Origin of the sequence: Acinetobacter sp. ANC 4178 (assembly GCF_004331175.1) — a bacterium.
Lineage (GTDB): Bacteria > Pseudomonadota > Gammaproteobacteria > Pseudomonadales > Moraxellaceae > Acinetobacter.
The window spans coordinates 1-86,310 of record NZ_SJOD01000009.1 but is presented as its reverse complement, the minus strand read 5'-3'; the positions used below and the strand labels follow the sequence as shown (position 1 = coordinate 86,310).

General features: G+C 42.3%; 79 protein-coding genes, 4 tRNA genes, 1 rRNA gene and 1 riboswitch. Of the genes, 55 read left to right on the top strand and 29 right to left on the bottom strand.

Features of this window, described 5'->3' with window-relative positions; translation table 11 throughout:
• Nucleotides 1-8: 8 nt before the first annotated feature.
• Together rrf and E0H87_RS15805 are read left to right on the top strand one after the other, a co-directional pair.
• Nucleotides 9-123 (top strand): 5S ribosomal RNA (gene rrf / locus E0H87_RS15810).
• A gap of 930 nt (nt 124-1,053) precedes the next feature.
• The gene (locus E0H87_RS15805) at nt 1,054-1,581 is read left to right on the top strand and encodes a hypothetical protein (RefSeq protein WP_131324472.1); all 528 of its coding nucleotides are present in this window, start codon (nt 1,054-1,056) and stop codon (nt 1,579-1,581) included.
• A gap of 140 nt (nt 1,582-1,721) precedes the next feature.
• Here the strand turns inward: E0H87_RS15805 and E0H87_RS15800 are convergent, their stop codons facing one another.
• The gene (locus E0H87_RS15800) at nt 1,722-2,258 is read right to left on the bottom strand and encodes an NADPH-dependent FMN reductase (protein ID WP_131324471.1); all 537 of its coding nucleotides are present in this window, start codon (nt 2,256-2,258) and stop codon (nt 1,722-1,724) included.
• 246 nt (nt 2,259-2,504) lie between these two features.
• Between E0H87_RS15800 and E0H87_RS15795 the strand changes: the two genes are divergently transcribed.
• From E0H87_RS15795 to E0H87_RS15785, 3 genes are all read left to right on the top strand, one after another.
• Nucleotides 2,505-3,878: an MFS transporter gene (locus E0H87_RS15795; RefSeq protein ID WP_131324470.1), complete on the top strand. Its 1,374-nt coding sequence runs from the start codon at nt 2,505-2,507 to the stop codon at nt 3,876-3,878.
• Between the two features lie 273 nt (nt 3,879-4,151).
• Nucleotides 4,152-6,560 (top strand): YgiQ family radical SAM protein, encoded by a 2,409-nt coding sequence (locus E0H87_RS15790; protein WP_131324469.1) that lies wholly within the window; start codon nt 4,152-4,154, stop codon nt 6,558-6,560.
• 324 nt (nt 6,561-6,884) lie between these two features.
• Nucleotides 6,885-7,430 carry a DUF2726 domain-containing protein gene (locus E0H87_RS15785; protein WP_131324468.1) on the top strand — a complete coding sequence of 182 codons (546 nt, stop codon included), beginning with the start codon at nt 6,885-6,887 and terminating at the stop codon, nt 7,428-7,430.
• Between the two features lie 40 nt (nt 7,431-7,470).
• Here E0H87_RS15785 and E0H87_RS15780 read toward each other — a convergent pair whose 3' ends face one another.
• From E0H87_RS15780 to mdtD, 4 genes are all read right to left on the bottom strand, one after another.
• Nucleotides 7,471-7,827 carry a RidA family protein gene (locus E0H87_RS15780; protein WP_131265384.1) on the bottom strand — a complete coding sequence of 119 codons (357 nt, stop codon included), beginning with the start codon at nt 7,825-7,827 and terminating at the stop codon, nt 7,471-7,473.
• Nucleotides 7,828-8,236: 409 nt separating this feature from the next.
• On the bottom strand, nt 8,237-9,292 hold the full coding sequence (gene dinB, locus E0H87_RS15775) for a DNA polymerase IV (protein ID WP_131324467.1): 1,056 nt from the start codon (nt 9,290-9,292) through the stop codon (nt 8,237-8,239).
• 133 nt (nt 9,293-9,425) lie between these two features.
• Entirely contained in the window at nt 9,426-10,196 is a 771-nt protein-coding gene (locus tag E0H87_RS15770; RefSeq protein WP_131324466.1) for a GH25 family lysozyme, read from the bottom strand.
• Between the two features lie 76 nt (nt 10,197-10,272).
• A complete protein-coding gene (gene mdtD, locus E0H87_RS15765; RefSeq protein ID WP_131324465.1) occupies nt 10,273-11,664 on the bottom strand; it encodes a multidrug transporter subunit MdtD in 1,392 nt (463 codons plus the stop codon).
• Nucleotides 11,665-11,993: 329 nt separating this feature from the next.
• Here mdtD and E0H87_RS15760 point away from each other — a divergent pair, with 329 nt between their 5' ends.
• Nucleotides 11,994-12,959 (top strand): hypothetical protein, encoded by a 966-nt coding sequence (locus E0H87_RS15760; protein ID WP_131324464.1) that lies wholly within the window; start codon nt 11,994-11,996, stop codon nt 12,957-12,959.
• A gap of 76 nt (nt 12,960-13,035) precedes the next feature.
• Here E0H87_RS15760 and E0H87_RS15755 read toward each other — a convergent pair whose 3' ends face one another.
• Nucleotides 13,036-13,656, bottom strand: a complete 621-nt coding sequence (locus E0H87_RS15755; RefSeq protein WP_131324477.1) for a TIGR00730 family Rossman fold protein — start codon at nt 13,654-13,656, stop codon at nt 13,036-13,038.
• 330 nt (nt 13,657-13,986) lie between these two features.
• Here E0H87_RS15755 and E0H87_RS15750 point away from each other — a divergent pair, with 330 nt between their 5' ends.
• From E0H87_RS15750 to E0H87_RS15725, 6 genes are all read left to right on the top strand, one after another.
• Complete coding sequence (locus E0H87_RS15750; RefSeq protein ID WP_131324463.1) at nt 13,987-15,570, top strand: TerC family protein; 1,584 nt, start codon at nt 13,987-13,989, stop codon at nt 15,568-15,570.
• Between the two features lie 73 nt (nt 15,571-15,643).
• Nucleotides 15,644-16,111 carry a YchJ family protein gene (locus E0H87_RS15745; RefSeq protein ID WP_131324462.1) on the top strand — a complete coding sequence of 156 codons (468 nt, stop codon included), beginning with the start codon at nt 15,644-15,646 and terminating at the stop codon, nt 16,109-16,111.
• 63 nt (nt 16,112-16,174) lie between these two features.
• The gene (locus tag E0H87_RS15740) at nt 16,175-16,819 is read left to right on the top strand and encodes a trimeric intracellular cation channel family protein (protein ID WP_044738759.1); all 645 of its coding nucleotides are present in this window, start codon (nt 16,175-16,177) and stop codon (nt 16,817-16,819) included.
• Between the two features lie 214 nt (nt 16,820-17,033).
• A complete protein-coding gene (locus E0H87_RS15735; RefSeq protein ID WP_131324461.1) occupies nt 17,034-18,353 on the top strand; it encodes an MFS transporter in 1,320 nt (439 codons plus the stop codon).
• Nucleotides 18,354-18,615: 262 nt separating this feature from the next.
• Nucleotides 18,616-20,835 carry a DNA topoisomerase IV subunit A gene (gene parC, locus E0H87_RS15730; protein ID WP_131324460.1) on the top strand — a complete coding sequence of 740 codons (2,220 nt, stop codon included), beginning with the start codon at nt 18,616-18,618 and terminating at the stop codon, nt 20,833-20,835.
• 151 nt (nt 20,836-20,986) lie between these two features.
• Entirely contained in the window at nt 20,987-22,663 is a 1,677-nt protein-coding gene (locus E0H87_RS15725) for an AMP-binding protein (RefSeq protein WP_131324459.1), read from the top strand.
• Between the two features lie 48 nt (nt 22,664-22,711).
• On the opposite strand, the gene E0H87_RS15720 is transcribed toward E0H87_RS15725, so the two are convergent.
• Nucleotides 22,712-23,098: a hypothetical protein gene (locus E0H87_RS15720; protein WP_131324458.1), complete on the bottom strand. Its 387-nt coding sequence runs from the start codon at nt 23,096-23,098 to the stop codon at nt 22,712-22,714.
• A 108-nt stretch (nt 23,099-23,206) separates the two neighbouring features.
• Between E0H87_RS15720 and E0H87_RS15715 the strand changes: the two genes are divergently transcribed.
• Together E0H87_RS15715 and ppa are read left to right on the top strand one after the other, a co-directional pair.
• Entirely contained in the window at nt 23,207-23,605 is a 399-nt protein-coding gene (locus E0H87_RS15715) for an MAPEG family protein (RefSeq protein ID WP_131324457.1), read from the top strand.
• A 111-nt stretch (nt 23,606-23,716) separates the two neighbouring features.
• Nucleotides 23,717-24,241, top strand: a complete 525-nt coding sequence (ppa, locus tag E0H87_RS15710; protein ID WP_116762394.1) for an inorganic diphosphatase — start codon at nt 23,717-23,719, stop codon at nt 24,239-24,241.
• 103 nt (nt 24,242-24,344) lie between these two features.
• On the opposite strand, the gene E0H87_RS15705 is transcribed toward ppa, so the two are convergent.
• Entirely contained in the window at nt 24,345-25,670 is a 1,326-nt protein-coding gene (locus tag E0H87_RS15705; RefSeq protein WP_131324456.1) for an OprD family outer membrane porin, read from the bottom strand.
• Between the two features lie 1,251 nt (nt 25,671-26,921).
• On the opposite strand from E0H87_RS15705, the gene E0H87_RS15700 reads away from it, so the two are divergent.
• Complete coding sequence (locus E0H87_RS15700) at nt 26,922-27,692, top strand: TorF family putative porin (protein WP_131324455.1); 771 nt, start codon at nt 26,922-26,924, stop codon at nt 27,690-27,692.
• 72 nt (nt 27,693-27,764) lie between these two features.
• Here E0H87_RS15700 and E0H87_RS15695 read toward each other — a convergent pair whose 3' ends face one another.
• Both E0H87_RS15695 and E0H87_RS15690 read right to left on the bottom strand, forming a co-directional pair.
• Nucleotides 27,765-29,252 (bottom strand): YifB family Mg chelatase-like AAA ATPase, encoded by a 1,488-nt coding sequence (locus tag E0H87_RS15695; RefSeq protein WP_131324454.1) that lies wholly within the window; start codon nt 29,250-29,252, stop codon nt 27,765-27,767.
• Nucleotides 29,253-29,318: 66 nt separating this feature from the next.
• Nucleotides 29,319-29,546 carry an accessory factor UbiK family protein gene (locus E0H87_RS15690; protein ID WP_131324453.1) on the bottom strand — a complete coding sequence of 76 codons (228 nt, stop codon included), beginning with the start codon at nt 29,544-29,546 and terminating at the stop codon, nt 29,319-29,321.
• A 276-nt stretch (nt 29,547-29,822) separates the two neighbouring features.
• Here E0H87_RS15690 and glnK point away from each other — a divergent pair, with 276 nt between their 5' ends.
• From glnK to E0H87_RS15655, 7 genes are all read left to right on the top strand, one after another.
• Entirely contained in the window at nt 29,823-30,161 is a 339-nt protein-coding gene (gene glnK, locus E0H87_RS15685; protein WP_016168502.1) for a P-II family nitrogen regulator, read from the top strand.
• A gap of 58 nt (nt 30,162-30,219) precedes the next feature.
• The gene (locus E0H87_RS15680; RefSeq protein ID WP_131324452.1) at nt 30,220-31,623 is read left to right on the top strand and encodes an ammonium transporter; all 1,404 of its coding nucleotides are present in this window, start codon (nt 30,220-30,222) and stop codon (nt 31,621-31,623) included.
• A gap of 140 nt (nt 31,624-31,763) precedes the next feature.
• Nucleotides 31,764-32,225, top strand: coding sequence for a transcriptional regulator NrdR (nrdR, locus tag E0H87_RS15675; protein ID WP_131324476.1), 462 nt, complete (start codon nt 31,764-31,766; stop codon nt 32,223-32,225).
• An 8-nt stretch (nt 32,226-32,233) separates the two neighbouring features.
• The gene (gene ribD / locus E0H87_RS15670; protein WP_131324451.1) at nt 32,234-33,319 is read left to right on the top strand and encodes a bifunctional diaminohydroxyphosphoribosylaminopyrimidine deaminase/5-amino-6-(5-phosphoribosylamino)uracil reductase RibD; all 1,086 of its coding nucleotides are present in this window, start codon (nt 32,234-32,236) and stop codon (nt 33,317-33,319) included.
• Nucleotides 33,316-34,605: a DNA adenine methylase gene (locus E0H87_RS15665; protein WP_131324450.1), complete on the top strand. Its 1,290-nt coding sequence runs from the start codon at nt 33,316-33,318 to the stop codon at nt 34,603-34,605. Before ribD ends, E0H87_RS15665 begins: the two co-directional genes overlap by 4 nt.
• Nucleotides 34,606-34,631: 26 nt before the next feature.
• Entirely contained in the window at nt 34,632-35,291 is a 660-nt protein-coding gene (locus E0H87_RS15660) for a riboflavin synthase (protein ID WP_131324449.1), read from the top strand.
• Between the two features lie 108 nt (nt 35,292-35,399).
• Entirely contained in the window at nt 35,400-35,948 is a 549-nt protein-coding gene (locus E0H87_RS15655) for a VTT domain-containing protein (protein ID WP_131324448.1), read from the top strand.
• A gap of 46 nt (nt 35,949-35,994) precedes the next feature.
• Here E0H87_RS15655 and E0H87_RS15650 read toward each other — a convergent pair whose 3' ends face one another.
• The 4 genes from E0H87_RS15650 to E0H87_RS15635 form a co-directional block, all read right to left on the bottom strand.
• Nucleotides 35,995-36,213 carry a hypothetical protein gene (locus tag E0H87_RS15650; protein ID WP_131265361.1) on the bottom strand — a complete coding sequence of 73 codons (219 nt, stop codon included), beginning with the start codon at nt 36,211-36,213 and terminating at the stop codon, nt 35,995-35,997.
• A 130-nt stretch (nt 36,214-36,343) separates the two neighbouring features.
• On the bottom strand, nt 36,344-36,979 hold the full coding sequence (locus E0H87_RS15645; RefSeq protein ID WP_227547378.1) for a hypothetical protein: 636 nt from the start codon (nt 36,977-36,979) through the stop codon (nt 36,344-36,346).
• A 22-nt stretch (nt 36,980-37,001) separates the two neighbouring features.
• Nucleotides 37,002-37,409 carry a DNA polymerase III subunit chi gene (locus E0H87_RS15640; RefSeq protein WP_016168493.1) on the bottom strand — a complete coding sequence of 136 codons (408 nt, stop codon included), beginning with the start codon at nt 37,407-37,409 and terminating at the stop codon, nt 37,002-37,004.
• The gene (locus E0H87_RS15635; protein ID WP_131324447.1) at nt 37,402-38,850 is read right to left on the bottom strand and encodes a leucyl aminopeptidase; all 1,449 of its coding nucleotides are present in this window, start codon (nt 38,848-38,850) and stop codon (nt 37,402-37,404) included. Before E0H87_RS15635 ends, E0H87_RS15640 begins: the two co-directional genes overlap by 8 nt.
• Before the next feature lie 159 nt (nt 38,851-39,009).
• On the opposite strand from E0H87_RS15635, the gene lptF reads away from it, so the two are divergent.
• The 4 genes from lptF to E0H87_RS15615 all read left to right on the top strand — a co-directional run bounded on the left by lptF (nt 39,010) and on the right by E0H87_RS15615 (nt 44,041).
• The gene (gene lptF, locus E0H87_RS15630) at nt 39,010-40,110 is read left to right on the top strand and encodes an LPS export ABC transporter permease LptF (protein ID WP_131324446.1); all 1,101 of its coding nucleotides are present in this window, start codon (nt 39,010-39,012) and stop codon (nt 40,108-40,110) included.
• A gap of 1 nt (nt 40,111) precedes the next feature.
• Nucleotides 40,112-41,182 (top strand): LPS export ABC transporter permease LptG, encoded by a 1,071-nt coding sequence (lptG, locus tag E0H87_RS15625; protein WP_131324445.1) that lies wholly within the window; start codon nt 40,112-40,114, stop codon nt 41,180-41,182.
• Between the two features lie 121 nt (nt 41,183-41,303).
• Complete coding sequence (gene gpmI, locus E0H87_RS15620; RefSeq protein ID WP_131324444.1) at nt 41,304-42,851, top strand: 2,3-bisphosphoglycerate-independent phosphoglycerate mutase; 1,548 nt, start codon at nt 41,304-41,306, stop codon at nt 42,849-42,851.
• Between the two features lie 23 nt (nt 42,852-42,874).
• Nucleotides 42,875-44,041, top strand: coding sequence for a S41 family peptidase (locus tag E0H87_RS15615; RefSeq protein WP_131324443.1), 1,167 nt, complete (start codon nt 42,875-42,877; stop codon nt 44,039-44,041).
• Here the strand turns inward: E0H87_RS15615 and E0H87_RS15610 are convergent, their stop codons facing one another.
• Genes E0H87_RS15610 through E0H87_RS15600 form a run of 3 tightly spaced genes read right to left on the bottom strand, consistent with a single transcriptional unit; the run spans nt 44,042 to nt 47,711 of the window.
• Nucleotides 44,042-45,451, bottom strand: coding sequence for a sigma-54-dependent transcriptional regulator (locus E0H87_RS15610; RefSeq protein WP_165493984.1), 1,410 nt, complete (start codon nt 45,449-45,451; stop codon nt 44,042-44,044).
• A gap of 24 nt (nt 45,452-45,475) precedes the next feature.
• The gene (locus E0H87_RS15605) at nt 45,476-47,035 is read right to left on the bottom strand and encodes a sensor histidine kinase (RefSeq protein ID WP_131324441.1); all 1,560 of its coding nucleotides are present in this window, start codon (nt 47,033-47,035) and stop codon (nt 45,476-45,478) included.
• A gap of 40 nt (nt 47,036-47,075) precedes the next feature.
• Entirely contained in the window at nt 47,076-47,711 is a 636-nt protein-coding gene (locus E0H87_RS15600) for a response regulator (protein WP_131265351.1), read from the bottom strand.
• A 218-nt stretch (nt 47,712-47,929) separates the two neighbouring features.
• Between E0H87_RS15600 and pbpG the strand changes: the two genes are divergently transcribed.
• From pbpG to E0H87_RS15585, 3 genes are all read left to right on the top strand, one after another.
• On the top strand, nt 47,930-48,988 hold the full coding sequence (gene pbpG / locus E0H87_RS15595; protein ID WP_131324440.1) for a D-alanyl-D-alanine endopeptidase PBP7/8: 1,059 nt from the start codon (nt 47,930-47,932) through the stop codon (nt 48,986-48,988).
• Between the two features lie 150 nt (nt 48,989-49,138).
• Nucleotides 49,139-49,759 carry a DUF6915 family protein gene (locus E0H87_RS15590; RefSeq protein WP_131324439.1) on the top strand — a complete coding sequence of 207 codons (621 nt, stop codon included), beginning with the start codon at nt 49,139-49,141 and terminating at the stop codon, nt 49,757-49,759.
• Between the two features lie 27 nt (nt 49,760-49,786).
• Complete coding sequence (locus tag E0H87_RS15585; RefSeq protein ID WP_131324438.1) at nt 49,787-50,569, top strand: hypothetical protein; 783 nt, start codon at nt 49,787-49,789, stop codon at nt 50,567-50,569.
• A gap of 59 nt (nt 50,570-50,628) precedes the next feature.
• On the opposite strand, the gene thrC is transcribed toward E0H87_RS15585, so the two are convergent.
• The 4 genes from thrC to xerD form a co-directional block, all read right to left on the bottom strand.
• Entirely contained in the window at nt 50,629-51,768 is a 1,140-nt protein-coding gene (gene thrC / locus E0H87_RS15580) for a threonine synthase (protein WP_131324437.1), read from the bottom strand.
• Between the two features lie 65 nt (nt 51,769-51,833).
• Nucleotides 51,834-53,138 (bottom strand): homoserine dehydrogenase, encoded by a 1,305-nt coding sequence (locus tag E0H87_RS15575; protein WP_131324436.1) that lies wholly within the window; start codon nt 53,136-53,138, stop codon nt 51,834-51,836.
• A gap of 125 nt (nt 53,139-53,263) precedes the next feature.
• Nucleotides 53,264-54,079 (bottom strand): DsbC family protein, encoded by an 816-nt coding sequence (locus E0H87_RS15570; protein WP_131324435.1) that lies wholly within the window; start codon nt 54,077-54,079, stop codon nt 53,264-53,266.
• Between the two features lie 113 nt (nt 54,080-54,192).
• On the bottom strand, nt 54,193-55,110 hold the full coding sequence (gene xerD / locus E0H87_RS15565) for a site-specific tyrosine recombinase XerD (protein WP_131324434.1): 918 nt from the start codon (nt 55,108-55,110) through the stop codon (nt 54,193-54,195).
• 171 nt (nt 55,111-55,281) lie between these two features.
• Between xerD and E0H87_RS15560 the strand changes: the two genes are divergently transcribed.
• The 5 genes from E0H87_RS15560 (at nt 55,282) to ftsW (ending at nt 60,399) form a co-directional block, all read left to right on the top strand.
• Nucleotides 55,282-55,545, top strand: a complete 264-nt coding sequence (locus E0H87_RS15560) for a FeoA family protein (RefSeq protein WP_131324433.1) — start codon at nt 55,282-55,284, stop codon at nt 55,543-55,545.
• On the top strand, nt 55,542-57,398 hold the full coding sequence (gene feoB, locus E0H87_RS15555; RefSeq protein WP_131324432.1) for a ferrous iron transporter B: 1,857 nt from the start codon (nt 55,542-55,544) through the stop codon (nt 57,396-57,398). The genes E0H87_RS15560 and feoB overlap by 4 nt, the downstream gene beginning before the upstream one ends.
• 20 nt (nt 57,399-57,418) lie before the next feature.
• The gene (locus E0H87_RS15550; RefSeq protein WP_131324431.1) at nt 57,419-57,673 is read left to right on the top strand and encodes a DUF6587 family protein; all 255 of its coding nucleotides are present in this window, start codon (nt 57,419-57,421) and stop codon (nt 57,671-57,673) included.
• Nucleotides 57,674-57,832: 159 nt separating this feature from the next.
• On the top strand, nt 57,833-59,179 hold the full coding sequence (murD, locus tag E0H87_RS15545) for a UDP-N-acetylmuramoyl-L-alanine--D-glutamate ligase (RefSeq protein WP_131324430.1): 1,347 nt from the start codon (nt 57,833-57,835) through the stop codon (nt 59,177-59,179).
• A gap of 23 nt (nt 59,180-59,202) precedes the next feature.
• Nucleotides 59,203-60,399 (top strand): putative lipid II flippase FtsW, encoded by a 1,197-nt coding sequence (ftsW, locus tag E0H87_RS15540; RefSeq protein ID WP_131324429.1) that lies wholly within the window; start codon nt 59,203-59,205, stop codon nt 60,397-60,399.
• A gap of 92 nt (nt 60,400-60,491) precedes the next feature.
• Here ftsW and gluQRS read toward each other — a convergent pair whose 3' ends face one another.
• The 6 genes from gluQRS to E0H87_RS15510 form a co-directional block, all read right to left on the bottom strand.
• A complete protein-coding gene (gluQRS, locus tag E0H87_RS15535; protein WP_165493983.1) occupies nt 60,492-61,412 on the bottom strand; it encodes a tRNA glutamyl-Q(34) synthetase GluQRS in 921 nt (306 codons plus the stop codon).
• A 2-nt stretch (nt 61,413-61,414) separates the two neighbouring features.
• Nucleotides 61,415-61,942: an RNA polymerase-binding protein DksA gene (dksA, locus tag E0H87_RS15530; protein ID WP_131324427.1), complete on the bottom strand. Its 528-nt coding sequence runs from the start codon at nt 61,940-61,942 to the stop codon at nt 61,415-61,417.
• 211 nt (nt 61,943-62,153) lie between these two features.
• A complete protein-coding gene (cpdA, locus tag E0H87_RS15525) occupies nt 62,154-62,963 on the bottom strand; it encodes a 3',5'-cyclic-AMP phosphodiesterase (protein WP_131324426.1) in 810 nt (269 codons plus the stop codon).
• A 10-nt stretch (nt 62,964-62,973) separates the two neighbouring features.
• Nucleotides 62,974-63,594 (bottom strand): NUDIX domain-containing protein, encoded by a 621-nt coding sequence (locus E0H87_RS15520; protein ID WP_131324425.1) that lies wholly within the window; start codon nt 63,592-63,594, stop codon nt 62,974-62,976.
• Nucleotides 63,595-63,669: 75 nt separating this feature from the next.
• On the bottom strand, nt 63,670-65,565 hold the full coding sequence (gene thiC, locus E0H87_RS15515; RefSeq protein WP_131324424.1) for a phosphomethylpyrimidine synthase ThiC: 1,896 nt from the start codon (nt 65,563-65,565) through the stop codon (nt 63,670-63,672).
• Between the two features lie 109 nt (nt 65,566-65,674).
• Nucleotides 65,675-65,793, bottom strand: a riboswitch (TPP riboswitch).
• A 117-nt stretch (nt 65,794-65,910) separates the two neighbouring features.
• A complete protein-coding gene (locus E0H87_RS15510; protein WP_165493982.1) occupies nt 65,911-66,969 on the bottom strand; it encodes a hypothetical protein in 1,059 nt (352 codons plus the stop codon).
• A gap of 249 nt (nt 66,970-67,218) precedes the next feature.
• Between E0H87_RS15510 and E0H87_RS15505 the strand changes: the two genes are divergently transcribed.
• Nucleotides 67,219-68,541: a TolC family outer membrane protein gene (locus E0H87_RS15505; protein WP_131324423.1), complete on the top strand. Its 1,323-nt coding sequence runs from the start codon at nt 67,219-67,221 to the stop codon at nt 68,539-68,541.
• Nucleotides 68,542-68,648: 107 nt separating this feature from the next.
• Complete coding sequence (gene phoU / locus E0H87_RS15500) at nt 68,649-69,371, top strand: phosphate signaling complex protein PhoU (RefSeq protein WP_131265332.1); 723 nt, start codon at nt 68,649-68,651, stop codon at nt 69,369-69,371.
• 450 nt (nt 69,372-69,821) lie between these two features.
• Here the strand turns inward: phoU and E0H87_RS15495 are convergent, their stop codons facing one another.
• Both E0H87_RS15495 and argH read right to left on the bottom strand, forming a co-directional pair.
• Complete coding sequence (locus tag E0H87_RS15495; protein ID WP_131324422.1) at nt 69,822-70,094, bottom strand: oxidative damage protection protein; 273 nt, start codon at nt 70,092-70,094, stop codon at nt 69,822-69,824.
• An 11-nt stretch (nt 70,095-70,105) separates the two neighbouring features.
• Nucleotides 70,106-71,536 (bottom strand): argininosuccinate lyase, encoded by a 1,431-nt coding sequence (gene argH / locus E0H87_RS15490; protein WP_171458388.1) that lies wholly within the window; start codon nt 71,534-71,536, stop codon nt 70,106-70,108.
• Here argH and E0H87_RS15485 point away from each other — a divergent pair.
• From E0H87_RS15485 to E0H87_RS15395, 19 genes are all read left to right on the top strand, one after another.
• The gene (locus E0H87_RS15485) at nt 71,527-72,648 is read left to right on the top strand and encodes a sensor histidine kinase (RefSeq protein ID WP_131324421.1); all 1,122 of its coding nucleotides are present in this window, start codon (nt 71,527-71,529) and stop codon (nt 72,646-72,648) included. The genes argH and E0H87_RS15485 overlap by 10 nt on opposite strands.
• 56 nt (nt 72,649-72,704) lie before the next feature.
• Nucleotides 72,705-73,442 carry a LytR/AlgR family response regulator transcription factor gene (locus E0H87_RS15480; protein ID WP_131324420.1) on the top strand — a complete coding sequence of 246 codons (738 nt, stop codon included), beginning with the start codon at nt 72,705-72,707 and terminating at the stop codon, nt 73,440-73,442.
• A gap of 104 nt (nt 73,443-73,546) precedes the next feature.
• Nucleotides 73,547-74,464 carry a hydroxymethylbilane synthase gene (gene hemC / locus E0H87_RS15475; RefSeq protein ID WP_131324419.1) on the top strand — a complete coding sequence of 306 codons (918 nt, stop codon included), beginning with the start codon at nt 73,547-73,549 and terminating at the stop codon, nt 74,462-74,464.
• A gap of 3 nt (nt 74,465-74,467) precedes the next feature.
• The gene (locus E0H87_RS15470; protein ID WP_131324418.1) at nt 74,468-75,247 is read left to right on the top strand and encodes a uroporphyrinogen-III synthase; all 780 of its coding nucleotides are present in this window, start codon (nt 74,468-74,470) and stop codon (nt 75,245-75,247) included.
• On the top strand, nt 75,244-76,098 hold the full coding sequence (locus E0H87_RS15465) for a hypothetical protein (protein ID WP_131324417.1): 855 nt from the start codon (nt 75,244-75,246) through the stop codon (nt 76,096-76,098). The genes E0H87_RS15470 and E0H87_RS15465 overlap by 4 nt, the downstream gene beginning before the upstream one ends.
• 2 nt (nt 76,099-76,100) lie before the next feature.
• On the top strand, nt 76,101-77,294 hold the full coding sequence (locus tag E0H87_RS15460) for a heme biosynthesis protein HemY (protein WP_131324416.1): 1,194 nt from the start codon (nt 76,101-76,103) through the stop codon (nt 77,292-77,294).
• A gap of 8 nt (nt 77,295-77,302) precedes the next feature.
• A complete protein-coding gene (locus tag E0H87_RS15455) occupies nt 77,303-77,731 on the top strand; it encodes an acyl-CoA thioesterase (protein ID WP_131324415.1) in 429 nt (142 codons plus the stop codon).
• 153 nt (nt 77,732-77,884) lie between these two features.
• Nucleotides 77,885-78,211, top strand: coding sequence for an H-NS family nucleoid-associated regulatory protein (locus E0H87_RS15450; RefSeq protein ID WP_116763490.1), 327 nt, complete (start codon nt 77,885-77,887; stop codon nt 78,209-78,211).
• A gap of 166 nt (nt 78,212-78,377) precedes the next feature.
• Nucleotides 78,378-79,121 (top strand): type II secretion system protein N, encoded by a 744-nt coding sequence (gene gspN / locus E0H87_RS15445; RefSeq protein WP_131324414.1) that lies wholly within the window; start codon nt 78,378-78,380, stop codon nt 79,119-79,121.
• Nucleotides 79,121-79,948 carry a type II secretion system protein N gene (locus tag E0H87_RS15440; protein WP_131324413.1) on the top strand — a complete coding sequence of 276 codons (828 nt, stop codon included), beginning with the start codon at nt 79,121-79,123 and terminating at the stop codon, nt 79,946-79,948. Before gspN ends, E0H87_RS15440 begins: the two co-directional genes overlap by 1 nt.
• 43 nt (nt 79,949-79,991) lie before the next feature.
• Nucleotides 79,992-82,247, top strand: coding sequence for a type II secretion system secretin GspD (gene gspD / locus E0H87_RS15435; protein WP_131324412.1), 2,256 nt, complete (start codon nt 79,992-79,994; stop codon nt 82,245-82,247).
• A 71-nt stretch (nt 82,248-82,318) separates the two neighbouring features.
• The gene (locus tag E0H87_RS15430; RefSeq protein ID WP_131324411.1) at nt 82,319-83,002 is read left to right on the top strand and encodes an FHA domain-containing protein; all 684 of its coding nucleotides are present in this window, start codon (nt 82,319-82,321) and stop codon (nt 83,000-83,002) included.
• A 70-nt stretch (nt 83,003-83,072) separates the two neighbouring features.
• Nucleotides 83,073-83,744 (top strand): phosphoglycolate phosphatase, encoded by a 672-nt coding sequence (locus E0H87_RS15425; protein WP_131324410.1) that lies wholly within the window; start codon nt 83,073-83,075, stop codon nt 83,742-83,744.
• Nucleotides 83,745-83,858: 114 nt separating this feature from the next.
• A complete protein-coding gene (gene trpE / locus E0H87_RS15420) occupies nt 83,859-85,352 on the top strand; it encodes an anthranilate synthase component I (RefSeq protein ID WP_131324409.1) in 1,494 nt (497 codons plus the stop codon).
• Nucleotides 85,353-85,451: 99 nt separating this feature from the next.
• Nucleotides 85,452-85,527: transfer RNA gene (locus E0H87_RS15415), tRNA-Thr, on the top strand.
• 54 nt (nt 85,528-85,581) lie between these two features.
• Nucleotides 85,582-85,665, top strand: a tRNA-Tyr gene (locus tag E0H87_RS15410).
• A gap of 36 nt (nt 85,666-85,701) precedes the next feature.
• Nucleotides 85,702-85,777, top strand: a tRNA-Gly gene (locus E0H87_RS15405).
• A 12-nt stretch (nt 85,778-85,789) separates the two neighbouring features.
• A tRNA-Thr gene (locus tag E0H87_RS15400) sits at nt 85,790-85,864 on the top strand.
• A gap of 147 nt (nt 85,865-86,011) precedes the next feature.
• On the top strand, nt 86,012-86,310 hold a 299-nt coding region (locus tag E0H87_RS15395), incomplete at its 3' end, for a GTP-binding protein (protein ID WP_081407079.1).

Here is an 86,310-nt window from a genome sequence, read left to right as displayed (position 1 = left end):
ACAGTTGTGCTGGCGACAATAGCAAGAGTGAACCACCTGATCCCTTCCCGAACTCAGAAGTGAAACCTCTTAGCGCTGATGGTAGTGTGGGGTTACCCATGTGAGAGTAAGTCATCGCCAGCTCATTATTCAAACACCCCCTGGTCATCAGATCAGGGGGTGTTTCTCTATCTGGAAAATAATACTTTATTTCCACACGCACAGACCCTGATAAACCATCGTAATGGGCAGGAAGATGAATTAGTAAAAATGATTTGCTGGTAGCTGAAGCTTAAGCTGAGAGTTTATTGTTGTACTGAGTCTGAATCCGCCTCTCTAGAGGTTAAGCCTATTTTGAGATGCTTCTAACGATGCAGTCTGGGATATTTTTAAAATGCGATTTGGTTTTATAAACCTAATGTTTTAAAAAATATTGTTTGAAATGTAAACAAATTTAAAATAATACCGTCAATTATTGGGTTATATGGCATGTTTCATCTGTATTAATATAAGTTGATCACAGATATTTCTAAAACCCAGTCATGATCTAACTTTGACTCAGGTATGCCTGCGTTCTATAGTAATTTTGTCTTGATTGAAAGGTAAACAATTTAAAAAGACTGAGATGAAATGCTTGGATTGGATGTATGGAAAAACCCTCAATCTTTCAGTACACAATAAAGTTACTCAACAGGAAAATTTTTCAATATAAGGAACGTATGAATTTGCAAAGATCTATCGTGTTCAGTAATTTTACTTAGATTCGGGATAAGTCATTATTTGTTTAATTTGCGGAGGAATACATCACTTGGGAAGGTCATCACATTAAAAATCTAAGATTCGATGATAATGCGCAAGAAAACGAGGAGGTCTAGAACGATTTAAACGAAAGCGTTATATCTTTCAGAATTAAAAAAATTAACAAAGGAGTCCCTTATTATTGCACCGCATTATTCTCAAAGAGGTTATGACAACATGACCTCTTAAACATCAACTTAAGGAGTTGGTTATGAGACGATATGAACTTTCTTTAAAGATTTTTATTTTTGAAGTCAGTAAGATGAGGCTATTCTCATGGCAACGACATTAACACTGAATTCAAGATTACTCGCCATTATCGCACAGCGAAATCCGACCATTTATGACATCGTTATACCGCGTTTTACTTGCCCGTCTGCTGAAACTTGGATCATTGGTAAACATTCGCCAGTTGTAGTGAGTTCACAACAATTACCGCCTTCAGAATGGGGTGCACTGGTTGCCTCTGAATTTATACAGATGGCTTGGTTTGCAAACCGTTTTGGATTGAATTCCAATTCTATTCTAGATGATCTGGATGATTGGTGTCCGACTTATTCAAGGTGGCCCAAAAAAATACCTTGGTTAACCTCTCAGATTGATCTTCGAAGACTACCATTGCCTAAACCCCCTCCAAATTGGCTGTTAGATTTTCATCTAGGATTTGCTGCAAGGTTGGCTACAGCCCAATTAGAAGAGAGTTTGATCGGTGAGATTGTAACGAAAGCATTTGAGCGATCTGCTGCGGTGATTGAATCTGAAAAAAATTATGTAAGCGTTTCGGCAATGCCGTGCCCATCTTGATTGAGTTTTTATCATCATTTGAACGTTTTAGACGTACGTGAATTTAGTGAGTGTCGTGTCCAAGAAATTCTGTTGGATGCAGGATTTCTTGGAAGTGGAAAATATCATCGAACACAGATGATCATACATAATTGGCTTTATCATTGATATTTGATCAGTTTATTTAATATTTGCTTTAATCCATCGATTTCAAACTCATTTGCTGTAAAGGTTTCTTCTTTATTGCGTTTAAAAATATCCCGAATTTCCAACACTGCATTGGGATCAACCATGCCTAAACTTAATGTCACTTGACGGATTTGGCTGATGGAGCGAGAGCCATTGGTCGTACCATAACCAATAAATGCAGCAGGTTTGCCTTGCCACTCTTTGCCTAGATAATCTAAGGCATTTTTAAGGGCAGGGCTATAACCATGATTATATTCAGGGCTAATAAAAATAAAGGCATCGGCTAAGGCCATTTTATCTGCCCATTGTTGTTGTTTGGGTTGATCATAAATGCCCGTGGCAGGCGGATGCGAACCTGAAAACAAAGCTAAATCCCAATGTTTTAAATCAATCAGTTCGATATGGATGTCATGCAGGGCAAAATCAGAAATACAATCCATGCTCCACTGCGCAACTTTAATGGCTGTGCGGCCTTCTCGGATGCTACCAATAATAAGATATATAAGCATGAGGGTTCCATTTTTTATTCTTGTATTTAAATTAACCATTTATGGCATGTTTTCCCAGTCAAACTTTGTTAAGACCTTGTGTCGGGTTCGCATACTTATATCTTAAAGATCATAAAAGCATGAATAATGAAGTAATTGTATACCTTTGTGGCATATCTATATATGCAATCGGTTTTGGACAATAAAGCAGCTTTACCGCATTGTGTAAGTCTATTTTGGGATGATTTCACAAGTTGGAGGTGAAGCGTGAGCACACAAACTTTAAATATAAATACGCTGGTTGATGAAGCCAAATTTACTCCTTTTCATTGGAGTGTTTTGATTTGGTGTTTATTGATTATTATTTTTGATGGTTATGATTTAGTCATTTATGGCGTTGCCTTGCCTTTATTGATGCAAGAGTGGGGGCTGAGTGCGGTACAAGCAGGTTTACTCGCCAGTACGGCATTGTTTGGCATGATGTTTGGTGCTATGAGTTTTGGGACGCTGTCAGATAAATTAGGGCGTAAAAAAACCATTATGATTTGTGTAGCAATCTTTAGTGGATTTACTTTTTTAGGTGCCTTTGCTTCCTCACCTGTTGAATTTGGTATTTTAAGATTTCTGGCAGGACTGGGCATTGGAGGAGTGATGCCGAATGTGGTTGCCTTGATGACCGAATATGCACCGAAACGTATTCGTAGCACTTTGGTTGCCGTTATGTTTAGTGGATACGCCATTGGTGGTATGACTTCCGCTTTATTGGGGGCATGGCTGGTAACAGATTACGGCTGGAAAATCATGTTCTTTATTGCAGGGATTCCGTTTGTGGCTTTACCCATCATTTGGAAGTTTTTACCCGAATCTTTAATGTTCTTAACCAAAAAAGGCGAAACAGCGCAAGTGGCTGAGATTGTGCAAAAAATCAGCCCTGAACAACACATAAATGCGGAAACACGATTTGTGTTGAATGACGGCATCGCAGGTGATGAAGCACCTTTACGTGCCTTATTCCAGCAAGGACGACTGTTCAGTACTCTGATGTTCTGGGTTGCCTTTTTCATGTGCTTACTGATGGTTTATGCACTGGGTAGTTGGTTGCCAAAATTGATGATTCAAGCAGGCTATTCACTGGGTGCCAGTATGTTGTTCTTGTTTGCCTTGAATATTGGTGGCATGGTCGGTGCGATTGGTGGCGGTGCTTTGGCAGATCGTTTCCACCTAAAACCCGTACTGAGTATTATGTTTACTGTCGGTGCTTTAGCTTTGATTTTACTCGGTTTTAATAGCCCACAGGCGGTGTTGTATACGCTGATTGCAGTGGCAGGTGCGGCAACTATTGGCTCACAAATTTTACTCTACACCTTCGTGGCACAGTTTTACCCAACCGCAGTTCGTTCGACAGGCATGGGCTGGGCATCAGGCATTGGGCGGATTGGCGCGATTGTAGGTCCTATTTTGACTGGTGCATTATTGACCTTACAGTTGCCACATCAAATGAATTTTTTGGTGATTGCGATTCCCGGCATTATTGCTGCCTTAGCGGTATTTATGGTGAATTTAAAAGTTTCTGTGGATGGTAGTACGCAACAAGAGCAGCCAAACTTAGAGACAGCAAAGCGTTCAATCGCAAGCTCATGATCTAAACTGCGTGAAAGAAAAGTTGATTTTAAACACCACCTGATTGAAGCCAAGGCGATAGAAAGGGTGGTGGTTAAATGATCTCAGACAGCCGCATCAACATGCAGAGGTTTAATCTGCATGATTTTGATTTCACAATAAACATAAATTTTTAGATGCTTGTTTTTGTATATATTTTAATCAAGCAAGATGAATCTAATTCATGGTAAAATGATCGGCTTTCATCTTTGATCTATTTTGGATCTTCCATCTGCCAGCCGAGAATTGCTAGCCATGTCTACTGCTTATACCATGCAGACTGCGCCAATAGCGTTGTTTGATTACGACAAATATTGGGCGTCATGCTTTGAACCTGCGCCATTTTTGCCGATGTCGCGCGAGGAAATGGATCAACTCGGTTGGGATAGTTGCGACTTTATTTTGGTGTGTGGAGATGCTTATATCGATCATCCATCATTTTGTTCGGGCATTATTGGTCGTACTTTAGAGGCGCAAGGTTTCCGTGTTGGTATTATCGCACAGCCCGATTGGACCAATGTTGAAGCCTTCCGCGTTTTGGGTAAGCCCAATATCGCTTGGGGTGTGACCGCAGGGAACATGGATTCGATGATTAACCGTTATACGGCAGATCGTAAGATTCGTTCAGATGATGCCTATTCACCAGATAATTTACCCAATAAACGTCCAGACCGTGCAGCAACCGTCTATTGCCAACGTGTGCGTGAAGCATTTCCAGATGTACCTGTATTGTTAGGTGGAATTGAAGCGTCTTTACGTCGTATTGCACATTATGACTATTGGTCAGATAAAGTTCGTCGTTCAGTGTTGATGGACTCAAAAGCGGACCTTTTGATGTACGGTAACGGTGAGCGTTCAATTACTGAAGTCATGCATCGTTTAGCACGCGGCGAAAAAATTCACGAAATTACCGATGTTCGCGGTACGGCATTTATCGTGAATAAGTTAAACCGTCCATCTAAAGCTAAATTTGTAGAAATTGCATCGAATGATGTGGATACCGTAGGTCGTGTTGATCCGATCATTAATCCTTATGTGATGACTGAAGATTTAGATGGTTGTGAAATTGAAAAAGATAAGGGTAATTCTTTAACCCAATACCAAAATTTCCAAAAAGAAATTGTTGCCAATCCAATTATCCGTGAAGGGGATCAACTCGATCCTGATACACAAATTGTGCAATTACAGCCGTCTTCAAAGGCGATTAAACATAAATTACCGCCACGTGAACTGGCTGTAATCCGTTTGCCAGCATTTGAAGCGGTGGCAGATGATCCAGTCTTATATGCCCATGCCAACCGTATTTTACACCTTGAAACCAATCCGGGAAATGCACGTGCTTTGGTACAAAAGCATGGCGAGCGTGATGTTTGGTTAAATGCCCCACCGATTCCGTTAACGACGGAAGAAATGGACTATGTGTTTGATTTGCCTTATGCACGTCTGCCACATCCTGCTTATGGTGATGCACGTTTCCCTGCATTTGATATGATCAAATTCTCTGTCAATATCATGCGTGGTTGTTTTGGCGGTTGTACCTTCTGTTCGATTACAGAACATGAAGGGCGTATTATTCAAAACCGTTCTGAAGAATCAATTTTACGTGAAGTTGAAAAGATTCGTGATACTGCGCCAGGTTTTACCGGCATTATTTCTGACTTAGGCGGCCCAACTGCAAATATGTACCGTTTGCATTGTAAAGATCCTGAAATTGAAAAGAACTGTCGTAAACCATCCTGTGTGTATCCGGGTGTTTGTCAAAACTTACATACCGATCATGCACCTTTAACGCAGTTATACCGTAAAGCACGTGCCCTTAAAGGTATCAAAAAGATTCTGATTGGTTCAGGTTTACGCTATGACTTGGCGGTGTTAAATCCTGAGTATGTTAAAGAATTGGTACAACATCATGTCGGTGGTTATTTAAAAATTGCCCCTGAACATACCGAAAAAGGTCCATTGTCGAAGATGATGAAACCGGGCATCGGGACCTATGATCGTTTCAAACAAATGTTTGATCGTTTCAGTAAAGAAGCAGGTAAAGAACAGTATCTCATTCCGTACTTTATTGCAGCGCATCCGGGTACAACCGAATATGACATGATGAATTTGGCGATTTGGTTGAAAAAGAATGGTTTCCGTGCCGATCAGGTGCAGACCTTCTATCCATCACCAATGGCGACAGCGACCACCATGTACCACACGGGTAAAAACCCATTAGCCAAAGTGGCGCGATATACCGAAGATGTTGATATTGTGAAAGGTGAGAAGCGACGTCGTTTGCACAAAGCATTCTTGCGTTATCATGATCCAAACAACTGGCCATTATTACGTGAAGCTTTAAAAGAAATGGGTCGCCAAGATTTGATTGGTAATTCAAAACAGCATTTGATTCCAACCTATCAACCGCAAGGGACAGAAGGTCAGTATCAGTCTGCTCGTAAGAAAAACTCAACCGTGGATGGTGATTCACAAAAACGTAATGGCGAGAGTCGTAATCAACAAGCGAAAAATCAATCTCGCCCATCGAATACGAAAAAACGTCCTGAACGTGGTCAGATTTTAACGCAGCATACAGGTTTGCCGCCGCGTGAAACAGGTGAGAAACGTCCTTTTGATGCAACTGCATCAAAGAAAAGAAAAAACCCGAAAGCACGTGCTTGAGATAGATAAAAAAGACGCTTCGGCGTCTTTTTTTGGCTTCAGTTCGTCGGAATTGTCTTGTTCAAGACTTAAGATGAATTGCATCTTGCTTGAGGATTAGGCTAAAGTAATTTTATTCAATTTATGTGTGTATAAAAAACACACGAGTTAATTGACTCGCGTCAAGTGATGTGTGGTCGGTTTTTATAATAATTTCGTCAAGATAAATATCGTTTTTTAACTTGAACGCTTGAATAAAAATAGAGGCGCTATAATCGATTTTTCGGCATAAAAAATCGGTATAAAGCCGCAGGATTATAAGAAATAGATTAAAGGAATAAATTTATGAGTATGTATTTACTGATAGGACTCCTATTGTTGTTCAGTTGCATGATTTTTAAAAGTTTTAATAATCAATCAAAACAACAGGATAGTGTGCTTAAGCGGCGTGCAGTTTTTAGTTTAAATCAGCAGTTGACCTTTGCTCGCTTAAAAGAAATTCTTCCAAGCTATACTATCTTGGCACAGGTTTCTTATGATGCCTTGATGACGACAAAATATAGTCGTACCCGAAATAAGTATCGTAATTTATTGGCAGATTTTGTGGTACTCGATGCATCGCATCAGATTGTGGCGATTATTGGTTTAGATGATCCGAATACGTTAAAGCGTTTTCAGCAAACACAGTATAAAGATGCGCTATTGGCGATGGCGGGTTATCGTGTGATTCGTTATGACGAAGTGCCTAGTTATCAGCAAATTCGACGGGATTTCTTAGGTGAACTGCGTAAAGAGTGGCAAGAACCTGATACGCAAGAGCTAGATACGTCATTGAAAAAGTATAATTTTTATCACAATCATGAAAAACGTAAGTTAAAACTATGGGGTTAAAATCAGCCTGAATGCTTGTTCAAGCTGATTTGAGCTCAGTTTATTCTGGGCGGACGGCGGTCACGGTCATTTCAACCAATACATCAGGTGTGTACATTTTTGCTTCAACGCAGGTGCGAGGCAGTGCTTGCATATCTGCGCACCATGCATCCCAAACTTCATTCATGCCTGCATAATCATTTTCAATATCTTTCAAAAAAATCATGACCGACAGAATATGGCGTTTATCTGTGCCAGCATCCGCAAGAAAACGATCAATAATGTCTAAAGTCTGTTGGGTTTGTCCTTTAATATCGAGACTGGTATCTGCTGCCAGTTGACCTGCGAGATGAACCAAGTTACCTGAAATAGCAATTTCAGAAAAACGCTTTTCGACATGTAAACGTTGAACCGTCATGTGATTTCCATGATGTAAAGAGAGCGATCAGTTTACGTGATCGGGCGTGATCTGCAAATGGTGTTTTGTATGACCCATACAGCAAGAGAAAGGGTAATTGCTTTGAGAAATAATTGGAAAATAGGGTTCAGAAATTTGAAGAACAAGAGAAAGTATCATATTGATACAGTTTGAATTTTTTATTGTTTGAATCAGAACCCATGTAATATGTTCAGAATTGCCCTGTAATACTCGGATTGGATCGTCGCGTTCACCACAGGACAACATGCTAAAAGTAAAGGTGATTTTTAGCATTTTAGCGTTTACATGGATAATGTATCGCGTGAAATAGGTTAACCTAAAAATAAAAAAAGTGTAGGGTTAATTGTTGTATTTTTATTCTTTCGTTTAAAAAAAATACAAGAATAGCTTACCAGAGACTGAGTTGAGGTAGATCATCGGTAGGATTTAATTGGTAAACACCCACACCGATCAGACGGAACTGATATTCGGCAGGAATATGCATTTCACTAAGTAACAGTTCTAAAACTTGCGTTAATTCGGCAAGATTATTGAGAGGAATTTTAAAACTTTTACTGTGCTGAAGTACTTGAAAGTTTTTTAATTTCAGTTTGACGGTCACTCCGCGCGCCATAAGTTGCTTTTTATTTAAACTTTCCCAGACCTGTGCCGTGAGTTTTGCCCAATAGGGCTGACATTGTTGTAAGGTAAAATCATCATCAAACGTGGTTTCTTTGGAAATTTGCTGCCGTTCCCGCTCAACCTGTACAGGACGTTCATCAATGCCTTGTGCATATAAAAACAATTGGTGACCATACTTCCCAAAGTGATGAATCAGGGTGCTTTCCTCAATTTTCTGTAAATCACCTAAGGTTTCCAATTGCAGTAGTCTCAATTTTTCCTGAGTAACTTTACCGACGCCTGGAATTTTTTTGAGGGCCAAATGCTGAATAAAATTTTGTACTTGGCTGGGTTTAATCACACAGAGCCCATCAGGTTTATTCCAATCCGAGGCAATTTTTGCCAGAAATTTATTCGGTGCCACCCCAGCAGAAGCCGTTAAACCCGTCCTTTGGAAAATTTCGGCACGGATACGTTGTGCCACTTCGGTTGCGCTGGCTAAAGCATACAAATTTTCGGTGACATCCAGATAGGCTTCATCTAAAGATAGCGGTTCAATCAGTGGCGTGTAATGTTGGAAAATTTGGTGAATCTGTGCGGAAACTTCACGATATTTATAAAAGTTGGGTTCAATCACCACGACTTGAGGGCAAAGTTTTTTCGCTTGAGTCATCGACATGGCGGAACGCAGCCCAAATTTCCGTGCGGGATAAGAGGCTGCTGCAATGACCGCACGTGGATGATGCGATGAAATCACCACAGGCAAATGTTGTAGATCTGGACGATCACGTAATTCTACCGATGCAAAAAACGCATCCATATCAATATGTATGATTTTTCTCATATCGCCCAAAATTCACTAACCTCTACTTGTGAGTATGGCATGCTCCAACAAAGCTGTGTAGCTCGACCTGCATCAGCGCGACAGAAAATGACGGCTAAGGTGGCTAATCCATGAATGGAGTCATAAAAAGTCTTTAAGGTGTGGTAGGGGTAAGCGGTTGAATGCCGTTCTTTTGTAAGAAGATACTCCAGTCATACACTGAACCATGAAAGACGTTCATATCGACGGGTTTGCTGATGCCTTGAATTGTGCCTTGATTGGTATGTTGCCAAAAGGTCCATTGGGGATTGCCTTTAAGTTCAGGTTGCCCTTGATATTCACGCACCCAAAGCGGTGTATTTTTGAATTCACCTGCTAAAACGATGTTATAGAAAGTTTTTGAAATATAAAAAATCGGTTGTTTGCCATAATGCTGTTGTAGCTGATCGTGCATAATTTGAATTTCAGCCAATAACTGCTCTTTGGTATAGGCATTGATACAGTTACTGTCATATTCCAAATCAATGACTGGCGGCAAAGCATCGGGTTTGTTGGGTACGGTTTCAATAAAATTCTGCGCCTGAATTTTACCGTCGCGGCAGAGACGATAAAAATGATAGGCTCCAACCAAAAAGCCATGTTCACGGGCTTGGAGCCAATTGTCCTGAAATTTACGGTCTTTAAAATCCCCCCCTTCGGTGGCTTTTAAATAGATAAACTGGAATTTTTTATGTGGTATCTGTGCCCAGTTAATCTCACCTTGATGATGGGAGACATCGAAGCCCTGTACTGGAAATTCTTGTGCGGAAGCGGAATTTTGATGAAAAATAAAAATGTAGAGCAGCACAGCAAGAAAAAATGTTCCTACGCCAATGCAGGAGGCAATAAAGGAGCTGGATTTTGTGATGCGTGTTGATTTGGTCATGCGTGCTTTAATCTCATCAAGTGGCGCTATGATAACGCGATCATAAAATTGACTCCATGTGCGTTTTGCAAAAGGACTATATGCTGCTGTTTTTGGGAATTTTCCAGAAAATTGCAGCAGTGATGATATTGATGGTACCCAGACAGATAAAGGTCATTTGAAAAGCCGTTGTGACTTGTGCTACCCCATAATGTGCAGTAAAGAGATTAATCAAGGTACCAGCAAGTGCGACCCCAATACTCATAGAGAGCATCATGATCATGGACAGGAAACTGTTCCCGCTACTGGCATTTTGCTGAGACAGATCTTTCAAGGTAAAGGTATTCATGGCGACAAATTGGGTTGAGTTCAACATGCCACAAATAAAAAAGTGCAGTGTTCTTAGCCAGAGCGGCGTATCCGCCGTGGTCAAAGCGAAACTGGCGAGGGCACTCCCCACCAGTATGGTATTAACGATGAGTACCGTTCGATAGCCAAATTTTTGAATCACAGGCCGCACAATCGGCTTGGAGACCAATGAACCCAAGACCAAAGGAATCATCATCAATCCAGTGATGAAGGGCTCAAAATGGAAAGCCACTTGCAACATTAAGGGCAGTAAAAATGGGAAGGCGTTGCCGCCCAGTCGCGCAAAGAAATTGCCTAAAATACCAATGGCATAGATTTTATTTTTAAATAATCGGCTTCGAAACAGAGCATTTTGATGGGTGTGGGCATGATAGGCATAGATGGCTGAACTGAATAGTCCCAGTCCAATCAAAGCCAGCCCTTGCCAATGACTATGAGCTGTACTGGCAAAGCTTTCAATGCCTAAAGACAGCCCGACCATGGCAACGACTAACCATAGGAAACCACTAAAATCGAAGGCTTGTACGCTAGGTTCAGTGGCATTTGGTAAGGCTTTTAAGGTCACTAAAATGCCTAAAATACCCATCGGTAAATTAATCAAAAAAATCCAATGCCAAGTGGCAACTTCAACCAGCCATCCACCCAGAGTTGGTCCAATTAAGGGTCCAATCAACCCCGCCAGACTCATTAAACTCATGGCAGATAAAAATTGATCTCGTGGAATCAATTTCAGCATGGCTAAGCGACCGACAGGCAACAGCAATGCTCCCCCGATGCCTTGAATAATACGAAATAGCAGCAGTTGATTGAGGCTCTGCGATAGGCCACAACCCAGTGAAGCCAGCGTAAAAATGACAATGGCTGCCAAATAGGTATTGCGTACGCCAAAACGATCAGCCAACCAACCACTTAAAGGAATGCACGCAGCGACAGCCAAAACATACGCCACCACCACACTGTGCATGTTCAGCGGATCTTCATTTAAATGTATGGCCATGGCAGGAATGGCGGTGTTGACAATCGTGGTATCTAAAGCCTGCATAAAAAAGCCAATCGACACCAAGAAAACCAAGAGTCGGTATTCGGGTTGTAAGGCGCGATGTGAAATGGCTTGGCTCATAGATTGGAAATGGAATTGATCAAGATGCTATTGAAATTCATCATAGCAAAGCATAGAGAATCAGTGCTCAAAAAATCACATAAATTAGCAATCAAACCTGAGGTCTCTAGATGGAAAAATGATGTCTTGAAGCATCTGAATATTGGTCAGCGTATGTTTTATTGCTTGAGGATGGGAAACTTTAATATGATGAAATTAAACAAGAAACACATAGCTGATTGAGGGGAGTGTGCTGTCTGTCACGCTATTGTCATTAAAATGAAATAAAAATGTCATAATTTAAGCACCACCCCACAAGGGTAGATTTTTTTGATAAAGGCTTAGGTGTTATGACAATTGAAATTTTGATGATTGTAGGTTTCTGTTTAGCAGCATACTCAATTGTCGGAAATGATGTGCCACAAACTTTAGGGACCTTTATTTCCTCCAATGCACACCGACCTTGGTGGGTACTTTGGCTGTATACCAGCAGTATTCTGGTTGTGGTGTTGTTATATGGTTGGTTTGCTTCAGGGACTGGAGATGCCTCTTATGGGCGTTTAGAAACCATTCCTTTTCCCGAAACAGGTATTACTTGGCTGTATATTGTTCCACCGATTTTATTGATTATTCTGACCAAATATGGAATTCCTGTCAGTACCACCTTTTTGGTGCTCACGATTTTTTCTCCGAGTAGCTTAAGCGCTATGTTGACCAAATCGATGATGGGTTATGCCGTTGCATTTGTGGTTGCGATTTTGGTTTATCGCTTTGTGATGAAAGGGATTAGCATTTATTTAAGTAAAACCCGTCACAAAGAACCTTCACATATCTGGATTGGCTTGCAATGGGTGTCGACCGCATTTTTGTGGAGCCAGTGGCTGATTCAGGATTTAGCCAATATTTTTGTCTATGTACCACGTCAAGTGCCATTTGAATTCTTAATTTTTGGCATTTTGGTGTTTGTGGTATTGCTCGGTTGGATTTTTTACCGTCGCGGTGGAGCCATTCAAAACATTATCGATACCAAAACTGGGGTTGCAGATATTCGCTCAGCCACGATTATCGATTTTATGTATGCCATCATTTTGCTGGTGTTTAAAGAGTGGAGCAATATTCCAATGAGTACCACATGGGTATTCTTGGGTTTACTGGCTGGTCGTGAGTTTGCGTTGTCCATGCATTTGGCTGAAGTGAATAAATATCGGACTTCGCGTAATGTCAGTAAAGATGCCATGAAATTAATGTTTGGTTTGGCCATCAGTGTACTGTTGGCAACAGGATTACCTTGGTTATATCAACACATTTCAGGTTGAAATTTCGGGTCAGCATTCGATTAAGTCAGAAAAAAGCGAGCATGAATGGCTCGCTTTTTTTTGTGCATAAACTCGATTAAATAACGAAACGCGCAGGTGCTTGCAAGTTCTTTAAAGCATTTAAAATTTGATCGGCATGATTACACACAATCAGTTTGGCGCGATGCTGCGGAGGTAGAAAGCCTTCTTGCACGGCATGATCCAGCTGGGCAATCAAGGCATCATAAAAGCCGTTGACGTTATACAGCATCATGGGTTTCTGATGTTGATTGAGCTGCCCCCACGTGGCAATTTCTAAAATTTCTTCAAATGTACCTAAACCACCAGGCAATGCAACAAATGCACTGGCACGCTCTGCCATCATCGCTTTACGTTCATGCATGGTTTTGACCACATGTAATTCCGTCAGTCGGTTATGTGCAATTTCATAATCCAACATAAATTCAGGAATCACGCCTACGGTATCACCGCCATGTCCCATCACGGTATCGGCGACTTGACCCATTAACCCAATACTGGCACCACCGTACACCAGACCAAAGCCTTGTTCTGCAATTGCGGTTGCCAGTGCAATTGCCTTTTCTTTATAAATGGGATGATTACCAGAACGTGAACCACAGTAGAGTGCAATGAGGGCTTGAGAAGTTTTCGTTGTTACTTTGTCATGTTCTACAGTCATTTTTAATACGCTATTCATCATTCTCTGTTTTACCTTATCACTTTCTTGTTGGCTGCTCTAGCTTATGCAAGAAATATGACAAAGCGATGTTGTGTCGTGTTGGCCTGACTGCCTTTATGTTGTTGCATCGTGAAGCAAAGGATGAACTGTCTGAAAAAAAGATGAATTTAGTGTGGATCTTGCCTATACTGAGCTTCTGTTTTACAACAAATGAATCAACATGAGTCGTGGTTGTTGCCGCATTAGACGAACACACATTTTTGCCATAATAAGAGAGAAGATGCAGAGCCAATCTGCACTTAAACCTCACCTTATTCATCCTGAAATCATGATGAAGGAGAGCATTCAATGATTTTTGAGTGGATGTCTGATCCTTCTGCGTGGGTGGGCTTAGCCACCTTAGTGGTGCTTGAAATTGTATTGGGGATTGATAACCTCGTTTTTATTGCAATTTTGGCAGAAAAATTACCACCAGAACAACGCAATACCGCGCGTATTCTCGGGCTGATCTTAGCTTTAGGCATGCGTTTGATTCTATTGGCGTCCATTGCATGGGTGGTGACTTTAACCAATCCGTTATTCCATATTTTTGAACATCCATTTTCTGGACGAGACTTAATCTTGTTACTGGGTGGGATTTTCTTGCTGTTTAAAGGCACCATGGAATTACGTGAGCGGATTGAAGGGAAGCCTGCTTTAAAGGAAGAAAATCCTGTACATGCGACTTTCTGGATGGTGATTGTCCAAATTGTGATTTTAGATGCAGTGTTCTCCCTAGACAGCGTAATTACTGCTGTGGGCATGGTGAAACATCTGTCTGTGATGATGATTGCGGTCATTATTGCCGTGGGCATTATGTTGTGGGCATCCAAGCCACTCATGGATTTTGTAAACAGACATCCGACCGTGGTGATTCTGTGTCTGTGTTTCTTGATGATGATCGGTTTCTCTTTGGTGGTCGAAGGTTTTGGCTATCATATTCCGAAGGGTTACTTATATGCCGCGATTGGTTTCTCGGTCATGATCGAGTTCTTGAACCAAACGGTGAAGAAAAATCAGGAAAAAATGGTCACCACCAATGATTTACGTTATCGCACAGCTTCAGCGGTGCTGCGTATGTTGGGGGGGAAAAATGCCAGTGATGCGCCTGAACATCAAAATGAAGATGTCTTGGCCACCCGTGCTTTTGCTGATGAAGTCTTTGCTCAGGAAAATGGGGTGTATCACAGTGTCATGGTGCAAGGTGTATTAGGGCTTTCCGAACGTCCAGTCAAATCAGTCATGACCCCACGTCCTGAGTTGGAATGGCTAGATTTGGATGAAGATGAAGCTGCGATCAAACAGCAATTGCTGAGCATGACCCATTCTCGTTTGATTGTGGCACATGGCGAACTGGACAATATTGCAGGTGTAGTGCTGACGCATAAAGTCATGAATGAATACATCGAAACTGGGGTATTGAATTTCGAGAAGCATTTACGCGACCCAGTGATCGTCCATGAAAATGCACAAGTGTTGATGGTGATGGAACAACTCCGTCAAGCGCCCTTACAGTTGGCGATTGTGTTGAATGAATATGGTTCGATCGAAGGGATTGCCACGCCAATTGATGTTCTTGAAGCCATTGCAGGTGAATTCCCAGATGAAGATGAATTGGAAACTGCCACAGAAAGCCTAGAAGATGGTAGCTTGATGTTGGAAGGCTCGACCGATATTCGTCATGTTTCCCTGTTATTGGGCAAAAATTTGGTGGATGACTCGGAACAGTATTCCACTTTATCGGGTTATTTACTGTTCCATTTAGGCCGCTTGCCTGAAAATGGTTCCAGTATTGAAGCTGATGGCTTTATTTTTGAAGTGGTGACGATGGATGGTCATAAAATTGAGAAAGTCCACGTGATTCCAAAACACATCGTGGAAAAAGATGATTAACGCTGTAGAAATCCGCGTTTAAACTTCAGTTAAAATAGCCCGCAATGTTCGGGCTATTTTATTGGGAAAATGTATGTCAGAAGAACAATGCCCTTGCGGCTTAGGATTATATGCCGAGTGTTGTCAGCCTTTGCATTTAGGGCAACAGACTGCGCTCAGTGCGGAACAGTTGATGCGTTCGCGTTATAGTGCATTTGCCAAACAGCAGATCGATTATATTGTGCAGACCACGGCATTGGGGCAACAGCAGGCTTTGGATGTCCCCGCCATTAAAGCGTGGAGTGAATCTAACCAATGGTTAGGTTTAGAAGTGGTCCAAGCGCAGGAAAAACTGGACAAAACCCATGCCCAAGTGGAATTTAAAGCCCATTATCATGATGGGCAACAAGCCCAAACGCATCATGAAGTTTCACATTTTGTGAAACAGGCACAGCACTGGTATTTCCTTGATCCGACCACGGAACAAGTGCTGACCATGAAGCAACCGTGTATTTGTGGTTCGGGTAAAAAATTTAAGCAATGTTGTGCACAATTTTTATAACGTTCAGTTTAGATTTGGCTTAGAATAGCCCGCATCTTAACCCTTCAACGGAAGAGCAGGGCGATGTTACTGACCATAATTTATATTATTGCGATTACGGCTGAGGCCATGACTGGAGCACTGTCTGCGGGTCGACGTAGTATGGATTGGTTTGGGGTGATTCTGATTGCCTGTGTCACAGCACTTGGCGGCGGCTCTGTCCGCGATGTATTACTCGGACATTATCCTTTAACGTGGGTCAAGCATCCTGAATATTTGGTACTGACCTGCTGTGCCGCGTTGTTTACCATTTTGATTGCTAAATGGATGCGCCATTTACACAATATTTTCTTGGTGTTAGATGCGTTAGGTTTGATTGGCTTTACCATTATTGGTTGTCAAATTGCCTTGTCGATGGGGCATGGTTTTGTGGTTTCCGCTGTTGCAGGTATTATGACGGGTGTATCAGGCGGGATTTTACGTGACATCCTGTGTAACGATGTGCCGTTAGTGTTCCGTCGTGAGCTCTATGCCAGTATTTCTTTTGTTGCGGTGATTTGTTATTGGGTCTGTTTGGAAATTGGACTATCTTTAGAATTGACGGTGATTTCAACCTTAATTTTTGGATTTTCTTTACGTCTAATTGCGATTTATTTTGGTCTGGAAATGCCGAAATTTATTTATAAAGATGATGATGCCGATTCTGCCTCTTCAACCGACACGCATTAATCAACGATTGCAATTTCGCCAAAATTTAAAATGACGGTGCCCAAAGCCAAATTTGGGTACTGACTTAAACTATAAAATCAATTTCATTTCCCCATCTCGCAACAGAATTTATTAAAATAGAGTGCGCAGTATTTTTTCTTCTGCAACAACATGAAAATTGCAAAGCAGTACTTTCAGAGTTGTTGTTTTCCTCATCTTTGCTTGAGTCATCGCTATGGATTTAGTTTCACGTGTACAACGTTTACCTGTTGGAAAGTTCCACTATACCTTGCTGTGGGTGATTGGCTTGGGCTGGATGTTCGATGCGATGGATACGGGACTGATTTCCTTTATTCTGACCAAAATGGCAACTGAATGGAGTTTGAGTCCCGCAGAAAAAGGTTGGGTGGTGTCGATTGGTTTTGTGGGTATGGCGATAGGTGCGGTCTGTTCAGGAGCATTGGCTGACCGTTGGGGGCGACGCAATGTTTTTGCAGTGACTTTAGTAACTTATAGTATTGCCACCGCTTTATGTGCCTTTGCCCCAAATTTGACCTGGTTGTTGGTATTTCGCTTTATTGTGGGTTTGGGACTCGGAGGACAGTTGCCCGTTGCCGTGACCTTGGTCAGTGAATACATTCCTGCGCAGGTGCGTGGGCGATTTATTGTATTGCTGGAAAGTTTTTGGGGACTGGGCTGGTTAGTGGCCGCTTTGGTGTCCTATTTTGTGATTCCAAGTTATGGCTGGCATATGGCCTTTTTGATTGGTGGTTTGCCTGCACTGTATGTGTTTATGATTTTAAAGAAAGTGCCTGAATCGGTACCGTATTTAATTAACCGTGGACGGATTGAAGAAGCCCATGCTTTGGTGCAAAAACTGGAACGTGCATGTGGCGTTGAGGTAATTCAGCAGATTGAAGTGAAACCTGTCGCCGCCAAACAAAGCGTATCTTTTTCACAACTGTGGTCAAATCCTTTTGCAAAGCGCACCCTGATGCTGTGGTTAATTTGGTTTGGCATTGTTTATTCGTATTACGGCATTTTTACGTGGTTACCCAGCCTGTTGGTCAAACAAGGCTATAGCATTGTGCAATCCTTTGAATATGTACTGGTGATGATCTTGGCACAACTGCCAGGCTATATCGCCGCAGCATGGTTAGTCGAAAAACTGGGACGTAAATGGACATTGGCGGGTTTTATTGGTTTTTGTGCTGTTTCAGCTTATTTCTTTGGACAGGCGAATACCGTCACTCTCATTATGTTTTGGGGCTGTCTGATGTCCTTCTTTAATTTAGGGGCATGGGGCGTACTTTATACTTATACCCCAGAACAGTATCCGACCAATATTCGTGCCTTTGGGTCGGGTTGGGCTTCTGCGGTTGGGCGTATGGGCGGCATCGTGGCGCCGTTGGTGGTGACGCAAATGATGGTGCAGAGCAACGGTTTTAATCATGTGTTTATGATGTTTACCGCAGTCTTGCTTGCCGTGGCATTGGTGATTTTGGTTTTAGGCGAAGAAACCAAAGGCAAAACCTTAGAATCAATTGGCATGTAGAATTTGTAGATAGTTTGGGCGGCAAAATTGTCGCCCTTCTATATTTTGGCTTATTGGCTGAACTTGTGTTAAACCTATTGCTGTGAAAATAAAAAATTATAAGTTGATCATTTATTTAAAAGTGGATAATTTTACGACATCAGAGATCCATTAAGACACAAATTGTCGTGGTAGTAGATAGCACACCCTTGTGCAGTCACAGTCTGAGACTTAGCATAAGAACCTAGATAAAAAAACGATTTGATTAGGATGAAAGGTTGTTATGACGAACCTTGCGCATCACGCAACAGAAAACCGCTCCGTCGCAGAATTTACTGAACGCGCTTACCTCAATTATGCCATGTACGTGATTATGGATCGTGCTTTGCCTCACATTAGTGATGGTTTGAAGCCTGTTCAACGCCGTATTGTGTATGCCATGAGTGAATTGGGGTTAAAACACAGTGGTAAACCGAAAAAATCTGCGCGTACAGTGGGTGATGTGCTCGGCAAATACCATCCCCATGGTGATTCGGCATGTTATGAAGCCATGGTGTTGATGGCACAACCGTTTAGCTACCGTTATCCATTCATCGAAGGTCAGGGTAACTGGGGTTCACCAGATGATCCTAAGTCCTTTGCTGCCATGCGTTATACCGAAGCCAAGTTGTCGCAGTACAGTGATGTTTTGTTGGCAGAATTGGGGCAGGGCACTTGTGACTGGCAAGATAACTTTGATGGTTCAATGAAAGAACCTGTGAACCTACCTGCGCGTGTACCCAACATTCTTCTGAATGGCACCACGGGTATTGCGGTGGGTATGGCGACTGACATTCCGCCACATAACTTGCGTGAAGTGATTAAAGGCACCATTGCCCTAATTCGCAATCCAAATTTAACCGATGAGAAAGTCGCAGAATATATTCCTGCACCAGACTTGCCAACCAAAGCTGAAATTATTACCCCACCAAATGAATTACTTAAAATTCAGACGACAGGTCGTGGTAGTTACCGTATGCGTGCGGTGTACAGCATCGAAAAAAATGAAATTGTGATTACCGACTTGCCCTACCAAGTGTCAGGGTCAAAAGTGATCACGCAAATTGCCGACCAGATGCAAGCGAAAAAATTACCGTTGGTCAGTGATGTCCGTGATGAATCGGATCATCAAAATCCAACCCGATTGGTGATTGTACTGCGTTCAAATCGCATTGATGCAGAAGCGGTGATGAGCCATTTATTTGCCACCACTGATTTAGAGTCCAGCTATCGCGTCAATATGAATATGATTGGCGCAGATGGTCGTCCGCAAGTGAAATCAATCCGTCACATTTTGCTGGAATGGATTGAAATTCGTAAAGAAACGGTTACGCGTCGCCTGCAATACCATTTAAATAAAATTGAAAAACGCCTACATATTTTGGCGGGTTTACTGATTGCTTATCTGGATCTTGATACGGTGATTCGGATTATTCGCGAAGAGGATCATCCCAAAGCGGAATTAATCTCGCATTTTGGCATTGATGAAATTCAAGCCGAAGCCATTTTAGAATTAAAATTACGCCACTTGGCGAAATTAGAAGAAATGGAAATTCGCCGTGAACAAGAAGAATTGGAAGCCAAAGCCGCCATTATTCGCGAACAATTGGCCAATCCAGAATCTTTAAAATCACTGATTATTAATGAACTTAAAGAAGATGCGAAACGTTTCGGTGATGATCGACGTTCGCCAATCGTACAACGTGCTGAAGCAACCGCCATTAGCGAGCAAGATTTGATGCCTGCCGATCCTGTCACTGTGGTGCTTTCAGAAGCTGGGTGGATTCGCAGTGCTAAGGGTCACGATGTTGATGCCGAGAACCTGAATTTCCGCGCAGGTGATCAGTACCGTAGCCATGCACAAGGTAAATCGAATCAAAAAGTTTATATTCTGGATCAGACGGGACGCAGTTATGCACTGGCAATTAATAGTTTGCCTTCTGCTCGTGGTTTAGGTGAACCTTTAAGCTCTAAGTTGGCGCCTGTGAGTGGGGTTGGGTTCCTTCAAGTGCTCATTGAAGAGGATGAGTCTGAGATTTTGGCTCTGAGTAGTAAAGGCTATGGCTTTAAAACTCAAGCCAAACAGCTCGATACCAATGCCAAAGCAGGCAAAGCCTTCCTGACTGTGCCTGAAGATGCGAAAGCCTTACCGTTATATCCTTTACAGCAAGCGAGCCATTTGGCTTTATTAAGTTCTGCTGGGCGTTTACTGATTATCGATTTGTCAGAATTGCCAATTCTGAATAAAGGCAAAGGTAATAAATTGATACAACTTGAAGATAAAGATCAAATTATATCTATGACAACCTTAAATTTAGATGAAATAATTCAAGTGGTTGCAGGACAACAACAACTTAAAATAAAAGGTGATGATTTACAAAAATATATGGGCAAGCGTGCGACAAAAGGGCAACTGTTACCACGTGGATATCAAAAAGCAAATAGACTGTTGGTTCAGAGATAAAACTAGCATGTATTTGTTGAAATAAGTTATATATGTGGCTGTGTTCGTGAAAATGGATACGGGAATGTGCATTAACAAGCTAAATAAACACACACAAACCCGAAAAAAAAGCTGCATATTTTAAGGACTATAGATTGGAGATATTGGGATTATGGAAAAGATTTGGTTCGCTGAATACCGCAAGACAGGAATTCCTGAAACTGTAGAATTACCCCCAGAGAACACTTCTTTGGTTGACGTATTTGAGCGTAATTTCCAAAAATTTGGTTCACGTGATGCTTTTATCTTTATGGATAAAGCACTAACTTTTAGTGAACTTGACGAAGCGAGTCGTAAATTTGCTGTTTATCTACAAAGTTTAGGTTTGGCAAAGGGTTCTCGTGTCGCAGTCATGATGCCAAACGTTCTCCAATATCCAGTGGTTGCCCTTGGTGTATTGCGTGCGGGTCTGGTCCTCGTGAACGTCAACCCGCTATACACTGCGCGTGAGCTTGAACATCAATTAAACGATTCAGGTTCTGAAGTTTTAGTCATTATTGAAAACTTTGCTTCGGTTTATCAAACCATTATTGGTAAAACACCAGTGAAGCATGTGGTTGTTGCTTCAGTTGGCGACATGCTAGGGACGTTAAAAGGGACTTTGGTTAACTTTGTACTGCGTTCAGTGCGTAAGCAAATTCCTGCGTGGAATATTCCTGGTCATATCCGTTTTAATGCGGCAATGTCAAAAGTAAGCCCAAGCAACTACAAACGCCCAAATTTAACCCTCAGCGATACGGCTGTTCTCCAGTACACAGGTGGTACTACGGGTGTTTCTAAAGGTGCGGAGTTAACCCATCGTAACCTTGTGGCCAACTTATTACAGTGTGATGGTATTTTCCAAAGTAAATTTGGCGCTCAAGATGGTCAGCCAGATGACCGTATTTTCTGTGCTTTGCCGCTGTATCATATTTTCGCGTTTATGGTTTGTGCCATGTACGGGATGTATAAAGGTCAAGCCAATGTTTTAATTCCGAACCCGCGTGATTTACCTGCGGTAATGAAAGAATTACGTAAGTATCAACCTACGTTCTTCCCAGCAGTGAACACCTTATTCAATGCTTTGGTCAATAATGAAGAATTTAAACAGCTCGATCACAGCAAACTTAAAATGGCTATGGGCGGTGGTATGGCTGTACTTCCTTCGACCGCAGCAGCGTGGAAGAAAGTCACAGGCACAAACATTATTGAAGGTTATGGTTTATCTGAAACTTCACCTGTTGCAACGGCAAATCCGCCTGCTTCGGATGAATTCAGTGGCACGATTGGTATTCCATTACCATTAACTGACATTGCAATTTTAGATGATGATGGCAATCCAGTTGCATTGGGTGAGCAAGGTGAAATCTGTATTCGTGGTCCTCAGGTGATGAAAGGTTACTGGAACCGTCCAGACGAAACAGACAAAGTGATGGTGAATGGTTTCTTCCGTACTGGTGATATTGGTGTGATGGATGACCGCGGCTACACTAAAATTGTAGACCGTAAGAAAGACATGATTTTGGTGTCTGGTTTCAATGTGTATCCTTCTGAAATTGAAGAAGTGATTGCCAAGCATCCCAAAGTGCTTGAAGTTGCTGCAATTGGTGTACCTGATGAGAAATCAGGCGAAGTACCAAAATTATTTGTTGTGAAAAAAGATGCCTCTTTAACCACTGAAGAAGTTCTTGAATTTGCAAAAGAGAACTTAACAGGCTATAAACGCCCACGTTATGTAGAGTTTATGGAAGAATTACCAAAATCGAATGTCGGTAAGATTTTACGTAAAGATTTACGTAAGACTGCATAGAATTTTGTATAAAAAAGCGCCTCAGGGCGCTTTTTTTTTTGCTATGGCTTATTTTTTCTTCATCAGCCAGCGGTCAAAATAAGGACGACCTACGCCTGCAATCCCAATAAAAATGAAGATGGTGCCGAACTGACGGCTAAAGCCAGAACGATTAAAAGTGCCGTAGCTCAAGAAATTATCCACCAAGCAGTAAATCAGGGTAATCAGCACCCAATGCCAGAGGGGCAGGCGACGAATGCCTACAGCCCAGAATGCAACCCAGAGCAAAATAAAAGTACAGACAGTTGACCAGATATTCATGTTGGCACAAATGACGGTCAGTAAAAAAGCAACAATGGGGAACACAATAGCGAGTACACGATCCATGTGCCGTTGATGTTGGCGCTGTTTTTCCAGTTCATCGAACAGTTTGTGCTGCTCCGCATTAAATGACATAGCTATTCCCGAATGGCGTGGTAATCAAAACACTATATTTAACAAAAAATATTCTAGAATTGCCATGCTATGATAAGGCTAATTCATACTCTCACGAGAACTCAATTGATGCACAGTATTAGCGGTATTGTCTATCTCATCTTAATTGCATGTTTATTACCTTATGTTTTTAGTCTTATTGCTAGACTTGCGAGTGGTTTTCAGGTCAAAGACAATCAATATCCGCGTGAGTTTTTGAACAATTCAACAGGCATTGCTGCACGTGCCAATGCGGCACAACAAAATAGTTTTGAAGGATTACCTTTATTTATTGCTGCTGTTTTAATGGCGGAATATATGGTTGTGTCACAATCTGTGATTATGACTTTTGGTATTGCTTATTTGGTCTTACGTGTCATCTATGGGGCGTGTTATTTGGCCAATTGGGCGACATTGCGTTCAATTGTCTGGTGTCTATCTTTATTGTGCCCAATTTCACTGCTGATTTTGGTGATCAAACTCAGCTAATGAACGTGCATATTCCCTATTTTTGCGGGGCAGATGTATAATCGCTCCGTGATTAAACCGAAGACTTTAATTTCGGTTTCAATATAATTTAAATCGTTAAAGAGTGATGCTATGAGTTACAGCAATATCCCTGCGGGTAAAGATGCACCAAATGACATTTATGTCATCATTGAAATTCCTGCAAACGCAGCGCCAATCAAATATGAAATTGATAAAGATTCTGACGCTTTATTTGTAGACCGCTTCATGGGTACAGCAATGTTCTACCCAGCGAACTACGGTTATGTACCAAATACATTGTCTGAAGATGGTGACCCGCTTGACGTACTTGTCGTGACTCCACACCCAGTTGAGCCAGGTTCGGTTATTCGTTGCCGTCCAGTGGGTAAATTGAACATGGAAGATGATGGCGGTATTGATGCGAAATTGATCGCTGTGCCACACGAAAAGTTAACCCCAATCTATAAAGACATTCAGGAATATACTGATCTTCCTCCACTTTTGATCCAACAAGTGGAACATTTCTTTGCTCATTACAAAGATTTAGAGCCAGGCAAATGGGTCAAGTTAACAGGTTGGGAAGGTTCTGAAGTTGCTAAGCAAGAAGTGCTTAAAGCAATTGAAGCTGCAAAATAATTTCTCAATAAAATATGGGTTGAGATGAATCTGTTATTCTGAACCTATTAAAAAAACCTGCACAATGTGCAGGTTTTTTTAATCTCTGAAAAATGACTTCAAATTAGAAGAATTTAACAGGGATATCTAACCAAATACGCCATTCATTGGTGTCACCAATGTAGTTGCTTTGGTAGTTGTCGCTTGCGCGGTAGTATGAGTGACGTAAGCGTAAGCTTGAATCTTTCGCAAAACCAGACTGAACTGTATATTTCACTTGGTTAAAGAATTCACGCTCTTGTTCATTATCACTGATCATAGTGCCTTTAGTGTCAGTTGCTTTGATGTCCCAACCATAAACAAATGCAGTAGTCCACGTTAAACCAGGTACACCATAATTTGCAAAATCTAGGCTATATTGAAGTTGAAGTGATTTTTCATCATTACCAATGAAGTCAGAAAGGTAAGAGTTCGGCAAGTAAACTGTTTGATGACCATCACCAACACCTTTACCTAAGCCATAGTCATAACCAGTATTACCGCTGTTTTGTTGGTAAGCGACCATTACATTGTGCGGACCAGTGTTGTAGGTCGTAGACAATGCAAAAATGGTGTTGTCAAAAGAATCGTTCGCTGAACCAATTTGAGAATACAAATATTTATTCGCGTCCTTATCCCATTTAGTGTGGTAACCGCTGAAGTCATAAGTTAATGAGCTATTGTTTGCCAACGCTTGCTTGTAATTGGTATTAATATAATGACGTTCTAAACGGTCTTTGATGTCAGTACCATAGTAAGATGCATTTAATTGATCATTAAACTTATATTTTGCACCCCAAACCACTGCGCTATCTAATTCATTGCCGTCAGTAGTTACTTGATCTGAATATTGGTTTTTAGTGAATTTACCAGCGGTTAATTCAAGGCCTTTAATTTCACGGCTTGTTGCCAATACACCATCAAAGTATTCTGGAACCAAACGTGCAGTGTTACTTGCAAGTACAGGCAAGTCGAGTACTTGAGTACCATAACGGACTTCAGTATTAGAGATGCGTGCTTTTACGATAGCACCACCACGAGCCCAGTGGTCATAAGCATCAACATGACCATTGGCATCTTTTGCACCATCGTTGTGTAATGGAATCATACCATTCCCAGCGTGGTTATTTTCGCCAAGCTTGAATGATGCATCACCAATCACGCCTACACCAAAACCAACAAGGCCTTGGGTATAACCAGATTCAATTTTAACCATGGCAGTTTGAGCAGCTGAGCTTGTATCTGCTTTGCCATGTTTTTTGTCACGAGATAAATAACCAGTGCGGAACAACACTGATCCTTCAGCATCTTCGACAAATCCTTTTGCTTCACTTTGTTCGCTTGCATAAGCTGTAGTAATAAGGGCAGCCTGAATTAATACTGCTAATGTAAGTTTTTGCGCCTTTGGCATAAGAAACAACCTCAAAAAAGATAGATTCAGAATTTCGTTTTTTGGCATAACTTCGAAATTTTAATAAATTGTATAATTAATCTATAAAAAAGATAGATTTTTATTAATTTTATTTCATTCTTGTTACTGACTACTTGACGAAATTGTTTTCTTGCTATCTGTTTAGTGATAACCAATATTTATACTTAAGCCTTTAATTCATAATAAAAATATATTTTACTTAATGGGAAATTTTTCTGTTTTCTGCTCTGATCATACCTTGAAAAACCACTGTTTCTTTTGTTTATTTTTTCTTCAAAATTGGCTTGATTGATTATTTTGTATTCGAATTATGTCTTGCTTTTATGAATCAATACAATCTCTAAATGAAAATGAGAAATGTTTCATTTAAGTGCAGGTCAATTTCATCATTAGGCTGAGCTTGCAATGTTGGAATAAATTGTAATTCGCATCCTAGCCTCAATTTGGGTGTGGTCAGTTATGGTGCATGTATTTTGTACAATTTATCGTGTGAAACTCAATTTTTGAACATAAATAAAGCATTTTAGGCGCATTGTCAGAATAGATTGATTCAAATATTGCCAATCCAGTGTGCTCTGAGCGGTAAAAGCCAAACTGAAATGTGTGTTATGGATCAATCAAGTCTAGTTCTCGAGCAGAAAAATAAGAATTAAAGCGAATCTGGGGCTGTTGAACAGCATACGAATGTCATAGAAGTATGGGTTTTATACGATTGTAATGATTGGTCATCTCAAAATAAAACCTGTTTTTATTCAGCAATTAACCGTTTTTTAAATGAACCCTATAAAAATGAGCCATGCGCGGTGTGATGTGCTTATCTCCTGTACTGAAATCTTTCAGATGAGTGACGATCCAAACGATCTGAGTGATTGCAAGGTTGCATATTTTGATGCGTCATAGCGCATCTTTTATGGAGATTAAAGGATTGGTTAATTATTAAATATTTGTTATTTATCACTTTATTTTAAATTTACGATCTTTTTACGTTACAGTGAGATTGAGTTCTTTTATTTTATGCCACATCAAGTTTGGAACTTTTAGGCACAGCGTAGGTTTTTATAAAACCAATAACCATTGAGATTTATAGCCCGGCATCAAGTTGCTCGATATTCCACTGAGAACATGCATGCCGTAAACATTTTTCTGAAAGTTGGCATAGCGCTTGCTAATACATTCCTGAGTTTATTAATTACAGCAAAACGTCGTAATTCGATGTGGGGGAACCTCAGAATGAAATTCACATTAAAAGTATTATCTATGGCGGTTGTTGCAGCGGCTTCAACATTTACATTTGCAAATGATCAAGCAGCATCACCATTTGGTCTCTCTTTTAGCGGTAATGCAGCAGTAACAACAGACTATCGTTTCCGTGGATTGTCGCAAACTCAAAATGATCCAGCGGTACAAGCAGGGTTCACGCTTGCACATGATTCAGGTGTGTATTTTGGGCTTTGGGGTTCAAATGTAAACTTTGGTTCGGGGACGCCAAGTTTAGAATTAGATCCATCACTGGGCTTCGCAACTACATTAGACAGTTTTAGCAGTAAACCTTTATTGGATGTGGGTGTGGTGTATTACAACTATCCAAGTGCTTCTGACTCAAGTTGGGTCGAATTTTATGGCAAATTAACTTTCGCAAGTGTACTTGCTGAAGGGGACAGCATTCTGACCAATGTGAACTTTACCAATGATTATGCAGGCCTAGATACAAATAGCTGGAATGTGAATGCGGGCTACTCAATTCCATTTGGTTCAACAGGTTTTGGCGGTGTTGCAAGTGTGGGCTATACCGTTGTGGATGATGAAGACAAATATTCATTCGGTGGCGACGATAACTATGTAGATTGGAAAGTTGGCGTTAACTATGCATTTAAATCAATTTCTGGTGCAACGGCTGAATTAGCAGCAGTGGGTACAAACATTGATACGGATGCTATGGATGATGCAACAGCACGTGGCGTAGAAACAGGTGCAGTCTTTACTTTAACCAAAACATTCTAAGCTTAAGTTTGTTAAAAAACCTCTCGTCCTTAGGATGAGAGGTTTTTTGTTTGGCATGTGAATTAGAACCTATTAAAGGTTTTGCTGTCGATACGATAAAGCTTCACTTAAATGTGTCGTTTGAATTTCTGATGAATTTGCCAAGTCAGCAATGGTTCTAGCCACTCTTAATACCCGATGATAAGCCCGTGCAGATAAATTTAAGCGCTGTTGGGCCAATTCAAGCATTTGTTTGGTTTGCCCATTCAATTCTGCAAATTGTTCCAGTTGCTGCGGATTCAAAGCATGGTTTAGACAATTTTGTCGTTGAATTTGCTGTTCATAAGCTTGAATCACACGTTGGCGCACTTGATCAGAATTTTCAGCGGGGGCATGTGCTTGCAATTCATGCACTGTAAGTGGTGGCACATCAATATGCAAATCTATGCGATCAAGCAGGGGACCTGAAATTCGATTTTGATAACGTTTGATGGCTTCAGTCGAACATTGACAACGCTGATCTTGATTAAAGGCATAACCACATGGGCACGGATTCATGGCCGCAATTAACTGAAAATTGGCAGGATAAGTCATTTGACGAGATGCTCGAGAAATCACAATTTCTTTCGATTCTAAAGGCTGTCGAAGCACTTCTAGGACTTTACGATCAAATTCAGGCAGTTCATCTAAAAACAGGACGCCTAAATGGGCTAAAGTAATTTCGCCTGGTTTAGGTTGCGAACCTCCACCGACCAAGGCAATGGCCGAAGCGGTATGATGTGGCGCGCGAAAAGGACGGTGGCCAAAATGATGCTGCGTATTGGCAACAGAATAAATACTGGCAACTTCTAAATTTTCGCTGGAATTGAGCGGTGGAAGAATACTCGGCAAACGCGATGCCAATAAGGTTTTACCTGTGCCGGGTGGACCGCGAAACAGTAAGGAATGACCTCCTGCCGCTGCAATTTCTAAAGCGCGCCGTGGACGAAGCTGCCCTTTCACATCAGCCAGATCGAATTTATAGCGATGTAATGGTGAGTCGACAGGCTTTTGCACAGGAGATAATGGTTTGTGTTGGCTTAAGTGTTCACAAACTTCTTTGAGATGTTTTGCCGCATACACATCAAAATGGGGCAGTTGTGCCGCTTCAAATGCATTTTGTTCGGGCAAAATTAATTGGTGTTGGGCTTGCTGACATGCGATCGCAATACTCAAGGTGCCTGTGGTTGGGCGTAATTGACCGTCTAATGCCAATTCCCCAATGAATTCAAGATGATCGATGTTTTGTTCGGGGAGTTGTCCAGAAGCAATTAAAATGCCCAAGGCAATCGGTAAATCTAGGCGTGAACCATCTTTGGGCAAATCTGCAGGCGCAAGATTAATCGTGAGACGTTTACTGGGAAACTGAAAACCACTATTAATAATGGCTGAACGGACTCGATCTTTACTTTCCCGAACAGCAGCTTCTGCTAATCCTACAATAGTAAGTGATGGTAATCCTTGACTTAAATGAACTTCGACTTCAATTAGTGGGGCGTGCAGACCCAATAGCCCTCGCGTATTTATTTTGGCAAAAGACATGTTGTTGTTCCATTTTGGTGCGTTATTTTTGATCGTTATTGGTCTTCTATTGCACTAATAGTGTGCTTATTTTTTGTTCTGAATTTTTTGTTCGAGTGCTTCGACTTGCAGTAGTAATTCGGTTAAACGCTGATTGGCATTGTTAAGCGCGGTTTTCTGACGTTCAATTTCGTCACGAGAAACCAAATCCATTTTAGTAACCGCCTCATTTAATAAGGCTCTTAAATTATGTTCCAAATCAGTTTTAGGTTGTTCTACTTGTTCTAGAATGGCTTGTAATAAAGTTTCAATCATTGTTTTATCCATATTGCTGGAGAAGAGCGGGAGCAGTGTAGCACTGCTTCGAAAGAGACTATAGTGCTATCGCAATAATCCTTGACGCGATCTGGCGAAAATAGCCGACTTTCGGCTAAATCTCGAATATTAAAGACCTAAGCTTCGATTAAAAGACAAAAATAAGGTATAAATAGAGTTGTGTATCAGATTTTTATTTCCCTCAACCTTAGAAATCTTGGCACGAAAATTGAACATAAAACCTTACTGGTGAAAAAAGCCGAAGGAAAAACAAACATGAAGCTAGTAACTGCAATTGTAAAACCCTTTAAATTAGATGATGTGCGTGAAGCATTGTCAGAAATTGGTGTGCAAGGGATCACTGTAACAGAAGTCAAAGGTTTTGGTCGTCAAAAAGGCCATACTGAGCTGTATCGTGGTGCTGAGTATGTCGTTGATTTTCTTCCAAAAGTTAAAATTGAAATCGCGATTAGTGATGAAATGGTTGATGCAGTGATTGAATCAGTCACTCGTGTTGCGAGCACTGGCAAAATTGGTGACGGGAAAATCTTTGTGACTAACTTAGAGCAAGTGATCCGTATTCGTACAGGTGAAACAGGTCCAGATGCTGTTTAATTTGGCATAAAGTTTGCAGAGTATCGAGTAACTCGCAAAATTAGGTTGGGGGACACGAATGAAAAAAATGCTACTCGCGCTGAGTCTATCAGGCGCACTTTTAGGTGGTTCTGTTGCTTGGGCTGAAGAAGTAACAGCATCTGCTCCATCAGAAGAAGTCACAACAACAGTGGAAACGGCTGCAGCAGCATCGCCAGATGTACAAGCAGTTGCGACACCTGCTCCAGCTGAAGAAGTTGCAGCTCCTGCGGCTAAAGAGCCAACCCTCGATACGGGTGACACAGCTTGGATTTTAGTTTCTACCGCATTGGTCTTGTTAATGACCATTCCGGGTTTGGCGCTTTTCTACGGCGGTATGGTTCGTAAGAAAAACGTATTAAGCACTATGGCACATAGTTTTGTTGCCGCAGCAGTAGTGAGCCTTGCTTGGGTAATTGTGGGTTATACACTTGCATTTACTGAAGGAAATGCCTTTATCGGTGGTTTTGATAAGGTCATGCTGTCAGGGATTACCACAACAGCATTAACAGGCACAATTCCTGAAATTCTCTTTGTTATTTTCCAAATGACTTTCGCCATTATTACCGTTGCCATTATCAGTGGTTCAATTGCAGAACGTATGAAATTTGGGGCGTTTGTGGCATTTATCGCGATCTGGGTGGTTGTGGTGTATGCACCAATTACCCACTGGGTCTGGGGTGGTGGTTGGTTATTTAACGATGGCGCACTTGATTTTGCGGGTGGTACAGTCGTACATATTAACTCAGGTGTTGCGGGTCTAGTGGCTGCATATATGTTAGGTAAACGTATGGGGCTAGGTCGTGAATCTATGGCACCGCATAACCTGACATTAACCGTGATTGGTGCAAGCCTTGTTTGGGTGGGTTGGTTTGGTTTTAACGGCGGTTCAGCACTAGGTGCAAATGGTTCCGCAGGTTATGCACTGGTTACCACACAAGTTGCAGCAGCAGCAGCGGCAATTGCATGGTTAATTACTGAAAAAGTGGTACGCGGTAAAGCATCTGTACTGGGTGGTGCATCTGGTGCGGTAGCAGGTCTGGTTGTGATTACTCCTGCGGCTGGTTTCGTGACTGTAGGTGGTGCCTTGGCGATGGGTCTGATTGGGGGTGTGGTTTGCTTCTGGGGGATTACTGGTCTGAAACGTGCTCTTAAAGCAGATGATTCATTAGATGCTTTCGGTTTACACGGTGTTGGCGGTATTGTGGGTGCGATTCTCACAGCAGTCTTTGCCAGTGAATTCATCATGGGGGATAAAGCTCCTGCAAATATGATGAGCCAATTATGGGTTCAAGTTGAAGGTGTACTTGCGACCATCGCTTACTCTGCAGTATTAACTTTTGTGATCTTGAAAGTCATAGATGTGGTGATTGGTATCCGTGTTGAAGCTGATGATGAGCGCATGGGTCTCGACTTAAGTCAACATGGCGAACGCATTGAATAATTTTCTTACGATATAATCAATATATTGTGTAAAACAGCCCGAAAGGGCTGTTTTTTTTCCATATCTAGCGTAATGCTCTACAAAAACCATAATTTTTGCTACACTCAGAATTCAAAAATGTTTTGTTTAATTTAACCGCCATGCATTGTCCTTTTTGCAACGCCGCAGACAGTAAAGTCATCGACTCGCGCTTAGCCGCTGAAGGCTGTCAAATTAGACGTCGCCGTGAATGTATTAGTTGCGGTGAGCGTTTTACCACATTTGAAAGTTATGAAGTGGTGATGCCACGCGTGATTAAATCGGACGGTAAAAATGAGCCTTTTGACGAAGCCAAGCTCCGCCGTTCATTAATGCATGCATTACAAAAGCGTCCCGTCACACAAGAACAAATAGAATCTGTACTGAGCGATATTCAACTGCATATTCGCCGTTTAGGAGAACGTGATGTGAAATCACGCACCATCGGGGAAATTGTTATGCAAGCTTTATTTGCCTTGGATCATGTGGCTTATGTACGTTTTGCTTCGGTTTATCAGGACTTTCAGGATGTGGAAGCTTTTCGTCGGCAAATTGAACAAATGCAACATCGTGAACATGAATGAGTATGCCCATGTCTGAGTTAAACCAAGACCAAGTCTGGATGCAGCGCGCTATTCGCTTAGCACAGCAGGGGCAATACTCCACCAAACCGAATCCAAATGTGGGTTGCGTGATTGTCAAAGATGGACAATTGGTCGGTGAAGGCTTTCATCCACGTGCGGGACAACCCCATGCAGAAGTGTTTGCAATTCGCCAAGCGGGGGATTCAACACATGGCGCAACGGCTTATGTCACTTTGGAACCTTGTGCGCATTATGGTCGAACTCCGCCTTGTGCTAAAGGCTTGGTCGAAGCAGGAATTAGACACGTTGTCGTTGCTTGTTCCGATCCTAATCCCTTAGTGGCAGGGAAAGGTATTCATATTCTTCAGGAAGCAGGCATTCAAGTCCGGACTGGGGTGTGTGAGGCTGAAGCTGCAGTGTTGAATCGTGGTTTTCTTAAGGCGATGGCAACAGGTTTGCCTTATGTGCGCTTGAAAGTGGCTTCCAGTTTAGATGGTCGAACCGCAATGGCATCCGGGGAGTCGAAATGGATTACTGGACCTGAGGCTCGATTGGATGTTCAGCACTGGCGTGCCATTTCAGGAGCAGTGATTACAGGCATTGATACAGTGCTAGCAGATGATTGTTTATTAAATGTACGTCACTTGCCAGACGTAGAAGATATCAATACCGTGGTTCAACCCAAACGCGTTATTTTAGATCGACAAGGTCGCTTACCTTTAGATGCCCAGATTTTACAACAGCCCGATACAGTCATGGTGATGGGACCTTTCCGTCCTGAACTGGCGCAGTTGGGTGTGATCCAGTTAGAAATTCAATCTTTAGAAAGTTTGTTAAGAACGCTAAAAGATTTTCAAATTTACGATGTGTTGGTCGAAGCGGGTGCAACCTTATCCAGTGCTTTTCTCAAGCAGGGTTTGGTGGATGAACTGATCAGTTATGTTGCACCCACCTTATTAGGTCAATCCGCACGTGCAATGTTTAATGCAGAGTTTGAGCATTTGGCTGAGCAACTTCGATTTAAGCTCATCAATGTTTCCCAAGTGGGCAATGATGTGCGCTTAAGGCTAACACCCATTCAAGAGTCTATATGAATCAAGAGTCTACGGTTTATCATAAACGACGTCACGCGGCACGGACCACAGACGAATACTTATTTCATCAATTGGTTCCTTACTTAGGAAACAAGCGTCGTTTATTACATCTGATTTTAGAGGCACTTGAGCAGACGGGAACCTTGAATGTCAAAGGTCGTTCGCCTATTTTTGCTGACTTTTTTGCGGGTAGTGGTGTGGTCTCCCGTTTGGCACGCCAGAATGGTTATCGTGTGATTGCCAATGACTGGGAACCCTATAGCCATGCCTTAAACCATGCCATTCTGGCCTGTACGGATGCACCTGCATTTAAGGAATTGGGCGGCTATCAAAAGGCAATTGACTATTTAAACCGTCTGCCAGAAGTTAAAGGCTGGGTGACACATAACCTTTGCCCACGCAACGATGAAATTTACGATCCTGCCCGTGACCGATTGTTCTTTAAACGTCGTAATGGCATGCGGATAGATGCGATTCGTCAGCAAATTGCCACTTGGCAAGCGCAAGGCGCGATTGATGATGTGGAAATGAGTGCTTTGTTGGCGCCATTGTTGTATTCCGCCAGTTTTGTTAGTAATACCAGTGGGGTCTTCAAAAGTTTTCATCATGGTTGGGGCGGTAAAACCCAAACTGCCTTGGAGCGTATTGAATCCTTGCTCTGGCTGACTCCAAGCCGTTTTTGTGAAATCGGTGATCCAAAACGCCCTGCCGCAGAAATGTGGTGTGTCGATGCGCAGCATTTAGCCAATCAGATGAGTGGTTTTGAAGTCGATGTGGCGTATTTAGATCCACCTTATAATCAGCATGCTTATAGCAGTAATTATCATGTGTTAAATGCCTTGACCTTATGGGATCAGGTAGATTTACCCACTCCAGATACCAAAGGCTTTAAGAGTGGTATTGACCGTGCGTGGCGCAAAGAGCGTCCAAGTCCGTACAATTCATCTAAGTATGCCAAAGAAGCCTATGAAAAATTACTGTCCACCATCAATGCACGTTATATTCTGACCAGTTATTCAACCGATGGTAATATTGAAGCTGCCGATTTGCTCAAAGCCAATCTTGAGCGTGGACGCGTCACGCTAGTAACCCAAGATGTGCCGCGTTATCGCGTGAGTAAGCAACGTCAGTCTGAGCGCGCACGGGTGTTAGAATTTATTGTGATTACCGATACCCACGCTAAATCGGGCCCACCACTACGTCAATTGCTCGGTCAACTGTATCATTTTGCGGAATTGGGTGGGGTTGATACCTCGGGTGTGAGTACTCAATTGGCATTGTGGTAAGTCCAAATTCAAAAAAGAGAAAGATTATGTTTACAGGAATTATTGAAAGCCTTGGTCGAGTCGAAAGCTTGCAAAGTGTCGGTGGTGATGTACGTTTACGTATTCAAACGAATTTGGACATGTCCGATGTACACTTAGGTGATTCGATTGCCACCAATGGAATCTGCTTAACGGTGATTGAATGGGGTGACAATTGGTATGCCGCAGATGTGTCACGTGAAAGTTTGAATCGAACAACTTTGGGTCACTGGAAAGTTGGTCAACCAGTCAATGTAGAAAAAGCCATGTTGCCGACCACACGTTTTGGTGGGCACATTGTCAGTGGCCATGTGGATGCCGTGGGTGAGATTACCTTAGTGCGTGAAGATGCGCGTTCACTCTATTTTGAAGTGACGGCACCTGTAGAAATTGCCAAATATTTGGCCGAGAAAGGGTCGGTGACAGTAGATGGCATCAGTTTAACGATTAACCATTTGCGCGGTAATATTATTAGCCTGAACTTAATTCCACATACGGCAGAACGCACCAATATTGGCACGTGGAAAACGGGTTCTAAAGTGAATTTGGAAGTCGATGTCTTGGCGCGTTATATCGAACGTTTATTGCTGGGTGATAAAGCGGCAGAGACCCAAGCACAGTCAAAAATCAGTATGGATTTCTTGGCGGCAAATGGCTTTTTAAAATAAAAAGTATATATCGGATGCGAAAACAGCCTAAACTACAGGGCTGTTTTCATTTCTATTCGAGTGAAATAAAGCACGTGATACTTAAATTGATTAGCGTAGATTTATGTAATGCTTGATTTTTTTCTAAATCTAGAACAAATGCTGCCGCTTTTATTGTCGCAGTATGGCATATGGATTTATGCCATTTTGTTTCTCATTATTTTTGCGGAAACAGGCTTTGTCTTTATGTTTTTTCTGCCAGGCGATAGTTTATTAATTGCCGTAGGTGCTTTGTGTTCATCCTCTGCCATTATTCAGCTGCATAGTATGGGAATATTACTCATGACCGCTGCCATATTGGGCTATGCTGTGAATTATTACACTGGAAAAAAGCTGGGTTTTAAGTATTTACATCGTCATTCCCGTTGGATAAAGCCAGAGTATTTGAGTAAAACCAATCATTACTTTGTTAAACATGGTGGCAAGACCATTATTCTGGCGCGGTTTATTCCCTTTGTGCGTTCGTTTGCTCCTTTTGCTGCGGGTGCAGGCGAGATGAAACTTTCCCGTTTCATGTGGTACAACACCATTGGAAGTTTAATCTGGATTGGTATTCTACTGAGTATTGGTTATGGTGCGGGTAATATCTTTTTTGCAACCCTTGAGTTCATCGAGTGACCCGTTCAAACAAGTCACTCAATTCTACGGGGCGAATATTTAAAGGTTAATGCTTAATAATGGTCACGACAGGTTCATCATGCCAAGTTGCACTGAATCCTTGTGGGGAGAGGCTAAAAAGTCCTTTTTCCGACTCGCGCGAGAGAAACACCGAAAGTGATTGAAAATCGGCGCGGCTAAGCAGTAGTTTTTGAGCAGAAACAATCCATTGTTCGCCTGAATCGAGAGCAGCAATGCGGTGAGAAACGTGGTTCAGCAGGTCCATTTTTTCTTCCTAATTTATTGATATGTCAATTTTTGGCGTCAACACTTCAAAGTTTTGTTTTAAAGTGATGACCATGTTGTGACATTTATGTGTCATTTTCATGACACTCCTCAAATTGGGAGTAGAAAAATTAAACAGTTGGTTTTACATCAGAAAAATTAGAATTATGTAATATGTATTCAATTTCTTCTTGTGCTGCGGTACGTAATTTATTACGGAATTTACTTACAGCTTGTTCAATGTGGGCTTCAGCTTCAAGTTCTAAGCGTAAGCGTACAGTTTCTAATTCAGACAAAATTTGTTGATCTGAAACATGCACCATGCCTGGGGCAAAGTTCAGATTTTGGTGACTATCATTGACGTGATAACGCTCGGCATAGTGCAGCGTTTCTTGTTCAATATGCTGGCGCAAGTGGTCTAAGGTCTGTGTTTGCTCCGCAAATTGGCGTTGTTCATCCGCAAAGAGTTGTTGTGCATATTGTTCAGCCGCCGCACGTTTATTGGCCAAGGATTGCTCTAAAGCCAATTGACGACGAACTCGTGCTTCTTCAATCAGCCGTGCTTTTAGATCGGCATAGGCTTGTTCAACAGTTTGCTGCGCTTGTGCTTGTGCTTTCTGATCAGCTGCGAGCCAGAGCTGTGTTTGTGTCTCGGGCTGTAATAAATCACAAATATGATTCAGATCATCCATAAATGTCTGACGTACAGCTTCAGGCGCTTCTAGCCAGCGCTGTTTAAAATCTGGACCGACATTTAATGCCACCATATTTCTCCCTAAGGTTGAACAATTAAAGCTTGAAAGTTTGAGGTTCAATGCCTAAGCGTCGATATTGTTTAAATTTTTCACGACCGAGCTGTTTGGCTGAATCATTATTCTCAATAATTTCTATAATTTGGCTAAATTCATGAAATTGATCAAGTGCCTGATTGTTAAAATTAAACACAATCCAATCATTTTCTGTGGGTAAGCGTGCCGAGATGCAGACATTTGCATGTTCTTGGTCAATACCATGTCCAATAAAGCTGGCTGCATCGAAACTCCATAAGCGTTCATCCAATTGCTGCTGTAATGCAGCATCGGGGCAATAGAGCCAAATCCGTTTTGGTTGACGCAGAATTTTACGACACAAACGGCAAGTACTTTCGACTTGCCGTTCTGGACTTTTTTCAAACAGATAAAAGCTAACTTTAGCCATTCGTATTAACACGGTTGGCTAAGAATTGCATTAACAACGGTACTGGACGGCCTGTTGCACCTTTGCTGCTGCCCGAAAGCCATGCAGTGCCTGCAATATCCAAATGTGCCCAACGGTATTCACGGGTAAAGCGTTGCAAGAAGCAAGCAGCAGTCACTGCGCCTGCTTTTGGACCACCAATGTTACCAATATCAGCAAAAGGTGAATCAAGCTGCTCTTGATAATCATCAATCACAGGCATACGCCATACACGGTCAAAGCTGGTCTGACCTGCGGCATTTAATTCAGCAGCGAGTTCATCATCTGGGGTAAACATGCCTGTTAAAACAGAACCTAAAGCCACCACACATGCACCTGTTAAGGTCGCAATATCTATCACCAATTCAGGGTTAAAACGTTTGATGTAGGTTAGGGTATCACAGAGTACTAAACGACCTTCGGCATCGGTATTTAAGATTTCAATCGTTTGCCCGCTCATGCTGGTGACAATATCCCCAGGGCGAGTTGCATGACCTGAAGGCATATTTTCTGCAGCAGCAATTGCACCTACCACATGAATCGGCAATTTCGCTTCACATAAAGCACGTAAAGTACCGAGTACAGAGGCTGCACCACACATGTCGAATTTCATTTCGTCCATACCTAGACCAGGTTTGAGTGAAATGCCGCCCGTATCGAAAGTGACGCCTTTACCCACCAAAACGATTGGTGCTTGATCTGGCTGACCTTTGTATTCAAGGGTAATAATTCGACCCGGACGGTCTGAACCACGGCTGACTGCTAAAAAGGCAAACATACCCAGATCTGCCATTTCCTGTTCATTGATCACGGTAACTTTGAGTTGCTCTGGGTATTGCTGTGCCAAAGCCAAAGCTTGATCGGCTAAATATTCAGGAAAACAGATATTGCCCGGACGGTTGCCCAAGTCGCGTGCATAATTCTGACCTGATTGGATGGCTTGAATTAGGCTTAATTGTGAATTATTTAAAGGACTTTGCGTAGCAATCAGTCCAATTTCATTGAGTAAAAATTCATTCTTTTTTGATTTAAACTCATCATAGCCATAAGCGGCTTGAGTCAGGCTTAAGGCAAATAAATAGTGGAATGCTTCAGGTAAAGCATTCAGATCAACTTGAATCTGCTGATATTTTTTTTGTGAAGATTTGATAATGCTTTGTGCAATTTTTGCTAATTTTGCAGGCTGTAAATCTTCAACTTTGTCGAGTCCAATTAGAACAGCATGTGCAAAACCAGGAATCTTTGCCAAGAGTGGTAAAGTTTCGTTCAATCCAGCTTTAAATTGCGTGGCTTGCGCAATCTGCTCTAAGTCATTGATTTGATATGTTGCTGCGATCTGAGCAAGCTGAGTATTGTCGGCTAAAATGAATAAAGCCTGATCAGTAGTGGGAGTAGGTAGAGCGGTATTCAAGCTGAGTTTCATAGGGGGTCTTCACGCCTTTGAGAGTTTTAAGTCATTCAGCCATTGAAACATTTTTATGGTTCGAGTTTCAATGCAGAAGCAGGGGAATAGGTTTTATATTTTGAACATTCGGGTAAACTAACAGTAGTTTTTACTCTTTTTGAAATTGGAAGAATCAATTTGATTATTCGGCGTTATTTAGTCAAGCAAGTGGTGTCTACCTCATTGGTTGTAATTGCCTTATTGACCTTAATCATGATGGGTGGCCGATTAATCAAATACTTCGGCATTGCTGCTCAAGGTCGTTTAGATGCAGGTATTTTATTTAGCATCATTGGTTATCGTTTGCCTGAATTTTTAACGCTGATTCTTCCCTTGGGTTTTTTCATGGGCTTAATGCTGGTTTTTGGTCGTTTATATGTCGATCATGAAATGGCGGTCTTGAATGGTAGTGGTATTAGTCGTCACCGATTAGCACGTTTGTTAATTCCGATGACAGTGGTTTTCATGTTGTTGCAAGCCGGTCTAATGCTGTGGATGTCACCATGGGGTTTGCGACAGTTCTACCAGTTAACCAATACTCAAGCGGTGCGAACAGGTTTTGATTTAGTGCGCCCGAAAGAGTTTATTTCATCAGGACCCTATACCATTTATGCGGGGGATTTATCTGAAGATCGGCGTAACCTAAAAGATATTTTCTTCTACCAGCGTGCCGAAAAAGAAGGTAAGCCTGATGTGATGATTCTGGCCAAAGAAGCGACACGGGTAGAAGTGGCAAATGATACTGCCAATGTAGTTGATTTGGTACAAGGTCGTCGGTATGAAATTTATCCAGGTCAACCCAAATATACCCAAGCCGAATTTCAAAGTTATCGTTTGCGTTTAGAAAATAATGCAGAAGCCAAATTTGAAAGTAGTGAAGTTGAAGCCTTAACCACGGGGAAATTGTGGCAGAATCGCAATGATCCAGTTGTTGCGAGTGAGTTGGGTTGGCGTATTTTTGTCCCATTGGTGATGATTGTGGCATTGGCATTGGCAGTGGCTTTGTCTGAAGTGAGTCCACGTCAGGGCCGTTATTTAAAACTGTTTCCTGCATTATTAATTTTTGCCAGCTTAATTGTCGCGATGATGGCGATTAAAACCCGTGTCAGCAAACAGGAAATGGGAATCTGGGCCTATCCGCTAGCGCTCTTTGTCTATGCTATGGCCGCCGCGATTTTCTCACGTAAGCAAAAATTAGCTCCAAAAATTAAGAAACAGATTCAGCGAGTGAGGTCTTAAAATGTTTGCACGTCGTATTGTCGCAAAACATGTGACTAAGACCACAGCCTTTGCCATGTTGGGGGCGACAGCGGTCTTGTCGGTATTACAGATTCTATTTACCTATTTGGGTGAATTGAGTGAGCTGAATGATACGTATACCGCTTGGCAGGCCCTCATTTTTGTATTGTGGGGTGCACCACGCTATCTGTATGAGATTTTACCGATTGCTGCTTTAATTGGGGCTGTATTGGGTTTGGGCACCATGGCATCCAACAGTGAATTGATTGTGATGCGTTCCATTGGGATTAGCCTATGGCGTATCGTGGGTTGGGTGATTCGCTCGGCTTTAATTCTGGTGGTTTTATCCTTTGTCTTAAGTGAGTGGGTGATTCCCTATACCAATGAACAGGCCAAGAGCGTAAAAAGTCACCGGAGTGCTGCGGCATTAGGTGAAGTAAAAGGCTATTGGACTCGCGAAGGGCAGCGCTTTATTTATATTGATTATGCCAATTCACAAGGCCAGTTGCGGAATATTCAAGTGGTCGATTTTGACCAAGAATATCGTTTGAATAGTGTATTGGATGCCCAACAAGGACAATTTGTTCAAGATGGGCGTTGGAATTTAAAAGACACTGAACAGGTCGAAATTCAGGATGCCGGCAATGCGGTCAAACGCGATGCAGCTCAACAACCTTTGGCTTTGGCATTGCAACCTAAATATGTCCATATGGTCACTATTGATCCTGAAGATTTATCCCCAAGCCAACTGGTGAGTTTTATGCGATACATGCAGGAATATAGCCAAGTGCCGAAAGCTTATCAGTTGGCATTCTGGCAAAAAGTGGGTTCGCCCTTTGCTTTAATTGCCTTGGTTCTGATTGCCTGTTCTTTTATTTTTGGACCATTACGCCAACAATCGATGGGCTTTCGTTTGGTGATTGCCTTATTTATTGGGCTAGGTTTCTTTTATCTACAGGACTTTCTGGGTTATGCCAGCTTGGTCTATAGTCCATCACCTGCTTGGTTCGTCTTTGTCCCGATTGTCATTATGTTTGTGGTCGGTGGTTATTTATTGCGCCGTGCTCGCTAGGAATTTGTACAGATTAGAGAAAACGATCTGTACAAGTGAGTTTAACCCTGTCGCATACGTGGAGTCTTGCACGAAAATTCGGTAAGATAGTGCGACCAATTTATAGACAAGAGTGTAAATCATGACGGATGCAATTGCTGGCAAAGTCCCCCACGTATTGGTAATTATGGATGGTATTGGACACCGTGAAGCGGTTAAAGATAATGCCTTCCTTGCAGCACAACGACCAAACTTGACTGCTATGCAACAAAAGCATCCGCATGGATTGATCTCGGGTTCTGGTGAAGATGTTGGCTTGCCTGATGGACAAATGGGCAACTCAGAAGTTGGTCATATGAATTTGGGTGCTGGTCGTGTGTTGTATCAGGACTTTACGCGCATTACCAAAGATATCCGTACTGGTGCTTTCTTTGAACAGCAAGTATTGATTGATGCGGTTGAAAAAGCCAAAGCCGCTCAAGGTGCAGTCCACATTATGGGCTTGCTCTCACAAGGCGGCGTACATTCACACGAAGACCATATTGTGGCCATGGCAGAGCTCGCACTCAAGCGTGGCGCTCAGGTGTATTTGCATGCGTTCTTGGATGGTCGTGACACACCACCGAAAAGTGCGCAGCCTTCATTAGAAAAACTTGATGCTTTATTTGCACAATATCCAAATCAAGGGCGTATTGCCACACTGATTGGTCGTTACTATGCCATGGATCGTGACAACCGTTGGGATCGTGTTGAACAAGCCTATCGTTTATTGACAGAAGGTGAGGCGGTGCGTACGGCTGCAACGGCAGTTGAAGGATTGGAGCAAGCATACGCAGCCGATGAATCTGATGAATTTGTCAAAGCTACACGTATTGGCGATGTGGCTAAAGTTCAAGATGGTGACAGCATTGTATTTATGAATTTCCGTGCGGACCGTGCACGTGAAATTACCAAAGCTTTTGTCGAAAAAGATTTTGCGGGCTTTGAGCGTAAAGTGGTTCCGAATTTATCAATGTTTGTCATGTTAACGCGTTATCAAGCGACCATCGAAGCCCCTGTAGCCTATATGCCTGAAGCGTTGCATAATTCATTGGGTGAATACCTGTCTAATTTAGGTAAAACTCAGTTGCGTATTGCGGAAACAGAAAAATATGCGCATGTGACGTTCTTCTTTAGTGGCGGTCGTGAAGACGAATATCCGGGTGAAAAACGTATTTTAATCCCATCACCAAATGTTGCGACTTATGATTTAAAACCAGAAATGAGTGCTTATGAAGTGACCGATGAATTGGTTGCGGCAATTAATTCTGGTGAATATGACCTCTTGGTGGTGAACTATGCCAATGGTGACATGGTGGGGCATACGGGTGTATTCCAAGCAGCAGTAAAAGCTGTAGAAGCGGTGGATACCTGTTTGGGGCGTGTTTACGATGCTGTGATGGCAAATAAAGGTCATATGCTGATCACTGCCGATCATGGTAATGTGGAGCAAATGCAAGATTATGTGAGCGGGCAAGTTCATACTCAACATACAACAGAATTGGTCCCATTTATTTATGTGGGTCCAACGCAAGCCACGATTGCAGAAGGTGGTGTGTTAGCGGATGTTGCCCCAACTTTATTAAATTTGATGCAATTGCCTGTTCCCGCAGAAATGCAAGGTCGCAATCTCATTACCCTACAAGCCTAAGTCGGTTTTTCACAGGTGAATCAATGACACAACACTTGAAATTTGTTATTCCCTTAACAGCGTTATTCATGTGTTGTGGTCATGCGATAGGCGCGGTGAATGAGACTGACACCGCTCCAGATTTTGACGAAGTCGAACAAAATTATCCTGAAGTACCTGTGGAGTCGATTCAGCAGTTTGTCCAGATCTATGGGATTGTCAAAGACAATTATGTCGATAATAAAAATGATGAACAACTGTTTCAGCAAGCCATTCAGGGCTTGGTGAGTGGTTTAGACCGCTATTCTCGTTATTTATCGCCCGAAGATTATAAACAGTTGGTGCAATATACCGATGGCGACTTGGCTTCGGTCGATTTTAATTTAAGTTATGACAATCAGCGTCAATGGAGCATTCAAGGACTCAAGCCAGAAGCCGACGCCTATAAGCAAGGCTTACGCAATGGTGTTTCCGTTTTCAAAATGGATGATCAAGAATTAAGAAAGCTGAACCGCGAACAGGTCAATGCGTTATTGTATGGTTCAATTGGCTCGACTTTAAGTGTGCAATTGGGACAGACCACCAAGCCCATCAGTTTGGTTCGGACCAAGAAAATTGAAACAGACATTGAGGCACAACTGCTACATAACCAAGTGCTGCTGCTTAAAGTTCGCGTGTTTCAACAAGATACAGCCAATGAAATTAAGCGTTTAATTGAAGAAAATAATCCATCTCGTCTTAAGGCCGTGCTGATTGATTTGCGAAATAACCCCGGTGGTTTATTGTCTGCAGCAGTGGAAACGGCAGACCTGTTTTTAAATCAGGGCATTATTGTCACTACCAAAAGCCGTTCTGAAGGTAATCAGCAATTTCAAGCTCTACCTAGCTCAGAGTTTCAGAATCTTAAAGTCGGTGTATTAATTAATGCTCGATCTGCATCTGCAGCAGAAGTTTTTACGGCTGCGATGAAAGAGCATCGTCGTGCGTGGGTGATTGGGGAAAAAAGTTATGGCAAAGGAGTGGTACAGAAACTGTTCCCTTTGTCGAATGGTGCTGCGCTACAAATGACGGTATCCCATTATTACACCCCATCAGGGAAGATGATTGAAGGGATTGGCATTCAACCCGATCAGCAATATCCCTTGCAACATGACATGAAAGAAGAGACCTATCTAGAGCATGTTGCAGAGGTTATTGCGAATCGCCGTTAATTATTCATCGGTATCCAGTCCAAATTTTTTCAGGCGATAACGCAAAGAGCGGAAGGACATCCCCAGTTTTTTGGCGGCCAAAGTACGATTCCAATGCGTAATATTCAACGCATTCAGCAGAATCTCTTTTTCAATATTTTCTAAATACAGTTCCAGACCTTCATCCGGCAATTTTCGAGGTGCGAGCGTTAATTCTGAAGGCGTTGTCAGCATTTGCTCGATCGACGATACTGGTGCATGGATGCTGCGGCGCAAGGGTGCACTTTGTAAATGCTGAACATCAATATAATCCTCATCACTTAAAGTAATGGCGCGCTCGATGATGTTACGCAGTTCACGGACATTACCTGGATAGTATTGTGCCAATAAAAAATCTTTTGCACGAGTCGTTAATATTTTGACTTCAATTTCCCATTCACGGCAGACTTTGTGAATAAAATGTTGGGCAAGAATTAAAATATCCTGACCACGTTCGCGGAGTGGTGGCAGAACCAAATCCATCACATGAATGCGGAAAAATAGGTCTTGTCGGAATTTACCTTGTTGAACCAGTGATTCTAAGTCTTGGTGGCTAGCACTAATCACACGGAAATCGACATCAATTTCAGTATCTGAGCCAATGGGGCGGATGGCCTTTTCTTGTACTGCACGGAGCAATTTGACTTGCATATTCAGAGGCAGTTCAGCAATTTCATCTAAAAATAAACTACCGCCATGTGCCGATTGAATTAAACCTTGCTTATCTTGTGTTGCGCCAGTAAAGCTGCCTTTTTTGTGCCCAAATAACTCACTTTCGAGTAGGTCGGAAGGAATCGCGCCACAGTTAATCGCAATAAAAGGGCCTTCATTGCGATTACTGAGGCGATGGACCAAGTTCGCAACCACTTCTTTGCCTGTGCCAGATTCACCCGTAATAAAGACGGGCGCTTGTGAACGAGCGATCTTTTTTAATGTCACGCGAAGTTGTTGGATCGGTAAGGATTGACCAATTAGCATGCGTTGTTCAAGAGCATCTTCGCAAGAAGCCTGTTGTTGCACAGGATTGTTCAGAGCCTTTTGCAACAGTTGTTCAAGGTGGGTTTGTTTGATCGGTTTACTGACAAAGTCAAACGCACCCGCTTTGAGTGCGGCAATCGCAATGTCCATATTGCCATAGGCGGTCAGCACTGCGACAGGTAACTGTGGATAGCGTTGAGAAATCTCCTCAACCAATTCCAAACCACTCCCGTCTGGGAGATTTAAATCCGTAAAACAAACATCATAGTGATGTTCAGACAACATTTTTTTGGCCTGTGCTAAACGATAAGCCACATGCGTTTCGATCCCCATACGGCTGAGCATCATTTGCATCAGCGTACATAGGTCTTCTTCGTCATCTACAAATAAAACGAGTGGTTGTTGCGCCACTATAACACCCCAGTAAAAATTGAATTATTAAGTCAGCTGTCGGCATTGAATGCGAAAGCAAGCTCCCTGTTGTTGTTCTACATAGCTTAAGAGTGCTTGATTGGCCTCGCAAAAGCTATGTGATAGATATAATCCTAAACCTGTTCCTGTAATCGCGGTACTGAAGAACGGTTGAAACAGGTGGGCTTGATCTTGAATCGCCACGCCTTCCCCAAAATCACACACATCAATGTGAATGTTTTTATCCTGCGTATAGCAGTGCAGTTCTATTGTACTGCGTTCTGGTGAATTATGTCGGATGGCATTGCGAATTAAGTTAATTAATACCTGTCTAAATTGTGCCTCATCAAAATCTAAGCTCAAATGCGGTGCAATATGACATAAAATTTTGGTTTTAAGATCGGGCAGGTCTTCTTGAATAAAAATGGGGATAAAACGATCTAATTGTATGCTAATCGGTTGAGTCCCTTGATTACGGACCATACTTAAAGTGTCTTGCACGATTTTGTCAATTCGCTTGGTTTGCTTGCTAATCATTTGACTGAGCGTCTGCTGCTGCTCAACCGTACTGTGTGATAGTAATTCATTGGCTTGAACAATGGCTGCCAAAGGGTTGCGAATTTCATGCGCAATACTGGCGGAGAGTTGCCCCAGTGCAGCCAATTTTAATTGTTGTACTTGTTGATTCATCTTTTGCCCATCTTGGATCACCAAAAGCGTGAGAACCTGCTGAGGGACAATCAGTTTCTGCACCTCAATATGCAAATGGTAGCGGCTAAGCTGAGATTCGAACTGAAATTTTTCCCCATTTTGTACCTGATCAAAATCCAGTAATTCAAACAAATCAGGTTGTAATTTATATAGTGGATATTTATCAAAGGCATAAAATGGCGCAATGCCCAATAACGCACAGGCGGCAGGGTTACTTAAAACGATATGGCAGTTTTCATCTAAGACTAGATAGCCTGTTTCAATTTGTTCCAAGATATAGCGATTAATATTTTGTAGGCGTTTCAGTTCTTGTGATTGAGAAAAATTGACATGATCGAGTAACTGAAAACGACGAACTGCAATTTGCCCACAGGCATAAAAGACAAAAAATAAAACCGCCAAGATCACACTATTCCCCAGATTCTGGAATGAGTGTTGGGTTAGAAAGCTGATAAAGAATTGTTGATAGATAACCGCAATTACCGCAATGAGGGTAATAATTAAAGCTTTTTGCGAGCTAAGCAGTAAAGAGGCGGCAAAGATGGTGGTTAAGAACAGGATGCTGATACTTAAACTTGGACCATTGGTGGCGATGGTAAGTAGGCTTAATGCAATAACATCGACAATGAAAATGAATGCAAACTGCTGAGGAATATGCTGTTTAAAATGTTTGAGATTAAAAAATTGTACGCAGTTAATGAAAAAATAACCCCACAGCACATAAAAATACAGTTGGGGAAACTCGTAGTTGGTTGAGAGTTCATCTCGGGTCAGAATAAAAATCAGCACCAAACAACTGGTGATTAATAAGCGATAAGCGGCATACCACAGCCCAAAAAAGTATTGATTTAATTCGAAATATTGGGAATGTTGCATGCTGCAAACCGATTATGAGATTGAAAGTTATAGTTTTATTTTAAGGTTTGATCAGACCGTAACGAATCGCAAGATGTGTGAGTTTGACATCACTATCAAGGTTTAATTTTTCAAAAATACGGTAACGATAGGTATTGACAGTTTTTACACTCACGAAAAGTTTATCTGCAATTTCTTGCGCGCTGATACAGTTCACCACCATCATGGCCACTTGCATTTCACGCTCAGACAGAGCATCAAATGGCGATTGTTGCGTGTCGGATAAATAAGAGCTGGCGAGTTGTTCTGCAATATCGGCACTAAAGTATTTGCCACCTTGCATGACTTTATTAATGGCACGAACCATTTCACTGACTGGAGCACCTTTGGTGATATAACCTTTGGCACCAGCTTTCAGTAATAACGATGGATACGGTTCTTCCGCTAGACCACTCACAGCGAGAACTTTGGTTTCAGGGGCAGTTTGTAAGAGGCGACGTGTTGTTTCTACGCCACCAATACCCGGCATGTTCACATCCAGCAAAACAACATTGGGGTGATGTTGGCGAACCAGGTTAATCGCTTCTTCACCAGATTCCGCCTGACCAATGACTTGTACATCTGCGTGATCTTCTAGCATACGGCAAATACCAGTACGGACTAATTCATGGTCATCCACCACTAAAACTGTAATCACCGATTTCTCCCTCTGGCTAAAAAAAATTACATCATTTTTGTTACATAAAGCAAAATAAGCTTGCAATGAAACGACAAAATTAGCAATCCTATTCTTATTCCGAAATTAAAAGTTTTGCACAATAGCGTGAACGAAAAATTCCCGTTGCTGTGTAAATGTAAGGCATATTTGAGGTAATACGCAAATGTATCTTACCTCCCTGAGTTGAGTAAACGATTGTGAAAAATTCTAAGAAGTCATTCATGCATGTGTTGAGTATGTCTATTCTACTCAGCCTGAGTTCAACCAGCTTTGCTGAACTCGTCATTAATCCTTCCTCGGGGAGTGTTGGTCAGGCTTCAATGAACTGGTCTTCAGAGGAAGCGAGTCAATTATTAAATAGTGATGTTTCTTCACTCGTTGAGGAAGTATCTCCGCAAGGATCAACCAAAGTCACCACGACGGTGCGCAGTTCAAATGGGGTACCTTCCTCTTCTGCCCCGAAAACGGTTCATATTATTGATACCTCTGCGGGTTATAGTAGTCAGCCTTCTGTAAGTGCTCGTGCCGCGCTGGTCATGGATGCACAAACAGGTGAGGTGCTTTATAGTAAAAATACCAATACAGCATTACCAATTGCTTCTATTACCAAATTAATGACAGCGGTAGTGATTGCCGATGCTCGTTTAGACATGTCTGAGGAAATTACCTTACAGTCGGTCGATTTTGCAGGAGCAGGCGGTAAAAACTCGAGTTCAACGCTACGTGCAGGGGATAGCATGAACCGTGCAGAGGCGTTGCTTTTTGCTTTAATGAAATCGGAAAATCCAGCGGCAGCAGCGTTAGCGCGAACGTATCCAGGAGGACGTAGTGCTTTCATTTCTGCAATGAATGCGAAGGCACGTGCATTGGGCATGAGCTCGACACATTATGTTGAATCTACAGGCTTAGATCCACACAACGTTGCGTCAGCACGTGACTTGGGTATTTTAGTCAGTACCGCATCGCAATACGGTTTAATTCGTCAGTTTTCAACCACAGCCAGTTATGATTTTAATCTCGGCTATCGGATGTTAAAGTCGAATAATACCAATGCTTTAGTTCGTAATGGTGGTTGGAATATTAATCTGTCTAAAACAGGTTATATCAATGAGGCAGGGCGTTGTGTAGTGATGCATACTACCCTGAATTCACGTCCAGCAGTTGTGGTTATTTTAGGCGCGAGTTCATCTCAAAGTCGAACTGAAGATGCCACCCGTTTAATGACGTGGGCGAGCCAGTTACCAAAACGAATTTAAATTTTTCTTTTAAAAAAACTCTTCTTAAGGAAGAGTTTTTTTATGTCTATCGGCTGCGACACAGTTTGTCTCAAAGCGGATTTTTTGACTATTTTTTGTGTGCAGAATGCGTATGATAGCAACATAACAAGAGAACGACTGGGTCTGACAATGAATGCGATGCAGCATGCTCGAATTTCAGCGAAACGTTGGGGTGGGGAGCCAGAAGATTATTATGAATTACATGCATTTATTGATAGTACCAAAAGTTTATGTAGTGATGCTCGGCATCGAATTTTACATACCCTTTGGGGAATAAATTCAGTCGTGGTCCCAATATTTGGACATAGTCTTCAAAACAGCGCCGGCAAATCGATTGATATAAAAGACCTATGTGAACGAGACCATTTGTTGGTAGATTATCAGCAGCGATTTATTCCTACGTTAAGTGATTTTGTTCATGCAATCGATGTCAGTCGATTACCTCAAAATTTAGAACGACATTTAGAACAATTACATCAAGTCTACGCCCAAAACCCAATTGCCTCCCAATTAATGCTTTCACCTTTGGCACAAACAGGGAAGTTACATTCTTTACTTTTTACGCATAATAGTTGGTTTATTTATGAAATTTTACCGCGAATAGGTGTATTACCGAATTTACAGAATATTGTCTATAGTCCAGATGACATCTTCCACGCGATGCGATTTGAACTGTGGATGGATAATGGCATGGCAATTCCGCAAAGTGCGCAAGCATTACATCAAAGAAAACAACAAAGCGCTGTATAAGCAGAGCTATAAAAACAGGAGATGAATATGACCACCTATGTTATTCGTGCAAAATACTTTGGCTATAACGATGAAGTTTTTTATGTCACAGGCAATCGTATTAGCAATGTTTTTCAAGATCAGGCTGAAGCCGAAGCGGTCTATCAAAAGCTTGAAGCTGAAGGTGCACGAGATTTTGCACTATACGAGGTAGAATCTTTATTTGATGCAGATGAAGCCACGTTGAAACAATTGGATGAATTTATTTTTTCGCGTTGTGGTGAGCACATTTACCAAGATGGGGAGGTTTCTCGGGATGTGCTACCGAGTAGCTTAAGTGATGCGGATACTTTTAGCTTTGTTCAAATGGCTGAAATGCAAAAATTTCAATTGGTTAGCTTTGAGCATGAAGTTAAATTTTATGGTTTGTGGTCGACCAAGAAACAGCAATGGCTTGAAGAGCATGACGAGTTTTTTGCAGGGCTGATTTATGCTGAAAGCCCAGAATTACTCAAGGACAAAATTGAATCGATCTTTGCAGATTACGATTATTCGGATATTGAATTAGCAGGTTCATTAGAGTCTTTATCAGATCAGCCGATTTTATTAAAAGCGCTTATTCAGGTGGAGTATGCTTTGAGCTATGATGAAGATAAACAAATTTTGAACATCGGTCTTTGGCAAAATGAGGCTTTATACGCGGTGAATGCTTTGCTCAAACAACCTTTATTTGAGATTAAGCAAATTGAGTTAGCAGAAATTCAGCGTTTGGAGCAAGAGCTCGCAAAAATGCATAGTTATGATGAAGATTATGAATATGATGAGGAATAATCTTTGAGGTTAAAAAAACCAGTTGCAAGCAACTGGTTTTTTTTAGAGCAAATCAGGACTTACATATTTGAAAGAATAGAGTCTTTCACTTGCGACATGGTTGCATCAATAGACAACATCACCGCATCAGCACATTGTTTGATAGCGGTGTCTGGATCTTTTAGACCATTACCTGTCACAGTACATACAATCACAGAACCTTCAGCGATTTTACCTGCTTTAATGTCACGGATTGCACCGCCGATAGAGGCAGCAGAAGCAGGCTCTACAAAGACACCTTCATACATAGAAAGCAAACGTTGTGCTTCTAAGATTTCAGCATCTTGTAGTTCATCGAACCAACCTTGAGAGTCACGTACTACGGCTTTGGCATGGTTCCAGCTTTGTGGGTTGCCAATACGAATGGCAGTTGCAACCGTCTCAGGATGTTCTACTGGTGCACCACGCAAGAATGGCGCAGCACCTGCAGCTTGATAACCGACCATGGTTGGTAAGCCTTCAGGTTTAGGACCCGTGAATTGGTCTGTTGCAGCATCATAAGTCACGTATTCAAACTGATCCGCTGGCTGGTTTGCTACCGCTTCAGTATAACCCATCCAGTGTGCTGTGATATTCCCTGCGTTACCTACAGGTAAGCAGTGATAATCTGGTGCACGACCCAAAGCTTCAACGATTTCGTAAGCAATGGTTTTTTGACCTTGTAAACGGTACGGGTTAATCGAGTTAACAATGGTCACAGGTGCTTGATCGGCAACTTCTTTCACGAGGCGCATACCATCGTCAAAGTTCCCGCGAATTTGCATGGTGATTGCACCATACATCATGGCTTGCGCCATTTTACCCATGGCAATTTTGCCTTCAGGAATGAGTACAAAGGCTTTGATGCCAGCACGCGCTGCATATGCCGCAGCCGCAGCAGAAGTATTGCCTGTAGATGCACAGATAATTGCTTTTGAACCGTCTTCAACCGCTTTGGTCACAGCCATAGTCATGCCGCGGTCTTTGAATGAGCCTGTCGGGTTCAAGCCTTCGTACTTCACATAAATTTCAACATCTTTACCAATAATACGTGGAATATTCTCCAACTTAATGAGCGGAGTATTCCCTTCGCCCAAAGAGATTCCACGAGTAGTAGCAGACACTGGTAAACGGTCACGATAACGGTCAACTAAACCAGTATAACGATTGGCATTCGACATGATGATGTTCCAATTATGGGTAGAGCTTGGTGAGGGAGAAAACAAGGGTCTTTCCCTCAACCCGATTAATTATCAAGCGATTCTAAACGAATTCGCACGATTTCGCCATGAATGACGGGTAAGGCTTGAATTTGAGCAAGAGCCTCATCCATTTTCGATTCTTTGACTGGATCAGTCAAAATCACGATCGGAATCAGGTCTTTTAGGCGTGATTGCTGCATGATGGCATCAATACTGATACCTGCACGGCTTAAAATCGTGGTGACGTCAGCGAGCACACCAGTTTGATCTTCTGCATTAATACGGATGTAGTAACCTGTGGTCATTTCTTCACGTGGCAGAATTGGTAAGTCTGCTAAAGCTTCAAAAGCCAATTGAGGAATCGTTCCTGCACCATCTTCGGTATAAGAAATATCGCGAACGATATCAATTACATCGGCAACAACCGCAGATGCTGTTGGGCCTGCACCTGCACCTGCACCGTAATACAAGGTTGGGCCGACAGCATGTGCTTGTACCAAGACGGCATTTTTTACCCCATTGACATTGGCAAGGAGTTCTTCAGCGGGAATAAGCGTTGGATGAACACGTAGTTCAATGCCTTTTTCTGCACGACGTGCAATACCCAAATGCTTGATTCGGAAACCAAGTTCTTCAGCATACTTCACATCTTGTGCTGTAATTTTGCTGATGCCTTCGGTATAGACTTTGTCAAACTGTAATGGAATACCAAATGCACAAGAGGCTAAAATTGTCAGTTTATGTGCAGCATCAATCCCTTCAACGTCAAAGGTTGGGTCAGCTTCGGCATAGCCTAATTCTTGTGCTTCTTGTAGCACGTCTTCGAAGGCACGACCTTTATCGCGCATTTCAGTTAAGATGAAATTGCCTGTGCCATTAATGATACCTGCTAACCAATCAATTTTATTGGCAGCTAGGCCTTCGCGCATCACTTTAATGATGGGAATGCCTCCTGCAACCGCAGCTTCATAGGCGATTTGTACGGCATTGTCTTCTGCCGCTTTAAATAATTCATTGCCATGTTCAGCCAATAAAGCTTTGTTCGCAGTAACCACTTGTTTGCCATGCTTGATGGCTTCCATGATGACTTCATAGGCAGGATGAATACCACCCATCACCTCTACGACAACATCGACATCGGGTTGACGTACGATGTCCATCAGGTCTGCACTTTGTTTTACAGAGGCTGGAAGATCAAGGTCAGGACGCGGACGACGAGTACCTACGTGGGTAATTTCAATTCCTCGACCGGTGCGACGTTTAATCTCCGCAGCGTTTTCTTCTAGTAGTTTAAGGGCACCACCACCCACAGTACCAAGACCGAGGATTGCCAGACGAACTGGTTTCACGTCACACTCCATTTATTTCTTCAATTTTACGCGAGCCTTAGATCATAGCTAAAAAAACGCTCAGACTCTAGGGTGGAGCGAAGATAATCTCCACCTATAACTAATAGTAAAATAACAAATAAAAATTAGTTATTTAAACGCTGCTCTAATTCTTCAGGGCTGAGGTATCCGCCTAAATAAACGCCTTCGGTATTATAGATCGCAGGTGTACCATTCACACCCATGTTTAGCCCCAATTGATATTGATCACGGACAGGGTTTTTACAGGTGGCAGGTGGTAATTGAGCACCTGCGACGGCTTGATCAAACGCGGCTTGGCGATCTGCACTACACCATACGCTTTCCATGGCAGGCATAAACTGTTCGCCACGTGGCCAAGCAATGTAACGAACTTCGATGCCCTTGGCGGTAATTTCAGGAATATGCTCATGTAATTTGTGGCAATACGGGCAGCTTGCATCGGTAAACACATAAACCACATGTTTAGTTTTGCCTTGTGCTGGATACACCAACAGGTCTTCTGTTTTTAAGCTGGCTAAATGCTTTTTATTGGCAGCGGCTTGTAAGTTCTCACTGACATTATGTAGCTTCTTGTCACCTAAGCGAATGACATCGCCCTGAATTAAGAATTTACCATCGCTGGTGGCATAGACCGAACTCATGCCTTCCAAGTTAATCCAATACAGATTAGGGACTTCAGTCGGTTTGATATCGACAATTTTGGCATTAATACCCGCAGTTTTAAAATGTTGCTCTAAAGTTTTCATCAGGCGTTGCTGTGCATTGCGTTCAGAGAGGTTAGATGCTTCTCCTGTAGCAGGTGCACTTGCTGTGAGCGTATTTTGCTTTTTGTCATCATTATTTGAATTGGAACATGCCGTGAGGGCTAAACTGCCTGCCAAGGTACATGCAATAAATAATTTTGTGCGGGTAAATGACATATAAAACCCTTTCTTTTAGGTATAAAAACAGGAAGCTAGCATAGCAAAAAAATCTTTGTAGCGTGGTGTTTCTTGGTGTGGACTCTGTGAAGCAGATCTAGCTTTTGGCTTTTTTAGGCTCTTGGATGGAATTCGGCATGCAGTTGTTGCATACGGACTTGGGCCACATGGGTATAAATTTGTGTGGTCGATAAATCACTATGTCCTAACAATACTTGCACCACACGTAAATCCGCACCATGGTTGAGTAAATGGGTCGCAAAAGCGTGACGCATGGTATGTGGTGAAAGTTCGGCTTGAATACCTGCCTGTAGCGCGTAGCGTTTAATCGCATACCAGAAGTTTTGCCGACTCATAATGCCGCCTTGTTGGGTCAGAAAAACATAGTCGGTTGCAGATTTATAGAGGCTGGGTCTGGCTTGTGCCAAGTAGTTTTCAATCCATTGACAAGCCACTTGTCCTAAAGGCACCAAACGTTCTTTATTGCCTTTACCGACAATCCGTAGATAACCTTGTTTTAAATTGATCAGTTCTAAGCGTAAATTTAACAATTCTGATACACGCAAACCACAGGCATATAAGACCTCAAACATGGCACGGTCGCGTAAGCCCAATGCAGTACTGGTATCTGGTGCATGAATAAGTGCTTCAACATCTTGTTCTGAAAGATCTTTAGGTAAGGCACGTCCAATTTTAGGGGTACGATGACTGGCCACAGGATTATCACTGCGAAGCTTTTGTTCTCGTAAAAATTTATAAAATGAACGCAAGGCAGACAGACTACGTGCAATCGATCGCGGGCTTTTCCCTTGCTGAGTTAAGTGGAGAAGTACATCCGCAATATCTTCACTTTGCCAATCGATTAGGGCTTTGCTGTGGCATTCGCTGCATTGAATCAGGTCAGAAAGATAGGCATTACGGGTGTGGGGGCTGACAGTTTGTGCAATTAAATAATCACGGAAACCCTGAAGAAAGCTGAGTTTTTCTGGAATTTGGACAGGTGTAGGTATTCTAGGTTTTTTATTTAACATGACTGCTTCGAATTCAGGAAACCGATTTAGATCGTTCATCTTAACTAATTTTACAACATTTTTCTGGGTTGACCTTGTGGTATAAAGTGAATGCGAATAGGAATCTAACCTTATTTGGTAATTATTCTCATTTGCTTGTATACTACAGAAAATATTTTAGGGTTTAGTGCGGTGCTTTTATCTGATTTGAAAGTCAAGCAAACAGCCATTATTCGTAACGTAAAACGAAATATGGATGATGATGCAGCTCAGACTGACCTAATAGCCAGTCGTTTGGAAACTTTAGGTTTTGTGCCTGGTACGTCCGTTCAGGTGGTGACAAAAGGTATTTTTGGTGGTGATCCGATTTTAATTCAGGTCGGATTTACCCGTTTCGCACTAAGAAAAGCTGAAGCAGAAAAAATTGAAATTGAGATGGAAGGAGCACCTGCATGAGTGATGCGTTGCGTATTGCCCTTGTCGGGAACCCTAACTGCGGTAAAACCTCTTTATTTAACCATTTAACAGGAACCCGCCAGAAAGTTGCCAACTATGCTGGGGTAACGGTCGAGCGCAAAATGGGGCAGTTTTCCCTGCCTTCAGGAAAAGCTGTTCGGGTCTTGGACTTGCCGGGAACTTATAGTTTAGATGCAACCAGCCCTGACGAAGCCATTACCCGTGATGTGGTACAGGGCAAAATTGTAGCAGAAGGGCATCAGGATGCATTTTTATGTGTGGTGGATGCCACCAACTTAAAACTGCATTTAGGTTTAGTTCTGGAAATGATTGAATTGGGACGTCCAATTCTGTTGGTTCTGAACATGATGGATGAAGCACGCCGTCGTGGGATGCAAATCAATACCCAGAAACTGTCTGAACGTTTAGGCATTCCTGTTGCTGAAACCGTTGCGGTGCGTAATGCAGGCATTGAAAACTTGTTGAATGCTTTAGATCAAGCCAAATATGCAGTGCCCCATACGGAACTGAGTGGCTTAAAAGGTTCGCATCACCAAAAAATTGCGACGATTTTGCATGATGTTGTTCAGTATGCAGACCAAGAAGATAAACGCTCTGATTTCCTTGATCGAATTTTTTTACATCCCGTATTTGGCTTAGTCACGCTGGCTGTGATGATGTTTGTAGTTTTCCAAGCCGTTTTTGCTTGGGCTGCGCCATTTATGGATGGCATTGAAAGTTTATTTGGCTGGTTGGGTGGAGTGATTGGCGCATCCATTTCGCAACCTTTATTACATAGTTTGGTAGTTGACGGAATTATTGCCGGTGCGGGCGGTGTGGTGGTGTTTTTACCCCAGATTATTATTCTGTTCTTCTTTATTTTGGTTTTGGAAGAATCGGGCTATTTACCTCGTGCAGCGTTCTTGCTAGATAAACTGATGTTTAAAGCAGGTTTGAGTGGACGTGCATTTATTCCCTTGCTGTCTAGTTTTGCTTGTGCGGTACCCGGAATTATGGCAACCCGGAGTATCAGTGACCCACGGGATCGTTTGACCACTATTTTTGTGGCACCTCTGATGACCTGTTCAGCACGTTTGCCTGTATACGCCTTGTTAATTGCAGCGTTTATTCCTGCGCACACCGTGTGGGGAATTTTTAATTTACAAGGTTTGGTGCTGTTTGCTTTGTATATGGCGGGCATTGTCAGTGCATTGATCGTTTCATTTGTATTGAAATTTTTCCAAAAAGATAAATCGCAACATGCTTTGCTGATGGAACTACCGAGTTACCGTTTTCCTGACTTAAAAAGTGTCGGAATTGGTTTGTTGGATCGTACCAAAATCTTTATGAAACGCGTGGGTGGGATTATTTTCGCGCTTTCAATTTTGTTGTGGTTCCTGTGTACGTTTCCTCAACCGCCAGTGGGCGCGACCATGCCGGATATCGATTATTCCTTCGCAGGAATGTTGGGCCATGTCATGCAACCGATTTTTGCACCATTGGGCTTTAACTGGCAGATTTGTATCGCCTTGATTCCCGCGATGGCAGCACGTGAGGTTGTGGTTGCTGCATTGGGCACAGTCTATGCTTTATCTGCGGTGAATGATGATGCAATGTCGCAAGGATTGGCGGCAATCATTGGTGGCAACAGTGATTTAGGTTGGTCTTTAGCAACTGGTTTGTCTTTACTGGTTTGGTTTATTTATGCGCCACATTGTTTAGCAACTTTGGCGACTGTACGTCGTGAAACAGGTTCATGGAAAACTGTGAGCTTTATGACCGCATATTTGTTTGGCTTAGCGTATTTGATGTCATTCCTGACTTATCAAATTGCGTCACACTATTTCGGTTAATCTGCAAGGAGACTCTGAATATGGTTGAAATTCTGATTGTTGCTGCTTTGGTACTGTGGAGTACCGTGGTGGTGTTTAAGAAAGTGTTTCCGAAAACGTCCAATAAAACCTTTGGCGCATTGGCTGGATTTACTGAAAAACAGGGTTGGAACACGGTATCTAAATGGCTGAAGCCTGCACCTGTTGCAGGCTGTGGTGGCGGTTGTGGCTGTAGCCAAGACGATGCACCGAGTGTAAATAAAAATGCTGAGATTCAAGCGGTGAAGTGGAAATAAGCAAATTTCCCCTAATCACAAAAAAGCCGTCAAATTTGACGGCTTTTTTACGCGCTGACACAAAAAAACAGAGAGAAAGTCAAAACAGAAAAAGCATTCAAAACAGCAAAGTGCTAACATTTTGTCAGTTTTACCAATCAACCAAAACATGGGGCAAAAATGTTAATACAGCGTGGTGGATTAAAAGTCGTTGCAGGACTTGGAATTTCAGGTGTTGCAGCAGTAAATTTCTTACATGAGAAGGGCTACCGCGTTGCAGTAACAGATTCACGAGCAACCCCTCCAGGACATGATCAGATTCCTGCTGATGTGCAGACCAGTTTTGGTCAATTGGATCAAGAACTCTTATTACAAGCTGAAGAAATTATTGTGAGCCCTGGTTTGGATCTCCAGCTTCCTGAACTTCAGGCTGCCTTTGCCCAGCAAATTCCCGTAGTGAGTGAAATTCAGGTGTTACGTCGTAGCACCGATAAACCAATTGTGGCAATCACTGGCTCGAATGCGAAAAGTACAGTCACGACTTTAATCGGTTTAATGGCCCAAGAAGCAGGCAAGAAAGTCGCAGTTGGGGGGAATTTAGGACGTCCAGCATTGGATTTAACCAAGGATGATCCTGAACTGTATATTCTAGAATTGTCTAGCTTTCAGCTCGAAACCACATCGAATTTAAATGCAGCGGTGGCTGTAGTCCTAAATATGAGTGAAGACCATTTAGACCGTCATGGCGATATGTGGGGCTATCATCAAGCCAAACATCGTATTTTCCAAGGCGTGAAAAAAGTGGTGTACAACCGTGATGATTCATTGACGCGTCCTTTGGTCCCCGATGTAACGCCATTACAGAGTTTTGGTTTAAATGCACCAGACCTGAATCAATATGGCATTCTAAAAGATGCGGACGGTACGATATGGTTGGCACGTGGTCGTGAGCGCTTATTGAAAAGTTCGGACATGTATATTCAAGGCACGCACAATGTCGCCAATGCACTTGCATGTTTAGCCTTGGGCGAAGCGATTGGCTTACCACTCGAATCGATGCTGAATACTTTGAAGCATTTTAAAGGTTTGGAGCATCGCTGTGAGTTTGTCAAAGAAGTGAACCAAGTTCGTTACTATAATGATTCTAAAGGCACCAATATTGGCGCAACTTTGGCGGCTATTGATGGTTTAGGCGCAGCGATTGAAGCTCAGCAAGGCAAGGTGGCAATTATTTTGGGTGGACAAGGGAAAGGACAAGACTTTACTGCGTTGAAAGATTCACTGGCAAAATACGCTAAACTGGCGGTGCTAATTGGTGAAGATGCTCATCTGATTGAACACGCAATTGCAGGAACGACAACAATCTTGCATGCCGCAACACTCAAACAGGCGGTAGAATTATGCCAAGCGCATACGCAGGCACACGATGTAGTGTTATTGTCTCCTGCATGTGCAAGTTTTGATATGTTTAAAAGTTATGGTGATCGTGGTCATCAGTTTGTCGATTGTGTGAATGCTCTAACTTAAAAGAATGATAAGGAGAGAGTTGTATGGCGGGTTTAGCTCAGACAACGATCAATAAAGTTCAGCAAGTCTATGAACGTCTCAGTCCGCGAATTCCTGCTGAATTTACGGCACGAAATGTTCTGATTTTTTGTGTGATTGCTTTGCTGTGTTTAGGTTCCATCATGGTGGCATCGGCTTCCATGCCTTATGCCGATCGGATGCTGGAGAATCCTTTCCATTATGTTGTACGGCATGCCATTTCAATTGTGGTAGCTGGTATCGCAGCATTTTTGGCCTATCGGGTTTCCTTGAATATATGGTTCAACAATACCTTTCCCTTGTGGCTCATCACCATTGTATTGCTCGCTGCTGTACTGGTGATCGGGACGGAGGTGAATGGTTCGACACGTTGGATTCGTATCGCAGGCTTTACATTGCAAGCCACGGAAGTTGCCAAAGTCATGATGGCCATCTTTACGGCAGACTATGTGGTGCGCCGTGCGGCAGAAGTTCGGAATACCGTTAAAGGTTTGGTACGACTTGCGGCAATTATGATTTTAACGGTTGGTTTGATTATTGCAGAACCTGATTTAGGTGCAACAGTGGTCATCGTGCTGATGATGTTGGGAGTGTTCTTTTTAGCAGGAGCTCCAGTCATTCAGTTTGGTATTGCCCTTGGTGCGATTCTAACAGCCTTCTTCTTCCTCATTGTATTTGAACCTTACCGTTTTGAACGCTTGATGTCGTTCTCTAACCCTTGGAATGATCCTTTGGGTGCGGGTTATCAGCTGTCTAATGCGCTAATGGCCTTTGGTCGTGGTGAATGGGCAGGGGTTGGCTTAGGTCATAGTATTCAAAAGATGTCGTATTTACCGGAAGCGCATACCGACTTTATGTTGGCGGTACTGGGGGAGGAATTCGGCTTTTTAGGCATTACCGTGGTCTTGCTTTTATCTTTTGGTATGTTGGTGTGCTGTATTAAAATTGGTCATCGTGCGCTACGCAATCAATACTTGCGTGCAGGCTATTTGGCTTACGGCATCAGTATTATTTTCTTGCTGCAAATCTTAGTAAATGCGGGCATGAATATGGGGATGTTGCCGACCAAGGGTTTAACGTTGCCTTTTATTAGTTATGGTGGTTCATCTTTAATTATGTGTGCGGTGATGATCAGTTTAATTCTGAAGATTGATGCGACGACACAAGACATTAACCCGAGTAAGGAAGAATCAAGCTTCTAAGCCTATTGGATTTGTCCAAAATTAAGCAGTAGATCTTTTAATTTTGAAACCTCTTGTCTAAGCAGATGAGAGGTTTTTTATTTTCTCTAGAATTAGAGGTAATGCCCTTGCAATTCGATGCAGTGAGGAATGAGTTCGGTATTCCACTGTGCCACGGCTTGTTGCAGCATGATTTCAGGTCGGTCTATATCTACTTTGGATTGATGCAAAGCGCACAGTGCCTGTTGTAATAATTCAGGTGCTTGCTTCGAGTCTAAGGCCTGTGCAAGGTTTTGCTTTGAGAGTTTTTGACCCTGATCATTCATGGCGAGTGGCAGATGCATATAGCTCAATGTCGGATAACCCAGCAGTTGTCCGAGCCAAATTTGCCGTTCGGTATTATCCAGTAAATCTGCACCGCGAACGACATGAGTGATCCCTTGCAAATAATCATCCACGACAACGGCGAGTTGATAATTGATAATGCCATCTCGACGTTTGAGGACGAAGTCCCCCAAATCATCTTTTAGATTAGAACAGTGTAGCCCTTGCAACCGATCTTGAAAGCAAATACGTTGATCTTCCACTTTAACGCGAATGGCTTGCTGTTCAAAGGGCAGCGCTAAATCACGGCAGGTCCCCGCATAGATGTGATTGGAACCGAGCATTTTTCGGGTACAGGCGCAGGCATAGACCTGACCCGCAGTGTGTAACTGCTCAATCACTGTTTCATAAAGGTCTAGGCGATCTTTCTGGAAAATAATCTCAGCATCAGGATAAAGCTGAAAGGCATCTAGGCATTCAAGAATATGTTGTTCACTGCCAGGATAAATACGAGGAATATCGGTATCTTCGATACGAACCAACCACTGTCCCTGTTGTGCCTTGGCATCGCAATAACTGGCAACGGCTGTGAGTAGTGAGCCAAAATGTAAAGGGCCGGTTGGCGATGGCGCAAACCGACCCACATAAGCCATCCTGTTGTCCCCCTCCTGTTGTAAGGGAGAGGTTAGGGGAGGATTATTGAATAACATACTTAACCGTTGTTTTGCTTCTCTTTGATTTCAGCCAAAGTTTTGCAATCGATACACAATGTCGCTGTTGGGCGTGCTTCTAAACGGCGTAAACCAATTTCGATACCACATGTTTCACAGAAACCGTAATCATCATTCTTGATCGCTTCAATCGATTGCTCAATTTTACGAATCAATTTGCGCTCACGGTCACGTGTTCTTAATTCAATTGCAAATTCTTCTTCTTGCGTTGCGCGGTCATTGACATCAGGCAATGCTGTATTTTCATCTTGCATGGTGTTGAGGGTACGATCCACTTCAGACATGAGCTCTTTTTTCCATGCCAATAAAATCAGGCGGAAGTGCTCAAGCTGTCCTTCAGACATGTATTCTTCATTCTTTTTTGGCTGATAAGGTTCAATACCAAATAAGCTTGCAGTAGAACCACCATCAGTTGCCTTCGGCTTTGCTTTACGTACGCGCTTGGTAGATTTGTCATCTACAACATCTGTATGTTCATCCAAGACTTGGGTTTGGTTGTCATTCGCCATATAGGGCATTCCTCATCATATACGTACATCTATACGCAAAAAATATGGTGATATGCAAGTGTTTTTATCTACCGCCCATGCAGAGATCGTTCCACAGGGGTCGTCATCATATAGACTTTTTTCAATTCTGGATAGTCTTTGATGTTTCGATTTAAGCTATCACCTTTTATTTAGCAGCCATAACATAATGGAAATAAAATGAAATGAAAAGTTAGTAGCCTGTAATTTCAATATTTATTTTTTTCTGTATGGGCTGCGTACGATGAACTTGAGTTGTAAACTCGCCATTGGCTTTTAATTGTACGATACGATAGCCAGGGGCTTCATCGTCAAGTGCAAAATCATCACTGCGCGGTTTAAATTGTACACAGGTAGACGGAGTAGATAAAAAGTGGATGCCATGCCATTGATTTTCCGAAGCTTGATGGACATGACCACATAATACCAATTTGACATTGGAGTGTTTAGCCAAGACATCGGTCAAGTGTTCGGTATTTTTCAGAATATGTTGATCAATCCAGCGGGACTGCATTTCAAAGGGATGATGATGGCAGGCAATTAAAATATATTGCTCGGCATGGAGGCTGAGAATGTGATCTAGTTGTTTGAGTTGTTCTGTATCAATCCAGCCATCAATTTTGCCTTTCACAGCACTATTGAGCAGTACTAAACACCAATTGCCCATGGGAATGGCATGGACTTTATTTTGCTGCTGATAAAAGGGGAAAAAATCGGCATTGTCGTGGTTGCCAGGCACTTGATAGTATTGGAACCCCGTGGTTTGCATAAAATCGAGGTAGCGTTGATAGGTTTCAGGCACGGGAACCTGCGCCAAATCACCTGTATGAATCAGCGCGTGCGCGTGTGGATATTCATGTTGAATTTGAGCCATCACGCGATGAAAACTTTGCTCAGGATTCATATGCACAAATTCTAAATCGTCCTGATTCATTAAATGTGTATCTGAAATTTGTATGATGGTCCAGCTTTGCTGCTGGTCATGCCGTTGTTTTAAAGTCATGTCCGTCCCCTTAGACATTCCTTGTAGTTTTAATATGTTGTTCTAACCATTGCAATGCCATAATGACAGGCGCATTTCTGAGCCGACCGTTGGTTAGGAGGTTCCGTATGTCGGCATAATCAATAATATGTAATTGAATATTCTCGCCTTCATCTGGAACGCCAAAAATTCCGCCTTGCTCGGGCAGTTCTGCTTCTGCGCTATAAAGATGAAAAAGCTCGGCACATGCTCCAGCAGAAGGGTAAAAGCTGAAGAGGTGCTGTAACTGTTGCAACTCACAGCCTGACTCTTCCAGACTTTCACGTCGTATGCAGCTTTCAGGCGATTCATCGCCGTCTAGTACACCTGCAATAATTTCAAGTTGCCATGGTGAATCTTGATCATCCATTGCACCAATACGAAATTGTTCAATTAAAGCGAATTTTTGTTGATGATCATTATAAATCAAAACGCCTGCCGCTTCAGGACGTTGAATCAATTCCCGATGAATAACAGAGGTGTATTGGCTTTGCTGAAATAAACGATGTTTGAGGCTGACTTTTTCAACCTGAATAAAGCCGCGAAATAAATATTCTCGAGAAAGAATGTCTACTTCGTCGCTGTTATACGTTGCTCGTTTAATAATAGTCATAAAGCTCGGTCAGGATGAAAATGACTATTTCATCCTAACGGAGTTTTTTCTGAACACCAATATTTTTTTAGCTAATTACACTTTGTGGTATAATTTTTGACCATGCTCATGGTAGGCATTTTTCATGGATTGCAGACCTGATTCTATTTCTGAATCAACTCCTTCTGCTGCTGACGCATTTTTTTGATTTTGCGCATAATCTCGCACATTCTGGGTGATTTTCATGGAGCAGAATTTTGGTCCACACATCGAGCAGAAGTGGGCAGATTTATGTGCTTCTTTGGGCATGGTTTCATCGTGCATGCTGCGCGCAGTGTCGGGGTCTAAAGCCAAGTTGAATTGATCTTCCCAGCGGAATTCAAAACGTGCTTTAGACAAAGCATTGTCACGCGCTTGGGCACCGGGGTGACCTTTGGCCAAGTCCGCAGCATGTGCCGCAATCTTATACGTGATAATACCGTCTTTAACATCTTTCTTATTTGGTAAGCCTAGATGTTCTTTCGGTGTGACATAGCACAACATGGCTGTGCCGTACCAACCAATCATGGCTGCACCAATTGCAGAAGTAATGTGATCATAACCCGGTGCAATATCGGTCGTAAGTGGTCCAAGCGTATAGAAAGGGGCTTCTTTACAGACTTCCAGTTGTAGATCCATATTTTCTTTGATCATATGCATCGGCACATGTCCCGGACCTTCAATCATCACCTGTACATCATGTTCCCATGCGCGATGCGTGAGTTCACCTAGGGTTTTCAGTTCACTAAACTGTGCTTCATCATTGGCATCTTGTACACAACCCGGACGTAAACCATCGCCTAAACTGAATGAAACGTCATAGGCTTTCATGATTTCGCAGATTTCATCAAAGTGTGTATACAAGAAATTTTCTTGATGATGAGCTAAACACCACTGCGCCATAATCGAACCACCACGCGACACAATGCCGGTTAAACGATTAGCAGTCATTGGTACATAACGCAGTAACACACCCGCATGAATGGTGAAATAGTCTACGCCTTGCTCAGCTTGTTCAATTAAGGTGTCTTTAAAGATTTCCCAAGTCAAATCTTCAGCAACACCATCGACTTTTTCTAGTGCTTGATAGATTGGAACAGTACCGATTGGAACAGGTGAATTACGAATAATCCATTCACGGGTTTCATGGATGTTTTTACCCGTCGATAAGTCCATGATGGTATCGGCACCCCAACGAGTGGCCCACGTCATTTTTGCCACTTCTTCATCAATACTAGAACCCAACGCGGAGTTACCAATATTGGCATTAATTTTAACCAAGAAATTTCGACCAATGATCATGGGTTCAATTTCAGGGTGGTTAATATTGGCAGGAATAATCGCGCGACCCGCCGCAATTTCTTGACGGACAAATTCAGGGGTAATTTCACGTAGATTTTGTGCCCCGAAATTTTGTCCTGCATGTTGACGCATATCTACGCCTTCACGTTGGCGCTGATTTTCCCGAATTGCAATATATTCCATTTCAGGCGTAATCATGCCTTGCTTGGCATAATGCATTTGCGTGACATTTTTGCCTGTTTTGGCACGACGTGGGTTTTGAATATGGGCAAAACGAATATCAGCTGTGCGAATGTCTTTCAGGCGTTCTTGCCCAAATTTTGAAGTCAGACTTGTAAGGGCTTCGGTATCGTCACGTTCTTCAATCCAAGTTTGACGCACCCAAGGCAAACCTTTGTTTAGATCAATTGAAACATTCGGGTCGGTATAGACGCCAGAGGTGTCATACACGCGTAAAGGCAGATTTTGTTCACCACCTAAACCTGTTGGGGTGTCGGTCAGGCTAATTTCACGGAAGGGTACCTGAATATCAGGGCGCGAGCCTTGAATATAGACTTTGTTTGAAGCAGGTAAAATTCGAGTTAAATCTTTTGCATCTTGCTCATGTTGAGCTGAAACTTCAGCAGGAGAAAGATTCGTTAATTGGTTCATAGCATGATCCTTATGAATGACATCAACGAATCAAGCACGACCAAAACTTGGCTGGTCTTCTGGTTTAAATTTTAGGAATCAATTCACCAGATAGACGGAGGGCGGCAGTTTTTAGGGAGCGCTTGATTCCTACGCAGGTGTTAACCTGATCAGGTTCAACGGTACTTGTGCTCATGTTTAGAACTACACAATCTCAGCGAGGGATTACTCGCGCTCCGTCAAGCTAGGGCAAATGTTAGCACGCAATCTGAGAAATGCCCATGCATATTTCATGACATTCGTCAGCAAGGAAAATGCTGATTATTTTTGTGGGCGGTATTAAAAAGAATGAAAAAATGGTGCAGATTATTTTGCTGACGGTAAACAAATGGCATCCCTGAAACAGTCTCGCGGTGAGTGGGTGTTTAGTTCGGGGAGTTCAAGAAATTGATCCAATTGTTTTAAGGTTTGTAAATTGCTTTGCCCAGATTGTTTTTGCTCCGGACTGAGTTGTACAGGAATTTGAGCATTGCGCTGTTGTTCCGATAATTCTAGAAATTGCAGGAAACGTTGTGCTTGCCATGCCAAATGGGAGTGCTTTAATTTCGCCAGTTTTTTAATCTCGAATAGACTGCTACTGTTAATGGCATTTTGATTGTTATAACTTTCTGAGACTGGAGAGTTATTCATACCTTTAAACAAGAAATGCGTGTACATCTGCAAAAGATACTCTGCATCATGACGATAGCTACTACGTGGATATTGCTGTAAATAGTTTTCCCAGAATAAGGCACGGATCACGATTTCTTGAGGGTCAATGGTGAGTGCACCATCAAGAAAAGGCATTTGTATGTTTTGCTGGGCCAGTTCAGTCATAAAAGCTTTTTCTGCTTCGGGCATATAAGGTGCAAATACAATCGCGAGATATTGCGGGCTACGACGGTAAGCGAGCATTCCTTCGCCTTGGTCGATCAGTTCAATATAGGCCTGTCCCTGATGCTTAATCAGATATTGGTCGCGCAAGGAGAATTGTTCAAAATGGCTTTGTTGAATGGTGGGATGTTGCGCCATATCAAATGCATATTGCTCAAAAGCCAATTGTTGTTGTGGGCTGCGTTCAACTTGCAAAAAGTTGTCGTACATGGTGCCCGAAAGTTCTAGTAATTTTTTCTGTTCAGCCAACTTTAATAGGGGAAGGCAGACTTTTAAATCTTGATTAATTTCTTCGAGGGCAAAGGTGGTCCGTTGATTATTAATTTCCAACATGTTCTTTTTCAGGTTTTTACACATTTCAGTTAAATCAACGGTAATTTCTTGTTGCTGCTGTTTAGGGGGTTGTTCTTGAGCAACTTGAGATTCTGGTTGCTGGCAACCAAAAAGCAAGATGCCGCACAACAAGGCAAAACAGGGTTTTAATGAAAGCATAAACTTGAATTTCACAGCCGTTAGAATGTAAATCTAAAAGATAAGCAGGGGGAGAAAGTCTTATTTTAAGCCGAAATATTGCTTTAGGTTTGTACTATTGTGAGGGAGTTTGGTTACTGAACTTGAGCTGTTTATCGTGCAATTATATTGAAAATCCGTGCAAAATTGCATTGATCACGTTAATTTAGCAGAGTTTGTAGGGCTTTTGGCTCAACATGCAATATGAAAAGGTTTGAATCAGGGATAAGAATGAAGAAACTGTGGTTGCTCGGTTTGTCTTTAAGCCTCTACACGGCCGAAGCACATGCTTTGGATTTGCTGCAAGCATATGCAAGGGCGCAACAGACCGATCCAAATTGGCAAGCAAATAAGCTGCAATACGAAGCAGATCAGCTCAATTTAGGCATTGCCAAAGGGAACTTATTACCGACCATCACGGTTTCAGCCAGTAGCACTCGAAAATCACAGCAGAATTCAGATACATCGCAATCTTCCTTATTCATTCCTTCTGCAACCACCACCCATCAGGTTGCAGTCACAGCTCGGCAACCGCTGTTTCGTTGGGATGCTTGGGAGGGTTTTAAACAGGTTGAGACTTCGGTCAACTTAAGTGAAGTGACCTTAAAATTACAGCAACAACAACATATTTTAACGGTGGCAGAAAGTTATTTTGATGTGTTACGCCAGCAAAGTTTAACCCAAGCCTATTTACAGGAAGAACAAGCCCTGTTGCAGCAATTGAATATGATGAATGCCAAATTGCGTGAAGGTTTGGTGGCTAAAAGTGATGTGAGTGAGGCACATGCACAGTATCAGAATGCTCGTGCCAACCGTATTTCGACACAAGTACAATTGCTGTTGGCTCAAGAACAGCTACAGCAACTGATTGGCCCGTATCGAGACAAGCTTGCAGTCATTCGGGATGATTTTGTTTATCAAAAGCCTCAACCCGCTCAATTAACTGCGTGGGAAGATTTGGCCCGTAGCCATAATTTAGAAATACAGCAAGCACGCTTACAACAACGCTATGCGGAAGATCAAAAGCGGGTGGAAAAAGCAGCACGCTATCCGCAGCTCGAAGCGGTCGGGACCTATGGCTATAATCAGCAGCAGCCTTCAAGTGTGCTGTCAAATGGTGGTCAATTTGACCAGATTGGCATTGAAATGAACTGGAATGCCTTTACGGGTGGGCGAACTCAGCGCTCTATTCAAAAAGCAGCGGTAAATGTGCGTAAATCTGAAGCGCAATTAGATGCGGTTATTCGTAAAACGCAAACCGAAGTGAAGAAAGCGTATTATCAGGTTGAAACTGACCAAGCCAAACTCGAAGCACGTCAGGCTGCTATGCAATCTTCCCAAGTGGTGTCAGAGGCTTCTCAAGCACAATATCAGGAAGGTCTAAAAACCATGGTCGATGTGCTGTTGGCACAACGCAATGCATTTTCCACCAAGCAAGACTATGTAAATGCTAAATATGATTATGTGCTGAATGTGTTGCGTTTAAAAGCAGCCGTCGGGCAATTGAATGAACAAGAATTACAGCAGATGAATGTCTGGTTGGTCGAAAAATAATGAGCAACACGCAGCTTATTTTTGGTTGTCATCAAATGTTCATAATAGGTATGCTTTAATATTGAGCGAAAGCGTTTGTCTTTAACTGCTGTTGTGGAGTGTGCATTTTGAGTCCAAGTAACCCCGTTTTAACCCATCATATTTCTTCGCAATTTAATGAAGATTTGCAGGCTGTAAATACCAAGTTTATGACCATGGGTGGCTTGGTTGAACAGCAAGTGGCGAATGCAATCCACGCGTTACTGGATACGGATGCGAACTTAGCAATAGATGTGCAATATCAAGATAATACAGTGAATCGTTATGAACGTGAAATTGATGAAGCGCTCACTTTAATTTTAGCGCGTCGTCATCCTGCGGCCATTGATTTACGTATGGTGATTGCCATGAGTAAAGCCAATACTGATTTAGAGCGTATTGGAGATGAAGCGGCTAAAATCGCTCGCATTGCACAAAGTCTTTGTGAAGAAGGCGGTTCCCCACGTGGCTATATGGAAACCCGTCATATCGGGAATCAAGTCCGTGTCATGATTCATGATGCCTTGGATGCCTTTGCACGTTTAGATGTGGATCAAGCGTTACGAGTTATGTTGGCGGATGCAGATATTGACCGTGAATACCAGTCGGCAACGCGTACCTTAATGACTTATATGATTGAAGATCCGCGTCATATTTCTCGTGTGATTAACGTGATGTGGGTGTTGCGTTCTTTAGAGCGTATTGGTGATCATGCTCGCAATATTTCTGAGCAAGTGATTTATATGGTCAAAGGCTTAGATGTTCGACACACCAGTGTGGCTGAAATTGAAGAAAAAGTTCAAGAGCGTTAAGATTTACTTCATATTGAAATAATTCAATCCATTTATTGCGAATCGCTCAAGGCTTATGTTGAACAGACATAAGCCTTTTTTATTGGCAATAAGTCTTATAGAAAGGGTTGTAAAAATACGCGTACAGAAGAGCAAGTTAAAAAAAATCCCAGATTTTGGGGGAAATCTGGGAATAAAATAAATAGGGGGATATTATTTTAATATTCAGAGATGTCTCCATCTCCTTAATTGTCATTATAGTGAGATGCTGCACATGACTCATGTAGGATATTGTGTGCAAATGTAGCCTTATTTATGGATATGTAGCTTTTTATATCTCTAACCTTGAAATTGAATGTACCACCCCAATGCTTGTTGTAAACCAGATTTAGTTGAATAAAATTCAAAAACATACATAAAAAAAGACCAGTCTGTTTGGCTGGTCTTTTCATTTTTAGCATTCAAAAAAACTTAAGCTTCTGGTTTCCAACCTTCGGCAGTTTCAATGCTGTTGTCATTGCTAAAGAACTTCTCACGTTGCTCTTCTAAAAACTTTTTGGCTTCAGGTTCAAACACATTTAAACGCTTTTCATTGATTAGCGTAGTTTGATGCTTTAACCATTCTTGCCAAGCTTGTTTGGAAATATTGTTAAAGAACTCTTCACCTTTAGCACCTGGGAATGGAGCAAAGTCTAAGCCTTCCATCTCTTTTTGATATTTACGGCAGAATACTTGTCGAGACATGGTGAACCCCCTTAAGCGTAAAGTTTTTCTAAACGAACATAGGCGCGAGCAATCGCGGCTTCGACTTGCGCAGGTGCAGTACCGCCAATGTGGTTACGTGCATTCACTGATGCTTCTAAAGTAAGTGCTTTTTCAAATACATCGGCTTGAATCAAGTCAGAGAACTGTTGAAGTTGCTCAAGTGTTAGTTCAGATAAATCTTTTCCTTCTTGAACCCCAAGTGCAACAGCTTTACCAACAATTTCGTGTGCATCACGGAATGCTACGCCATTCTTCACAAGATAATCTGCTAAGTCAGTCGCAGTTGAGAAACCACGTAGTGCTGCTTCGCGCATAATTTCAATGTTTGGAACCAAGGCAGGAATCATGTCGGCAAATGCCATGAGCGAACCACGTACGGTATCAATCGCATCAAATAAAGGCTCTTTATCTTCTTGATTGTCTTTGTTGTACGCCAAGGGTTGACCTTTCATGAGGGTTAGTAAACTCATTAAGTCACCATAAACACGACCTGTTTTACCACGAACCAATTCAGGCACGTCTGGGTTTTTCTTCTGCGGCATAATAGAAGAGCCTGTGCAGAAACGGTCTGGAATATTCACAAACTTAAACTGCGCAGATGTCCATAGAATGAGTTCTTCAGACATACGAGAGAGGTGCATCATAATCAGTGATGCTGCGGCGTTGAATTCAATGCCGAAATCACGATCTGATACTGCATCGAGCGAGTTTTCAGAAACAGCTTCAAAACCAAGAAGCTCAGCCGTATAAGCACGGTCGATTGGGTAGGTGGTCCCTGCAAGTGCAGCCGAACCCAACGGCATACGATTCACACGTTTACGACAGTCAATTAAACGTTCAGAGTCACGCACCAGCATTTCAAACCATGCCAGTAAGTGATGACCAAAGGTTACAGGTTGAGCTGTTTGTAGGTGAGTAAAGCCCGGCATAATGGTGTCAGTATTTTTAACGGCTAAAGACAGAATGCCTTTTTGCAGTTTTGCCAAGAGTTCTAAAATCGCATCAATTTCATCACGCACATACAGACGAATGTCGGTTGCGACTTGGTCATTACGGCTACGACCCGTATGTAATTTTTTACCTGCAATGCCAATACGTTGAGTCAGACGCGACTCAATGTTCATATGCACATCTTCTAAGTCGATCCGCCATTCGAAATTACCCGCTTCAATTTCAGCTTGAATGGTGCGGAGACCTTCGGTAATGGCATCACGTTCAGATTCAGTCAGTACCCCAACTTTTGCTAACATAGTTGCATGGGCAATTGAACCTGCAATATCTTGTTTATAAAAGCGTTGGTCAAATTGCACAGATGCGGTAAATTCTGCAACAAAAGCGTCAGTCGCTTCAGTAAAACGACCGCCCCACATGCCAGAAGTCTGGGCTTGTGACGGATTAGAGGAATTAGAAGATGTGGTCATGTCGGCTCAGTAAAATAAAAAATCGGCAAATTAAACAGAGTATAGCAAATTCAAAAGCAGTTGCCGAAGTCCCAGCATCCTATTCTTATTTTTTTAGTACGGCGGGACGGTGGCAAAATTTAGTCGAGCTGTGTATTGCAGGCAATATTTTAGCAATTTTATTGGCTTTGGCAGAAGCACATTCATGGCAAGCCCTAAGTGGAACGCAAGTGCTGTTGTTTATGTTGTATATCAATTGGGTCTTGCTGTGCTTTACGGCCATTGTTGAGCGCCTGCAACCTCGCTTAGAACATTGGAGATTAACTTCAATGCTGCTGTTGGGGTTTGTAATTTTACAAAGCACCATTTTTTGTACCAGCTTGATTCTCAATATTTTTATTTTTTTTGGGCAAAACTTTAGCTTTAAAGGTTTGGATCTTTCGTCTGCATTACAGGGCGTGGTCTTGCATTTAAGTTATGGGGGGTTACTGGGGGCGTTTTGTTTTCGATATCTGTATATCCGAGAACAATGGATGCGGCAGCAACACAGTGAATTGAATGCACGGATTCAGGCGATGCAAGCCCGAATTCATCCGCATTTTTTATTCAATAGTTTAAATAGTGCCATTAGTTTAATTGTTGTTGATCCTGATAAGGCTGAACAAATGCTATTAGATTTATCGCGTTTATTTCGTGCCAGTTTTCAAGAATTAAAGTTGGTGAAGTTGCCAGATGAGATTGAATTGTGCCAACGTTATTTGGCGATTGAGCAGATTCGCCTAGGAAAGCGGTTACAGGTTGAGTGGAAATTTGTGCATCCTGAATTATTTTCACAGGTCCAAATTCCGTTGCTCACTTTGCAACCTTTGCTAGAAAATAGTATTTTTCATGGGGTTGAGAAAACATTATCCGCCAGTATAGTGAGTGTATTGGTCGAAATTACACAACATCAAGTCAATATCGTCATTACAAACCCGTACACACAGGATAAAATAAATTTACGACAAGGACACGGTATTGCCATTGATAATGTAAAACAGCGTCTCATGGCGTATTATGGGCGCGCAGTCATCTTCCGAACTTTTGCAGGGGATGGAATGTATACCACTGTGGTGCAATACCCGTATAAATAAAACAGTGGCGGTTAACTTATAAAAATAATCCACGTTAACTGAACGAAGGAGGAAGAATGGACATCCTGATTTGTGATGATGAGCCTCTTGCAGTAGAGCGTTTATCCAGATTGGTCACGCAAATGGGGCATCAGGTTATTGCAACAGCGGCTTATGGTCAGCAAGCAATTGAAATGGTGCAATTTTATCAACCCGATGTGGTGCTTTTAGATATACAAATGCCAGAAATGGATGGTTTAACCTGTGCGCAATATTTGCGTCAGTTAGAGCCTTCGCCTGCTATTGTATTTTGTACGGCGTACGACCAACATGCCTTGGATGCGTTTAAATCACATGCCGAGGGCTACTTGCTAAAACCGATTATGCAACAGGAATTGCAACAGGTTTTAGATCAACTGACCAAACTCACGCAAGCGCAAATGAGTAACTTAAAACAAAAAGAAGATATGGATAATCAAGCACAACGCCATCAAATCGCGGCGAAAACTTATCGGGGGGTAGAACTGGTCCCCGTAGAAAATATTTATTATTTTTTAGCAGATCAAAAATATGTCACGGTACGTCATAAAAATGGCAGTGTACTGATTGATGAGACGCTAAAGGATCTAGAGCTGGAATTTGGTGAACAGTTTATTCGTATTCATCGTAATGCTTTGGTTTCGGTGCATTATCTTGAAGGTCTAGAAGTGATTAACTCTGGGCAATATCAAGTGCGTTGCCGTGAACTGGATGAGCGTTTATCGGTGAGTCGACGACATTTACCGAATTTACGCGAGCGAATTCATAAACTTTGAAGTCAAATGGATGATTTCATACAGTGCAGTGTAATTCTACTTGCATTTTAAAGTCAGCCAGTTAAGTTTAGAATAACTGACCTTATTCAATGTATCTAAAATTTATGAAAACCTTGAAGATTGCAACACGCCAAAGTCCCCTTGCTTTATGGCAGGCAGAATTTATTCGTTCCTGTTTGGAAGAACGCAATGCTGATTTGAAGGTGGAATTGGTGACGTTTGTCACTCAAGGCGATAAAATTTTAGATACGCCGTTAGCGAAAATTGGCGGTAAAGGTTTATTTGTCAAAGAGCTGGAAGCTGCACTGTTGGATGGTCGAGCGGATTTGGCGGTACATTCTATGAAGGATGTGCCTATGGCGCTTCCCGAAGGTTTAAGCTTGGCGGTGATTTGTGAACGTGAAGATCCATTTGATGCTTTTGTTTCAAACCACTATGCACATTTTAACGATTTGCCACAGGGGGCGAAGGTCGGCACATCAAGCTTGCGCCGTAAATGCCAAATTCTGAAGCAGCGCCCAGATCTTGAAATTATTGATTTACGCGGTAATGTCGGAACTCGTCTGTCGAAATTAGATGCAGGTTTATACGATGCCATCATTTTAGCCAGTGCAGGACTTAAGCGTTTAGGGCTTTCAGATCGCATTCGTCATACCTTGCCAGCCAGTGTTAGTTTGCCAGCAGTTGGACAAGGCGCATTGGGCTTGGAATGTCGTGAAAAGGATCAACAGGTTTTAGATTTAATCCAACCGTTGTTGCATATAGAAACTTCGGCTTGTGTTCGTGCTGAACGTGCCTTTAATGCTTATTTAGAAGGTGGTTGTCAGGTGCCGATTGCGGGTTATGCCACTTTACATGCAGACCAGTTGCATATTGAAGGGCGTGTCGGCAGTGTCGATGGTGCAACTTTATTGGTTGCTGAATTACGTGGACCAGTGGCGCAAGCGGAGCAGTTGGGTGAAACTTTAGCTCAGCGGTTACTCGAGTTAGGCGCAGGAGAGCTGCTTCAAGCTTTGCACTAAATTATGTTATTTATTAATACCCGCCCGAATACTCGTGCGACCGAACTCAGCTTAAGCCTTCAACAAGCAGGTATTCAAGTCTTGGAGCTTCCGTTGTTGGTGTTGGAGCCGTGTGCATGGTCATCTGAGTTGCAGGACTTATATCAGCAGTTGCCGAGGGCGACCTGTATTGTGGTGGTCAGTCCTTCGGCGGTTGAATTTGGAATGCAGGGCTTAAAGCAAAGTGGTGTGTCACTACAAGCTTTGAGTAATGTGCAGTGGATTGCGGTGGGTGAAAAAACAGCACAAGCATTGGCTCAATATGGCATATCTAGCTATGTGCCTCAGGTTGAAACATCTGAGGGGATGTTGCAGATTCCATTGTTGCAAGACCTGACTTCATCTGCTTGTGTGGCTTTTTGGCGAGGACAAGGCGGACGCCAATTTATGATGGAGACTTTGCAACAGCAGGGAATCTCTGTTTTAAATTTTATTTTGTATCAACGGCATTGCCCAGCACAGACCATTCAAAGTTTTGATCAAGTTGTCGCACAGTTGCAACAACATCAGCATTATAGTGTGCTGATTAGCAGTGAAGCCAGTTGGTTGAACTGGTTAGCGTTGATGCAAGCCCATACAGCGCTGCTGGCACGAGGGCATTTTATGGTGTTAGGTGAGCGACTTTATCAATTGCTGTTAAATACACAGCGACAACAGCATTTACTCTTTCATCTCTATCAATTATCTGATTTAAATACAGCAACAATATTGCAATGCCTTCGAGCGATGCCGAGAAATGCATGAAAAAGTTTTTAATTGTTTTAATTTTGGTCTGTGTGGCATGGATTGCCAAATTAAGCTATGACATTTTTCAGTTGAATCAAACGCAAGCGGTAATGCAGAGTACCTTACAGCAGCTTGAAACCAATAGTGCCACTCTGAATGATCAAATTGTTGCTTTGCAGCGTCAAACCCCAAAATCATCTGAGCCAGTTACATCTGGTTCAGCCGCTACAACTGGAACATCCGCACAGGCACCTACTGCAACGTTGCAAGTCGACCCCATGGTTTTGATTCGCCAGCAACTGGACTTGGTTGATTTTGCTTTGCAGCAACAACAATACCATTTTGCTATGGAAAAGCTGGCACAACTCAATGTCAACATTGAGCAATATGCTTTGGCGCCGAGTTTGAAGCAAAGCTTGCATCAGGTGATGGCGAAAGACCAACAACTGATACAGCAAACCGTTCAAGCGCGTACTGAGCAGCAACAACAAATTCAGCAACTGTTGCAACAGATGGATGTGGTATTAACACAAGAAATTAAACAGGCTCAAATGAAACCCGTGAGTGGGGAAGATCGTCATTTTTGGCAGCGTTGGTTTGAATTACAACCAGCCAAGCAACCAGCCACACAACTGATGCAACGTGCGATCATTATGAAAGAAGTACAGTTGCGCCTCTTGGTTGCGCGTGAGGCATTAAGTCAGGGACAGTACTTAGAATATCAAAAAGACCTCAACGAAATTATTCAGATTTTATCGACTTTGCCCGATGCACAAGCACAAAAACTGCGTAAGCAAGTCGAGAAAATTAAAGGGTTTAGTATTATTCCGATGCCAGTTTTAAATACACGTGCATTGCTAGGATCTTAATAATGAAGCAGATTCTATTGGCTTATGCTTTTATATGCCTGATTGTGATCGCCGTGATTAGTGTGTTGAGTTACGGTTTTGGTGCAGGCTATGTTTATGTGTATTGGCGTGATTGGCAGTTACAGAGCAATGTCTGGTTCATGTTTGTGCTCTTGGCTGTGCTGGGCTTTATCTTTCAGTTGGTTTGGCTGCTACTGAAACGCTATTTTACGCGTGCACAAAGACAGCAAACAGAAATCTATGATTTCAAAACCTTACATCCTTATGAGCAGTTGGCTGTTATTTGGTTGTTAGACGCAGGTCGGGAACAACAGCAATTTATTCAAAATGCATTTACTCAATCTGGTTTATTACGCGGTGTGATTGATTCAAGGCTGTATATAATGCAGCAGGAATATCCACAAGCATTTTCAGTTTTAAATCAAAGTCATGCTATGGCATTTGAATTGGCAGAGATTCAACGCATTCAGGTTTATCTGGCGCAGCAGGATGGCGAGCAGGCGCTGACACATCTTGAATTTTTAACCCAGCATGAACTCTCTCCTTGGTTGGAGGATGTACAAGCGGCGTATGAGCAACGCTTAACCGAGCTGTGGGGTGTTTTTGCAGTGCAGTTTCCGTGGCTGTATTTGCGTTCTATGCAATATGGCCATTTAGATGAAGCCACCAAACAGGCATGGCTAGAGCAGCTGTTACAACAGTTTGATCGTGCCAGTGCTGAAAACTTACAAGATTTGCAACAACGTTATTTAGATTTATCGACTGAAATCGAAACCCGTAGCTATCACATTAAAATGTTGTGGCTAAAATTATTGTCGCGTTTACCTGATTTAAGTCAGCAGCATGAAAACTTGGCCTTACATTTGCTAGATCAACAGTTTAATGCCGAGGTATTTTATTTGTGGTTCCAGCAACAGTTGCTGAAACAGGTGCCAAATTATAGCGATGTAGAACAGCATATTCAGGATTGGGAGTTGAAATATCCCTCTTTACCCGTTTTAACCTTTGCCAAATGGCATGTCTACGAAGCGACTGACCGGTTAAATAAAGCAGATGCATTATTAACCTTATATCCTGATAATGTGCTCATGAATTATTTAAGGATTAAATCGACGCTGAAAAATCGAGAAGATTTGATTCAGCAGTTAAATTTGATCTTTGAAAATAATGCGAATTTTATGAAAATCAAGATTTAAGGGAATATATGTCATTATTCAATGAATATCCAATCGTGTATGAGCAAAATGTTGCATGGGGGGATATGGATGCTTTTGGGCATGTAAATAATGTGATGTATTATCGATATATTGAAAGTGCCCGTATTCAATATTTTGATGCATTAAATATATTTGAGCAAAGTGTATTGACGGTTGTTGCATCAAATCAGTGCAAATATTTGCGACCTGTATTTTATCCAGATCAATTAAAAGTTGCTGTGCGCGTTGATGAATTGCGGAATAGTGCAATGCGTATGAGTTATCTATTATTCAGTACTGCGCAAAATGAAGTGGTCGCGATGGCAGAGGCAGTCATTGTTTGTGTTGATAAAGATAATATGCAAAAAACCGCAATCCCTGATGATATTCGTGAGAAGATTCTCAAAATTGAACAGGCTGTTGGCCACTTAATTTAATTTTTGATCATTATTTTAATATTTTATTATTAAAACCTATATTAACTGTTCGAATCTTGTAGCGAATTTAAATATAAGTGTTGAATAATCGAATTAATAAAAATATGATAATCCCGTGTGTAGAGAAATTAAATCGTATTTAATGGAGTTAATATGATGCCAGACATTAGTAATTTATCTGTAGAAGAGTTAAAGCGTTTACAAGTAGAAGCGGAAGCCTTAATCGTTTCTAAAAAAGATCAAGCAATTGAAGATGCATATACTCAGATTATGGATATTGCTGATAAAGTGGGTTTGAGTATTGAGCAAATCTTAGAGTTTGGCGCAACTAAACGTAAGAAAAGTACTCGTAAATCTGTAGAGCCACGTTATCGCAATAAATCAGATGCATCAGAAACTTGGACAGGTCGTGGTAAACAACCTCGCTGGCTAGTGGCTGAATTGGAAAAGGGCGCAAAACTTGAGGATTTCCTCATCTAGTCTTCATTAGATTGTCATGCAATCTGATTAAACTATTTAAACCAAGCAAAACTGCTTGGTTTTTTTTATAGTGATGAATTGGCGATGTGAAAAAAGTGTGCATAATGGGTGGCAAAGATAAAATACATATCCAGGGAAGAAAAATAGCGATGTTGGTTGTGTTGGGATGACAAAAAAAAATAAGCACCTTGCATGGTGGATTTTTGCGTTAAGTACATTTTTATTTTTTGTAGTGCTGCAAATTCCGGCAGCATGGCTTATTTCTAAATTTTATAAAAATAACCAAGTTTTACAGAATGTGAGTGGAAATATTTGGCAGGGGCAGGCGGATTGGCATCAAGGTGCTTTAAACGGCTCCTTGAGTTGGAAAGTACGCCCTTTAGATTTATTGCTGCTTCGTTTAGGTGCTCAGGTGGATATTCATAGCGGACGTACCCAGTTACAAGGTACCGTTGGCTATGGTTTTGGGCAGCGTTGGACCGTAAATGCATTATCAGGTGAAATTGCCCCAGAAACATTAAAGCGGGTTGCCGATTGGCAATGGCCGAGCAATCCAATTCAAGTTCAAGATCTACAGCTAAAATATCAAAAAGATCAAGGTTTTCAACAAGCAGAAGGTACTGTGCAGTGGGTTGGCGGTGAGCTGACGTATAGTTTTGCACAGCGTCAAGAGCAAATGAATATTCCTTCCTTAAAAGGGAGTTTAAGTGATCGAGATCAAGTGTTGATGATTGATGTGCGAGATCAACGTGACCAAAAAATGATAAATCTGCTCTTGGATAAAAATTTGATGCTTGATGTGCAGATTACGCAACGTATGTTGATGAATGTACCCTCGTATCAAGGTAAAGCGGGTTTAGATACCTATGTGGTCAGTTCTCGTCAGCCCCTGTTGAAAGGGGGGATGTAATGAGATCGGTCAAAGATAAGTTACAGCATTTGAATGGCACACAATTCAATCGGTTTGCACCGTGGCTCTTGGCCGCATTATTGGCATATTTAAGTTGGAAATTGGCCAGTATCTTTTGGTTATGGGTTGCTCCGCCAATGCCGATGCAATTAGAACGTGTAGAGTTGGGTTCACAGCAACCTCAAGTTCCCAATATTTCGGCATTTTCTTTATTTCAGGAAAATAATGTTTCGAGTGGTGTAGCGCTTGCCAATTTTGTTTTACAAGGGGTAGTGGTGTCCTATCCAAGTCAATACTCGTCAGCGGTCATTAAAGTCAACGAAGTAGCAGATCGTTATCGAGTTGGGGAAACGTTGGCAGGCACAGCCTATCAGTTGGCTGAAGTGTATTGGGATCATGTGGTATTAAGGGACTCGGCAGGACAAAGTCAAGAAGTTGCATTTAATCGAATTGCGAATGGTTTAAATCAACCGATTGTTCCACCTGCGGCTGCGGCATCGCTGCCCACAGCAAATTCACCACAATCGACCCAAAATGCTTTGGGGCAAGCCGTGCAACAAATGCAACAAAATCGTGACCAATTTTTGGCAGATATGGGGGTGGGTGCAGCCACAGGTGATGGCTATGAAGTCACCAGTAAAACACCTTCAGCTTTACGCAATACCCTTGGATTACAACCTGGAGACCGAATTTTGTCCTTAAATGGTCAAAGTGTGGGACAGGGGCAGAATGATGCGCAATTACTTGAACAAGCGAAACAAGCAGGGCAAGTCAAACTAGAAATAAAACGTGGTGATCAGGTGATGACCATACAACAAAATTTTTAAATGATGAAAAATCACCCGTAGGGGTTAGGAAACACAGAAGTATATGGCTTTATTTCATAATAACCGTCCAGTTTGGGCTTTGCTCGCAAGTGCACCTCTTATTGCTGCCGTCAGTAGCAGTGCCTATGCGCAAACATGGAAAATCAACTTACGTGATGCGGACTTAACGGCGTTTATTAATGAAGTGGCCGATATTACAGGGAAAAATTTTGCGGTTGATCCTCGCGTACGCGGCAATGTGACGGTCATTTCCAATAAGCCACTCAATAAAAGTGAAGTTTACGATTTATTTTTGGGTGTACTGAATGTGAATGGTGTGGTGGCTATTCCATCAGGGAACACCATAAAAATTGTTCCAGACAGCAATGTGAAAAGTTCGGGGATTCCCTACGATGCTAAAAATCGCGCTACAGGTGATCAAATTGTTACACGCGTGATTTGGCTGGAAAATACCAATGCCAATGATTTAATTCCTGCCTTACGTCCATTAATGCCACAGTTTGCAAATCTGTCGGCAGTACCCGGGGCTAATGCGCTGATTGTGTCAGATCGTGCCAGTAATATTTATCAACTGGAAACCATCATTCGTAATTTAGATGGCACCGATCAACATGATATAGAAGCGATTACGTTGCAATCCAGCCAAGCTGAGGAGATGATTGGCTTATTAGATTCCATGACGGCAACAGGTGCAGCCAAAGATTTAAAAGGTGCACGAGTGCGCGTGATTGCGGACAATCGTACCAATCGTATTTTAATTAAAGGTGATACGGCAACACGCAAACGTTTACGTCAATTGATTGAAATGTTGGATGTGCCAGCGGCAGACCGATTAGGTGGCTTGAAGGTCTTTCGTTTAAAGTATGCCAGTGCCAAAAATTTGGCCGAAATTTTACAAGGACTGGTCACAGGGCAGGCAGTTTCAGGGTCTGATGGTCGTGCGAACAGTACATCCAATGCCAACAATAATATGATGGGTAGTGCCAACACGACGACAAACAATGGTTCATCCTCAAGTATCTCGACACCAGCAATTAATTTGGGGGGCAGTTCTGCTGGGAATAATCAGAACAACATCACCAGTTTTAATGCCAACGGGATCAGTATTATTGCTGACGGTTCGCAAAATGCATTAGTGGTCAAAGCAGATCCGCAATTGATGCGAGAAATTGAGTCTGCGATTCAACAACTTGATGTTCGTCGCCAACAAGTCTTAATCGAAGCTGCCATTATTGAAGTAGAAGGCTCCGATGCCGATCAATTGGGTGTGCAATGGGCTTTGGGTGACCTGAGTAGTGGTGTCGGCTTAATCAGTTTTGATAACGTGGGTTCAAGTCTGGCCAGTCTGGCTGCGGGCTATTTAAGTGGTGGTGCTTCGGGGTTGGGGCAAGCATTGACTGGTGCGGGCAGTTCATTGGTGTTAGGTGACTATAAAGAGGGCAGCAATGGGTCGCGTCAACTTTATGGCGCACTGATTCAGGCACTCAAAGAAAATACCAAATCAAATCTACTTTCAACCCCTTCGATTGTCACGATGGACAATGAAGAAGCTTACATTGTGGTGGGTGAGAACGTGCCTTTTGTGACAGGATCAGTGAGTACCAACAATGGCTCAGTAAATCCCTACACCACCATCGAACGCAAAGATGTTGGTGTGACACTCAAAGTGATTCCGCACATTGGGGAAGATGGCACGGTACGTTTGGAAGTTGAACAAGAAGTTTCTGGGGTGAAAAATAGCAAAGGTCAGGCTTCGGATTTGGTCACCAGCAAACGGGCCATTAAAACGTCAATTTTGGCAGAACATGGTCAGACGGTAGTTTTGGGTGGCTTAATTTCAGATAACTCGGTTTATAGTCGTCAATCTGTTCCGGGTCTGGGTGCGATTCCTGGAGTGGGGCGCTTATTTAGATCGGACTCAAAATCGAATCAGAAACGCAATTTATTGGTCTTTATTCACCCAACCATTGTGGGTGGAGGTGATGATGTTCGTCGTCTATCTCAACAACGTTATAGTCAGCTTTATAGCTTGCAGTTAGCGCTTGATAAAGATGGGGGCTTTGCCAAGCTGCCTGAACAGGTGGATGATGTCTATATGCAGCGCTTACCTGTGAAACCGGGTGCACCACGCACCAGCCCTTATCAGGCAGTTCCATCGGGTGCACAGACATCCAACGCGACGACTGTAACGACACCTGTGGCAATTGAGCCGCCAATCACCAGTACACCTTTACCAAAATCGGAAGTCGAAAAAACCAAAAATACGGTAACGACTATCCGGGTGCGCCCAGCGTCGTAATGCCAAGGGATCCAAATTGAAATCTATAACTTGCATGGTATGATGAAGCAAAATCATAAAGAGATAATGTGATGACTTGGAAGATACAGGCAATTACAGGCGAATTTACGGGGCAAGAGATCAATATCGACCGCGATATGTTGGTTGGGCGCCATCAAGATGCAGATGTATTGTTACAATCGGCAGAGGTGTCACGTAAACACGCAGCACTGTTGTTAAAAGAGCAGGCGTTATGGGTGCAGGATTTAAATTCATCGAATGGCACGTTTGTGAATGACCTAAAAATTGAAGATGAAAGTCAGTTGCAAGATGGAGATATTGTTCAGTTTGCAAGCTTTAAATTTTCAGTCTTTGCACCAACATCAGTCGTTGAAGTGGTCGAGCAAGAAACAGTACAAGAAGCGGTAGATATGTCACAACCTGCTGAAGCTGTTGCACCATCTGAAACTGAAGCTGAGAAATCAGCAGCGCAACACATGAATGAACAGGGTATGCCGAGCCTGACTGAACGTGATAGCAATGTGCAGTTAAGTCGTGATGGTATGCCGCAGAATGTGACTGTGCCAAAACCTGCGCCAATTCCAGCAGGTGTAGATATATCTCAAGTGACACCAGAGCCTGCGCCTGTTCCAGTTGAACAGCCAGTTTCACGTGTAGAAGAAGAACGCACAGAACAGAAGAATGCTTCACTGGGTTTAATCACGATTATTGTTTTGGTGATTTTGGCCATCCTCGCTTGGGTAATGTTTAAATAATCTGGGAATTGCCTACAATAAGGGTATGCTGCGGCATGCCTTTTTTATATCTGAATCATTCGAGCTGCTTATGAATATTGCCCAATTAGATCGCCGTGAACTCATTTTATTTGATTTGGATGGAACCTTGGTCGATTCAGCGACTGATTTATATCGTGCGATGAATATGAGTCTTAACGTACTACAGCTTCCTTTGGTGACTGAGCAGCAAGTTCGTGTTTGGGTGGGGAAAGGCACATCTATCTTTTGTTACAGTACCTTGCAATATCTCACGGGTGAGGTTGATCCTGCACAGCATAAACAGCTGCTCGATACCTTTTTAAAAATTTACAATGCAGAACCTTGCGTCGAAACACGTCCATTTCATGGCATTCTGGAGTTTTTAGAATGGGGTTTGCAACAGAACAAGAAAATGGTGTGTGTCACCAATAAACCTGAACTGCCTGCGCGTATGATCGTTGAGGCTTTGGGGATGTCTAAATACTTTGTTGATGTGATTGGTGGAGATCGTTTCGAAGAACGGAAGCCGCATCCACGTCAATTGTTACACTGCGTTGAAGCCTATCAACTTGAAAAATCTCAAACCTTAATGGTTGGTGATTCGAGTAATGATGTCGAAGCTGCACGGCGTGCGGGTATTGATTGTATTGTCGTAAGCTATGGTTATAATCATGGTGAAGATATACAGAATTGCCAGCCACAGCAAGTGGTGGATGATTTAAGAGAATTAATCAAAACGTAATTTGTAGATAAGGAATAATGACACATGAGTCGTTGTAAAGCTTTTCGATGGCGTCGCTCAGTCTGATGTAACGAAAAATTGAATGGACCCCAATCGGAATTTAGAGAGAACCTCATGACGACTCAAGTGCAATACGAGCAATTAAAAGCCCAAGGCTACAACCTGATTCCTGTTTACCGCCAACGTTTGGCAGACACAGAAACCCCATTATCTGTTTTTGCGCGCCTGAAAGATCATCAACAAGCCTATTTATTTGAATCGGTTGAGGGTGGAGAAAACTGGGCACGCTATTCTATTATTGGCTTAGGTGAATCTACCGTGTTTTCCTGCAATGCAGGCAAGCTCACCATTCAACATGCGGATGGCACGCATGAACAACAAGACTGTGCTGATCCCTTCGAATATATTCGTGCTTTTCAAGCACAGTTTAAAGTGCCTACACAAGCTGATTTACCAAATTTGCCAAGCTTTACGGGTGGATTGGTCGGTTATTTTGGTTATGATGCGGTGCGTTACATTGAGCCCCGTTTAAACAATGTACCTGAGGCGGATCCAGTCGGCTTACCTGATATCTGGATGATGCTGTCTAAAACGGTTATTGTATTTGATAACTTAAAAGACACACTATTTTTGATTGTACATGCTGATGTGAGTGATCCAGAGGCGTATTTTAAAGCACAAACACAGTTGGATGCCTTAGAGCAGTTGCTTGCGACCCCTGTGAGCCTACAAGCGAAAAAGCACAGCGCACCACATTTTGAGTCGTTAACGGGCAAACAAAAATTCCTAGAGTCGATTGAGACAGTCAAGGAATACATCCGTGCAGGGGATGTGATGCAGGTGGTCCCTGGACATCGTATGGTCTCGGATTTTGATGGAGAAGCTTTACAGGTTTATCGTGCGTTGCGTCATCTCAATCCATCGCCTTATTTATTCTTGGTACAAGGGCAGACCCTGACAGACCAAAAGCCATTTCATATTGTGGGTTCTTCACCTGAAATCTTATCTCGTTTAGAAAATGGGATTGCCACGGTGCGTCCTTTGGCAGGCACACGTCCACGCGGTAAAACCAAAGAAGAAGACTTAGCCTTAGAAAAAGATCTACTTTCCGATGAAAAAGAAATTGCCGAGCATTTAATGTTGATTGATCTAGGGCGTAATGATGTTGGTCGTGTCTCAAAAATTGGTAAAGTACAAGTCACTGATCAAATGGTGATCGAACGTTATTCGCATGTGATGCACATTGTCTCTAATGTACAGGGTGAAGTTCGTGATGATGTGGATGCTTTGGATGTTTTTAAAGCCACTTTTCCTGCGGGAACCTTGTCTGGGGCGCCAAAAATTCGTGCCATGGAAATTATTGACGAAGTTGAGCCTGTAAAACGTGGTGTATTTGGTGGTGCTGTTGGTTATTTAGGCTGGCATGGCGAAATGGACATGTCGATTGCGATTCGAACCTGTGTTATTCGTGAAAATAAGGTCTTTGTTCAGGCTGGAGCGGGACTGGTTGTGGACTCAAATCCTGAATCTGAATGGAATGAAACCCAAATAAAAGCTCGCGCAGTGATCAAAGCGGTTGAATTATCATCAAATGGATTGATTTTGTGAGTTTTTCACGTTTTTTTTGAAAAAAACACTTGCAAGGATTCTAAGTTTTGCTAAACTGCACACCGTTCCGATACGAAACGTACGAAACACTAAGAAAGAGCCGGCATAGCTCAGTTGGTAGAGCAACTGACTTGTAATCAGTAGGTCCACAGTTCGAATCCGTGTGCCGGCACCATCTTAAAAGTGTGCAGTAGTTAAGTGAAGAACAACACTGAAATAAGTGTGAAATGGTGAGGTTCCCGAGCGGTCAAAGGGGGCGGACTGTAACTCCGCTACGAAAGTTTCGAAGGTTCGAATCCTTCCCTCACCACCATTAACTTCGATTGAAGTGGTTAATTACCAACATTAAGCGGGAGTAGCTCAGTTGGTAGAGCGGTAGCCTTCCAAGCTACATGTCGCGAGTTCGACCCTCGTCTCCCGCTCCATCGAAGATGATTGCTCTTATAGCTCAGTGGTAGAGCACTCCCTTGGTAAGGGAGAGGTCTCGAGTTCAAATCTCGATAAGAGCTCCAGATACAGTTTAGTAGATATTCTACAAAGATTTTAAAAAGCAGGCTTATTAGTCTGCTTTTCAAGTATTGGGTGTCTGCTTTTTTAGGCGATATGTCGATGCTGAGCATTTCTCAGAATTGTGTTCGACGTAAACGAGGAATATAAACATGGCTAAGGCTAAGTTTGAACGTAATAAGCCACACGTAAACGTGGGCACAATCGGTCACGTTGACCATGGTAAAACTACTTTAACTGCTGCGATTGCAACTATTTGTGCAAAAACTTACGGCGGTGAAGCGAAAGATTACTCACAAATCGACTCTGCTCCTGAAGAAAAAGCACGTGGTATTACAATTAATACTTCACACGTAGAATACGATTCTCCAATCCGTCACTACGCGCACGTAGACTGCCCGGGCCACGCCGATTATGTTAAAAACATGATTACTGGTGCTGCTCAGATGGA

Excerpts from the sequence above, each read along its gene's own strand:
- E0H87_RS15805 (WP_131324472.1), top strand. The coding sequence starts at position 1,054 with ATGGCAACGACATTAACACTGAATTCAAGATTACTCGCCATTATCGCA.
- E0H87_RS15800 (WP_131324471.1), bottom strand. The coding sequence starts at position 2,258 with ATGCTTATATATCTTATTATTGGTAGCATCCGAGAAGGCCGCACAGCC.
- E0H87_RS15790 (WP_131324469.1), top strand. The coding sequence starts at position 4,152 with ATGTCTACTGCTTATACCATGCAGACTGCGCCAATAGCGTTGTTTGAT.
- E0H87_RS15785 (WP_131324468.1), top strand. The coding sequence starts at position 6,885 with ATGAGTATGTATTTACTGATAGGACTCCTATTGTTGTTCAGTTGCATG.
- E0H87_RS15780 (WP_131265384.1), bottom strand. The coding sequence starts at position 7,827 with ATGACGGTTCAACGTTTACATGTCGAAAAGCGTTTTTCTGAAATTGCT.
- dinB (WP_131324467.1), bottom strand. The coding sequence starts at position 9,292 with ATGAGAAAAATCATACATATTGATATGGATGCGTTTTTTGCATCGGTA.
- E0H87_RS15770 (WP_131324466.1), bottom strand. The coding sequence starts at position 10,196 with ATGACCAAATCAACACGCATCACAAAATCCAGCTCCTTTATTGCCTCC.
- mdtD (WP_131324465.1), bottom strand. The coding sequence starts at position 11,664 with ATGAGCCAAGCCATTTCACATCGCGCCTTACAACCCGAATACCGACTC.
- E0H87_RS15760 (WP_131324464.1), top strand. The coding sequence starts at position 11,994 with ATGACAATTGAAATTTTGATGATTGTAGGTTTCTGTTTAGCAGCATAC.
- E0H87_RS15755 (WP_131324477.1), bottom strand. The coding sequence starts at position 13,656 with ATGAATAGCGTATTAAAAATGACTGTAGAACATGACAAAGTAACAACG.
- E0H87_RS15750 (WP_131324463.1), top strand. The coding sequence starts at position 13,987 with ATGATTTTTGAGTGGATGTCTGATCCTTCTGCGTGGGTGGGCTTAGCC.
- E0H87_RS15745 (WP_131324462.1), top strand. The coding sequence starts at position 15,644 with ATGTCAGAAGAACAATGCCCTTGCGGCTTAGGATTATATGCCGAGTGT.
- E0H87_RS15740 (WP_044738759.1), top strand. The coding sequence starts at position 16,175 with ATGTTACTGACCATAATTTATATTATTGCGATTACGGCTGAGGCCATG.
- E0H87_RS15735 (WP_131324461.1), top strand. The coding sequence starts at position 17,034 with ATGGATTTAGTTTCACGTGTACAACGTTTACCTGTTGGAAAGTTCCAC.
- parC (WP_131324460.1), top strand. The coding sequence starts at position 18,616 with ATGACGAACCTTGCGCATCACGCAACAGAAAACCGCTCCGTCGCAGAA.
- E0H87_RS15725 (WP_131324459.1), top strand. The coding sequence starts at position 20,987 with ATGGAAAAGATTTGGTTCGCTGAATACCGCAAGACAGGAATTCCTGAA.
- E0H87_RS15720 (WP_131324458.1), bottom strand. The coding sequence starts at position 23,098 with ATGTCATTTAATGCGGAGCAGCACAAACTGTTCGATGAACTGGAAAAA.
- E0H87_RS15715 (WP_131324457.1), top strand. The coding sequence starts at position 23,207 with ATGCACAGTATTAGCGGTATTGTCTATCTCATCTTAATTGCATGTTTA.
- ppa (WP_116762394.1), top strand. The coding sequence starts at position 23,717 with ATGAGTTACAGCAATATCCCTGCGGGTAAAGATGCACCAAATGACATT.
- E0H87_RS15705 (WP_131324456.1), bottom strand. The coding sequence starts at position 25,670 with ATGCCAAAGGCGCAAAAACTTACATTAGCAGTATTAATTCAGGCTGCC.
- E0H87_RS15700 (WP_131324455.1), top strand. The coding sequence starts at position 26,922 with ATGAAATTCACATTAAAAGTATTATCTATGGCGGTTGTTGCAGCGGCT.
- E0H87_RS15695 (WP_131324454.1), bottom strand. The coding sequence starts at position 29,252 with ATGTCTTTTGCCAAAATAAATACGCGAGGGCTATTGGGTCTGCACGCC.
- E0H87_RS15690 (WP_131324453.1), bottom strand. The coding sequence starts at position 29,546 with ATGATTGAAACTTTATTACAAGCCATTCTAGAACAAGTAGAACAACCT.
- glnK (WP_016168502.1), top strand. The coding sequence starts at position 29,823 with ATGAAGCTAGTAACTGCAATTGTAAAACCCTTTAAATTAGATGATGTG.
- E0H87_RS15680 (WP_131324452.1), top strand. The coding sequence starts at position 30,220 with ATGAAAAAAATGCTACTCGCGCTGAGTCTATCAGGCGCACTTTTAGGT.
- nrdR (WP_131324476.1), top strand. The coding sequence starts at position 31,764 with ATGCATTGTCCTTTTTGCAACGCCGCAGACAGTAAAGTCATCGACTCG.
- ribD (WP_131324451.1), top strand. The coding sequence starts at position 32,234 with ATGTCTGAGTTAAACCAAGACCAAGTCTGGATGCAGCGCGCTATTCGC.
- E0H87_RS15665 (WP_131324450.1), top strand. The coding sequence starts at position 33,316 with ATGAATCAAGAGTCTACGGTTTATCATAAACGACGTCACGCGGCACGG.
- E0H87_RS15660 (WP_131324449.1), top strand. The coding sequence starts at position 34,632 with ATGTTTACAGGAATTATTGAAAGCCTTGGTCGAGTCGAAAGCTTGCAA.
- E0H87_RS15655 (WP_131324448.1), top strand. The coding sequence starts at position 35,400 with ATGCTTGATTTTTTTCTAAATCTAGAACAAATGCTGCCGCTTTTATTG.
- E0H87_RS15650 (WP_131265361.1), bottom strand. The coding sequence starts at position 36,213 with ATGGACCTGCTGAACCACGTTTCTCACCGCATTGCTGCTCTCGATTCA.
- E0H87_RS15645 (WP_227547378.1), bottom strand. The coding sequence starts at position 36,979 with ATGGTGGCATTAAATGTCGGTCCAGATTTTAAACAGCGCTGGCTAGAA.
- E0H87_RS15640 (WP_016168493.1), bottom strand. The coding sequence starts at position 37,409 with ATGGCTAAAGTTAGCTTTTATCTGTTTGAAAAAAGTCCAGAACGGCAA.
- E0H87_RS15635 (WP_131324447.1), bottom strand. The coding sequence starts at position 38,850 with ATGAAACTCAGCTTGAATACCGCTCTACCTACTCCCACTACTGATCAG.
- lptG (WP_131324445.1), top strand. The coding sequence starts at position 40,112 with ATGTTTGCACGTCGTATTGTCGCAAAACATGTGACTAAGACCACAGCC.
- gpmI (WP_131324444.1), top strand. The coding sequence starts at position 41,304 with ATGACGGATGCAATTGCTGGCAAAGTCCCCCACGTATTGGTAATTATG.
- E0H87_RS15615 (WP_131324443.1), top strand. The coding sequence starts at position 42,875 with ATGACACAACACTTGAAATTTGTTATTCCCTTAACAGCGTTATTCATG.
- E0H87_RS15605 (WP_131324441.1), bottom strand. The coding sequence starts at position 47,035 with ATGCAACATTCCCAATATTTCGAATTAAATCAATACTTTTTTGGGCTG.
- E0H87_RS15590 (WP_131324439.1), top strand. The coding sequence starts at position 49,139 with ATGAATGCGATGCAGCATGCTCGAATTTCAGCGAAACGTTGGGGTGGG.
- E0H87_RS15585 (WP_131324438.1), top strand. The coding sequence starts at position 49,787 with ATGACCACCTATGTTATTCGTGCAAAATACTTTGGCTATAACGATGAA.
- thrC (WP_131324437.1), bottom strand. The coding sequence starts at position 51,768 with ATGTCGAATGCCAATCGTTATACTGGTTTAGTTGACCGTTATCGTGAC.
- E0H87_RS15570 (WP_131324435.1), bottom strand. The coding sequence starts at position 54,079 with ATGTCATTTACCCGCACAAAATTATTTATTGCATGTACCTTGGCAGGC.
- xerD (WP_131324434.1), bottom strand. The coding sequence starts at position 55,110 with ATGTTAAATAAAAAACCTAGAATACCTACACCTGTCCAAATTCCAGAA.
- feoB (WP_131324432.1), top strand. The coding sequence starts at position 55,542 with ATGAGTGATGCGTTGCGTATTGCCCTTGTCGGGAACCCTAACTGCGGT.
- E0H87_RS15550 (WP_131324431.1), top strand. The coding sequence starts at position 57,419 with ATGGTTGAAATTCTGATTGTTGCTGCTTTGGTACTGTGGAGTACCGTG.
- murD (WP_131324430.1), top strand. The coding sequence starts at position 57,833 with ATGTTAATACAGCGTGGTGGATTAAAAGTCGTTGCAGGACTTGGAATT.
- ftsW (WP_131324429.1), top strand. The coding sequence starts at position 59,203 with ATGGCGGGTTTAGCTCAGACAACGATCAATAAAGTTCAGCAAGTCTAT.
- gluQRS (WP_165493983.1), bottom strand. The coding sequence starts at position 61,412 with ATGTTATTCAATAATCCTCCCCTAACCTCTCCCTTACAACAGGAGGGG.
- dksA (WP_131324427.1), bottom strand. The coding sequence starts at position 61,942 with ATGGCGAATGACAACCAAACCCAAGTCTTGGATGAACATACAGATGTT.
- cpdA (WP_131324426.1), bottom strand. The coding sequence starts at position 62,963 with ATGACTTTAAAACAACGGCATGACCAGCAGCAAAGCTGGACCATCATA.
- E0H87_RS15520 (WP_131324425.1), bottom strand. The coding sequence starts at position 63,594 with ATGACTATTATTAAACGAGCAACGTATAACAGCGACGAAGTAGACATT.
- thiC (WP_131324424.1), bottom strand. The coding sequence starts at position 65,565 with ATGAACCAATTAACGAATCTTTCTCCTGCTGAAGTTTCAGCTCAACAT.
- E0H87_RS15510 (WP_165493982.1), bottom strand. The coding sequence starts at position 66,969 with ATGCTTTCATTAAAACCCTGTTTTGCCTTGTTGTGCGGCATCTTGCTT.
- E0H87_RS15505 (WP_131324423.1), top strand. The coding sequence starts at position 67,219 with ATGAAGAAACTGTGGTTGCTCGGTTTGTCTTTAAGCCTCTACACGGCC.
- E0H87_RS15495 (WP_131324422.1), bottom strand. The coding sequence starts at position 70,094 with ATGTCTCGACAAGTATTCTGCCGTAAATATCAAAAAGAGATGGAAGGC.
- E0H87_RS15485 (WP_131324421.1), top strand. The coding sequence starts at position 71,527 with ATGTGGTCATGTCGGCTCAGTAAAATAAAAAATCGGCAAATTAAACAG.
- argH (WP_171458388.1), bottom strand. The coding sequence starts at position 71,536 with ATGACCACATCTTCTAATTCCTCTAATCCGTCACAAGCCCAGACTTCT.
- E0H87_RS15480 (WP_131324420.1), top strand. The coding sequence starts at position 72,705 with ATGGACATCCTGATTTGTGATGATGAGCCTCTTGCAGTAGAGCGTTTA.
- hemC (WP_131324419.1), top strand. The coding sequence starts at position 73,547 with ATGAAAACCTTGAAGATTGCAACACGCCAAAGTCCCCTTGCTTTATGG.
- E0H87_RS15470 (WP_131324418.1), top strand. The coding sequence starts at position 74,468 with ATGTTATTTATTAATACCCGCCCGAATACTCGTGCGACCGAACTCAGC.
- E0H87_RS15465 (WP_131324417.1), top strand. The coding sequence starts at position 75,244 with ATGAAAAAGTTTTTAATTGTTTTAATTTTGGTCTGTGTGGCATGGATT.
- E0H87_RS15460 (WP_131324416.1), top strand. The coding sequence starts at position 76,101 with ATGAAGCAGATTCTATTGGCTTATGCTTTTATATGCCTGATTGTGATC.
- E0H87_RS15455 (WP_131324415.1), top strand. The coding sequence starts at position 77,303 with ATGTCATTATTCAATGAATATCCAATCGTGTATGAGCAAAATGTTGCA.
- E0H87_RS15450 (WP_116763490.1), top strand. The coding sequence starts at position 77,885 with ATGATGCCAGACATTAGTAATTTATCTGTAGAAGAGTTAAAGCGTTTA.
- gspN (WP_131324414.1), top strand. The coding sequence starts at position 78,378 with ATGACAAAAAAAAATAAGCACCTTGCATGGTGGATTTTTGCGTTAAGT.
- E0H87_RS15440 (WP_131324413.1), top strand. The coding sequence starts at position 79,121 with ATGAGATCGGTCAAAGATAAGTTACAGCATTTGAATGGCACACAATTC.
- gspD (WP_131324412.1), top strand. The coding sequence starts at position 79,992 with ATGGCTTTATTTCATAATAACCGTCCAGTTTGGGCTTTGCTCGCAAGT.
- E0H87_RS15430 (WP_131324411.1), top strand. The coding sequence starts at position 82,319 with ATGACTTGGAAGATACAGGCAATTACAGGCGAATTTACGGGGCAAGAG.
- E0H87_RS15425 (WP_131324410.1), top strand. The coding sequence starts at position 83,073 with ATGAATATTGCCCAATTAGATCGCCGTGAACTCATTTTATTTGATTTG.
- trpE (WP_131324409.1), top strand. The coding sequence starts at position 83,859 with ATGACGACTCAAGTGCAATACGAGCAATTAAAAGCCCAAGGCTACAAC.